General features: G+C 66.1%; 109 protein-coding genes (2 of these 109 only partly in view). 57 read left to right on the top strand and 52 right to left on the bottom strand.

The genetic code is table 11. The features are described from left to right. On the bottom strand, positions 1-132 hold the 5' end (the start) of the coding sequence (gene serB / locus BMY29_RS17575) for a phosphoserine phosphatase SerB (RefSeq protein ID WP_049989486.1). Its footprint begins 519 nt before the window's first position; the window shows 132 of its 651 coding nt (coding positions 1-132); it begins with the start codon at positions 130-132; its stop codon lies off the left edge, out of view. A gap of 145 nt (positions 133-277) precedes the next feature. Between serB and BMY29_RS17570 the strand changes: the two genes are divergently transcribed. Then, a complete protein-coding gene (locus BMY29_RS17570; RefSeq protein WP_049989377.1) occupies positions 278-1,006 on the top strand; it encodes a DUF7978 family protein in 729 nt (242 codons plus the stop codon). A 130-nt stretch (positions 1,007-1,136) separates the two neighbouring features. Further along, on the top strand, positions 1,137-2,033 hold the full coding sequence (locus BMY29_RS17565; protein ID WP_049989378.1) for a DMT family transporter: 897 nt from the start codon (positions 1,137-1,139) through the stop codon (positions 2,031-2,033). 96 nt (positions 2,034-2,129) lie between these two features. On the opposite strand, the gene BMY29_RS17560 is transcribed toward BMY29_RS17565, so the two are convergent. The 3 genes from BMY29_RS17560 to BMY29_RS17550 form a co-directional block, all read right to left on the bottom strand. Beyond that, a complete protein-coding gene (locus tag BMY29_RS17560) occupies positions 2,130-2,660 on the bottom strand; it encodes a hypothetical protein (protein WP_049989379.1) in 531 nt (176 codons plus the stop codon). Positions 2,661-2,761: 101 nt separating this feature from the next. Further along, positions 2,762-3,088 (bottom strand): hypothetical protein, encoded by a 327-nt coding sequence (locus tag BMY29_RS17555; protein WP_049989380.1) that lies wholly within the window; start codon positions 3,086-3,088, stop codon positions 2,762-2,764. A 2-nt stretch (positions 3,089-3,090) separates the two neighbouring features. Beyond that, positions 3,091-3,666: a calcium-binding protein gene (locus tag BMY29_RS17550; RefSeq protein ID WP_177179250.1), complete on the bottom strand. Its 576-nt coding sequence runs from the start codon at positions 3,664-3,666 to the stop codon at positions 3,091-3,093. A gap of 1,086 nt (positions 3,667-4,752) precedes the next feature. Here BMY29_RS17550 and serA point away from each other — a divergent pair. The 5 genes from serA (at position 4,753) to BMY29_RS17525 (ending at position 8,918) form a co-directional block, all read left to right on the top strand. After that, positions 4,753-6,339: a phosphoglycerate dehydrogenase gene (gene serA, locus BMY29_RS17545; protein ID WP_049989382.1), complete on the top strand. Its 1,587-nt coding sequence runs from the start codon at positions 4,753-4,755 to the stop codon at positions 6,337-6,339. 154 nt (positions 6,340-6,493) lie between these two features. Continuing rightward, positions 6,494-6,763, top strand: coding sequence for a hypothetical protein (locus BMY29_RS17540; RefSeq protein WP_049989383.1), 270 nt, complete (start codon positions 6,494-6,496; stop codon positions 6,761-6,763). Between the two features lie 113 nt (positions 6,764-6,876). Further along, positions 6,877-7,248 carry a phosphoribosyl-AMP cyclohydrolase gene (gene hisI / locus BMY29_RS17535; RefSeq protein WP_049989384.1) on the top strand — a complete coding sequence of 124 codons (372 nt, stop codon included), beginning with the start codon at positions 6,877-6,879 and terminating at the stop codon, positions 7,246-7,248. Between the two features lie 4 nt (positions 7,249-7,252). Next, positions 7,253-8,428, top strand: coding sequence for a DUF7118 family protein (locus tag BMY29_RS17530; protein WP_049989385.1), 1,176 nt, complete (start codon positions 7,253-7,255; stop codon positions 8,426-8,428). A 79-nt stretch (positions 8,429-8,507) separates the two neighbouring features. Further along, entirely contained in the window at positions 8,508-8,918 is a 411-nt protein-coding gene (locus BMY29_RS17525; protein ID WP_049989386.1) for a universal stress protein, read from the top strand. A gap of 10 nt (positions 8,919-8,928) precedes the next feature. Here the strand turns inward: BMY29_RS17525 and glmM are convergent, their stop codons facing one another. Further along, on the bottom strand, positions 8,929-10,305 hold the full coding sequence (gene glmM / locus BMY29_RS17520) for a phosphoglucosamine mutase (protein WP_049989387.1): 1,377 nt from the start codon (positions 10,303-10,305) through the stop codon (positions 8,929-8,931). Between the two features lie 127 nt (positions 10,306-10,432). Between glmM and BMY29_RS17515 the strand changes: the two genes are divergently transcribed. The 3 genes from BMY29_RS17515 to BMY29_RS17505 all read left to right on the top strand — a co-directional run bounded on the left by BMY29_RS17515 (position 10,433) and on the right by BMY29_RS17505 (position 12,963). Next, the gene (locus tag BMY29_RS17515) at positions 10,433-11,326 is read left to right on the top strand and encodes an HVO_0234 family beta-propeller protein (protein ID WP_049989388.1); all 894 of its coding nucleotides are present in this window, start codon (positions 10,433-10,435) and stop codon (positions 11,324-11,326) included. 111 nt (positions 11,327-11,437) lie between these two features. Then, on the top strand, positions 11,438-12,301 hold the full coding sequence (locus tag BMY29_RS17510; RefSeq protein ID WP_049989389.1) for a ribose-phosphate diphosphokinase: 864 nt from the start codon (positions 11,438-11,440) through the stop codon (positions 12,299-12,301). 122 nt (positions 12,302-12,423) lie between these two features. Beyond that, positions 12,424-12,963 carry a heme NO-binding domain-containing protein gene (locus BMY29_RS17505; RefSeq protein WP_049989487.1) on the top strand — a complete coding sequence of 180 codons (540 nt, stop codon included), beginning with the start codon at positions 12,424-12,426 and terminating at the stop codon, positions 12,961-12,963. A 112-nt stretch (positions 12,964-13,075) separates the two neighbouring features. Here BMY29_RS17505 and BMY29_RS17500 read toward each other — a convergent pair whose 3' ends face one another. After that, positions 13,076-15,223 carry a hypothetical protein gene (locus tag BMY29_RS17500; protein ID WP_049989390.1) on the bottom strand — a complete coding sequence of 716 codons (2,148 nt, stop codon included), beginning with the start codon at positions 15,221-15,223 and terminating at the stop codon, positions 13,076-13,078. A gap of 174 nt (positions 15,224-15,397) precedes the next feature. On the opposite strand from BMY29_RS17500, the gene BMY29_RS17495 reads away from it, so the two are divergent. Continuing rightward, complete coding sequence (locus tag BMY29_RS17495) at positions 15,398-16,207, top strand: SDR family NAD(P)-dependent oxidoreductase (protein WP_049989391.1); 810 nt, start codon at positions 15,398-15,400, stop codon at positions 16,205-16,207. 185 nt (positions 16,208-16,392) lie between these two features. Here BMY29_RS17495 and ileS read toward each other — a convergent pair whose 3' ends face one another. Continuing rightward, positions 16,393-19,599 (bottom strand): isoleucine--tRNA ligase, encoded by a 3,207-nt coding sequence (gene ileS / locus BMY29_RS17490; protein WP_049989392.1) that lies wholly within the window; start codon positions 19,597-19,599, stop codon positions 16,393-16,395. A 65-nt stretch (positions 19,600-19,664) separates the two neighbouring features. Next, complete coding sequence (locus tag BMY29_RS17485) at positions 19,665-19,895, bottom strand: DUF8151 family protein (protein ID WP_049989393.1); 231 nt, start codon at positions 19,893-19,895, stop codon at positions 19,665-19,667. Between the two features lie 141 nt (positions 19,896-20,036). Between BMY29_RS17485 and BMY29_RS17480 the strand changes: the two genes are divergently transcribed. Next, a complete protein-coding gene (locus BMY29_RS17480) occupies positions 20,037-20,750 on the top strand; it encodes a uracil-DNA glycosylase (RefSeq protein ID WP_049989394.1) in 714 nt (237 codons plus the stop codon). An 80-nt stretch (positions 20,751-20,830) separates the two neighbouring features. Here BMY29_RS17480 and BMY29_RS17475 read toward each other — a convergent pair whose 3' ends face one another. The 3 genes from BMY29_RS17475 to BMY29_RS17465 all read right to left on the bottom strand — a co-directional run bounded on the left by BMY29_RS17475 (position 20,831) and on the right by BMY29_RS17465 (position 23,306). Beyond that, on the bottom strand, positions 20,831-21,523 hold the full coding sequence (locus BMY29_RS17475; RefSeq protein WP_049989395.1) for a glycerophosphodiester phosphodiesterase: 693 nt from the start codon (positions 21,521-21,523) through the stop codon (positions 20,831-20,833). Positions 21,524-21,651: 128 nt separating this feature from the next. Further along, on the bottom strand, positions 21,652-22,332 hold the full coding sequence (locus tag BMY29_RS17470; RefSeq protein ID WP_049989396.1) for an NTP transferase domain-containing protein: 681 nt from the start codon (positions 22,330-22,332) through the stop codon (positions 21,652-21,654). Continuing rightward, positions 22,320-23,306 (bottom strand): hypothetical protein, encoded by a 987-nt coding sequence (locus BMY29_RS17465; protein WP_049989397.1) that lies wholly within the window; start codon positions 23,304-23,306, stop codon positions 22,320-22,322. Before BMY29_RS17465 ends, BMY29_RS17470 begins: the two co-directional genes overlap by 13 nt. A 324-nt stretch (positions 23,307-23,630) precedes the next feature. On the opposite strand from BMY29_RS17465, the gene BMY29_RS17460 reads away from it, so the two are divergent. Both BMY29_RS17460 and BMY29_RS17455 read left to right on the top strand, forming a co-directional pair. Continuing rightward, the gene (locus BMY29_RS17460) at positions 23,631-24,050 is read left to right on the top strand and encodes an HIT family protein (protein WP_049989398.1); all 420 of its coding nucleotides are present in this window, start codon (positions 23,631-23,633) and stop codon (positions 24,048-24,050) included. Between the two features lie 94 nt (positions 24,051-24,144). Then, a complete protein-coding gene (locus BMY29_RS17455) occupies positions 24,145-24,372 on the top strand; it encodes a hypothetical protein (RefSeq protein ID WP_049989399.1) in 228 nt (75 codons plus the stop codon). A gap of 10 nt (positions 24,373-24,382) precedes the next feature. On the opposite strand, the gene BMY29_RS17450 is transcribed toward BMY29_RS17455, so the two are convergent. Further along, on the bottom strand, positions 24,383-25,444 hold the full coding sequence (locus BMY29_RS17450) for an A24 family peptidase (RefSeq protein WP_049989400.1): 1,062 nt from the start codon (positions 25,442-25,444) through the stop codon (positions 24,383-24,385). A gap of 190 nt (positions 25,445-25,634) precedes the next feature. Here BMY29_RS17450 and BMY29_RS17445 point away from each other — a divergent pair, with 190 nt between their 5' ends. From BMY29_RS17445 to BMY29_RS17435, 3 genes are all read left to right on the top strand, one after another. Beyond that, positions 25,635-26,141, top strand: coding sequence for an HPP family protein (locus BMY29_RS17445; RefSeq protein ID WP_049989401.1), 507 nt, complete (start codon positions 25,635-25,637; stop codon positions 26,139-26,141). Between the two features lie 64 nt (positions 26,142-26,205). Next, on the top strand, positions 26,206-26,628 hold the full coding sequence (locus BMY29_RS17440; protein WP_049989402.1) for a universal stress protein: 423 nt from the start codon (positions 26,206-26,208) through the stop codon (positions 26,626-26,628). 55 nt (positions 26,629-26,683) lie between these two features. Next, positions 26,684-27,931, top strand: a complete 1,248-nt coding sequence (locus tag BMY29_RS17435) for a chloride channel protein (RefSeq protein WP_049989403.1) — start codon at positions 26,684-26,686, stop codon at positions 27,929-27,931. A gap of 263 nt (positions 27,932-28,194) precedes the next feature. Here BMY29_RS17435 and fer read toward each other — a convergent pair whose 3' ends face one another. The 6 genes from fer to BMY29_RS17405 form a co-directional block, all read right to left on the bottom strand. Continuing rightward, entirely contained in the window at positions 28,195-28,584 is a 390-nt protein-coding gene (gene fer / locus BMY29_RS17430) for a ferredoxin Fer (protein ID WP_049989404.1), read from the bottom strand. 317 nt (positions 28,585-28,901) lie between these two features. Beyond that, entirely contained in the window at positions 28,902-30,083 is a 1,182-nt protein-coding gene (locus BMY29_RS17425) for an inorganic phosphate transporter (RefSeq protein ID WP_049989405.1), read from the bottom strand. A 127-nt stretch (positions 30,084-30,210) separates the two neighbouring features. After that, positions 30,211-31,395, bottom strand: a complete 1,185-nt coding sequence (locus tag BMY29_RS17420; protein WP_049989406.1) for an inorganic phosphate transporter — start codon at positions 31,393-31,395, stop codon at positions 30,211-30,213. A gap of 165 nt (positions 31,396-31,560) precedes the next feature. Further along, on the bottom strand, positions 31,561-32,379 hold the full coding sequence (locus BMY29_RS17415) for an ABC transporter permease (protein WP_049989407.1): 819 nt from the start codon (positions 32,377-32,379) through the stop codon (positions 31,561-31,563). Then, the gene (locus BMY29_RS17410; protein ID WP_049989408.1) at positions 32,379-33,047 is read right to left on the bottom strand and encodes an ABC transporter ATP-binding protein; all 669 of its coding nucleotides are present in this window, start codon (positions 33,045-33,047) and stop codon (positions 32,379-32,381) included. Before BMY29_RS17410 ends, BMY29_RS17415 begins: the two co-directional genes overlap by 1 nt. Positions 33,048-33,129: 82 nt before the next feature. Continuing rightward, on the bottom strand, positions 33,130-34,992 hold the full coding sequence (locus BMY29_RS17405; RefSeq protein ID WP_049989409.1) for an SLC13 family permease: 1,863 nt from the start codon (positions 34,990-34,992) through the stop codon (positions 33,130-33,132). 123 nt (positions 34,993-35,115) lie between these two features. Here BMY29_RS17405 and hisA point away from each other — a divergent pair, with 123 nt between their 5' ends. Continuing rightward, complete coding sequence (hisA, locus tag BMY29_RS17400; protein ID WP_049989410.1) at positions 35,116-35,850, top strand: 1-(5-phosphoribosyl)-5-[(5-phosphoribosylamino)methylideneamino]imidazole-4-carboxamide isomerase; 735 nt, start codon at positions 35,116-35,118, stop codon at positions 35,848-35,850. Between the two features lie 336 nt (positions 35,851-36,186). Here the strand turns inward: hisA and BMY29_RS17390 are convergent, their stop codons facing one another. After that, positions 36,187-36,459, bottom strand: a complete 273-nt coding sequence (locus tag BMY29_RS17390) for a DUF8028 family protein (protein ID WP_049989411.1) — start codon at positions 36,457-36,459, stop codon at positions 36,187-36,189. A 275-nt stretch (positions 36,460-36,734) separates the two neighbouring features. On the opposite strand from BMY29_RS17390, the gene hisB reads away from it, so the two are divergent. Beyond that, positions 36,735-37,322, top strand: coding sequence for an imidazoleglycerol-phosphate dehydratase HisB (hisB, locus tag BMY29_RS17385; RefSeq protein ID WP_049989412.1), 588 nt, complete (start codon positions 36,735-36,737; stop codon positions 37,320-37,322). A 39-nt stretch (positions 37,323-37,361) separates the two neighbouring features. Here hisB and BMY29_RS17380 read toward each other — a convergent pair whose 3' ends face one another. Then, on the bottom strand, positions 37,362-38,099 hold the full coding sequence (locus tag BMY29_RS17380; protein WP_049989413.1) for a prolipoprotein diacylglyceryl transferase: 738 nt from the start codon (positions 38,097-38,099) through the stop codon (positions 37,362-37,364). 166 nt (positions 38,100-38,265) lie between these two features. Here BMY29_RS17380 and BMY29_RS17375 point away from each other — a divergent pair, with 166 nt between their 5' ends. Beyond that, the gene (locus BMY29_RS17375) at positions 38,266-38,769 is read left to right on the top strand and encodes a TrpY family transcription regulator (protein WP_049989414.1); all 504 of its coding nucleotides are present in this window, start codon (positions 38,266-38,268) and stop codon (positions 38,767-38,769) included. 63 nt (positions 38,770-38,832) lie between these two features. On the opposite strand, the gene BMY29_RS17370 is transcribed toward BMY29_RS17375, so the two are convergent. Then, the gene (locus BMY29_RS17370; protein ID WP_049989415.1) at positions 38,833-39,258 is read right to left on the bottom strand and encodes a DUF7522 family protein; all 426 of its coding nucleotides are present in this window, start codon (positions 39,256-39,258) and stop codon (positions 38,833-38,835) included. A 163-nt stretch (positions 39,259-39,421) separates the two neighbouring features. Here BMY29_RS17370 and BMY29_RS17365 point away from each other — a divergent pair, with 163 nt between their 5' ends. Then, positions 39,422-40,030 carry an IMPACT family protein gene (locus BMY29_RS17365; RefSeq protein ID WP_049989416.1) on the top strand — a complete coding sequence of 203 codons (609 nt, stop codon included), beginning with the start codon at positions 39,422-39,424 and terminating at the stop codon, positions 40,028-40,030. A gap of 52 nt (positions 40,031-40,082) precedes the next feature. Here BMY29_RS17365 and BMY29_RS17360 read toward each other — a convergent pair whose 3' ends face one another. The 4 genes from BMY29_RS17360 to BMY29_RS17345 all read right to left on the bottom strand — a co-directional run bounded on the left by BMY29_RS17360 (position 40,083) and on the right by BMY29_RS17345 (position 45,091). Next, the gene (locus BMY29_RS17360; RefSeq protein ID WP_049989417.1) at positions 40,083-40,976 is read right to left on the bottom strand and encodes a PH domain-containing protein; all 894 of its coding nucleotides are present in this window, start codon (positions 40,974-40,976) and stop codon (positions 40,083-40,085) included. A 95-nt stretch (positions 40,977-41,071) separates the two neighbouring features. Beyond that, entirely contained in the window at positions 41,072-43,546 is a 2,475-nt protein-coding gene (locus tag BMY29_RS17355; protein WP_049989418.1) for a TRAP transporter permease, read from the bottom strand. A 34-nt stretch (positions 43,547-43,580) separates the two neighbouring features. After that, on the bottom strand, positions 43,581-44,078 hold the full coding sequence (locus BMY29_RS17350; protein WP_244887444.1) for a DUF1850 domain-containing protein: 498 nt from the start codon (positions 44,076-44,078) through the stop codon (positions 43,581-43,583). A 62-nt stretch (positions 44,079-44,140) separates the two neighbouring features. Continuing rightward, a complete protein-coding gene (locus tag BMY29_RS17345; RefSeq protein ID WP_049989420.1) occupies positions 44,141-45,091 on the bottom strand; it encodes a TAXI family TRAP transporter solute-binding subunit in 951 nt (316 codons plus the stop codon). A 222-nt stretch (positions 45,092-45,313) separates the two neighbouring features. Between BMY29_RS17345 and BMY29_RS17340 the strand changes: the two genes are divergently transcribed. Beyond that, entirely contained in the window at positions 45,314-45,517 is a 204-nt protein-coding gene (locus BMY29_RS17340) for a YgaP family membrane protein (RefSeq protein ID WP_049989421.1), read from the top strand. Between the two features lie 21 nt (positions 45,518-45,538). Here BMY29_RS17340 and BMY29_RS17335 read toward each other — a convergent pair whose 3' ends face one another. Beyond that, the gene (locus BMY29_RS17335) at positions 45,539-45,913 is read right to left on the bottom strand and encodes a cupin domain-containing protein (protein WP_049989422.1); all 375 of its coding nucleotides are present in this window, start codon (positions 45,911-45,913) and stop codon (positions 45,539-45,541) included. Between the two features lie 61 nt (positions 45,914-45,974). Next, the gene (upp, locus tag BMY29_RS17330; protein WP_049989423.1) at positions 45,975-46,652 is read right to left on the bottom strand and encodes a uracil phosphoribosyltransferase; all 678 of its coding nucleotides are present in this window, start codon (positions 46,650-46,652) and stop codon (positions 45,975-45,977) included. A 274-nt stretch (positions 46,653-46,926) separates the two neighbouring features. On the opposite strand from upp, the gene BMY29_RS17325 reads away from it, so the two are divergent. Both BMY29_RS17325 and BMY29_RS17320 read left to right on the top strand, forming a co-directional pair. Continuing rightward, positions 46,927-47,658, top strand: a complete 732-nt coding sequence (locus BMY29_RS17325) for a four-helix bundle copper-binding protein (RefSeq protein WP_241471262.1) — start codon at positions 46,927-46,929, stop codon at positions 47,656-47,658. A 182-nt stretch (positions 47,659-47,840) separates the two neighbouring features. Then, a complete protein-coding gene (locus BMY29_RS17320) occupies positions 47,841-48,569 on the top strand; it encodes a DUF5828 family protein (RefSeq protein WP_049989424.1) in 729 nt (242 codons plus the stop codon). A 15-nt stretch (positions 48,570-48,584) separates the two neighbouring features. On the opposite strand, the gene BMY29_RS17315 is transcribed toward BMY29_RS17320, so the two are convergent. From BMY29_RS17315 to BMY29_RS17300, 4 genes are all read right to left on the bottom strand, one after another. Further along, positions 48,585-49,640, bottom strand: coding sequence for an amino acid ABC transporter permease (locus BMY29_RS17315; RefSeq protein ID WP_049989425.1), 1,056 nt, complete (start codon positions 49,638-49,640; stop codon positions 48,585-48,587). Beyond that, a complete protein-coding gene (locus tag BMY29_RS17310) occupies positions 49,633-50,367 on the bottom strand; it encodes an amino acid ABC transporter ATP-binding protein (protein WP_173424881.1) in 735 nt (244 codons plus the stop codon). The genes BMY29_RS17315 and BMY29_RS17310 overlap by 8 nt, the downstream gene beginning before the upstream one ends. A 107-nt stretch (positions 50,368-50,474) precedes the next feature. Next, complete coding sequence (locus tag BMY29_RS17305; RefSeq protein WP_049989426.1) at positions 50,475-51,341, bottom strand: amino acid ABC transporter permease; 867 nt, start codon at positions 51,339-51,341, stop codon at positions 50,475-50,477. 17 nt (positions 51,342-51,358) lie between these two features. After that, a complete protein-coding gene (locus tag BMY29_RS17300; protein ID WP_049989427.1) occupies positions 51,359-52,186 on the bottom strand; it encodes a transporter substrate-binding domain-containing protein in 828 nt (275 codons plus the stop codon). A 188-nt stretch (positions 52,187-52,374) separates the two neighbouring features. On the opposite strand from BMY29_RS17300, the gene BMY29_RS17295 reads away from it, so the two are divergent. Together BMY29_RS17295 and BMY29_RS17290 are read left to right on the top strand one after the other, a co-directional pair. Beyond that, positions 52,375-53,568: an inorganic phosphate transporter gene (locus BMY29_RS17295; RefSeq protein ID WP_049989428.1), complete on the top strand. Its 1,194-nt coding sequence runs from the start codon at positions 52,375-52,377 to the stop codon at positions 53,566-53,568. 71 nt (positions 53,569-53,639) lie between these two features. Next, positions 53,640-54,404 carry a hypothetical protein gene (locus tag BMY29_RS17290; protein ID WP_049989429.1) on the top strand — a complete coding sequence of 255 codons (765 nt, stop codon included), beginning with the start codon at positions 53,640-53,642 and terminating at the stop codon, positions 54,402-54,404. A gap of 60 nt (positions 54,405-54,464) precedes the next feature. Here BMY29_RS17290 and BMY29_RS17285 read toward each other — a convergent pair whose 3' ends face one another. Next, positions 54,465-55,865, bottom strand: coding sequence for a hemolysin family protein (locus tag BMY29_RS17285; RefSeq protein ID WP_049989430.1), 1,401 nt, complete (start codon positions 55,863-55,865; stop codon positions 54,465-54,467). A 112-nt stretch (positions 55,866-55,977) separates the two neighbouring features. Between BMY29_RS17285 and BMY29_RS17280 the strand changes: the two genes are divergently transcribed. The 3 genes from BMY29_RS17280 (at position 55,978) to BMY29_RS17270 (ending at position 57,492) form a co-directional block, all read left to right on the top strand. Beyond that, on the top strand, positions 55,978-56,283 hold the full coding sequence (locus BMY29_RS17280) for a glutathione S-transferase N-terminal domain-containing protein (protein WP_049989431.1): 306 nt from the start codon (positions 55,978-55,980) through the stop codon (positions 56,281-56,283). Further along, positions 56,283-56,795, top strand: a complete 513-nt coding sequence (locus BMY29_RS17275; protein WP_049989432.1) for a redoxin domain-containing protein — start codon at positions 56,283-56,285, stop codon at positions 56,793-56,795. Before BMY29_RS17280 ends, BMY29_RS17275 begins: the two co-directional genes overlap by 1 nt. Before the next feature lie 103 nt (positions 56,796-56,898). Further along, positions 56,899-57,492 (top strand): L-threonylcarbamoyladenylate synthase, encoded by a 594-nt coding sequence (locus tag BMY29_RS17270; protein ID WP_049989433.1) that lies wholly within the window; start codon positions 56,899-56,901, stop codon positions 57,490-57,492. 2 nt (positions 57,493-57,494) lie between these two features. Here BMY29_RS17270 and BMY29_RS17265 read toward each other — a convergent pair whose 3' ends face one another. Both BMY29_RS17265 and BMY29_RS17260 read right to left on the bottom strand, forming a co-directional pair. Beyond that, entirely contained in the window at positions 57,495-58,190 is a 696-nt protein-coding gene (locus BMY29_RS17265; protein ID WP_394297059.1) for a CRISPR-associated protein Cas4, read from the bottom strand. Positions 58,191-58,412: 222 nt separating this feature from the next. Beyond that, positions 58,413-59,003 carry a hypothetical protein gene (locus BMY29_RS17260; RefSeq protein WP_049989435.1) on the bottom strand — a complete coding sequence of 197 codons (591 nt, stop codon included), beginning with the start codon at positions 59,001-59,003 and terminating at the stop codon, positions 58,413-58,415. Positions 59,004-59,184: 181 nt separating this feature from the next. Here BMY29_RS17260 and BMY29_RS17255 point away from each other — a divergent pair, with 181 nt between their 5' ends. Further along, positions 59,185-61,371: a (Fe-S)-binding protein gene (locus tag BMY29_RS17255; RefSeq protein ID WP_049989436.1), complete on the top strand. Its 2,187-nt coding sequence runs from the start codon at positions 59,185-59,187 to the stop codon at positions 61,369-61,371. Between the two features lie 140 nt (positions 61,372-61,511). On the opposite strand, the gene BMY29_RS17250 is transcribed toward BMY29_RS17255, so the two are convergent. Both BMY29_RS17250 and BMY29_RS17245 read right to left on the bottom strand, forming a co-directional pair. Then, on the bottom strand, positions 61,512-62,249 hold the full coding sequence (locus BMY29_RS17250; protein WP_049989437.1) for a type 1 glutamine amidotransferase: 738 nt from the start codon (positions 62,247-62,249) through the stop codon (positions 61,512-61,514). A 178-nt stretch (positions 62,250-62,427) separates the two neighbouring features. Beyond that, entirely contained in the window at positions 62,428-63,687 is a 1,260-nt protein-coding gene (locus BMY29_RS17245; protein ID WP_049989438.1) for a class I adenylate-forming enzyme family protein, read from the bottom strand. A 135-nt stretch (positions 63,688-63,822) separates the two neighbouring features. Here BMY29_RS17245 and BMY29_RS17240 point away from each other — a divergent pair, with 135 nt between their 5' ends. The 3 genes from BMY29_RS17240 (at position 63,823) to BMY29_RS20715 (ending at position 67,125) form a co-directional block, all read left to right on the top strand. Then, entirely contained in the window at positions 63,823-64,530 is a 708-nt protein-coding gene (locus BMY29_RS17240) for a DUF2270 domain-containing protein (RefSeq protein ID WP_049989439.1), read from the top strand. 667 nt (positions 64,531-65,197) lie between these two features. Then, positions 65,198-65,935, top strand: coding sequence for a hypothetical protein (locus BMY29_RS20720; protein WP_143067733.1), 738 nt, complete (start codon positions 65,198-65,200; stop codon positions 65,933-65,935). Between the two features lie 2 nt (positions 65,936-65,937). After that, on the top strand, positions 65,938-67,125 hold the full coding sequence (locus BMY29_RS20715; protein WP_160290089.1) for a hypothetical protein: 1,188 nt from the start codon (positions 65,938-65,940) through the stop codon (positions 67,123-67,125). A gap of 79 nt (positions 67,126-67,204) precedes the next feature. Here the strand turns inward: BMY29_RS20715 and BMY29_RS17235 are convergent, their stop codons facing one another. Both BMY29_RS17235 and BMY29_RS17230 read right to left on the bottom strand, forming a co-directional pair. Beyond that, positions 67,205-68,380, bottom strand: coding sequence for an outer membrane protein assembly factor BamB family protein (locus BMY29_RS17235; protein ID WP_177179249.1), 1,176 nt, complete (start codon positions 68,378-68,380; stop codon positions 67,205-67,207). 191 nt (positions 68,381-68,571) lie between these two features. Next, entirely contained in the window at positions 68,572-69,357 is a 786-nt protein-coding gene (locus BMY29_RS17230) for an alpha/beta fold hydrolase (protein ID WP_049989440.1), read from the bottom strand. A gap of 244 nt (positions 69,358-69,601) precedes the next feature. Between BMY29_RS17230 and BMY29_RS21485 the strand changes: the two genes are divergently transcribed. From BMY29_RS21485 to BMY29_RS17210, 3 genes are all read left to right on the top strand, one after another. After that, positions 69,602-70,792, top strand: coding sequence for a hypothetical protein (locus tag BMY29_RS21485; protein ID WP_049989442.1), 1,191 nt, complete (start codon positions 69,602-69,604; stop codon positions 70,790-70,792). Positions 70,793-70,800: 8 nt separating this feature from the next. After that, entirely contained in the window at positions 70,801-71,484 is a 684-nt protein-coding gene (locus tag BMY29_RS17215) for a hypothetical protein (protein WP_049989443.1), read from the top strand. A 90-nt stretch (positions 71,485-71,574) separates the two neighbouring features. Beyond that, the gene (locus BMY29_RS17210) at positions 71,575-72,255 is read left to right on the top strand and encodes a hypothetical protein (RefSeq protein WP_143067731.1); all 681 of its coding nucleotides are present in this window, start codon (positions 71,575-71,577) and stop codon (positions 72,253-72,255) included. A 262-nt stretch (positions 72,256-72,517) separates the two neighbouring features. Here BMY29_RS17210 and alaS read toward each other — a convergent pair whose 3' ends face one another. Beyond that, positions 72,518-75,292 (bottom strand): alanine--tRNA ligase, encoded by a 2,775-nt coding sequence (gene alaS, locus BMY29_RS17205; protein ID WP_049989445.1) that lies wholly within the window; start codon positions 75,290-75,292, stop codon positions 72,518-72,520. 332 nt (positions 75,293-75,624) lie between these two features. On the opposite strand from alaS, the gene BMY29_RS17200 reads away from it, so the two are divergent. The 3 genes from BMY29_RS17200 to BMY29_RS17190 all read left to right on the top strand — a co-directional run bounded on the left by BMY29_RS17200 (position 75,625) and on the right by BMY29_RS17190 (position 79,286). Next, the gene (locus BMY29_RS17200) at positions 75,625-76,281 is read left to right on the top strand and encodes a twin-arginine translocation signal domain-containing protein (protein ID WP_049989446.1); all 657 of its coding nucleotides are present in this window, start codon (positions 75,625-75,627) and stop codon (positions 76,279-76,281) included. Positions 76,282-76,284: 3 nt separating this feature from the next. Next, positions 76,285-77,019 (top strand): hypothetical protein, encoded by a 735-nt coding sequence (locus BMY29_RS17195; RefSeq protein WP_241471263.1) that lies wholly within the window; start codon positions 76,285-76,287, stop codon positions 77,017-77,019. Between the two features lie 137 nt (positions 77,020-77,156). Beyond that, a complete protein-coding gene (locus BMY29_RS17190) occupies positions 77,157-79,286 on the top strand; it encodes a GAF domain-containing protein (protein ID WP_049989447.1) in 2,130 nt (709 codons plus the stop codon). 29 nt (positions 79,287-79,315) lie between these two features. On the opposite strand, the gene BMY29_RS17185 is transcribed toward BMY29_RS17190, so the two are convergent. Beyond that, positions 79,316-80,323, bottom strand: a complete 1,008-nt coding sequence (locus tag BMY29_RS17185; RefSeq protein WP_049989448.1) for a replication factor C small subunit — start codon at positions 80,321-80,323, stop codon at positions 79,316-79,318. A gap of 121 nt (positions 80,324-80,444) precedes the next feature. Here BMY29_RS17185 and BMY29_RS17180 point away from each other — a divergent pair, with 121 nt between their 5' ends. Further along, a complete protein-coding gene (locus BMY29_RS17180; RefSeq protein WP_049989449.1) occupies positions 80,445-81,548 on the top strand; it encodes a bactofilin family protein in 1,104 nt (367 codons plus the stop codon). Positions 81,549-81,644: 96 nt separating this feature from the next. After that, a complete protein-coding gene (samp2, locus tag BMY29_RS17175) occupies positions 81,645-81,917 on the top strand; it encodes a ubiquitin-like small modifier protein SAMP2 (protein ID WP_049989450.1) in 273 nt (90 codons plus the stop codon). Between the two features lie 94 nt (positions 81,918-82,011). On the opposite strand, the gene BMY29_RS17170 is transcribed toward samp2, so the two are convergent. After that, positions 82,012-82,392 (bottom strand): Rid family detoxifying hydrolase, encoded by a 381-nt coding sequence (locus BMY29_RS17170; RefSeq protein WP_049989451.1) that lies wholly within the window; start codon positions 82,390-82,392, stop codon positions 82,012-82,014. 171 nt (positions 82,393-82,563) lie between these two features. Between BMY29_RS17170 and BMY29_RS17165 the strand changes: the two genes are divergently transcribed. The 4 genes from BMY29_RS17165 (at position 82,564) to BMY29_RS17150 (ending at position 85,219) form a co-directional block, all read left to right on the top strand. Beyond that, positions 82,564-83,808: a serine hydroxymethyltransferase gene (locus BMY29_RS17165; RefSeq protein ID WP_049989452.1), complete on the top strand. Its 1,245-nt coding sequence runs from the start codon at positions 82,564-82,566 to the stop codon at positions 83,806-83,808. A 129-nt stretch (positions 83,809-83,937) separates the two neighbouring features. Further along, positions 83,938-84,603: a helix-turn-helix domain-containing protein gene (locus BMY29_RS17160; protein ID WP_049989453.1), complete on the top strand. Its 666-nt coding sequence runs from the start codon at positions 83,938-83,940 to the stop codon at positions 84,601-84,603. Between the two features lie 71 nt (positions 84,604-84,674). After that, entirely contained in the window at positions 84,675-85,031 is a 357-nt protein-coding gene (locus BMY29_RS17155) for a DUF7344 domain-containing protein (RefSeq protein WP_143067730.1), read from the top strand. Continuing rightward, positions 85,031-85,219 (top strand): hypothetical protein, encoded by a 189-nt coding sequence (locus BMY29_RS17150; protein WP_049989455.1) that lies wholly within the window; start codon positions 85,031-85,033, stop codon positions 85,217-85,219. Before BMY29_RS17155 ends, BMY29_RS17150 begins: the two co-directional genes overlap by 1 nt. A gap of 77 nt (positions 85,220-85,296) precedes the next feature. Here BMY29_RS17150 and BMY29_RS17145 read toward each other — a convergent pair whose 3' ends face one another. The 4 genes from BMY29_RS17145 to solA form a co-directional block, all read right to left on the bottom strand. Beyond that, the gene (locus BMY29_RS17145) at positions 85,297-86,964 is read right to left on the bottom strand and encodes a BCCT family transporter (protein WP_081985432.1); all 1,668 of its coding nucleotides are present in this window, start codon (positions 86,962-86,964) and stop codon (positions 85,297-85,299) included. 241 nt (positions 86,965-87,205) lie between these two features. After that, complete coding sequence (gene ilvA, locus BMY29_RS17140; protein WP_049989456.1) at positions 87,206-88,441, bottom strand: threonine ammonia-lyase; 1,236 nt, start codon at positions 88,439-88,441, stop codon at positions 87,206-87,208. A 6-nt stretch (positions 88,442-88,447) separates the two neighbouring features. Then, positions 88,448-90,964: a GcvT family protein gene (locus tag BMY29_RS17135; RefSeq protein WP_049989457.1), complete on the bottom strand. Its 2,517-nt coding sequence runs from the start codon at positions 90,962-90,964 to the stop codon at positions 88,448-88,450. A 200-nt stretch (positions 90,965-91,164) separates the two neighbouring features. Continuing rightward, positions 91,165-92,313, bottom strand: coding sequence for an N-methyl-L-tryptophan oxidase (gene solA / locus BMY29_RS17130; protein ID WP_049989458.1), 1,149 nt, complete (start codon positions 92,311-92,313; stop codon positions 91,165-91,167). A 272-nt stretch (positions 92,314-92,585) separates the two neighbouring features. On the opposite strand from solA, the gene BMY29_RS17125 reads away from it, so the two are divergent. After that, positions 92,586-93,725 (top strand): aromatic ring-hydroxylating oxygenase subunit alpha, encoded by a 1,140-nt coding sequence (locus tag BMY29_RS17125; RefSeq protein WP_049989459.1) that lies wholly within the window; start codon positions 92,586-92,588, stop codon positions 93,723-93,725. A 15-nt stretch (positions 93,726-93,740) separates the two neighbouring features. Next, positions 93,741-94,109 carry a hypothetical protein gene (locus BMY29_RS17120; RefSeq protein WP_049989460.1) on the top strand — a complete coding sequence of 123 codons (369 nt, stop codon included), beginning with the start codon at positions 93,741-93,743 and terminating at the stop codon, positions 94,107-94,109. A 69-nt stretch (positions 94,110-94,178) separates the two neighbouring features. On the opposite strand, the gene BMY29_RS17115 is transcribed toward BMY29_RS17120, so the two are convergent. Beyond that, the gene (locus BMY29_RS17115; protein WP_049989461.1) at positions 94,179-94,823 is read right to left on the bottom strand and encodes a helix-turn-helix domain-containing protein; all 645 of its coding nucleotides are present in this window, start codon (positions 94,821-94,823) and stop codon (positions 94,179-94,181) included. 210 nt (positions 94,824-95,033) lie between these two features. Here BMY29_RS17115 and BMY29_RS17110 point away from each other — a divergent pair, with 210 nt between their 5' ends. The 3 genes from BMY29_RS17110 to BMY29_RS17100 all read left to right on the top strand — a co-directional run bounded on the left by BMY29_RS17110 (position 95,034) and on the right by BMY29_RS17100 (position 96,529). Next, positions 95,034-95,570, top strand: coding sequence for a redoxin domain-containing protein (locus tag BMY29_RS17110; RefSeq protein ID WP_049989462.1), 537 nt, complete (start codon positions 95,034-95,036; stop codon positions 95,568-95,570). Positions 95,571-95,573: 3 nt separating this feature from the next. Beyond that, positions 95,574-96,005 (top strand): GNAT family N-acetyltransferase, encoded by a 432-nt coding sequence (locus tag BMY29_RS17105; protein WP_049989463.1) that lies wholly within the window; start codon positions 95,574-95,576, stop codon positions 96,003-96,005. A 155-nt stretch (positions 96,006-96,160) separates the two neighbouring features. After that, the gene (locus BMY29_RS17100) at positions 96,161-96,529 is read left to right on the top strand and encodes a hypothetical protein (protein WP_049989464.1); all 369 of its coding nucleotides are present in this window, start codon (positions 96,161-96,163) and stop codon (positions 96,527-96,529) included. Positions 96,530-96,579: 50 nt separating this feature from the next. Here BMY29_RS17100 and BMY29_RS17095 read toward each other — a convergent pair whose 3' ends face one another. The 3 genes from BMY29_RS17095 to BMY29_RS17085 all read right to left on the bottom strand — a co-directional run bounded on the left by BMY29_RS17095 (position 96,580) and on the right by BMY29_RS17085 (position 99,914). Continuing rightward, entirely contained in the window at positions 96,580-97,926 is a 1,347-nt protein-coding gene (locus BMY29_RS17095) for a tryptophanase (protein ID WP_049989465.1), read from the bottom strand. A gap of 144 nt (positions 97,927-98,070) precedes the next feature. Beyond that, positions 98,071-98,517 (bottom strand): hypothetical protein, encoded by a 447-nt coding sequence (locus BMY29_RS17090; protein WP_049989466.1) that lies wholly within the window; start codon positions 98,515-98,517, stop codon positions 98,071-98,073. A gap of 218 nt (positions 98,518-98,735) precedes the next feature. Next, positions 98,736-99,914 carry an aspartate kinase gene (locus tag BMY29_RS17085; RefSeq protein WP_049989467.1) on the bottom strand — a complete coding sequence of 393 codons (1,179 nt, stop codon included), beginning with the start codon at positions 99,912-99,914 and terminating at the stop codon, positions 98,736-98,738. Between the two features lie 236 nt (positions 99,915-100,150). On the opposite strand from BMY29_RS17085, the gene BMY29_RS17080 reads away from it, so the two are divergent. Further along, positions 100,151-100,588: a hypothetical protein gene (locus BMY29_RS17080; protein ID WP_049989468.1), complete on the top strand. Its 438-nt coding sequence runs from the start codon at positions 100,151-100,153 to the stop codon at positions 100,586-100,588. Between the two features lie 257 nt (positions 100,589-100,845). Here BMY29_RS17080 and BMY29_RS17075 read toward each other — a convergent pair whose 3' ends face one another. Next, positions 100,846-102,402, bottom strand: coding sequence for a DNA-directed DNA polymerase II small subunit (locus BMY29_RS17075; protein WP_049989469.1), 1,557 nt, complete (start codon positions 102,400-102,402; stop codon positions 100,846-100,848). Between the two features lie 113 nt (positions 102,403-102,515). Here BMY29_RS17075 and BMY29_RS17070 point away from each other — a divergent pair, with 113 nt between their 5' ends. After that, a complete protein-coding gene (locus BMY29_RS17070) occupies positions 102,516-103,400 on the top strand; it encodes a S24/S26 family peptidase (RefSeq protein WP_049989470.1) in 885 nt (294 codons plus the stop codon). Between the two features lie 113 nt (positions 103,401-103,513). Then, entirely contained in the window at positions 103,514-104,527 is a 1,014-nt protein-coding gene (locus BMY29_RS17065) for a S24/S26 family peptidase (protein ID WP_049989492.1), read from the top strand. A gap of 150 nt (positions 104,528-104,677) precedes the next feature. On the opposite strand, the gene BMY29_RS17060 is transcribed toward BMY29_RS17065, so the two are convergent. Beyond that, positions 104,678-106,477, bottom strand: a complete 1,800-nt coding sequence (locus tag BMY29_RS17060) for a Cdc6/Cdc18 family protein (RefSeq protein WP_049989471.1) — start codon at positions 106,475-106,477, stop codon at positions 104,678-104,680. Positions 106,478-107,785: 1,308 nt separating this feature from the next. Between BMY29_RS17060 and BMY29_RS17055 the strand changes: the two genes are divergently transcribed. The 4 genes from BMY29_RS17055 (at position 107,786) to BMY29_RS17040 (ending at position 111,127) form a co-directional block, all read left to right on the top strand. Next, entirely contained in the window at positions 107,786-108,424 is a 639-nt protein-coding gene (locus BMY29_RS17055) for an Era-like GTP-binding protein (RefSeq protein WP_049989472.1), read from the top strand. Between the two features lie 5 nt (positions 108,425-108,429). Then, complete coding sequence (locus BMY29_RS17050; protein WP_049989473.1) at positions 108,430-108,831, top strand: DUF2073 domain-containing protein; 402 nt, start codon at positions 108,430-108,432, stop codon at positions 108,829-108,831. Further along, positions 108,831-109,823, top strand: a complete 993-nt coding sequence (locus BMY29_RS17045) for an OapC/ArvC family zinc-ribbon domain-containing protein (protein ID WP_049989474.1) — start codon at positions 108,831-108,833, stop codon at positions 109,821-109,823. The genes BMY29_RS17050 and BMY29_RS17045 overlap by 1 nt, the downstream gene beginning before the upstream one ends. A 521-nt stretch (positions 109,824-110,344) precedes the next feature. Continuing rightward, positions 110,345-111,127 (top strand): DUF7089 family protein, encoded by a 783-nt coding sequence (locus BMY29_RS17040; protein WP_049989475.1) that lies wholly within the window; start codon positions 110,345-110,347, stop codon positions 111,125-111,127. 121 nt (positions 111,128-111,248) lie between these two features. Here the strand turns inward: BMY29_RS17040 and BMY29_RS17035 are convergent, their stop codons facing one another. Next, positions 111,249-111,605, bottom strand: the 3' portion of a protein-coding gene (locus tag BMY29_RS17035; RefSeq protein ID WP_049989476.1) for a DUF7090 family protein. 222 nt of this gene lie beyond the right edge of the window; 357 of the gene's 579 nt are visible here — the last part of the coding sequence; the start codon falls outside the window, past its right edge; the stop codon is at positions 111,249-111,251.

Here is a 111,605-nt window from a genome sequence, read left to right as displayed (position 1 = left end):
GTCGATCTCGTCGTTCATCGCGCGCTCGGTGATTTCGTCCATGTCCTCGGCGACGCCGCGCCGGTCGCCGAGCAACACCGTCATCTCAGAGTCCGAAAGCGTCCCGTCGAAGTCGAAAGCGACGACTGTCATCGGTCGCCGATTGATGGTCCCCGGATAAACCAGTTCAGGTTTCCCACCGCGCAGCCGCGTCGTCGCCTCGGCCCGCCAGTCGGCGGCTGATTGCACAGCCGCATCGACCGAAACGTATTATCCACCCGCCTCCGTTTCCGGACATATGTCGTCGAATCGACGGTTCGAGTACGACAAGGGTCCCAGTCTCGAGGACGAGCGTCCGTCCGCCGAGGACGAGGGCGAAGCCGACCGGAACGACGGCGGCAACGGAACCGACGGCGACGGGCCGACCGGAAGCGAGCGGCCGATCGCGGCCGTCGCACCCTGGAAAGCCGGCGCCGTCGCGGGCGCGGGCGCGTTCGCGATCGCAGTCGGCGTACTGTACCACCTGGTCGCGACGATGGACGCAGTCGGCAGGTACGGGCAAGCGGGGCCGGGTCGCTTGGTAATGACCGGTCTGTCCACGCTCGCGAACCACGGCGCGACGATCGAGCGCGGCGGCGAGCCGATCGAGACCGCCATCGCCGCGACCGGCATCGGCCTCGCGACGCAATTGACGGCGCTGGTGCCGGCCGTAGTCCTGCTCGCTGCCGGCTATCTCCTCGGCCGCCACGTCCGCCTCGAGACGCGCCGCGACGGGGCGCTGGCGGTCGGCGCGCTCGTCCTGACGTACACGGCCTCGACCGTCGCCCTCGGAGCGATCGCCAGGTGGACGCCAGGCGACCCGAGCCGGCCCGACCAGGCGGAGACGATCGCCGCCGCGCTCGACCTCGCGACGGTCGTCTCGATCGGACGAACCGCGCTCGTGTTCGCCGGAATCGGCGGTATCGTAGCTACACTTCCGCAGCTACTCGAGGCGGGGCCGATCGATCTGGTCGACGACGGCGACTGACGGGGGCGAGTCACACCGCGGGCCGCAAACCGCTACCGCCGCAGAATGACGCTGCTACCACAACGTTGACCCGCCGCAGTCACCCACTATCACCGATGACCGATCCGTCGCAGTCGGGTGAGCCGCGTTGATGACGAGCCCGGCGCTCGAAGTCGTCGCGCTCGCCATGCTCCCTGCCGTCCTCTGGGGGCTGTCCCCGATCTTCGAGAAGCGAGGGATGGCCGCCGGGGGCGGGGCCGTCCAGGCGTCGCTGGTCGTCGTGATCGTCGACTCGACGTGCTACTGGCTCGCCATCGCGGCGCTGTACGGGCAGTCGGCCTTCGCGGGGCTGACGCCCGAGACGCTGGCCGTCTTCGCGTTCGCGGGCGTGGTCGGCACCGCCCTCGGACGAATCACGATCTTCGTCGGCGTCGATCGGGTCGGCGCCAGCATCAACAGCACGATCCTCAGCACGCGTCCGCTGTTCGCGACCCTGATCGCGCTGGTGGCGCTCGGCGAGCCGCTCGGCCCCGTGACTGGCGTCGGCATCGTCGTCCTCGTCGCCGGCCTCGCCCTGCTGACGGCCTCGAAGGGCGGCGACCTCGCGGGCTGGTCCCCGCGGGACCTGCTGTGGCCGATCGCCGCCGCGGCCACCTTCGCCGTCGCGAACGTCAGCCGCCGGTACGGTATGCTCGAAACGCCGCTATCGGCGCTCGAAACGGTCGCGATCAACGAGACGGCCGGCCTAGTCGCCCTGGTCGCGTACGTCCTGGCCCGCGGCGGTGCGGGCTCGCTCGCCAAGCCGAGAGCGTCGTACCGCTACTTCGTCGGCAGCGGCCTGCTGACGACCGTCGCGATGCTCTCGCTGATGGTCGCACTCGGCCTGGAGGACGGCCGGATCGCGGTCGTCGATCCGCTGGTCGCGACCGCACCGCTGTTCACCGTCGTCTTCGCGGCCGTCCTCCTCCGTGACGTCGAGCGAGTGACGAGAGGCGTCGTCGGCGGCGCGGCGCTGGTCGTCGGCGGCGCGGCGTTGATCACGCTCTGACCGGCGACAGACGACCCGGTCGCCGTCGGTTCGGCGCCGATCGGTCGTGAACCGAGGCGGGTGGAACGGAGACCGAGACGCTCCGCGACCCCGACCCTAGCACTCGACGCGCCTGGCGGTCGCCCGGAACAGGTGCAACGGCGAACTGAACACCTGCGCGTCGGCCTCGAACGTGTAGCACGCTCCACTTTCGAGCGACTCGCGCGTGAAGACGACCGTCGTCGAACGGACTAAGTCCTCCTCGACCTCGGCGCGGGCGACGTAGCCTGTGTACTCGTCGGGACGTTCGAGGACGGGAACGGTTTCGTCGTTCGGCAGCCGAAGGAGTTGGACGGCGATCGGCGCGGGAAGCCGCTCGACGACTCGCAGGGTCAGTCCCGGCCGGTACTCGGTCATGGGGATCAACACCAGTTGACTGGAATTCGATTCGACCTCCGCTTCCGCGGTCGACGCCGCTGACGACTGGTCGTCGCCAGCGGTGGCGTCGGTGCGCTTCTCGATCGACGCGGACGATCCGACGATGACCGCGCTGGCGGCTACCGTCCGCTGGTTCGCTGTGTCGGTCGAGGACGCGTCTGCTCGCTCGTCCGATTCGTCCGTCTCGTTCGTTCTCCAATCGGCGGTCATGGTCGGTGATACGTTGGTAGCGGTTTCGGTGACGGCCGGACCGATGGGACCCGCACACGAGGTCGGCGACCGAGACGACGCTAAAAATGAACGGCGGGTCGCTACTCGAGCGTCGTGGCGATGAGGTTCAGTCGCGTACTGAACATCGTCGCGTCTTCGCCGAGCGTCGCGCTCTCACCGGAGTCGATGCTCCCGTCACGGACGAACAGGAGGGTCGTGGGACCCTCCGGGCCGTCATCGACCTGGTATCGGATGATGTGACCGGTGTATTCGTCCGGTTGGGAGATCTCCGGAACGGTCTCCTCGTCGGCGGTCTGGAGGATGTTCACGGTCGTGCTCGTCTCGAGTTGTGCGACGACGTCGAACGACTCTTCGGCTTCGTAATCGTACGTGAAGGCCAGGACTCGCCCTTCTTCATCTTGCACCATCGTTATTCACTCTCCGTTTCCACGGTTGTCTCGTTCTCAGTCTCATTCTCGGTCTCCTCCTCGAGGACGCCGTTGTCGTCCGTGTCCTCTTCGATGGCGCCGTTATCGTCGTCCGTGTCCTCCTCGATCGTGTCGGTATCGCCCGTCGTTCCGCTGTCAATCGACGCACTGAGGAGGTTCAGATCCGAGTTCAGCACCGACGCGTCCTCGCCGATCGTCCCGCTGTCATCGGTGCTCAGGCTCTGGCCGCGCACGAAGAGGAACGACGTGATCCCCGATTCCTGGCCGATGTCGTATCGGATAATGTGACCGGCCCACTCGTCGGGCTGAGAGATCTCCGAAACAGTTTCTCCGTCCACCTGTAGGATTTCGACCGTCGTACTCGTCTCGAGCTGCGCGAGGACGTCGAAACTCGCCTGGGGATAGAAATTGTTCGCGAAGACCGCTACTTGATCATCCTGTGCACCGACTGTCGCGGTCCCGAAGGCGCCCGTTCCGAGCGTCAGCGCGCCCGCCGCGAGGGCACCCTTCGCCATGAACGACCGTCTCGAGTCGCCTGTCGTGTCTTGTTCGCTCATTTTTGCTCTCACGCCCAAACAGGGCGTCGAGACCTTGGCTGAGTTGTTGAATAAACGCCGGCGACCGTTTCATTCCGTATCAATTAATTTAATGAGACTGGGAGTATCGGCGAGTGATTGCGTTCGAGAGACGTTCGTTGCGACCGATTCGCCGTTTGCAGGGAGACAACAGCACTGACAATTGCGCCCTCGGAAACGCCAGTTTGCGTCGATCTGTTGCGATCCTGTTGATATCGGAAATCGTACCGATTCAGTTCGCGGCCGACAGCAGGGAATTGAGTCGTCGAAGAGAGGGAACAATGGCTGCGGCGGCTGAACGCTACATATCGGGCGAGGACAGCCAGTTACAAGATACCAGGCGGAAGTACACGACGAATGTCTGAGCGATACCGGTTTGTAAGCATCCGTAATCGCGAACGATCGACCGGACTGATTCGGCTCGACTCTGCGCTCGAATCGCCGACCGAACCGGTTCCGATGGCGACGCATGATTGGTACGGAAATCGTCACATTCCGGGTGAACGTTCCGAACATGATAGCGCCGAGATGCGTCGCGAGCGGAACGCGCGTCCCGACGACAGTCACGCGTTTTGAGAGGCGAACGCCGGCCGTCAATCGGTTACCCGTCCGTCCGGACCGACGCGGCGTTAACTGCGCTCCGAGCGAGGCACTCGCCGCACACCGGCGGCGGGCAAGACGGCTCGAAACAGTCGTCTATCACACCGCTGAGCCGCGGTAACGGTCGTTCCCGCGAAATCGATCCCAGGACGGAACCGGAACGGTCGTCACGGCATCGGTCACCGGGAAAAATCCCCTTTGGAACGGTAATCGGCGACGTAGCGTATCGGTCCCCGAAGGCAACAGTGCAGTATCTCGCAAACGGTAGCAACTTTACGGGCCCCTCGTGTAATCGACGTCGGCAACGGTAGGTGGTAACGATGAGGGGCGTCCTCCCGTTCGAGGGATCCGTCGTCGACGGTTCGTGCGGGCGGCAGCGGCCGGCGCTCTTCGAGGTACCTTGAGGTAGTTTTTGCCGTCGCTATCGACAACGGAAGGGTTTACGTTCTTCGCACGGTTGCTTCGCGCATGAAGGTTCTCGTCACGGATCCGATCGCCGACGCGGGTCTGGACGTACTGCGTGACGCCGGCCACGAGGTCGAAACGGGCTACGAACTCGAGGGAGAGGACCTCCTCCGGGCAGTCTCGGACGCTAACGGACTGATCGTCCGCTCCGGGACCGAGGTCACCGAGGAGGTCTTCGAGGCCGCCGACGATCTGGTCATCGTCGGCCGCGCCGGGATCGGCGTCGACAACATCGACATCGATGCCGCGACCGACCACGGCGTTATCGTCGCCAACGCCCCCGAAGGGAACGTTCGCGCGGCCGCCGAGCACACCGTCGCGATGACGTTCGCAGCCGCCCGCTCGATCCCGCAGGCCCACATCCGCCTGAAGAACGGCGAGTGGGCGAAAAGCGACTACCTCGGCGCCGAACTCAACGGCAAGACGCTGGGCGTCGTCGGCCTCGGCCGCGTCGGTCAGGAGGTCGCCAAGAAGCTCGACTCGCTGGGCATGAACATCGTCGCCTACGACCCCTACATCAGCGAGGAGCGCGCCGACCGCATCGGCGCCGAACTCGTCGATCTCGAGGCGAGCCTCGAACGCGCTGACTTCCTGACCGTCCACACGCCGCTGACGCCCGAGACGGAAGGGCTGATCAGCGAGGACGAACTCGACCTGCTTGGCGACGGCTACCTCATCAACTGCGCCCGCGGCGGCGTCGTCGACGAGAACGCCCTCGCGGCGAAAGTCGAGGACGGGACGCTGGCCGGCGCGGCGCTCGACGTCTTCGCCGAGGAGCCGCTCGCGGACGACTCGCCGCTGCTCGAACACGACGAGATCGTCGTCACGCCCCACCTCGGCGCCTCGACGGAGGCCGCCCAGGAGAACGTCGCCACCTCGACGGCTGAACAGGTCAACGCCGCGATCGTCGGCGAACCGGTCGCCAACGCCCTGAACGCCCCGTCGATCGACGAGAGCGCGTTCCCGCGCGTCGAACCGTACATCGACATCGCCGAGACCGCCGGTAAGGTCGCCGCCCAGCTGCTCGACGGCCGCATCGAGGACGTCGAGGTCGTCTACGAGGGCGACATCGCCGACGAGGACGTCGAGTTCGTCACCGCCTCCGCGCTCAAGGGCGTCTTCGAACCTCTCGAATGGCAGGTCAACGCGGTCAACGCGCCCCAGATCGCCGAGGATCGGGGCGTCGACGTCACCGAGTCCAAGACCCGCCGGGCCGAGGACTTCCAGAGCCTGATCTCGGTGACCGTCAGCAACGGCGAAAACGAGGTCTCGGTCGACGGGACGCTGTTCGCGGGCGACGACCCGCGGATCGTCCGCATCGACGGCTACCGCGTCGACGCCATCCCCCACGGTCGGATGGTCATCGCGCGCAACACCGACGAGCCGGGCGTCATCGGTCTCATCGGCAGCGTCATGGGCGACTACGACGTCAACATCGCCGGGATGTTCAACGCCCGCGAAACCATCGGCGGCGAGGCCCTGACCGTCTACAACGTCGACAGCGACGTCCCCGCGGACGCGAAGGAGGAACTCGAAGCCGACGAGCGGATCATCGGCATCAACGACATCACGCTGAACGGCCAGGCGTAGTCTCGTTCCGTTTTCGTTCCGTTTTCGTCCCGTTTTCGTTCACGTCCTCAACCCGTGTTCGACCGTGCGAACGGGTCACGGGCCGGACAGTCCGGCCCGTCGTGAATGCCGTTTATCTCCCCCGCACGCCTACGTACTGTAGGAGGCGAGAGACATGGCAACACCGTACAGAGAACCGGGACGGGAACCGACGGAGAGCGCCCGCGAGGACGCCGCGGACACGATGTGGGGAATTCGAGAGGGCACCGGGATCGCGATCGCATCGATCTTCGGCCTGGTGGTGCTGGTCGTCGGACTCATGCTGGTCTCGGGCCTGGTCGCGGCGTCGACGACCACCGTCGTCACGCTCGGCGTGACCGTCGGGGTCGTGCTGGCCGCGATCGGGCTCGCCGCCCTCGCCCGGTGGAGCTGGACGGGGAGGTAACGCGGCTCGGCTGATTTTTGGTGAATCGAGGGGCGGCGACCGACCGGTTCGAAATTTGCACCGCCGCCAACCGCGGCAAAAGACCTATCGCCCGGACGAACAACACCTCGAGTATGGACGACGACGTTTCGGTCGAGTTCGGCGAGGACGGACTCGTCCCCGCCGTCGCACAGGACGCCGACACCGGCGAGGTGCTCATGCTCGCGTACGTCTCGCCGGAGGCCCTCCGACGGACCCGCGAGACAGGCCGGGCCCACTACTACTCCCGGAGCCGCGACGAACTCTGGGAGAAGGGGGCGACGAGCGGCCACAGCCAGGCGGTCGAGGAGATCCGAGTCGACTGCGACGCCGACACCCTCCTCTACCTGGTCGATCAGGACGGCGGCGCGTGCCACACCGGCCATCGGTCGTGTTTCTACCGGACGATCGAGGGCGAAAACGTCGGGGAACGGGTATTCGACCCCGAGGCCGTCTACGAGGACTGAACGGATGAGCGAGCGCGTCCATCCGTCCGACGCGGGCTCGGACGCCGGCACCGACGGCGACGGAGCGACCCCGCTCGAGGCACTCGAGGCCGCGCGCGACCGGTTCGAGACGGCCCGCCGGCGGATCGACGACGAGGGCGCCGACGCCGTCGAGGAGGCCGCGACCGCCTACCGGAACGCGACGGCCCTGTTAGACGACTACGTCGATCGCGCGACCGGGACGGGCAAGGAGAACTTCCAGGCCTACATCGAACTCGAGGGGAAATTCGAGTCGCTCGTCTCCGGCCTGGCCGACGACCTCGCGGCGCGCGACGCGTTCGACGGCGCCCTCGATGCGATCGACAAGCGCCGGCTCAGCGAGCGCGACTTCGAGCGGGCCCGCGAGGCGCTCGATCCGGCGAGCCGGTACGCCGACATGATCGACGAACGCGAGGCCGCCCGCGAGACCCTCGCGGAGGCGCGCACGGACGCGAGCAAGCGCCTGCGGGCGATCGACGACGAGATCGACGAGCGCGAGCGGCTGCTCGACCTGGCGACAGCCGATCTGAACGCGCCGGTCGAGCGCCTCCGGGACCCGATCGAGGACTACAACGCCGCGATCCGCGAAGCGTTCGCCGACTACCGGCTCGAGGCGTCGGCCCGGAAGGTCTTCGCCCTCCTCGAGCGGAGCCGCTGGTATCCGTTCGTCGACTACGAGCGGCCGCCAGCAGATCTGGCCCGCTACGTCCGCGAGACCGACGCCGGCGAGTACACGATTCCCGAACTGCTCGAGTACGCCGACTACTCCCGGTCGAAGCTCTCCCACTACGTCGACAGCGCGGACGAGCTCAAGCGGTCGGTGGCGACCCAGCAGACGTTCCTCGAGGGGATCGACGCCGAGCCGCTGACGGTCGCCTGGCCGCCCGAACCGGCCGGCGCCCTTCGCTGTCGGACGCGGGAGTATCAGCCGTTCGTCGCCCGCGTCGCCGACGAGGAGACGGTCGCGGCGCTGCGCGGGGTCCGGCTGCTCGCGACCGATCACGACTACGACCGGCTCCAGACCGCGGCCCAGGCTGTCGCCCAGTTGTCGCCGGCGGAACGGGAGCGCCTGGCGGACGGTCGCGTCGAGGCCGAACTCGAGTCCCTGCGGACGGAGCGGGAGCGGCTCGAAGCGGCGCTGGACGTCGACGACCCGGTCTGAGCGACACTGCATCGCCGACGTTCGTCTGCACCGGACTGTCGACCCCGATTTTTAGCCGTCGCCGCTCGAAGGATCGCGTATGCCAAGACACGTGCTCGTTCCGATGGACGACTCCGAGACGGCGCGGGCGGCCCTCGAACACGCCCTGGAGTGGGTGCCCGCCGAGCGGGTGACGGTGGTTCATGCGATCGACGACCTCGAAGCCGACTACGGGGGCACTGTCTCGGCGGATCGGGATCCCGACTTCTTCGACGACGCCCGCGCAATCGCCGACGAGAACGATCGGACGGTCGAGACGGCCGTCATCGAAGGGTCCGGACCGGCGGACGCGATCTTGGAGTACGTCGACGAGGCGGACGTCGACGCGATCGTCATGGGGAGCGAAGGAAAAGCGGGCGTCTCGCGGGTGCTGCTCGGCAGCGTCGCCGAAGCGGTCACGCGACGCGCCACGATTCCGGTGACGATCGTTTCGCGAGGGGAACGAGAATAGAATCCGAGCGTCAGGCCTCGGCCTTCGCCTCGATCAGCGCGTCGTACATGTCGCCTGCGAGTTCCTCGGCGCGGTCGCCGTCGCGGGCCTCGGCGTAGATCCGGACGAGCGGCTCGGTCCCCGAGGGCCGGGCGAGGACCCAGGCGTCGCCGTAATCGAGCCGGTAGCCGTCGCGGGTGTTGAGTTCGGCGTCGGATATCTGGGCCTGGTGGGCCGCCGCGTCGAGCATCGCGTCGCGTTCGGCGGTCGATTCGTACTCGACGTTGCGCCGGACGTTGACGTAGCCGCCGTAGGGGGCGACGATCTCGCTGACCGGGCGCTCGGCGACCAGTTCGAGGAACCGCGCGGCGGTGTAGGCGCCGTCCCGGGAGAGCCGGTAGCTCGGGAAGAAGATCCCCCCGTTGCCCTCGCCCGCGATCGGCACCCGCTGGCCTTTGTCCTCGAGTTCCTCGATGCGGGTGATGATGTTCGTCGAGCCGATCGGGGTCAGTTCGAGGTCGGCGCCGACCTCGGTGACGACGTCGACGAGCCGTTGGGAGACGTTGACCGCGGAGACGGTGGTATCGCCGGATTCGAGTTCGGCGGCGGCCAGGGCGGCGAGGGTGGCGTCGCCCTCGACGTACTCGCCGTTCTCGTCGAAGAAGATCGCGCGGTCGGCGTCCCCGTCGTGGGCGATCCCGACGTCGGCGTCGGTCGCGCGGACGAGCTTGCCCAGATCCGAGAGATTGTCCGGGATCGGCTCGGGATCGCGGCCGGGGAAGTGGCCGTCGGCCTGGCTGTTGACGGTGACGACCCGACAGCCAAGCTCCCGGAAGAACTCGGGGCTGGTCAGCGAGCCCGCGCCGTGGCCGGGATCGAGCGCGATCGTGAGGTCGGCGTCGGCGATCGTTTCGCGGTCGACGGCCGCGAGCAGTTCCTCGATGTACGCCCGGCGCACGCCGTCGATCTCGCGGACTCGTCCCGTCTCGTCCCAGGGCGCGACGGTGAACGATTCCGTGAGCAGCGTCTCCTCGATCCGCTCGAGGTCCGCGACGGCGAGTTCGACGCCGTCGCGGCCAACGAGTTTGACGCCGTTGTACTGCGGCGGATTGTGCGAGGCGGTGATGACCATCACCGGCACCCCTTCCCGTTCGGCGTACGCCTGTGCCCCCGGCGTGGGAACGACTCCGAGGCGGTCGACGTCGGTTCCCGTACTCGCCAGACCACTGGTGGCGGCGTCGGCCAGCATCCGGCCGGTGTGGCGAGTGTCGCGGGCGATAGCGACGCGGTCCCCACCGCGACCGTCGCCCCAGATCGTCCCCGCCGCTTTCGCGACGCGCAGGACGAACGCGGGCGTCAGCTCTTCGTTGGCGACGCCCCGCGTCCCGCTCGATCCGAAGACTTGCATCTTAACGGCTAGTCGAACCGGCCACCTCAAAGGGGTTCCGAAGCGTCCCGCGAGGCGCAGACGGAAGACAAGATGAAACCGGACGAAACGACGGAACGTTTTCGGCCCGCCCCGACAACGGTCCCGTATGGACTCGATCGAGGAGAAGCGTGTCTACGGCGACCGCGAAGGGGCGATCACCGCCTACGTCGCGAGCGCGATGGGGGTCGTCCGCGTCCGCGTCGCCGGCGACACCGTCGGCGAATTCGGCTTCTGTGACCGCTGTACCGCCCGCGACGTCGCGGCGACCCGCGACGCCGTGGCCATCGCGACCGACGAGGACGTCCGCGTGTGTTCGCTCGCGGACGCGACCGGGACCGACGCTGAGGAGACCTTCGACGAAACCGGCTTCGGCCCGGCGGTCGCCGTCGGCTACGACGCGGACGGCGACCTGCTCGCGGCCGCTCCGGACGGCCGCGTCGCGTGTCGCGCCGCCGGCAGCGACGAGTGGACCACCCTCGCGGACGAGACCGTTGCGCCGGTCCGCGCGATCGACGGCGATCTGATCGGCACCGACGACGGCGTCTACCGCGTTCAGGACGGCCGCCTCGATCACGCCGGTCTGACCGACGTCCGGGACGTCTCGGCTGCCGGCGCCCCGCTGGCCGCCACCGCCGAGGGACTCTACAAACTCGGCAACGGCTGGATGGAGTGCCTCGACGGAGCGTTCGTGACCGTCGCGGCGGACCCGCGCTCGCAGCCCGGCCGCATCGAGCGCGCCCACGCCGTCACGGACGGAACGGTCTACGAGTACGCGCCCGACGCGGACGTCGACGGCGACAGCGAATGGAGGGACGCCGACGGGTACCAGGCGTCCGAGCGGATCGTCGGCTTCGGCTACGGCGACGAGGTCTACGCCGTCGCCGAGGACGGCACGTTCCTGGCGGCGAGCGACGACGGCTGGCGGACGCAAACGCTCGGCGTCACCGACGTGGCGGGGATGGCGGTTCCGGCGACGATGCCAGCGAACGAGAACGAGTGAGCCGAGGCGGTCGAGCGCCGACCGCCGGCCGTCGCTGAACACCTTCGCGGCCGGCGAACGAGCGACCGGGAGAACGAAAACTGGTTTACTCCGCGGCCTGTCGAACCGCATATGATCGTCAGCGGATCCGCGTCGCAGGCCCTCGCCGCGGCGCTCGCACGCGAACTCGAGGAACCACTCGCCGCCGTCGACTACGACCGCTTCCCCGACGGCGAACTGCTCGCCGCCGCGCCTGGCGTCGCCGAGGCCGACCCCGTTCCCGAGCGGGCAGTCATCGTCGCGTCGACCGTCTCGAGCGACGCCCACCTCGAGGTGCTCCAGCTGCAAGACGCCGTCCGCGAGGCCGGCGTCAAGGAGGTCGTCACCGTCCTGCCGTACATGGGCTACGCTCGGCAGGATCGGGCCTTCGAAGACGGACATCCCGTCTCCGCGCGCGCGATCGCGCGCGCGATTTCGACCGGCGCGGACCGCGTGCTCACCGTCGACCCCCACGAGGAGGCCGTCTGCGAGTTCTTCGAGCCGACCGCGACCGCCGTCGAAGCCGCGGGCCGCCTGGCCGAGCCGCTGCCCGAGAACCTCGCCGACCCCGTGTTCCTCTCGCCCGACGCGGGCGCGATCGGCCTGGCGGAGACCGTCCGGGAGGCCTACGGCGCGGGCGAGACGGACTACTTCGAGAAGACCCGCCACTCGGGCACCGAGGTCGAAATCTTGCCGAGCGACGTGGATGTGGCCGGCCGCGACGTCGTCGTCGTCGACGACATTATCGCGACGGGCTCGACGATGAGCGAGGCCGTCGGCGTACTCCGGGAACGGGACGTCGGCCGGGTCTTCGTCACCTGCGTCCACCCGCTGCTGGCCCGCGACGCCGTTACGAAGCTCTCGCGGGCCGGTGTCGAAGCGATCTACGGCACCGATACCATCGAGCGCGGCGTCGAGACCGTCTCCGTCGCGCCGGTTCTCGCCGCCCATCTGTAAGTAAACGATTAAGTGGTCTCCAGACTCTGATCTGGGTGTTAGCGCGTCCCACGACCGGCGACCGACGGCCGGAACGAGTCCAACGGCGACGCCGCGGACGTCGCGACCAACTGATCGAGCCGATGCACGGAATCGTCCACAAGAGCCTCAAGGAGTACGTCGTCGAGCGGACCGACGACGACACCTGGGACACGATCGTCGAACGGTCCGGACTCGAGCCGCAGCTATACCTCCCCGTCACCAACTACGACGATTCGGAGATCGACGCTATCCTCGAGACTCTCTCGACGATGGCCACTCAGGACAGGACCGCGATCGAACGCGACTTCGGTCGAACCCTCGCGCCGGAGCTCCTCTCGACGTTCAACGCCCACTTCCGTCGCGAGTGGGAGCTACCCGAACTGCTCGACTCGCTCGAGGACGTCTCCGACGACGTCGACGCCGCAACCGCGGAAACGTCGCTGCCGGCCCTCGCCACGACGCGCGAATCGGATCGGGTGACCGTCACGTACGATACCCACCGCGACCGGCGGTACTGCGGCCTGGCCCACGGCATTCTCGAGGGGTTCGTCGCCGCTTTCGACGCCGACGGGACCGTCACGAAGGTGGCCTGCGTCGACGACGGCGTCGACGTCTGCCGGTTCCGCGTCGACTTCGACTAGCAGCGGTCGCGGTCGCTCTGGTTCTCGTCGACGGACCGTAAACCCCGTCTCCACACCGCAGTCGGATCCCGTCCGACCCTCTCGACTCCTCGCGCAAGCATCCTCAGCGACTTCAGCAACGGCGCCGAGCCATCAGCGCACCCGCAAGCGCCGCCGTCACGGCGACGAGTGCCGCCGAGACGCCGAACCCGGGCATCGATTCGAGCTCCGAAAGCGGCCCGCCGACGCCGACCGTGACCGTTCGATCGCCGACGGTGATTTCGTACCGACCCCCGTCGTCGAATCGAAGGTCCGCTTCGACCGTCGCCGACTCGCCAGGCCGGATCGCCACCGGCCGTTCGGCGGCGACGCCGTCGACGGTTCGGAACTCGAGGACGGCCGCCGCGGGCCGCTCGCCGGTGGCCGCGACCGTCGCGGTCGCCGTCACCGGCTCGCCGGGATCGGCGCGGTCGGGGGTGACCGCCAGGTCGGTGACGGTCACGCTCGCGGCCGAGCGGACGACCGCGGTCAGGCGCTCCGAGCCGACGCGCACCTCGTACTCGCCTGGCCTGGTCGGCGTCCACGACAGGCGGTGGGTCGCCCGCTCTTCCGGTGCGAGCGGTCCCTGTCGGTGGTCGACCACCCGGCCGTCGATTTGCAGGGTCGCGTCGTAGGTCCCCTCGCGATCGCCGGCGTTTGCGACCGCAACGGGGAGAGAGACGGATTCGCCGGCCGGAACCGCGATCACGTCGCGGGTCCCGTCGACGCCGTCCGTCTCGGCGGCGGGCCAGCGCTCCCACGCCTGGCCACCGACGTCGATCGACTCGTCCCTGAACCCGTACTCGAAGTCGGCGACCGGTCGGTCGAAGGCGGCCCGGTGCTGCGACCGGGTCCACATCTCCGGGGTCGCCTCGGTCCGCGTGTATTGCTCGGCGACCGCGCGGACCTCCGCTCCGCCGGCGTCCTCGACGGCCCGGAGGAAGTCGGCCTCCGTTACCGTCCCGTCGCGGGCGTTCAGCGTTCGGAACACGTCCTCGAGCGTGCGGTCGCCGTCGGTCGCGAGCCGCAGTCGGCGGTCGATCTCGCCGTAGACGAGCGCCCCCTTGACGTAGTGGGTGCGGTCGTCGGTCCACGTCGAGCGATCGACGAGGACGCCGTCGGCGTAGGGTGAGCGCTCGCCCCGTTCGAGGAGCCGGGCGAAGTCGCCGAAGTCGGCGCGGCCGCCCTCGAGAGCGAGCAGCCCCGCGTAGTAGTCGGCCTGGCCTTCGACGAGCCACTCGACCTCGGGGGCGGTCGCGCCGTCCGCGCTGGAGTAGCGCTGGCGCGCGTGGACGTACTCGTGGAGCCAGACCGGATTTGGCTCGTCGAGCGTCGCGTCGTCGACCACCCAGGCGTCCGAGCGGCCGTACTGCAGGCCCCGCGGGCCCCAGTCGACCTCGTTCGGAACCGCGACCATGAACACCTCGTCGCCCTGCATGCCGACGTCGAGCCGCCCGCTCGCGTCCGCGACGGCCGCGAGGATCGCATCCGGCGACTCCCGAAGGTCCGTGTCGTCGGGGACGACCAGGCGGATCGTCTCGCCGTCGGCGTCGCGCTCGTACTCCGTTACCGACCCGAAAAAGGCGATGTCGCCGCCGGTCGCGCCCGGCCCGTCGACGGTCACCGCCTCCTCGATCCCGACCGGCTCGGTCCGGCGCAGCGTGATCCCGATGTCGGGGACGGGAACGACGGCCCAGTCGCCGGTGTCGACGAAGGTGTAGCCGTCGTCAAGCGCACCGGCACCGGAACCGGCGGTCGCGCTCGCACCGCTCCCGGAATCGGTCCCCCGCTCTTCGACGTCGCCGCGCCGATCGGCCGGCATCGTATACCGTATCGTCGGCTCGTCGGTGTCCTCGGTCCACCGGTAGGTCCCGTCGCCGATCCGCTCGAACCCCGCGGTCGATTCGACGGCCGCGCCCCGCTCGAGGTCGATCTCGAACTGCGTGACCGAGTCCGGGACGCGGAACGTCGTCTCCGCCTCGAAATCGTCGGGATCCGCCGGTCGATGCCGGAGGACCGTCGTCCGGTGGAGCACATCCGCTGCGCCGCCGGTCGTGGCCGCCGAATCGGTCGTTCCGGCGGCGATCGATTCGACGGGATCGCTGCCGAGAGCGGCGTCGCCAGGCAGTGTCGATCCCGCACTGGCGTCCGTCGCTCGGACCGGTCCGGCCGCGACGACGGCGGCCGGGAGGCTGCCGACGAGCAAGACGACGAATGCGAAGACGGCGACCCGAGACGTCACTACTCGGCTCTGGTGAGTCAGCGGGTAAGACTTTTGTGGTGGCGTTACCTATCAGTAGATAGATGTGTTCGACGACAAAACGGTACCGGATATCGATTCCGGCGACTGTCGTTCCGAGTCGCAAATCCGGCGATCCTGAAGTAGAGTTTTACACGGAGTCGGTGAGGGACACGTATGGTCGAGAAAGAAGACCTCGATGGAACGGTCGCTATCGTCACCGGCGCCGCAGGAGATATCGGCGGTGGCATTACGCGGGAGTTGGCCGCGGCGGGTTGTGACGTCGTCATCGCCGACATCGGCGTCACGGAATCGTCGGCCGACGACGACTCGAAGCCGGACAACGTCGACAGCGTCACAGAACTCGCCGACGAGATCGAGGGGGAGACGGGTTCCGAGACGCTGATCGTCGAGTGTGACGTCACGGACGCGGACCAGGCCGAGGCGATGATCGAAACCGCGCTCGATGAATTCGGTCGACTCGATATTCTCGTAAACAACGCCGGAATCATCACGCACTCGCCGATCGAGGAAATGGACGAGGGCGAGTGGGACGCCGTCATGGACGTCAACGCGAAGGGCACATTCCTCTGTTCGCGCGCCGCCATTCCGGAGCTCAAAGACGGTGGCTCCATCATCAATACCGCGTCCATCGCGGGCGAGATCAGCGCCGCGGGGATCGGGCACTACGCGTCGTCGAAACACGCCGTGATGGCGCTCACGAAGACGCTCGCACTCGAACTCGCCGAGGACGACGTCACCGTCAACGCGATCTGTCCGGGAATCGTCGACACGCCGATGTGGCGCGACGTCCTCTCTCCCGCGAGCGAGGAGTCCTACGAGGAGACGATCCAGCGGTCGATTCCCCTCCACCGCGACCAGAAACCCGAAGACATGGGTCGGCTCGCCGTCTTCTTCGCCGAGAACCGCAACATCACCGGTGAGGCGGTCAAAGTCGACGGCGGCATCACCCAGGACGTCCTCTGATTCGGCTGGTTTTCGGGAGTCCGAGCCTCGGCGTTCTCCGTTTTCCGTTCGAGTCGCTCACGTCGTGAGCGAGCACTCACGCAAAAAATCTGTCCCAAAAAGTCCGCTTCGCTGCTCACGGGTGTAAGCGCCCGTTCGCTTCCGAGGGCGTCGCGTTCGCTCAGCCCTCGACCGCTCAGCGGCGCTTAATCCGACGCTTCGGCGGCCGCCAGCGGCTCGATCGCGATCTCCATCGTCACGTCTTCGACGTCCCACCCCTTGCGGTGGCCGTCCTCGACCGCGCGGAGTTCGTCGGCGCGGACCTCCTCGCTGATCAGGTCCTCGCGCTCGGCGACCAGGCCGGCCACGCGGTCGTCTGCGATCTCGAGGTCGAGCGCGATCCGCTCCTCGACGTCTAAGTCGAGGTCCTTGCGCATCTCCTGGACGCGGCGGATGACCTCGCGGGCGTAGCCCTCGCTCTCGATGTCGTCGGTCAGCGAGGCGTCGACGTAGGCGACGCCGCGGTCGTCGCCGTCGGTGCCGAAGGCCGTGCCGGCGACGCCGTCGGGCGTCTGGGTGACGAACGAGACCATCTCGTCGGTAATCTCCTCGTCGGCGTCGAGGACGTCTGCGACGGCGTCCTCGAGCGCATCGAGGTTCGGCTCGTCGATGCGGGCCTCGTTGAGCGCGTTCATCACCTGGCCGGCGCGGTCGCCGAAGGCGGGGCCGAGTTCGCTCATGTCGGCCTCGGCGCTGTACTGCAGTTCGCCCCAGCGGTCGTCGGGCGAGACGAGTTCGACGTCGCGGGCGTTGAGCCGGTCGGCGAGCAGGTCGGTGTGGCGCTCGACGGCTTCGACGACGCGGTCGTCGGCGGCGGCGACGACGACCCGCGGGACGGGCCAGCGAAGCTTGCGGCCGGCCTGCTGGCGGGCGTTCGCGCCGGCCTCCTCGATGGCGCGCAGGAGTTCGACGTCGTCCTCGAGCTGCTCGTCCTCCCAGTACTCGTCCACCTCGGGCCAGTCGCACATGTGGACGGTGTCGTACTCCTCGTCACCCGTGAGGGTGCCGTAGATCTCCTCGCTGATGAACGGCGCGTACGGCGCGAGCAGCGCGACCGTCTCCCGGAGGACGCGGTAGATCGTCGCGTAGGCGGCCCGCTTGGAGGCGCTGTCGTCTTCCTCCCACATGCGCTCGCGGACGGCCTGGACGTAGAACCGCGAGACGTCCTCGACGACGAACTCGATGAGCGCGTTCAGGGCCTTGTCCTGGCGGCGCTCCTCGAAGGCGTCGGTCATCTCGGCCTTCGTGGACTGCAAGCGGGCGAGCACCCACTCGTCGATGAGTTCGAGGTCGTCGTCGACGTCCTCGAGAGTGACCTTCTGTGGATCGAACTCGTCTAAGCGCATGTACGGCAGCGGGAACCGGAAGACGTTCCACAGGGTCCGGAGGTGGTTCTCCATCGTCTGCATGCCGTCCCAGGAGAATCGCATGTCGTCGCCCTGCGGGTTGTTCGACAGGAGGAACATCCGCATGACGTCCCGGCCGTGGCGATCGATGGCCTCGTGGGGGTCGATCAGGATGTCCTTGGACTTGGACATCGCGCGCCCGTCGGGCATGAGCGCGTGGCCGTGCATCAGCACCTCCTCGTAGGGGATGTCGCCGAGCGCGGCGGTGCCCATGCCGAGCTGGGACCAGAACCAGCCGCGGGTCTGGTCGTGGGCCTCGAGGATGAAGTCCGCGGGCCAGAGCTCGTCGAACCGGCTGTCGTCCTCGGGGTAGTTCAGCGTCCCCCAGGAGGCGATCGAGGAGTCGAGCCAGACGTCGAACACGTCGGGGACGCGCGTATAGGTGGTGTCCTCCTCGGTGATCGTCAACTCGTCGACCGTGTCCTTGTGGAGGTCGACTTCCTCGGGGTCGATATCCTGATCGACCCGCTCGGCGAGTTCCTCGCGCGTCGAGACGACGATCATGTCTTCGTCGTCGTCGCGGTCCTCGGGCGTCCAGACCGGCAGCGGGATGCCCCAGTAGCGCTGGCGCGAGACGTTCCAGTCGGGAGCCTCCTCGACGAAGTCGCGGAAGCGGTTGTCCCGCGCCCAGTCGGGGTGCCACTCGCTGTCCTCGATGTTCTCGAGGAGGTCGTCTTTGATGTCCGTGATCGTGATGAACCACTGGTCGGTGACGATCTGGAGGATACCCGTGTCACAGCGCCAGCAGTGGCCGTAGCTGTGGGTGACCGTCCCCGAGGCGAGCAGGGCGTCGTTCTCGTCTAAGTCCGCGATGATCTCGTCGTCGGCGTCCTTGACGAACTGCCCCTCGTACTTGCCCGCTTCCTCGGTGTAGACGCCGTCGCCGCCGACGGGACAGAAGACCGGGAAGCCGAGTTCGCGGCCGCGCTCGAAGTCGACCTCACCGTGGCCAGGCGCGGAGTGGACGAGGCCGGTGCCATCGCCGTGGGTGTCGACGTAGTCGGCGTCGTAGACCTGGAAGGCGCCCTCGGCGTCGACGTGGTCCGGAACTTCCTCGGCGAGCGGATGATCGTACGACCAGCCGAGCAATTCCTCGCCGGAGAGTTCTTCGACGACCTCGTAGTCGTCGTAGCGGCCCTCGCGCAGGACTTCCTCGTGTTTGGCTTCGGCGACGTACAGCAGTTCTTCCTCGCCGTCCTTCTCCGCGCGGACGCCGACGTAGTCGCCCTCCTCGTCGACCGCTACGAAGGTGTTCGCCGGAACGGTCCAGGGCGTCGTCGTCCAGATGACGATCGAGCCCTCGCGCTCGGCGAGGTCGAACTTGACGTAGATCGAGGGGTCCTCAACGTCCTCGTACTCGACCTCGTTGTTCGCGATGGCGGTCTCGCAGCGGGGACACTGCGAAATGGAGCGATGCCCCTTCTCGACCAGGCCGCGGTCGGCGGCGTTCGAGAAGCCCCACCAGGCGGCCTCCATGTACTCGGGGGAGACCGTCTTGTAGGGGTCGTCCCAGTCCATCCAGACGCCGAAGTCCTGGAAGTCCGCCTGGAGGCCCTCGAGTTGCTCTTCGGCGTACTCCTTGCAGGCCTCGATGAAGTTCTCCTCGCCGTACTCCTCGATGTCCTTCTTGTTCTCGAATCCCAGGCGCTCCTCGACGCGGGTCTCGATGGGGAGCCCGTGCATGTCGTAGCCCGGGCGGTCGGTGACGTCGTACCCCTGCATCCGGTGGAATCGGAGGTATACGTCCTTCAGGGACTTGTTCCAGGTGGTCCCCATGTGCGCCGACCCCGAGGTGTACGGCGGGCCGTCGACGAAGAAGAAGGATTCGCCGTCCGATCGGTGCTCGACCGTCTGTTCGTAGGCGTCGACGTCGTCCCAGTAGTCGAAGACCCGCCGTTCTAACTCGTGCGGATCGTACTGGTCGTCGACCTCGCCGAACCTGCTCATACCCGACCTAATCGCCTCCGACAGTAAAGAGGAATCGATATTGCAGGTCCGAATCCGTCGGCCGCTCAGACGAACTCCGAGAGGACCTTCTGGTAGCCGAGCCCGTACGCGCCGGCGTAGAGCATGACGCCGCCGAGGGCGGCCAGCCACAGCGCGATCATCGCCTCGCCGGCCCCGTAGTGCTGGAGACTCGCGTGTTCGACGAGCACGCCCCCAACCGTCAACACGCCGGCGACGACCGTGTAGACGAGCAACGAAAGTGATTCCGCAAGCAGTTCCGGACCGATCGATGTCATTACCGCCCCTGTACCCACCCGTCCAAGGTAAACCTGTCCCCTCGCGCGCCGCGGCCCGACAGCGATGCGAGCCACAACCCGCGCCTGGCGACGCTCGCGGCGAACCGACCAGGCTAAACGCCTGCGGCCGTACCCTCGTGTGTGCCCGCCTCCGATTCGAACACCGACGACCCGCCCTACCCGACCACCCGCAACGTCCTCGAACCCGACTGCGACCGCTGTCCCGCGCTCGCCGACGCCCGCGAGTGCATCTCCTGGGGAACGGGGAGTCTCGACGCCGACATCGTGGTCGTCGGCGAGGCCCCCGGCAACGGCAACCCCGACGCCGACCGCTGGCAGGGAGGCAACTGGACCGGCCGAGCCTACACCTCGCGCCACTCCGGGCGGCGCATCCGCCGGATGCTCGAGCGGATCGGCTTCGGCGACCGAGCCTACTACACGAACGCGGTGAAGTGCTTTCCCGCGAGCGAGGAGCCACGCGCCTCGTCTGCGAGCGGTGAAGCCGCGAGCGCGGACGACTCGATCACGAACCGCGAGCCGACGCCCGAGGAGCGGGCGAACTGCCGTACCCACCTACTGACCGAACTCGAAACGATCGAACCGACGGTCGTCCTCGCGACCGGCAAGCATGCGACGAAGACGGTGCTTGCGGCCGAGGACCGCGACCTGGACGGGTTTATCGACAGCGTGCTCGATCCCGTCCGCTGCGAGCGACTCGACGTCGTCCTCGTTCCGATCCTCCATCCGTCGTATCAGGACGTCTGGATCGGTCGTCTAGGGTACGAACCGGCGGAGTACCTCGCCGAGATCGGCGAGACGCTCGAGGACCTGTGCGGACGCGCGGCCGACGACTGACCGTCGGGGCGGCCGGCGCGGGCCGCTGAGGGAGTTCGTTTCGGGACCGCGAGAAAACGGTTACGCGAGTCCTACGGCCGCTAAGATTCGGCGCTCATCCGAAGCGAAGGCGGTGCGACGTCCCACCGATCGGCGGTGACGCCGTCGACGCCCGCCTCGCGGAGCGTGCGGACGTCGTCCGTCGTCTGCGCGGCCTTCCAGGCGATGACGTCGTACCCGCGCTCGCGGGCGGCGGACACGATATCAGTTTCGACGCAGAGGTCGTAGTGTGGGAACACGTGCGTACAGTCGAGGTCGTCGGCCCGCGAGAGGTTCGCCTCGGGTTCGTCGCCGAAGAGCAGCCCGTTCGGAACGTTCAGATAGGTCGACTCGATCTCCGCGAGCGCCTCGGGGAGAAACGACGAGACCCGGACGTCGGCGCCGGTCGTCATCGCCAACTGCAGCGTGTCCGACGCGATCCCCCGTTCTTTCAGTTCGATCTGGACGGTCACGTCGTCCGGAACGGCTCGAAGGACCGTCTCGAGTCGCGGGATCGACTCGCCGGACTCGAGCACCTCCAAGTCGCGGAGGTCGGTCCACGGCGTCTCCGCGACGCGGCCGTCCGCGCCGGTGACGCGCTCGAGGGTCTCGTCGTGAAACGCAACTAGTTCGCCCGATCCGCACCGCCGAACGTCGATCTCGACAGCCGGCAGCCGGCGGGCGGCTTCGCGGATCGCGAGGAGTGTGTTTTCCGGGACCTGATCTGCGCAGCCACGATGGCCGATAATCTCCATCTACCCGGATCCCGGAAGCCGCTGGCAATCAATATTTTGGTTTTAACCCTCGAATGCGGACAATTGAACAGAATTTTTCCGAAACAGAACTGTCGCGGCGACGCGACTGTGCGGCCGTCCGACCGCGATCACGCACACCGGATCTGCTCAGAGGCGAGCCACCGCCTGGCCCGCTCGAGATCGGCCGGTCGATTGATCTCGACGTGTCGGCCGTCCGGGAGCAACATCGGCCGAGTTGGCGTCCGGGGGTAGACGCAGGGATACCAGTCGTGGAGTCGCTCGCGCAGGATCCGGATCGCCGCCGCCCGGTGATCGCGGCTCACGATTCCGAAGCCCGCGTGCTGGTTGCCCTCGATGAGTCCGTAGTCAGTGACGCGTCCCGAGTCGTCCCAGCGGATCGCCGTCTCCCTGTTCTGAATCCCGGGGAGACACCCGACGAGGTTGAGACGGCCCTCGAGGGCGTCGAACTGGTCGGTCAGCCGGCCCACTTCGCGCTCGTCGACGAGCACGTCGCCGTTCAGGATCACCACGTCGTCGTCGATACGCCTGAGCGCGAGGAGCAGCGACGCGGCGTTCTCGTGTCGGTCCCACGTCTCGAGGACGATCGGATCCTCGGGATCGAATCGGTCGAGAACGGTCTCGTGGCGGTACCCCAGCACGACGCTCGTCCCGTCTACGTGCGGGTCGAGCAGGGCGCGTTGGCGATCGTACAGCGTTCGACCGTCGAACTCGAGGAAGGCCTTCGGGACGTCGTCGGTGTAGCGTCCCATTCGCCGCCCGCGGCCCGCGGCCAGGATCACGCCGCGCATCGGCACACCTCCGTGGCGGCGCGCTCGCCGGCTCGTCCGTCCATCGGAATGCCGAGGTCGTCGAGCCACGACGCTCGTCGCCGTCTCGCGTCGGCGGGCTCGCCGTTGCGGTACAGGTCGGCGACGAGGTCGAGATCGATCGCGTCCGTCGTAACGCCGATTCGCGGCACCTCGCGGTCCGGCGCGTCGATGTCCGTCAGTTGCACGAGCGGCCGGCCGGTGTGGAGCCACTCGGCGATCGAGCCGGAGTAGTCCGAAATTAGCACGTCCGATCGACGCATGCTCTCGGTCGGCGTCGTCGCCGTATCGAAGACGACGTTCGGGAGGTCGGCGATCCGCTCTCTACACTCGCGGGTGACGGCCAGGCCGGGCCCTTCGCGTCGATCGGTCGGGTGCGGGCGAAAGAGGAGTTCGTACGCCGTGTTCGCGAAGCACTCGACGACCGAGCGGGCGGTGTTGACGTACGCTCCGCGGCCGACCAGGTAGTTGGTCGGCGCGTACAGCACCCGGCGGTCGCGGGGCGGCGGCGCGCCGACCAGCGCGTCGGCTTCCGGAATGCCGACGACGACGACCCGCACGTCGGGCGGTGCGGCGGCCCGATACGCCGCCGCCCAGCGCTCGCCAGGCGCGAGCGCGACGGCGACGTGCTCGAGGATCGTCTCCGCCGTGACCGAGCGTTCGCCGCGACCGATCGACGCGCCGTGGCGGACGTGGACGAGCGGATACTCCTCGTAGAACGAGAACCGCTCGATGCCGAACCGGTGGTTGTACACGACGACGGAGGGGTCGATCGAGCGCACGTTCTCGTCGACCGCGCTGGGATCGTCGACCTCGATTTCGGTGATGCGGTCGCTACAGCCGCGCGCATCGGCACGGACCGGGACGAACGCCGACTCGACGCCGACGTGCCGATCGATCGCTTCGAATGTCTTCCGCATGAACGGTCGTTCGATGGCGTACAGTACCTCTACCATGGGGAAATCTCCTGACGGGAACGGTCGCGAGCGCTATCGTGCCGGCCGGGCGGGCGACCCGTTCCCGAGCGCGTACGATTCTAGAGCAGAATCTATAGCCGCCGTAGTATTAACATTTGTAGTACTCTAGGCTAGCAATACGCGAAAAATTTTACAGAGATCGGCCGTTCTGCAGATAATTGCAACTCGATCGACTGTCACTCGGCGACCGTTCGGCGGCGCCGCGGGTCCGCACGCGCCGACGGCCGAACCGGTCCCGCCAGGCGGGCGCGTCGAGCGCGCTGGCGGGAAACCTTCATACGGCAACGCGATGCACACTGGCGTATGAGTACGATCTTCAGCCAGATCGTCGAGGGGGAGATCCCCGCGCGCATCGTGTACGAGGACGAGACGACGGTCGCCTTTCTGGACGCCAACCCGCTGGCGCCGGGCCACACGCTGGTGATCCCCAGGGACGAGTACGAACGGCTGAACGACGTCCCCGAGGACGTCGCGGCGGACCTCTACGACACCGTTCACCGCATGGTCCCCGCCGTCGAGGAGGCCGTCGACGCCGACGCGACGACCGTCGCGTTCAACAACGGCGAGGCGGCCGGGCAAGAGGTCCCCCACGTCCACTGTCACATCGTCCCCCGCTTCGAGGGCGACGGCGGCGGCCCCATCCACGGGGTCGTCGGCGACCGCCCCGACCTCGGCGACGACGAACTCGACGAGATCGCCGCGGACATCGAATCACGCACCTAACGCGGACGGAGCGACTGCTCGTCGGCGGAGTTCGAACCCGAGCGCGACCTCGAACCGCCGTGACGTTTTTGCCGTCCCCGCGCGAGCCTCGAGTATGGCCCTCGCCGGCATCGTCGCGCAGTTTCGCGCCCACCCCGTCGCCACGGTCCTCGAACTCGGCAGCGTCCTCGTCTGTTGTCTGCTGTTCGTCGGAACCTTCGTCCTTCTCTCGACCGGCGTGCCGACCGGTCGCGGAGATCCGTGGCTGGCACTGATCGGCGTCGGCGTCGCGTTCGTGCTCCTCTGGACGGTGCTCGTGCCGCTGTACGAGCGGACGCTGTAACGGGTCGAACTCAGAACAGCGTCCCTAACAACAGGTCGCCGTAGACCAGCGCGATCACCAGGCCGACGAACACGGGAACGAGAAACGGCGTGCCGGGCGAGATCCAGACCGCGTCCTCGCTCGCGATCACGTCGAGGCCCTCGCGAAGCGTCTCGGGAGTCGTCCCGTAGGCCGAGCCCTCGATGTCCTCGAGGAAGGCGTCGGCGCCCCAGGGGTCGTTATACTCCGACGCGGGAGCGTCGGCGACGGCGGGCCCGACGGCAGCGCCAGGCCGGTCCAAGTCAGCGTCGGGCTCGGCACTCGAATCGATCGTGCCGCCGTCGGGGTGGGCCGTCGCATCGGCCGCGTCCGCGGTCACGGCCCCGTCGGTCGGCGGGTTCGGCTCGTCCGGAAGCGTCGCCGGATCGCGGTACCGGTCGGGATCGGCGCGCAGGTCGGCCAGCGAGAGCCCGCGCCAGCGGAGGTACATCCGCAACGCATCGAGGTCGAGTCCGCCGCGGGAGAGACCCGACGGCGTCTCGAGCAGGCGGCCGTGGGTCTCCGGTAGCTCGTCCCAGACGATCGGCCAGCCGACGAACATAACCGGGGCGATCCGGCCCGCGACGGCGTTGCGAACGGCGAGCGCGAGCGGCAGGACGACCCCCACGAGGACGGCGTTGGTCAGGATCGTAAAGGAGAACGGCCCGATCGGGGTCATCTCGAGCGGAACGGTCAGCGGACCCACCGTGTACTCCGGAAACGTCGGGAAGAGCACGGCGAGCACGAGCAACGCCTTCGCGTCGGCCCCGCCGAAGCCGCCAACCCACCAGAACAGGTACGCGATGGGGACGACCAGGCCTAGGCTGATCGCCGTCGGAAGCAGAAACTCGTGGGTCCAGGCGGTGCCGCCGGCCGTCCACGCGAGCCACCCGTCCCAGGCCAACAGCGCGGCCCCGAACACGGCGAGGGGAATCCAGACGACACTCGAGACGCGTCTGGTCTCGACGTCGCGGAGGGCGGTCCAGGCGAAGACGGGAACGGCGACGAGCCGAAGGAGGTCCGGGCCCGTCGCAACGGCGCCAGCGAGCGTCACGACAGGCCCTCCGGAGCGCGGTACCGTTACGTTTTCGGCTCGCGTCGGGACTCGCAAGAGCGGACGTCGGAGCCGCCGGACTGATCCGACGGGACGAAGCGAAGAGGGAATTCGGTATTCGAACGGCGGGCACGCAGCGGCTATCGCTGCCGGGTGAACACCTATCCGTCCGTACGATAATGCTATCCGTATGAGGGAGGGCGCGGCATTTTCGACCCTATATGCCGGCGTACTTCTCACGATTTTGGGCGCGCTCGCCTGGGTTACCGGTCGGACGCTCATTTTTCCGAGTCTCGGTCCGTCCGCCTTCCTGCTGGCCACCGTCCGGGACGGCGAGGTGACCGCCCCGCGGCGCGTGATCGGCGGCCACTTCATCGGCGTCGCGGCCGGCTGGATCGCCTACCACACCGTCGCGCCCGGCCTTAACGTCATGACGGCCGCGCCGATGCTCTCGTCCGCGCAGTTACGGCTCGCCGTTAGCGGCGTGCTCGCCGTGATGATCACGACGGGCGCGATGCTCGCGACCGACACGGTCCACCCGCCGGCCTGTGCGACGACGTTAATCGTCTCGCTCGGGTTCCTCACGTCGCTCGCCGACAGCGCGTCCATCATGCTCGCCGTTGTCGTTCTCGTCGGCGTCCACAAACTGGTGCTCCGCGAACAATCGGTCGGCGACTACATCTCGATCGGACGCTAATGTCGACTCCGACTGACGGCGAACCTCGCCAGCATATTAGTTGATTCCGGGTCGTATTAGGAGTATGTACGACGCACTGCTCGTACCGACCGACGGGAGCGAGGCGGCGATGGACGCGGCGAACCACGCCTACAGCCTGGGAGAGCGATACGACGCGACCGTCCACGTCCTCGCGGTCGTCGAAAAGAGCGACAGTACCACCATCGTCGGGCAGGGGACCGAGAAGCTCGAAACGCTCCGCGAGGAGGGAACCGACTCGACCCGCCGCATCGTCGACGAAGCGCTCTCGCGCGATATCGACGCGGTCGGAGCCGTCGAAATAGGTGACCCCGCTCGAACGATTCTGGCGTACGCCGACGAGCACGATATCGATCTTCTCGTGATGGGAACGCACGGCCGCTCCGGCGTCGGTCGATTCCTCATGGGAAGCGTCACCGAACGCGTCCTCCGAGACGGAGCGGTTCCCGTCCTCGCGGTCCAGCGGTGAGATCAGCGGGGCGAGAACGTAAACCTGGTGTCGCCCCCGGCGCTATCGGCCCGTAATGAATTACGTTCAGTTGAACGAACGCGATTTTCATCACATGCTCGTCGTCGCCGCCATCTTGGGCGTCGGCGTCGGGCTCGTCGCCACGGCGTTTCGCGTCGTCTGGCTCTTTCTGAAACATCACCTCTGGGAGCTCTTCGGTGCGACGTACTGGCGCGTTCCCGTGAGTATCGGCGCGGGGATTCTCATCGGCGGGATTCTCTACACCACGTTCTACCCGGGAGCGCTCGCCGCGCTCGTTCAGCAGTTCCACACTGGAGGTCGCGTCGATCTCGAGGACAACGTGCCGATCCTCCCCGTCGGTCTGATCGGCCTGGTCGCCGGACAGAACGCGGGCCCCGAAGGAGTCATGTCCGTCGTCGGCGGCTCGTTCGGAACGTACGTCTCGGATCTGTTCGGCTTCGACAACTCCACGAAGCTCCTGACGCTGGCCGGCATGGGGGCGGGGTTCGGAACGATCCTCGGCGCGCCGATCGGCGGGGCGCTCCTCTGGCTCGAACTCCCCCACAGGCGCGGGCTCGAGTACTACGAGGCGATCATTCCGACGTTCGTCGCGTCGTTCGCCGGCTACCTGACCGAGGTCACGCTCGGCGGGATGCACCTGTTTCCGGTCTGGGAAACGGCGTCGTTCGTGCCGCCGACGCTCCCGCAGTTGGGGTGGGCCGTCGGCATCGGCGCCGTCTGTATCCCGTTCGGGCTCGTGTATACGCGGCTGTTCTCGTCGATCGGCGGCGCGTTCCGTCGGCTGTCGCCGGCCGTGTACGTCAAGACGACGGTCGCGGGCGCGGTCATCGGCGTTCTCGGTTGGCTCGTTCCCCTCTCGTACTTCTACGGCGGGTCGAAGATGAACGTCTTGCTGGACGGAAGCTTCTCGCTCGGAACGCTGCTACTGACCCTCGGCGCGGTCATGGTCGCCGCCGCGTTCACGATTCACGGGAACTGGATCGGCGGCCTCATCATCCCCCACATGTTCATGGGCGCGCTCGTCGGTCAGGCGGCGGCGCTCGTCGTGCCCGGTCTCCCGCCGGCGTTAGCGATGCTCACCGGAATGGCAGCGTTCAACTCGGTCGTGACGGGGACGCCGCTCTCGTCGGCGCTCATCGCGATCGCGCTGACGGACGGCGCGAGTATCACCCCGGTGTTTCTCGCCTCGCTCATGGCGTTCGTCGCGAGTCCGTCGGTACGGTTCCTCGAGGAGGCAGCGCCGCGGTCCGAGTCGCCGAACTTCCACATCTCGGACGATTGAGCCGCGGACGAGAAGCGACGACATCGGACGAAGCGAAAGCGCGCCGGCGAGCACTGGGCGACGAACACGACGCGGTATCGAGCGGACCTATCGACGGAGTAGAGCGGAAGCGAGAGGCGCGGTCGCGCAGACGGGCGTCGGCGGCGCCGCCCCGTTTCGGCTCCCCGATCGAACCGCGTGCTCACGGGTACGCGTGACGCGGCGGTCGGCTCCCGTCTCCGGTCGAAAAAATCGTCGTCGCGGCCTCGAAACGGCCGTCGGCCTTAGATGACGCGGTTCTGCAGGTAGTCGAGGTGCTTGGCGTTGTAGACGATCTTGACCTCGTCGGTTTCGGGCGAACCGATGCAGGTCAGGCGGACGTTCTTCTCCTCGACTTCCTCGTCCGAGAGGATCTGCTGCATGTCCATGTCGATCTCGCCATCGAAGACGATCGCCGCACAGTTCGCACAGGCACCTGCGCGGCACGAGAAGGGCCAGTCGTAGCCCTGCGCCTCGGCCGCCTCGAGGATGTACTCGCCCTCGGCGACGTCGAGCGTGCCGTAGTCCTCCTCGTCGAGACCGGCGTCAGCGGCCTCCCCGAAGAGGTCGTCGTCGTCCATCTCCCAGCCCTGGTCGTCCAGTACTTCGTAGTTGAGGTATTCTACCGTGGGCATCACTCGGCGGTTCGAGGGCCGCACTGGTATAGCTTGCTGTTCAGTCCTAAATTGTCTTTGAGCCGAGACTGGGCACTTCGAGCGAAAGAATGCCCACATTCGTTGAACAAAGGTCGGCAGATCGGAAGAGAAATGAGAAATATTTCGACAATCCGGACGGAGATCGCAGTACTTGCCCCATCCGAAACCGGGCATGATTCGGACGATCGGGATCGGGTTCGTGACACCGCGGTCGCGGCGAGAACGGGCCGCGAACGGTCCCGGAGAACGTCACCATTCGGCCCGACTATTCCCGATCGTCCTCAATCGGTTCCGACTCAGATCGGAACCACGAGGAAAAATGCGTACGCCAGGCCGGCCGACGCGGAGGGGCCGATGATCCAGAAGACGACGAACCGCGCGACGGCGTCCGGGCGGACCAGGTCGTCGGCGTCGATGACGTCCTCGGGATCTTCCTCGCCGATCTTGGGTACTTCGTTGGGCGTCTCCTGGGTGAGGACGTTCGTCGAGAGCTCGAGGGTGTCCTCGCCTCGCGCGAGGCCGGCGATGCTGGCGGTACGGCTGGCCCGGCCCCAGCCGAGGCCGACGATCGTCATCACCGTCGCCATCACCAGGCTGATCGGGATGCCGATCGATGAGAGGATGGTGGTGATCGAGGCGGCGGTGACGGCGACGATCAGCGCGGCGAGCAGCGGGAGTTCGGTGAGGTCGTTGCCGACCGCTTCCATCGTGCGCCTGGCGATCGTGAACCCGCCGAGGCTGATCGCGACCGCGCCGATGGCGATGCCGAGGTCGGTTCCGTCGTAGCCACCGATATCGAGCGCGCCGCTGCCGACCAGGGGCGCGACCGCGTTCGCGACGTTGCTCGCGCCCGCGCCGAAGGCCATGTAACACGCGATGACGACGATCAGGACCGTCGTCGCGAGCTCTTTTACCGTCGTGCCCGGGCCGAGCACCGGCGTCGGGATCGCACCGGACCGATCGAGCGCGAGCAGCGGCCCCTCGGACTGGCGGATCTCGAAGTACCGGTCGAGATACGGGTAGAAGTAGCGCCCGACGATCCCGCCGATCCAGAAGGCGATAATCGGCGTGACGACCCACCACGAGATGATCCGTCCCATCACGACCATGTCCAGCGTGCCGGTGGCCAGGCCCAGGCCGGCGATCGCGCCGACGGCGGTCATCGACGTGGGGACGGGGACGCCGAAGAGGTTCGCGATCAGCATCCCCAAGCCGATGAAAAACAGGACGACGATGCTGGCCTGCAGGGTGAAGATCTCCGGCGGGACGATGTCGCTGCCCATCGTGTCGATGACGTTGCGGCCGACGGTCCAGCCGCCGACGAAGACGAAGACGGACATGAGGGCCGCGGCCGCCGTCTTGCCAATGACGCCCGCGCCGACGGCCGGCCCCCAGGCGATCCCCGTCGACGAGCCGCCGATGTTGAATCCGACGAAGATCGCCACGACGATCCCGACGAGGAGAATCGCAGATACCATACCCGAAGCCAGTCTCCCCGCGGGAAAAGACGTTTCGGGAAGCCGATATGAATATCATCGGCCGCAATAGATGTGGTCGGGAAATCGGTCGGTCGATCGAGCGCGAGAAGCGACGGCGATGGTTCTGTCAGAAACCGAAGATCGGAACGAACCGGAAGGTGAGGTAGGCGCCGATCGTCGAGATCGCCGGCACCACGTTCTGCATGAGGATCACGCGGGCCGTCGTCGAGGGGTCGAACAGGTCCGACGCCTTTGGGATGTCCTCGGGTTCCTCCTCGCCGATCTTGGGAGAGCGTTCGCCCTCCTCCTCGGCCGTCAGCGCGCCGACCGAGACGCGCGTCTCCTCGCCGGCCCGGACCCCGGACAGCGTCGTCGTCCGGGTAGCCCGGCCCCAGCCCAGGCCGATGATGCTCATCGTCGCGATGACGACGAAGCTCGCGGGAATGCCGATCGACGAGAGGCCGACGACGATTCCCGAACTGATGACCGCGACGACGATCGCCGCCGTCAGCGGGAGGTTCGTGATGTCGTTTCCGAGCGTGTCCAGCGTTCGGCGGGCGATCGTGAAACAGCCGACGGCGACCGCGGCCGACCCGATCAGGATCAGCGTCACCATGTCGACGTCGCCGGTGCCGTAGATCGGCGCGATCGCGTTGGCGATGTTGCTCGTCCCCGAGGAAAAGCCCATCAGACAGCCGATGGCGACGACGATTAGCGCGCCCGTGATTTCCCGGCGGTCGGCGCCGGCGCCGAATTGGAGCCGCGGGACAAGGCTCGAGCGATCGACCGTCACCATCGGCCGTCCCCCCTGTTTCTCCTCGATGGCGACCCAGGCGTTGAGCCGGGGGTAGAAGTAGCGCCCAACCATGCCGGCGACCCAGAAGCCGACGATCGGCGCGACGATCCACCAGACGACGATCTCGCCGAGCACGTCCCAGTTGAGTTCGCCGGTCGCGAACCCGAGCGCGGCGATCGCGCCGACCGCGGTCATCGAGGTCGAGGCGGGAACGCCAGTGTAGTTGCCGACGAACAGCGCGCCCCCGATGAAAAAGAGGACGGCGACGTTCGAGCGCATCGTAAACACCGACGTGTCGGTGACGAGTTCCCGACCGAGCGTGTCGACGACCGCCGGGCCGATCGTGATCGCCCCGACGAAGAAGAAGACCGACATCAGTGCGGCCGCCATCAGTTTCGTGATCACGTTGGCGCCGACCGCGGGCCCGAACGCGGGCCCGGTCGTCGAGCCGCCGATGTTGTAGCCGACGAAAATCGCGGTAAGGATCCCGATCACAAGCAGCGGTTCCGCGTTCACATTCGGAAGTCACGATATCCGATACTAAAAACACGCCTATTCGATTCGAAGCGAGGTCGTTACCGGAAGGCGCGGTCGGCGAGCCACGGCCGCCTGGCCGACCTCGCGAACGACGTCACGGCGCGTAGAACGCGGGTCCGCTAACGTATCCGTACCGGCCCGCGATCACGACTCGTCCGCCGCCGCGTCGATCGGCTTCAGTTGCTCGGCGTCGGTGAAGACGTACGTGCCGATCAGCAGGCTGCTGGTCACGCTCGTCAGGCCGCCGGCGGCGAAGATCATCGCCATGATGACGAACTGATAGAGCGCGGCGTAGATGGGATTCTCGCCGCCGAGGATCATCCCGGCCATGATCCCCGGAATCCAGACCCAGCCGAGGCTCTTCAACGAGTCGATCGTCGGGATCAGCGACGCCCGGACGCCGGTCTTGACGTGGCGTGAGACGACCGCCTGCGGGGGCGCCCCGAGCGCCAGGTCGGCCTCGATCTCGGGCCGGTTCGACTGAATTTCACTCTTGAACCGATCGAGCGCCAGCGAGTTGATCTGCATGGCGTTGGCGATGATCATGCTCCCGACCGGGACCAGGTTCCGAACGGTCGCCTCGATCGCTCCCGCGAGCGTCATCGTGACGATCACGAGCCCCGCGCCGAAGAGAATCGCGACGAACGAGACCCGCACCACGCCGGGAAGGCCCGCGCCGCGGTTCTTCGAGATCCACGTCGCGCCGCCCATCATGCCGAGGAGGATGACCGCGCTCCAGGCGAAGTCGACGGTGAGCAACAGGCCGACGATCGATCCCATCGCGACGATCTGGACGAGCCCGCGGACCAGCGCGACGCCGAGTTCGCGCTCGAGGGCAAGCCCGCGGACGTGCGAGAGGCCGACGACGAGGGCGGCGAGAACGGCCGCGACGGCGACCTGCGCGAGCCCGGTGAGAAGCACCGGATCGGTGAACTGTTCGAAGAACCCGCCGAGAGCATCCATCAGGCCAACACCTCCTCGACCGGCCCGACGCGGTCGACGACGCCGTCACGAAGTGCCAGCACCCGTTCGCCGAACCGACGGGCCTGGTCCTCGTCGTGGGTGACCAATACGACGGTGAGATCGAGGTCGCGGATGAGCTCCGAGAGCAGCGCCTCGACGCGCTCCTCGGAGTCCGGATCGAGATGTGACGTCGGCTCGTCGAGGAGGAGGACGTCCGGCTCGTTGTAGAGCGTGCGCGCGATGGCGACGCGCTGTTTCTCGCCGCCCGAGAGGTCCTCGACGTCGCGGTCGGTGTAGTCCGCCAGGCCGAGTCGCTCGAGCAGTCGCTCGACCGCGGCGTCGTCGACCGACTCGTCTCGGAGGATCGCGCCGCGGGCGACGTTCTCGGCGACGGTGCCCGGGACCAGTGCGGGATCTTGGGGAACCAGGCCGATCCGCTGGCGGAGCGTCCGCGGGGGGATCGACCGGTAGTCCGTCCCCTCGAACAGGACCGTCCCCTCGGTCGGCTCGTCGAGTCGGTTGAGCAGGCGGAGCAGCGACGACTTGCCCGCGCCGGAGGGGCCGACCACGACCAGCACGTCGGACTCGGAAATCGTAACGGAGACGTCGTCGACGATCCGCTCGTCATCGACGACGCGCGTGAGGTGCTGCGCCTCGAGAATCGTCATTACCGGACCGTCCGACGCACTGGCGGAAGTGTCGTTCGGTCAGCGCACGCCGAGAGCGGTCGAGATCGAGGGTGAAGGGGATTCAAACGCCCCAGAAGAACGCGATGCCGGCGACGGTGACGACCGACAGCAGCAGTTGCAGCGGCGCGCCGATCCGGAAGTAATCGCCGAACCGGTAGCCGCCGGGCCCGTAGACGAACAGGTTCGTCTGGTAGCCGATCGGGCCCAGGAAGGCCGTGCTCGCGGCGAACGTCACGGCGAGCACGAACGCGAAGGGGTTCGCGTCGATCCCGGTCGCGGCGGCCGCAGCGACCGGAATCAGGAGGACGACGCTGGCGTTGTTGCTAATAACCTCCGTGATCAGACCCGTCGTGATGTAGAACAGCCACAGCACGACGATCGTCGGCAGGAAGCCGGCCGATTGGACGACCAGGAAGGCGATATAGGCGGCCGCTCCCGTCCCCTCGAGCGCGATACCGAGCGGGATCACGCCCGCCAGCAGGAAGATGATGTTCCACTCGACGGCGTCGTAGAGTTCGTTGGGCTCGAGGACGCCCGCGACGACCATCGCGACGACGCCCGCGAGCGCGGAGATCAGGATCGGGTATATCTCGAGGGCGGCGACGGCGACGACGCCGATCATGATTGCGATGGCGATCGGCGCCTTGTCCGACCGGTACTCGGGCCGGGCCGATTCGCGGGCGACGATCACGTCGTCCCGCCTGGCGAGCCGATCGAGCGTGTCCGGCGGCGCCTGGACGAGCAGCGTGTCGCCGACGTCGAGCCGTCGGCCGACGATCCGTTCGCCGACGAGCGAGCCGTGGCGACGGAGGCCGAGAACGGCCGCGCCGAACTCCTCGCGGAACGCCTCGGGATCGAGCCGTTCGCCGACGAGCCGCGAGTCCAGCGAGACGACCAGTTCCGTGATGATCCCCCCGCCGTCCGACGAGAGATCGGCGGCGGCGGACTCCGGGCGCCCGACGGGTTCGACTCCTGGCGCGTCCTCCAGGGCCGTGATCGCGGTCCTGTTCGTGCGGACGACCAGGACGTCGCCCTCCTCGAGTCGGGTGTCTCGGCGGGGTGCGATCGAGCGGTCCGCCGCACGGATGACCTGGACGACGTCGATCTCGTCGCCGAGTGCGTCGGTCGCGTCGCCGACTGTCGCGCCCGCGAGCGGCGACCCGGGGACGACGGCCACGTCGGCGACGTAGTCCTCGACCGCGTACTCCTCGAGGTAGTCCGCCCGCGGCGGCACCCGTTCGGGCAGGAGGTAGTGACCGACAAAGATCAGGTAGAGCCCGCCGGCGAGGACGACCAGGACGCCCAGTTGCGTGAACTCGAACATCGAGAACCGGTGGAGTTCGGGGTACTGCGTGCCGAGCCGCGCCGAGACGTCGCTGGCGAGGATGTTCGTCGATGTTCCGATAAGCGTGAGCATCCCGCCGACCTGCGAGGCGTACGACAGCGGGATGAGCAGCTTCGACGGCGAGGTGTTCCCCCGGTTCGCGACGTCGGTGACGACCGGCACGAGCAGCGCGACCACGGGCGTGTTGTTCAGGAACCCGGAGACGGGACTGGTGGCTACGACGGTCGCGAACAGCTGCTTCCGGATGCTCTCGCCCGCGAAGGAGGCCATCCGCCGCCCCAACTCCTGTACCACGCCGGTCCGGCTGATCCCGCCGCTCAGGATGAGCATCGCCAGCACGGTGATCGTCGCCTCGTTCGCGAACCCCGAGATGCCGGTCTCCGGATCGATGCCGGTCCAGGGCTCTAACACGACCAGGACCACGATCAGCAGGATGGCGGTCACGTCGATCGGCAGGCGTTCCGTGACGAACAGCGCGATCGCGAAGGCGACGACGCCGAAGACGACGAGAATGTCCGTCGTCAGCTCCGGCTGAGCCAGCGGCTCCTGTACGAGCGGAACGTACCCCGACACCGACATCGTACGGTACGATCCACACCAACCACACATGTAATAATTCCGTCGGGAATCGAAACAGTGTCGCAGCGATGATCGTTCGGCGAAATCGTCGCCTTTACTCGCGCCGGGCGCGCTCACTCGCGTATGAACACCGACGGCGAGGCGTTCGAGGTGATTCCGGCGGTCGACATCCAAGACGGCGAGGTCGTCCAGCTCGTTCAGGGCGAACGCGGCACGGAGAAGACCTACGGCGAGCCCGTCGAGGCCGCCAGGCGGTGGCTCGACGCCGGTGCGGAGACGCTGCACCTGGTCGACCTCGACGGTGCCTTCGAGGGCGAGCGGGCGAACGACGACGCCATCGACGCGGTGATCGACGCCGTCGACGTGCCGACGCAGCTGGGCGGGGGTATCCGCACCGCTGCCGACGCCGTCGACCTGCTCGAGCGCGGCGTCGACCGCGTCATCCTCGGCACCGCGGCAGTGGAGAATCCGGCTATCGTCGGCGAGATCAGCGAGTCTCACCCCGACAGCGTGGTCGTTAGTCTGGACGCGAAAGACGGCGAGGTCGTCGTCGAGGGCTGGACCGAGGGCGCGGGGATCAGCCCCGTCGAGGCCGCCGAGCGATACGAGGACCTCGGGGCCGCCGCGATCCTCTTTACCAACGTCGACGTCGAGGGCCGACTCGAGGGGGTCGCGACCGAGCCCGTCCGCGACCTGGTCGACGCAACCGACATCCCCGTGATCGCCAGCGGCGGCGTCGCGACGCTCGACGACGTGCGGGCGCTCGCGGACGCCAGCGCAGCGGCCGTGGTCGTCGGCAGCGCGCTCTACGAAGGAAACTTCACGCTCGAAGACGCACAGACCGCGGTCGAGGACTGATCGGGCGCTCCGAATCGACCGTCGATCGGGTCACCGCTCGTTGCGCTGCCGACGCGGCCTGGTGCCCGACTACGAGACGGTCGGTTTCGAACAGTTCGACCCCGACAGAGAGATTCCTGAGAGCGGTACCGAAGACTGGGTTCGGATAACCGATACCCGCGACGAGTGAGCGGCGTCGAATCGGATCGCTCTCGGATCCGCACGGTCGTGGCGACTGCGGAATCGCCGGCGAGTACCGGACGGGCGGAGAGTGACAGCGACTCATTCGGTACGGGGAAACTGGAGACGGGCGGCGACAGCGGCGGACCGCGAATTCGGCGAGAGGACGAGTTGCATTCAGCGCTGATTGTAGCCGTGACCGACGTAGAGGGCGAGGGCGTTGACCGCGAGCAGGACGACGAACGTCAGCGTCACTGCCGGATCGCCCAGACCCTGTGCGAGCAGCGGAAGGTGGACGAAGGGGAGCGCGATCGCGACCCAGAACGACAGGAACTGTGCGGGGCGTTTGAGCGAGCGGACGAGTCGATGGCGGCGGTGGCCGCGTTTTGGGTCCGTCTCGGGGCTCGACGGGGCGATCGATTCGTTCGAGAGGGGGGAGGGGCTGGACATGAGGCGGATCACCTCTTCACGAATACGACATTCACTGCAGGACTCATATAACGGCGCGAAAATTGGCGCGGTTTCGGTCCGTTTCACGCCAGTAGTGTGAGGTTCCCTACTGTTTCATATCCGCGGAGAGGTGGTTAGACGTTTTAGTACCCGATTTGAAACCGTTTCTCCGATTTCGGCCGATCGGACCGGATCCGGTCGGCCGAGCGGCGGTCGGCGTCGCACGGACGCCGGCGAGCGGAACCCCCTTGTAGCGGGACCGGTATGAGTTCGTCATGAGCGAGCGAACGGCAACCGTAACCCGCGAGACGGCCGAGACGTCGATCGAGTGCAGCCTCGACGTCGACGGCACGGGCGCGGCCGCGGTCGACACCGGTATCGGCTTCTTCGATCACATGCTGACGTCGTTCGCCAAACACGGACTGTTCGACCTCGAAGTCGACTGCGACGGCGACCTCGAGATCGACGACCACCACACAGTCGAGGACGTGGCGATCGTCCTCGGCGAGGCGGTCGACCAGGCGCTCGGCGACCGCGCCGGCATCGTCCGGTACGCCGATCGGAAAGTCCCGCTGGACGAGGCGGTCGCGGGTGCCGTCGTCGACGTGAGCGGTCGTCCCCGGTTCTACTTCGACGGGGAGTTCTCCCAGGATTCGATCGGCGGCTTCACCAGCGACATGGCCCGTCACTTCGGGGAGTCGCTGGCGATGAACGCCGGGCTGACGCTCCACCTCGAGGTCGCCGGCGAGAACGCCCACCACGAGGTCGAGGCGCTGTTCAAGGCGCTGGCCCGGACCCTCGACGACGCGACCCGGATCGACGACCGCCGCGAAGGGACACCGAGTACGAAGGGGACGCTATAACCGGCGCGAAGCGGGGAGATTCGGCCATCACTGACCGCTCTACGACCGGTGGAGCATCCCCCGTTCCTCGGTGAACTCGCCGTCCGCGACGGCGTAGTCGACGATCGCTTCGGCCTGGTCGTTCTCGAGGTCGTAGGCGCCCGCGGCCAGTTCCTTGACGGCGCTGCGTTGCATGGGGAACTCGCGATTGTGAAGGAGTCGGAGGACCTTTCCGTAGGCCGTCGGGGGGTTCGTCTCGGTGGCTCCGTCGGGTCCGTTACCGTCGATCAGTGGGACGGTCGCCGACGCCTCGTCCGAGTCGGTCGTCTCGCTCGCGGCGCGCTCCGATTCGGTCGCGTCCGACGCTCCGTTGCCGCCGTCACCGCCATCACCGTCGATCGCAGCCTCGTCGCGCTCGAACGTGATTCCGTCCTCGAGACCCGACGCGGAGTTCGAGTCGTCGTCCAGTTCGGGTTCGGATTCCGTCGCGGATCCGTCGGTCCCGTCCGAAACGGTCGCGTTCGGGCTGGCAGTTCGGGTACGGGTGCGCGTCGATCCGTCGGCGGTCGCGACGACCGAGCTACCGTCGTGGTCCTCGTCGCTCGCGTCGGTCTCCTCGACGGCCGCACCCGCACGGGCGAGCAGCGGTTCGACCAGTGCTTCGAGTCGCTCCCGGCAGTCCGGACAGAGGACGACCCGTCGCTGTTCGGCCTCCGTCGGCTCGAGTTCGGGCGGCACGATCTCGAACGTGCCGACGGCGTCAGCGTCACAGAAGTCACAACTCCGCAGTTCGCGCATACCGGACGTATTGGGTGGCGGATACAAAAGTGTCCGTCAGACGACGGCTCCGGAGCCGGCGGTTCCCCGCCGCATCGATCGGGGCACAAGACGCACCGAGACGGACTCGATCGGGATCGATCGATCACCGAACATTATACCGGAGCGCGCGTACACCCGCTAACGAATGTTCGACGAGATCATGGAGAAGTTCGAGGGCTCCCCCAGTCAACAGGCCGTGATCCGCCTGCTGCTCGAGCGGGGGTTCTCCGTCAACGACGAGGGCCGGGTCGTCTCGGGCGGCATCGAGATTCCGAACACGGGGATCGCCCGCGAGATCGGCGTCGACCGGCGGGTCGTCGACTCGACGACCGACGTCATCCTCGAAGACCACGAACTCCGGCGCATCTTCCAGAACATCTCCCAGGTGCCGAGCCTGATGGACCTGGCGCCGGTGCTCGATCTGACGGTGCTCACGATCACGCCCGACGACGCCGAACAGGAGGGGATCGTCGCGACGGTCACGGGAACCCTGGCCACCAACGGGATTTCGATCCGCCAGACCATCAGCGAAGATCCCGAGTTCACCGACGAGCCGAAGCTCTACCTGATCACCGATCAGGACCTACCCGGCGAGGTCATCACCGAACTGCGCGATCTCGAGTTCGTCCGGAAGATCGAACTGCAGTGACGAGCCCGCGGGCTTCGACCGGGATGCCGGGACCGGCCCGAATCACGATCAGTCGTCGCTCTATCAGTCGCTGCTCTCGTCGGTATCCGCGCTCTCGACGTCGACGGCATCCGCGAAGTCGTCGAGGACGATTTCGAGCGCGCTGGTCAACTCCTCGAACCGATCCATTGACATGTCGTCGGTCGTCACCCAGACCCCGTGTGGGCCGCGGATGACCCGCGAGAGGTACCCGTTCTCGAACATCCTGATCGTCGCCGCGTACTCGCCGAGTTGCGTGTTCCGATAGGCCGACTGAGAGCGAAAGCCGAGCCGCTCATGCTCGGCGAAGCCGATCAGGTCGGCCGTCCGCTCGAGGTCCGATCGGAGATACAGCTGCTCGACGTCGTCCTCGGTGAAGTAGGCGATACTGCGGAGTTCGTCGCCGACGGTCGTCCGACAGACGCTGCGCAGTTCGTCGGCCAGCTCCGGATCGATAGCGTCGCCATCCATATGTACACAGATGACACGGGGGAACAATAGCGTAAGGGTGGCAGGGGACGGACTGCGACTCACGGCAGCCGCGGCTCGCGGGGGACTTCGATCGCGTTAGGACCGCCGACTGCGGCGGTCTGGCGACCGACGGGCTCTTTTCGCCGGCCGGAGTAGCGCCGCTATGAGCGGAACGTACCGGACCGTCGCGGCCCCCGCGACCGCCGACTTCGTTATTCAGGGCTCGGAGTTCATCGGTCACGTCCGGCCCGTCGAATCCGTCGACGCCGCCGAGGCGTTCGTCGACGCGATCCGCGAGGAGCACGCCGACGCCACCCACAACGTCCCCGCATATCGGGTGCGGGCCGACGCCGACGGCGAGTTTCTGCGCGAGTACTCGAGCGACGACGGCGAGCCCTCCAGCTCCGCGGGCAAGCCGGCGCTGAACGTCCTCGCCCAGCAGGAGATCGAGAACTGCGCGGTCGTCGTCACCCGCTACTTCGGCGGGACGGAGTTGGGCGTCGGCGGGCTCGTCAGCGCCTACTCCCGCGCGGTCACGGCGGCCGTCGAGGAGGCCGGGGTCGTCGAAGAGCGGCCCCAGGAGCGCCTGGCGATCACCGTCGAGTACGACGATTCCGGAACCGTCCGCGGAATTCTAGAGAGCGAGGGGTACGAGTTCGATGCCGATTACGGGGCCGACGTCACCTTCGACGTCCGCGTCCCGGTCGCCGACGCCGAGGCGCTCCGAGACCGGCTCCGGAGCGCGACGAGCGGACGGGCCGCCCTCGAATAATCGCAAATAATCGCCACGGAGCGGGCGACGCTCGGTGGGTCCGTTCGTAGCGTCACGACCGAGCGCCAGGCGACCCGGCCTGGCGGTGGCGATCGATGGCCGCCCGGACGGCCTCGAGGTCCGCCAGTTCGTCGCGATCGAACCGCACGTCGCGGAGGTCGCGGTCCAGGACGAGTTCGTCCTCGCGCAGGCGGACGTGCGAGACCTCGCGCCACGGCACGAGCGACCGCGCGTACGGCCGTTGGATCACAAGGCCGGCGTCGTGAACGCGGAGTTCGGGCGTCGCGCCCACCGCGTCCACCCACCATCGGCCCTCGGCGAGCCCGCCGGCCAGCCAGAAGGCGGCGATTCCGAACCACGCGAGCGCGGCGAGCCACTCGCCGCTGGCGGCGTTGACGGCGCTCAAAATGAGCCATAGGAGGAGTAAGAGCGCGTCCCGTCTGGGGCTTCCCGGCGGGTCCCACCGCCACGTCGCGGCGGGCTCGTCGCCGGTGACCGCGTCGACGAAGCGGGTCCGCGCCATCCGCGTGACGACGTAGCCCGCGATGGTGATCGCAAACGCCGACGCGAGCGCGACGAGTCCCGATCGGAACGCAACCGAGGCCAGCATCGAGGCGAGACCCACCGCTCCGAACGGAACCGCCGGGAGCCCGACCGCCGTCCGTCGCCGCCAGGTCCGGCCGAGTCGGATCGGAAGTCCGCGGACGCGTCGCGCGAAAACGACGCCGGCGAGGCACCCAACCGGACTGCCGATCAGGGTCACGCCCACGACGACGATCGAAGCCGCACCGGCGAGCGACGCGACGGTGGCCGCCAGGCCCGCCGCGAGGACGCCGACGTAGCCGCCGACGGCGAACCGGAAGGCGGCGTCCGGCCTGGCCTCGTCGGTGGGAGTGCGGTCGCGGTCGCCGGGATCGGACGCGTCGTCCGCGGTTCGATCGGACACGGACGGGGCTACGACGGATAGTGATAAAATTCTAACGCGTGTGCGAACCGATCCGAAAAAGAGCGCCGGCGAGCGCTGTCCGCTGCCCGGCGGCGCTACGCGTCACCCGGCGTCGGCGCGGCCGGCTCCGAGCCGGCGCCCGACACCCGAGAGTAGTTGCGGTACGACAGCGAGACGAGGATCGCCAGGCCGGCCAGGCGCAGCGGGAACGTCACCCCGAAGGACGCCAGTCCGACGGAGACGCCGGCCAGCCCGAGCAGCCCTTCGACGACGAGCAGCGGGACCTCCGGAACCATCAGGAGGATCGATGCGATCGCGTACAGCGTCCGCCGGCCGGTATCGACCGCCGCATACTGGTGGCCGATGATCGTGACGCCGAGCGCGTACACGCCGAGGAACATCCCGACGATGGGGACGACAACCTCGGGAAGGAAGAACCCGAGATCCGTCACGTCGCTCCAGCCGATGACCCCCCACTGACCGTCGACGTTTCGCGCGAGCAGGATGCCTGGCGAGAAGACGAACGCGAACGGGACGAGAATCTTGTTCAGCGAGAGGAGGAACGCGGCGGTCGCGGTCTTGAGTTCGTCGGCCTTGGCGACGCCCGCGCCGGCGAAGGCGGCGACGGCGACCGGCGGCGTGACGTCCGCCATCAGCCCGAAGTAGAGGACGAAGAGGTGGGCCGCGACGACCCAGACGCCGAGGTCCTCCATCGGCCCGCCGAGCATCGCGACCAGGATGATGTACATCGCGGTCGTGGGCATTCCCATCCCGAAGATGATCGCCGCGACGCCCGTCAGCGAGAGGAGGATCAGGATCGACCCGCCGCTGACGGCGTCGATGAGCGCCGCGAGGTTCGGCCCGAGCCCGGAGACGCTGATGACGCCCGGGACGACCCCTGCGGCGGCGACGGCGATGACGACCGTCGTCGCAGTTCGCGCGCCGGAGTCCATCGACTTCAGGATGAACGCGCCGAACTGATAGCCGGCGTTCTCGGCAAGTGACGGGCGGCCGACTGCCGATGCGACTCGCCGTCCGGACTCGTCGACGCCGTCGTCGAGTTCGAGCAGGCGGTCGTCGTAGACGGACACGACTGCGATCAGCGCGACGACGGCGATGATCGTGTACCAGCCGGCGCGGTTGATCGAGAGTCGAGCGACGATCAGGAAGTACAGCAGTAAGACCAGCGGGATGAGATAGAACCAGCCAGCGCGGAACTTCGCGAATCCGTCGGGGAGTTCGCCGCGCGAGAGCCCGCCGATACCGCCGCGGACCGCTTCGAAGTGAACCATCACCCACATCCCGAAGAAGAAGGCGATCGCGGGTAGGGTGGCGGCCACGATCACGTCCGAGTACGCCGTTCCGGTGAATTCGACGATGAGGAACGCGGCCGCGCCCATCACGGGCGGAAGTACCTGACCGCCCGACGACGCGGACGACTCCACGGCGCCGGAGAACTCGGGGGAGTAGCCCGACCGCTTCATCAGCGGGATCGTGAATGCGCCCGTCGTCACCGTGTTCGCGATCGACGAGCCGCTGAGCATTCCCATGAAGCCGCTCGAGACGACGCTCGCCTTCGCCGGACCGCCTTTCCTGGTACCGGTCAGCGAGTAGGCGAGGTCGATGAACCACTTGCCGGCGCCGCTCATCTCGAGGAACGCTCCGAAGAGGATGAAGATGTAGATAAAGCGGACGCTGACGGAGACGGGCGTGCTCATGATGCCCGCTTCGGTGGTATACCAGAGGTTGTAGACGATGCTACCCCAGGTATCGGGCTGGATCGACAGCGCTCCGATGGCCGAATCGCTCGGAATGACGTACCCCCAGCGGGCGTAGACGATGAACAGCGAGATCAGCGCCATGAGGACGACGCCGAGCGTCCGGCGGGTCGCCTCGAGCACGAGGAGAATGCCGAGCGCACCGAGCAGGAACGGACCGGCGTACTCGTCGACCGGCGGACCGAGCGCGGCGATACCCATGACGAGCGGTTCGAGCAGCGGAAAGACCTCCTGGATCGGCTGCCCCGACTGGATACCGAACGTCGCCATCTGGCTGATCTCTTCGTACTCGGTGACGATGTAGTAGGTCGGCAGCACCGAGAGGACGGTGAGACAGACGTCGAGCGGGGTAATTCGCCGTAGCTCGGGATCGGCCACCGCCCACCGAACGCCGGCCGCGAGCCGCTCGACGCCCTGCGTCACGGGACTCTCGGGACCGAGCCGGTCGCGAACTGCGGGGACGACTCCCCCGAGCTGGCGAGCGACGAATCCGTCGCCCCGTGTCGCCGGAAACAGCAAGAAGGCGAGCACCAGCGCGAAGGACACGTGGATCGCGTACACCTGCAGCGGCTGGAGCGACGCGATTTCGACCTCGCCGACGCCCGGGATCGTCGCTGCGAACCGATAGCTGTTGGCGGCGATCCACATCTGAAACGCCGAGAACGTGATCCCGACCAGGGCGACGACGGCGGCCGCTAAACCCCGATGGGATCGCTTTCGTTCGACCTCCTGTAGCAGCTCCTCCTGTTCCTCCTCCGAGAGGGACTCCGTATCGTGGTTGTCTCCGCTCATGGTGAATATCTCGTCGTACAGCGAATCGAATCGGTCATCCGGTTATCACCGCCGATCGGTCGTCGGACTGCAAGAGTTCGTCCACGAGGCCGGGTTCGGTTATCGAAAGGACGACCGGGCCGTCGGCGAGCGCGGCCAGATCATAGCGCTCTCCGTCGACGATGAGGTCATGGTCGGCGATCGATCCGGGGACGACGCCGAGTTCCTCGTAGGACTCCTCGTATTCGTACACGAACCCCTCGTCGGTCCGCTCGACCGGGGCGGTCGCGGGGAGGCCGGCCCCGTAGGAGTGAAAGACCATCCGAACCATCCGGAGCCGCGTTCCGTCGACGACGTAGACGTCTTCGACGGGCGTCCGCTCGACGCTGTGCATGTACGAAAGCGTTACCTCGTCGCCGTCGTCGACCGAGACCGAGAGCAGTCGCTCGCCGGTGTCGTCATCGGTAACGACCAGCGTTCTGTCCGTCGACGCGGTCGCGGTGACGGCCACCGTCGCTCCCGCCAGTACGAGGACGGCAACGGCCACGGCCACGCGGCGATATGTCAATCGATTCACGAGCAGTAAATTCGTATCGGGGTCTGCTGGCGCTGTGCTTACCCGAAGTATGCTTCGGCGCCCGGGTGGAGGTCGATCGGCATACCCTCCTGCGCCGTCTCGACGTCGATGAAGTCCGCCTTGGTCGTGATCTCGCCGGTGTGGTCGAAGATCGCCGTGGTCACCGCTTCGACGATCTCCTCGTCGACGCCCGAGTGCGTCGCGATCATCGCCTGCACGGACACCGTCTCGACGTCCTCGTCGATACCGTCGTAGGTGCCGGCCGGAACCGTGTCCTCGGCGAACCACTCGGCCTCGCTCATGATGCTCTCGCGGAGGTCGCCGCCGATCTCGACGAGCGAAACGCCCGCGCTGTTCGCGAGGTTCTCGACGGCGCCGACCGGCCAGCCGCCGACGACGAACGCGGCGTCGACGTCGCCGTCGCGGAGCTGGTCGGTCGCCGTGTCGAAGTCGGTGTTCTGTTCGGTGAAGTCGCCCTCCTCGATGCCGGCGGTCTCGAGGATCTGGAGCGCGTTGACCTGCGTTCCGCTACCCTGGTCGCCGGTGTTGACCGTCGCGCCGTCGAGGTCCTCGATGGTCTCGATGCCCGAATCGGCCTGCGTGACGACGTGGATCGTCTCGGGGTACAGCGTCGCGACGCCGCGGATGTTCTCCATCGCGTTCCCCTCGAGGTCCTTGTGGCCCGTCCCGTTGACCGCGAAGTACGCGATGTCGTTTTGGATCAGCGCGAACTCGGCTTCCTCGCGGTTGAGACTGCCGACGTTCTCGAGGCTCGCCCCGGTCGATTCGACCTGCAGCGAGTAATCCGTGTTATCGTCGACGATCGACTTGAAATTGTTCGAGAGCGGATAGTACGTGCCGCCGGTACCGCCGGCGTACCACGAGAGCGTGTTTCCAGCCCCTTCACCGCCGAGACAGCCGGCCAGGCCGGCGAACCCGACGGCGCCGGCCGCCGTCACGAAATGCCGCCTGTTGAAATCGTGTGACATACTGGTGGCGTAATGACGGGAGCTATATATACATTTTTAATTTTCAATCGTAGTCCGGTTATAGTCGATCATAATGATATAGTAGACCAATATTACGAAATGTTCGTTCATTTATACAGATGTCTAATCGCAAATATTGGGGGAAAGTTAGTGATGCCTCCGAGATTCGACCGGAAATGAGAGGAGGGTACTTATACCTACTACACGCTCGTGAGATATCGTATGGAGAAAAACGTGGGCGGCATCGATCGGATCGGTCGGTTCGTCCTCGCAGCGACGCTCCTTCTGCTCGGCTACCGGAATCGGGACCGAACGCTCGGCACCCTCGCGTTCGTCGCCGGCAGCGATATCCTCGCGACGGCGGTGATCCAGCGGTGTCCGGTCAACGCGCTGTTGGGGATCGACACCTGCGGAGCGAACCAGTAGGACGAACTACGCCCGGATCGGTCACCCGTCGGGCTCGTACGGCACGGCGTCGTCGACCGGCGGCGCGCCGATCGCGACGACCGAGACCGAGTCGTCGGCGGCCTCGGGGTTGTACGCCCGGTGGGGCGCTTCGGGTTCGACCGCGAACATCGACCCCGCCGGGACCGTGAATTCCTCTTCGGGCGTCTCGACGTGCAGCGTCCCCGAAAGGACCACGAACGCCTCTTCCTGCGTCTCGTGATAGTGGTAGGCCAGGGGAAGTTGTTCGCCGGGATCGGCGTCGAAGCGGTTGATCGCGATCTCGTCCAGCCCGGCGGCGTCGCTCAGCCGGCGGAGGTCACACGGCCGCCCGTCGACGCGGTCGCAGTCGTCCGGGTCGATGACACTGTATGCCATAGCGGGTCGATTCGGGGCAGGCCGCAAAAAGCCGTCGGCACCCGTGTGGTGAGCCCGTCGATTACGTCGTCCGGAACGCCCGGTCGCCGGCGTCGCCCAGTCCGGGCACGATGAAGCCGTCATCGTCGAGACGGTCGTCGATCGAGACCGTCAGCAGGTCGGCCTCCGAGAACTCGTCGCCGACGCGGAGCAGTCCCTCCGGGGCCGAGACCGCCGAGAGGACGATCAGGTTCTCCGGCTCCGGCGAGTTCTCGATCACGTGATCGAGGACGGTACACATCGTACTCCCCGTCGCGAGCATCGGGTCGGCGATGATGACCGTGTCCTCCTCGTGGATCTCGGGCAGCTTCACGTAGTCGACCGAGATGGGGAACGAGCCGTCCTCGGCGCGGCCGGCCTCCTCGTCGCGGCTCGCGCTGATGACGCCCTGTCGCGCTCGGGGGAACGCCTTCAACAGTCCCTCGACGAACGGCGTCGCCGCGCGCAGGACGTTGATGATCACGACGTCGTCGAGTCCGCGAACGCGCTCGCCCATCGTCTGTTCGAGGGGCGTCTCGATCTCGACGTACTCCGTCTCCATCCGACCGTCGATGATCTCGTAGCCGCAGATCCGACCGAGTTTCACCAGGCCCTTTCGGAAGCTGACCTGCTCGGTCTCGACGTCGCGCAGGCGCGAGAGCGTGTCCTTCGCCAGTGCGTGCGTGATGAGATAGGCGTTGTCCCGGTCTTCGATCGGCATATCCCTACAGCCACTCGCCGGGTAGTTCACAGTATCGATCAACCGCGGGTACGCCACTGGCTGGCGATCACACGCCGGGAACGGACCGCGAAATACGGACTTGGAATTCCTAATCAGAACTTACTGCCCGATGAGCGGCGCTACGAGCGAAATTCGAGCGGCGATACGACGATCGGAAAACGACGTTTGGCGCGCGAAAACGGTCGTAACGGTGAGCGCGCTTTAATCGCGAGATCGGCGTACCTCCGGACGCCCTCGCGGGCGTTGATCCACAATGAGTCACCAGTACCAGCAACAGCCCCGACAGAGTCAGATGGACGACCAGTACGGGCAGCCGCCGCAGTCGACACAGGGGACGGGCGGCCAGCAGATGGGTGCGCAGGGGATGACCGGCGGTCAGCAACCAATGAGCGGTGGACAGCAGATGGGTGGCCAGATGATGGAGCCACAGGGCCAGGGAATGAGCGGGCAGCAAATGGGCACCCAGACGCAGCCCCAGGGTCGGATGACGTTCGAGAACCACCTCACCAACGAACTGCGGATCGCGCTCGAGGACTTCACCGAACTGTCGCACATCGCCGACTGGTGTGCGAAGATGTGCGCGTCGGAGGGGCCACAGCTCGCGACGTGTGCGGCGATGTGCCGCGACATCGCCGAACTGGCCGAGTTCAACGAGAAATTGATCGCGCGCGACTCGATGTTCGGCCCGGAGATCGCGGACACGTTCATCCGAATCGCCGAAGAAAGTCTCCCCGAACTCCAGCAGTACCAGCAACACCCCCACGTCGCCGAAACGATCTCGGCGATCAATCGCACGATCGACTCCTGTACGACGGTGCTCGGAATGGTCGGCGGCGGCCAGGCGATGGGAACGCAGGGACCGTCCGGGGGACAACAGATGGAAAGTCAGGCGATGAGCGGCCGACAGACCGGCCAGATGAGCGGCCAGCAAATGGAACAGCCCGGCGGCCAAATGGGCGGGCAACAGATGGGCGGCCAGTACTAACCGACTCGCAGTCGCGGTCCGCCATCAGCACCCGCCTGGCGACCGCCTCGACGCGAGCGCCGCGCCACGACCGGCGTCGCCACTGTCACCGCCGTCGCCGTTGATCGACCGCACTCGCCGGGCCGCGCAGCCGACGGCAGAGAAGTTTATACCTTTCCGCGCGCTATCACCCGGCCAGCCGAATGGAAGAGAGCATCTCGGGGTTCAAGATCCGCGGTGACTGGGGCGACATCGTCGAACACGGCGAGCGCATTACCCGCGCGCTTCGGGACGCCGGCGTCCACGATCCCGACCAGGCCGACGACGCGCACTTGGCCCGCGCCTTCGAGGAGTGGGACGAGTGGCGCCCGAAGGCCCACGAGACCTTAGACGCCGACGTCAGCGAAAAGACCGCCGACCAGGCGAGCGTCGAAGAGGGCAAGGGCGAGCAGGCCGGCAAGGAGCCGGACGAGGACATCAAGACCGCCGGCGAGAAACTCTCGGAGTCGTACGAGCAACTCGAGGAGGACGACGCCGAGGCCGCGGTCGATAACTGGCGAGAGTCGATCGATTACGTCGCGCGCGCGGCCGACTCCGCGGGGCGGAAGGCCCTGCGGCGAGTCGAGGACACGGTCTACCAGAGCGTGATGACCCAGCTCGCGCCCTACTACTTCGACAACGAACTCGTCAGCGCCAACGTCCAGCAGGCTGCACGTGGGTCGGACAACGGCGAACAGTTCGTCTTCGAGGTCAACGTCAACGACGACGAGCTCAAGGACGTCGTCTCCGACCGGCTCGCCGAGTTCGAGGACGAGATCGACCGCTGGCACGTCGAGGTCGAGAAGGATACCGACGCCGCCGAGGCCATCGAAGGCGTGGAGCCGCCGCCGGAGCCCGAAAACGAGCACAACTCGCGGTCGACGCGGAACTGACTGCGAGCGCGGCCGTCACTCGTTCGGTCCCTGCTGGCGCCCCTCCGCGCCGCCGAGTCCCGGGACCGCGACGCGGCGTTCCACGCGGCCCATGACGTTCGTCGCCGTCAGGACCAGGCCGAGGTAGACGATCGCGAGCAGCCCGAAGATCAACGTGTACTCCAGCGACGAGGAGGCGATGCGACTGCCGCGATAGTACAACTCGGGCACCGTGATGAATCCGGCCAGCGAGGAGTACTTGATCAGGTAGACGAGTTCGTTCGTCCAGGCCGGAATCGCGTACCGCAGCGTCTGGGGCAGGACGACGTGGCGAATGCCCTCGACCTTCGAGAGGCCGATGGCGCGCGCGGCCGTCAACTGTCCCTCGTCGACGCTCTCTAAGGCGCCGCGGATGTACTCGGCCTGGTACGCCGAGCCGTTGATCGTGAACCCGAGGATGGCGATCCAGAAGGCGTACCCGGGGACGAACCCGCGTCCGATGACGTCGACCTCGTTGAGCCAAACCGACAGCGGCAGTCCGTAGTAGAGGACGAACAGCTGTGCGAGCAGCGGCGTTCCCCGGATCAGTTCGGTGTACGCGAGCGCGACCCACCGGATCGGGCCGCCGTAGACGCGCAGGATCGCCACGGGGACCGCGATGCAGAACCCGAGCGCGATGCTGACCGCCGTCAGGAGAACCGTGTACCAGGCGCCGGTCGCCAGCGCCGGGGCGATCTCGATACCGAGCGCCGCCGCGTCGGCCATAGTCGCGAGCCAGTCAATCGGAATCCCGAGCGGGCCGAGCGATGTCGCTGCGGACGCCAGCGTTTCGGCCAGCGCCTCGAACGGGGCCGGGGAGAAGAAACTCTCGCCGGCGCCCGGGCCGATGCCCCAGCGCGCGAGCGTCCAGGCGTAGAGCCAGCGGGTCAGCAGCCAGCCCCAGAAGACGATGCCGGCGAGCACCGCGAGCAGTCGTCCAGCGCGGTCGACCGAGCCGCGGAACCGATCGCGGCCGCTGCCGGTCGGTCGCGGCTCGGTCCCGGTCTCCGGCTCCCGCTCGCCTACCGTCGCGGCGTCCGTCCCCTCAGTCATGGTCGTGGCGAATGCTCTCGAAGAACCGGGCAGTCCGCTCGTGATCGGGGTTCTCGAACAGCCGTTCGGGCGGCCCCCGCTCGACGATCTGTCCATCGTCGAGGAACGTGATACCGGTGGCGGCGCCGCGTGCGAAACGCATCTCGTGGGTGACAACGACCATCGTCATCCCCTCGGCGACGAGTTCGTCCATCACCGCGAGCACCTCGTTGCTCAGTTCGGGGTCTAAGGCGCTGGTCGGCTCGTCGAACAGCATCACCTCGGGATCCATCGCCAGCGCGCGGGCGATCCCGACGCGCTGTTTCTGGCCGCCCGAGAGCTGTGCCGGGTACGAGTCCGCCTGGTCGGCCAGGCCGACGCGGTCCAGTTCGGCGTCGGCCCGCTCGCGGGCTTTCGCTTCGTCCATTCCCCGGACTTTCCGGAGCCCGAGCGTGACGTTCTCGCGGGCCGTGAGGTGGGTAAAGAGGTTGATGTCCTGGAAGACCATCCCGATCTGCTGGCGGATCTCGTTCGGATCGGCGTCCGGGGCCGTCACCTCGGTGACGCCGAGGTAGAGACGCCCGCTGTCGATCTCGGTCAAGCGGTTGAGACACCGCAGCAGCGTCGACTTGCCGCTCCCGCTCGGTCCGACGAGCACCTCGACGTCGCCGCGGTCGATCTCGAGGGAAACGCCCTGCAGGACCTCCTCGGCCCCGTAGGACTTGTGGAGGTCCTCGATTCGCAACAACGGCTCCGCCGACGTCGCGCTCGCAGACGGGGCGGTCCGATCACCGTCACCGTCGCCGCGTCGTTCGTCTACTGTACGTCCGTTAGCGTCGTCCGTCCGAGGGTCTGTCACGACGATTCACCTGGAATTGCGAAGTAGTTGCGTCCGTAGTCGAGTGCCCGATTGACGACGAACGTCAGTACGAAGTAGATCAGGCTCATAAAGAGGACGATTTCGAGGATCGCGGTGGTCTGTTGGATAAACAGATCGTTGCTGCGCTTGAGCAGTTCGGCCAGGCCGATCGCGAACGCGATCGAGGTGTCCTTGAGCACGATCGTGAACTCGTTTTGGAACCCGGGGACGCTCCGGCGCAGCGCCTGGGGAACGATCACGTGTCGGATTCCCTCGAGGCGACTCATTCCGATCGACCTGGCGGCGGCCATCTGGCCCTCGTCGATGCTCTCGACGGCGCCGCGGAAGATCTGGGACTGGTAGGCCGCGCTCCGGAAGCCGAGCGCGATCGTCGCCGCCATGAAGGCGTCCGGCACGCTCGTCGGGACGGTAAACGGCGTCGGCCCGAGGACGGTGTCGACGGCCGTCAAGACCCGCACCGCCGCATCGATCACGATCTCGATGGGTAACACGTAGAAAGTGAAGATCATGATGACGATGATCGGCGTCCCGCGAAGCACCACGCCGAACTTACGAACGAGCGTCCGCAGGGCGCCGTCGCCGTACACCTCGATCGCCCCCGCGGGAAAGCCAAGCAGGAAGCCGAGCACGAGGCTGGTCACCGTAAGGAGGACTGTGAGTACCGTTCCCCCGAGCAGGTAGTCGGCGTTCTCGGCGACGAACGTCCAGTCGTCGGGCTGAAGCGGCGGTCTCGCCGCAACCGAATCGACCAGTGCCGGGACCGTCTCCGCGACGGCGAGGGCGCCGTCCGGCCGTCTCGCGAGCGCCGCCAAAACCTGTCCCAGCCAGAGCGTGAGATCCATCTGTTACCGTCTCTCGGTTAGCCGCTGAACCACTCGTCGGAGATCTCGTCGTACTCGCCGCTCTCGCGGACCGCGGCCAGGCCCTCGTTGAGCGCCTCGAGGAGGTCGCCGTCGTCCGGTCGGATGGCGAAGCCGAACTCCTCACCGGTCTCCTCGATGAAGGCGACCTCCACGTTGCGGTCGGACGCGAACGTCTCCGCGACCGGATCGTCGAGCACGACGGCGTCGATCGTCCCGGATTCGAGTTCCTCCGTCGCTAACACGTAGTTGTCGTAGGAGTTGTAGTCTCCCTCGGCGACCAGGCCCGGATCGATCAGGTCGTCCTCGACGAGCCCCGCACCGGTCGTGCCGCTCTGGGCACCGACGGTCGTCCCCTCCAGGTCCTCGAGCGATTCGGGCTGGAGGTCGCTGCCCGTCTGGACGAGGATCGCCTGGTCGGCGCTGTGGTACGGGTCGGTGAACTCGAAGGTCTCCTGTCGCTCCTCGGTGATGGTCATCGCCGCGGCAATGACGTCGATCTTGCCGTCCTCGAGGGCGGGCGAGAGCCCGTCGAACTCCTGTTCTTCCCACTCGGCCAGTTCGTACTCGGTCTCGCCGACGACGGCCTCGAGTAGGTCGACGTCGAATCCGACGAGATCGCCGCCCTCCTTTATTTCAAACGGCGGGAAGCCGGGAGCCGTCCCCGGGACGATGACGTCTTCGTCGTCCGGGTCCGGGGAGTCGCTGCCGCTGCCCTCGAGACAGCCGGCGAGTCCCGTGACGGCAATTCCCGCAGCGCCGGACAGTTTCAGATACTGCCGGCGATCGATCGCGCCCGTTCCGTTCGTCCGTTCGGTATTCTCCATACCTGGCACTAGAATAGCAATGATTTAGGTGTTAAGATACTGGTTTCTCGAGAACCGAACCGTCGATCGCGAGCGATCGGTTCGCGTTCGGACCGATCGAGAACGACGCCGAAGCGCGGAACGGCCCGCTGCCCCGGCGATTGAAGGTCGGCACACACTTGTAGCGGTAGCTGGTAAACGCCTGATAGATGGTCGAGATCGCGACGGTCGCGACGTTTCTGGTGGCTTCGATCGCGAGCCTCTTTATGGCCTGGGCGATCGGCGCCGGTTCGAGTGGCTCCACGCCGTTCGCGCCGGCGGTCGGTGCGAACGCGATCTCGGTGATGCGGGCCGGCTTCCTCGTCGGCCTGCTCGGCTTCGCCGGGGCGGTCCTCCAGGGCGCGAACGTCTCTGAAGCCGTCGGCAACGAGCTGATCGGCGGCGTGACGCTGTCGTCGGCCGGCGCCACGATCGCCCTGCTGATCGCGGCCGGCCTGGTGGCGATCGGCATCTTCACCGGCTACCCGATCGCGACGGCGTTTACCGTCACCGGGGCGGTCATCGGGACCGGCCTCGCGATGGGCGGCGATCCCGCCTGGGCGAAGTACACCGAGATCGCCACGCTGTGGGTGCTGACGCCGTTCGTCGGGGGCGGAATCGCCTACGCGGTCGCCCGTGTCCTCCGCGCCGAGGTGATCGCCGAGGAGTCCCTCATCATCGTGTTGGCGGCGCTCGTCGGCGCGATCGTCGCCAACATCGAGTTCGCGATCCTCGGCTCGGCGGGTGCCGGCGGGCGGTCGATCGCCCAGGCCTCGGGCGACTGGATCCCCGGGCCCGAACTCGCCGGCGTCGTCGCCGCGACGCTCGCGATCGCCGCGTTCTGGGCGGGAGCGATCGCGATCGACCTCAACAACGGGACCGAGCGCGGCGAGCGCCACTTCCTGCTCGTCCTCGGCGGCCTCGTCGCCTTCTCCGCCGGCGGCAGCCAGGTCGGCCTGGCGATCGGGCCGCTGATCCCGCTGTCGGGCGCGCTCGACCTGCCGATCGTCGCGTTGCTCGTCGGCGGCGGGTTCGGCCTGCTGCTGGGCTCGTGGACCGGCGCGCCGCGGATGATCAAGGCGATCGCTCAGGACTACTCCTCGCTGGGACCGCGGCGGTCGATTGCCGCACTCATCCCCTCGTTTATCATCGCCCAGGTCGCCGTGTTCTACGGGATTCCAGTCTCGTTCAACGAGATCATCGTCAGCGCGATCATCGGGAGCGGCTACGCCGCGGCCGGCGCCGGCGGCGGCGTCAGCGCCCGCAAGATGGGCTTTACCGTACTCGCGTGGGCCGGCTCGCTCGCCGGAGCGATCGTCGTCTCCTACGCCGGCTACGTCGCCGTCAGCGCGATCCTGCTCTGAGCGCTCGCTCCCGAGGCGAGGAGAACGGGCGACATCGAACGGTCTTTACACAACGGGTCGTGAGTTCGAGTATGGACGAGGACGCCGTCGACGCCACCGGAGATGGAAGTGAGGCCGGACCCGCGGCCGACGGGGACGACATGCTCCAGTGGCGACGGGACGCCAGTACCTCCCGCACCGTGCGACTCCTGTGGCTGTTCGGCGTCGGTACTTTCTTCGCCGCGATCGGAATCGTCGTCAGCTGGCGACTCTACCGGATGGGCGGCGAGACCGCCGGCCGGACCGGTCGAATCGTCGTCCTCGCGTTCATCGCGGCGCTTTCCGCGACGGTCCTCGCGCTCGCCGCCGCGGATACCGGCCGCTACCTCGAGCGGCTCACCGCCTCGCGTTCCGTCGAGGTTCCCTCGGGACGGCGCCTCGACCGGGCGGTCGACGCCGCCGTCGGGACGGTCCTCATGGGCGGGGTCATCGGCGCGCTGATGGGCATCGGACGGTACGTCTCCCAGAACGAGTTGCTCGCCGTCGGCGCCGGTCCCTTCACCGGCCTGGCCGCGCTGTTGATCCCGCTCGCGCTGGTCGCACTGGTCCTCGCCTCGTTCCTCCAGTCGGTCGGCGCGCTCGACCGCGAGGAGGAAGCGATCTACCTCTACGAACCCGACCAGCGGATCGATCTCGACGTGATCGAGGGCGTCTCGACCCGGCCGCTGGGCGATGCCGTCGTCGTCACGCTCAGCTACGCGCAACCGGACGGAAAGTACGTGCAGGGACCACGCCGGATCGTCGTCCCGCCGGCGGTCGCCCGCGATATCGCGGCGCTCGTCGGGTCACGAAACTGATCTCCACGTCGCGACCGTTACAGACAGTACAAACAGTACAGACACCACGACCGGAGGCCGTTACTCGTCGTTTTCGTCGATCTCGACGGCCGCGGCGCTTTCTTCCTCCTCGACCCGTCGCTCGTACTCCTCGAGTTTCTTGAGTCGGGCCTTCATGATCCGAGTGTTCTCGACGTCCTCGACGGTGATCCGGACGCCGTCGTACTCGATCTCCTCGCCCTCCTCGACCAGGCGGCCGGCGCGGTTGAAGATGAAGCCGGCGATCGTCTCGAACTCCTCGCCTTCGGGCAGATCGATCTCGAGGGCCTCATTGACGTCTTCGATGTTGACCTCGCCCCGGACGAGGACGGTGTCCGCGTCGATTTCCTCGATCGGCATATCCTCGCCGCCCTCCAAGATCTCGCCGATGATCTCCTCGATCATGTCCTCCATCGTCACCAGGCCCTCGGTGGTGCCGAACTCGTCGATGACGATGGCCATGTGCATCCGGTTTTCCCGCATCTCGGTCAGGAGTTCGTCGACGTTCTTCGATTCGGGGACGTGCAGGGTCGGCTGGATGAGGTCCGCCAGTTCGAGGTCGTCGCTCTTGGTCTCGCCGTAGTTGAGATCGCGCACCAGATCGCGGATGTGGACGACGCCCAGCACGTTGTCGAGGCTGCCCTCGTAGACCGGGATCCGGGCGTGGCCGCTCTGGATACAGGTCTCGATGGCCTCGTCGATGTCGGCGTCTTTCGGGACCGCCGTCATATCGAGTCGCGGGGTCATCACCTCCTTGACGATGGTGTTGTTAAAGCGGAAGATGCGCGTGAGCATCTCGTGTTCCTCCTCCTCTAAGACGCCCTCGCGCTCGCCGGACTCGATCATCTCCTGGATCTCGTCGCGGGTGACGTAGGGTGACTCGATCGCCCCCGTCGAGCCGATGAGCCGGTTGACCTGCCGCGTGAGGTAGTCGAAGAGGACGATCAGCGGATACAGGAGGTACTCCGTGGCTTTCAACGGCTTCGCGATACGCATCGACCAGGTCTCGGTGTTCTCGACGGCGTAGGACTTGGGCACGCTCTCGCCGAACAGGAGGACGAGCGCGGTGATCCCGAACGTCGCCAGCAGGACGCCGACCAGGCCGCCGAAGTGCAGCGAGAGGATCGCCGTCGCGATCGACGACATCGCGATGTTGACGATGTTGTTCCCGACCAGGATCGTCACGAGCAGCCGGTGCGGATCGTCCTTGAGCGCTTTGACCAGGTCCGCACCCTTGACGTCGTCCTCGATCATCCCCTCGATGCGGTGTTTCGGGAGGTTGAACATCGCGATCTCCGACGAGGAGAAGAACGCTGAGAGGCCGATGAGAAGGGCGACCGCGAGCGAGCCGAGGATCGTCACGGTCGACTGGTCGAATTCGACACCTACGACTGGAAGCTCGTAGGCGGCCAACGGTACCTCGAACAGCGGAGACAACGCCATTGATATACAGCCTAATAGCCGAATCGGTTAACCGTTTCCCATTTTAAGATCGGTCGCGGTCAGGGCCGCCGGCGACGACACGTTTACCCGACCGTTTCCCCTACGAGTCGGTATGAGCGAGCGCATCGACCGACCGATCACGTTCTACCGACTCCAGGGCTGTCCGTACTGCGAGCGGGTCGCGCGACGGCTGAACGAGTACGATCTGGGCTACCACTCGCGGTTCATCGAGCCGCTGCACTCCGAGCGCGACGTCGTCAAGCGCGTCGCGGGCGTCCGGACCGTGCCCGTCATCGTCGACGAGAACACCGGCGTCACGATGGCGGAAAGCGCCAACATCGTCGACTACCTCGACGCGACCTACGGCGAGGGCGACCGCCCCGACGCGGCAGCGGCGGACGCGGGAGGTGACGTCTGATGCCGGAGTTCGACGTCGTCGAACTCGGCCCGACGGACCACCCCGAGCCGGGCGAGGAGGCCCCAGAGTTCACCCGTCCGCTGGTCACCGACGAGTTCTGGGAGGACCGAACGCTGTCGGAACTCGTCGACGAGACCGACGGTCGGACGATCCTCGTCTTCACCCCGATGACCGGCTCGTTCGTCGCGAAGTACGTCTGGGACGAACTCGCCGAGCGCGACTGGGACGACGCGGCCCGCGTCGTCGGCGTCACGGCCTCGACTCCCTACGGAATCAAGCGGTTCATCGAGGACAACGACTACCCCTTCGCGTTCTTCACCGACCCGAGCAACCGGGTCGCGGAGTCGTACGACATCGCCCACGAGCTCGACGGGATGACCGGGCTCAGCGAACCTCGCGTCGCCTTCTTCGCGCTCGACGCCGACCGGACCGTCGAGGGCGCCTGGGTCGCCACCGACTGGCCGGAGTTCCCCGACTACGACGACCTCGAGTCGGCGCTCGGACTCGAGTAGGTCCCGAGTCCGGCCGCGAGCGAGCCGCCGGTCGTCGTGCGGCCATCGCTCGCGACCGACTGCGGACGGTGCGTTTTTGCCGATCACGGATCGAGTCCCAACCATGAACGACGACGATCTCGAGCGTGCAGCGGCGGCGATTCGGGACGGCGATCTGGTCGTCTACCCGACCGAGACGGTTTACGGGCTCGCGGCCGACGCCCTCGACCCCGACGCCGTCGAGCGCGTCTTCGACGCGAAAGGCCGGGACCGCTCGAAGCCCGTCTCGCTCGCGGTCCCGCGATTCGAGGCGGCCATCGAAAACGACTACATCCGCGCGGGCGAGCGCGAACGAGCCTTCGCCGACGAGTTCCTCCCGGGCCCCGTCACCGTGCTCTGTGAGCGTCGCGATATCGTCCCCGACGTCCTCACTGCCGGTCGAGATAGGGTCGGCATCCGCGTGCCCGACTGTGACCCCGCGCTCGAACTTATCGAGCGCGCCGAGCGGCCGATTACCTCGACCAGCGCCAACGTCAGCGGCGAGCCGAGCGCCCGCCGCGTCGACGAAATCGGCGACCGAGTGCTCGACCAGGCAGTCGTCCTCGACGGCGGCGAAACGCCCGGCACCGAGAGCACCGTCGTCGACCTCTCGACCGGGACGATCCACCGGCGGGGCGCCCTGGCCGACGAGATCGAGGCCTGGCTCGAACGGCAGTAGCATTACCCGAGGTCGAGCAGCGATCGTAGGGTCCGCGTTTTGACGCCGCATTCGGCGGCGAACTCGCAGGCCTCGCACTTCGAGCGGTTGGTCGTCCGCGCGGGCGGCCCATCCAGTTCTCGAACCGCTCGGAGCGCGCTCCGGTATCGGGCCTTCCGCTCGGTCGTCAGCTCGATCGACCGGATCACGCCGTAGGCCGGATACTCGAGCCAGGCCCGCTCGATCGATTCCTCGTGCTCCCAGGACAGCGCCTTGGCGGCCGCGACGGCGTGGACCGACTGCGGTTTCCAGACGCCGTTGTCGGGGGGTTCGCCGGAGGATATCAGGACCGGTTCGAGCGGGTCGGCGAGCACCTTGTGGACGATTCCGCGACAGTGGCGTCCGGTCGCCAGGCGGTCTCGCTCGCGAGGGTTCCGGAGGCGGTCCCACTGGTCAGTCTCTGCGTCCGCGTCCGCGAGTCGATCCCGCGTCGACGCCAGGCGGTCGCGATAGCGGCCCGGCGAGACGGCGATCGGTTCCCGCTCGAGGTCGTCCGGGGACGCCGCGAGCAACTCGTCGTACCTGATCGCGAGCGCGCGGATCGACTCGACCTCGGGCGGCGGCTCGCGTTCCTCCGCGGGTCGCGTGCGCTGATAGTAACACTTCCGCGGACAGTAGGCGGCGGTCCGCAGGTCGCTGAACGGAATCCGGTCGCGCATCACGGGTCGCCTGGCCGCCCTTTCCTATAAGAAGTCTCGCCGAAGCAGGTGGAGCAGCCGCGGACGAACGACGAGAGCGGGCGGCCAAGGGACCCTCGAAGCGGCGGCCGCGTCTGCGGGGGCGACGACGTGCTCTTGACCGACCGGTGGCCGAAGGACGCCGCGCTGTGCGACAGCGGTGGCGCCGTCCGTTCGGGAGACCGCAGCGCAAACGACTGGTGCTTAGAAATCGACGTCCGTCTCCATCCCCTCGGTGGCGTCCTCGAGGCCGTCCTCGCGGACGTCGGTCGTCATACGTTCGGAGAGTTCGGCGTCGGCGAGGATGCTGTCGAACTCGTCGCGGTAGCGGTCGTTGGCCGTCCGGGATTGGTCTTCCGCCCGGGCGACTCGGCGGTAGCACCGGATCTGGTCCTCGCTGACGTCGTACTCCGCGGCCAGGGTAGCGTCGTCCTCGTCGCGATCGCGGATCGCCGCCAGGTCGACCTCGTCGGCGTCGTCATCGCTCACGAGGTGCAGCGACATGCGAGCCTCGAAGACCTCGTCGGGGTCGATTCCCAGTTCGTCGGCGATCTCCTCGTCGCTGTGGTCGTCGTAGAACGAGTGGGCGACTGCGATCAACTCATCGTTCGAGAGGGGCGTGTCGAAGTCGTATCGCTCGCGCATCTGCTGGACGACGCTCTCGAGGCGTTCCTCGTCGGTTCGTTCGTCGCGTTCGAGGGAGCCGCGGGTGTTCTCCTGCGGTTCGGTGACCGTCTCCTCCCCGTCGGTGACGTCGGTAAAGATGTCTCGGAGCTCTTCAGTTTTCTCGTTCATGGGTGGACACTCCCGACGGGAGTCTATTTAAGCCTGTTGCCAGATCACATTGGGTACGGAATACTGACACGTACGACCATTATAAACGCTCAATCGGCTGAAAATTTTCGCATGACGGCGTCGGGGTAATCGGAAACGGGGCGTGACAAGAATTAAGTCACCGCCCTGCACGTCATTGAACATGAACACCATAGCACAATCGAACGTCGCGCGGGAGACGTACTGGGGGATCACCAGCGTCGAGTACGCGGTGTTCTACCTTCTGGCGTTTACCGCCATTGCCGTCTTCGTCGCCGGCGTCTACCGGCGGTTTTCCCGCTACGCCGAGGGCGACGACGACACCTTCCCGCGTCTCGACGAGTTCCCGAATCGCGTGGTGAACGCGTCGAAGATCGTACTCTCGAACGAGAAGCAGTTCAATAGGGACCTCTACGGCGGGTTGATGCACTCGTTTATCCTCTGGGGATTCCTGACGCTGTTCATCGCAACCTCGATTCTGGCCGTCGACGGCTACGTCTACGAGCCGATCTTCCAGGGCCACTTCTGGGAGGGTGACTTCTACCTCGCCTACCAGTTCATGGTCGACGCGATGGGCCTGCTGTTCGTCGTCGGCATCGGGATGGCGATGTACCGCCGCTACTGGGTCCGCAATCACCGCCTCTGGGACCGCCACACCTCCACCGAGGACGACGTCTTCATCTGGACGCTGTTCGGCCTCGGCGTCGGCGGCTTCCTCCTCGAGGGACTGCGCGTCTACAGCGCCGGGATTCCAGACCACGAGGCCGTCAGCTTCGTCGCCTACGGCATGGCGCTGGCCTTCGAGGCCGTCGGCCTCCCGACGCTGGGAGTCGACCAGGCGGGCCTGAACGCCGCCGGCCTCAACGCCGAGAACCTCCACTGGCTCGCCTGGTGGAGCCACTCGCTTTTGGCGTTCTTCTTCATCGCGTGGATCCCCTACGCGAAGCCGTTCCACATGCTCTCCTCGTTCGCGAACGTCGTCACCCGCGACGAGAAGGCCGGCCGGCGGCTGCCGAACGTCCCCTCGGATCTGGACGCGACCAACGCCGAGTCCATCGACGACTTCACCTGGAAGGAGATCCTCGACCAGGACGCCTGTACCAAGTGCGGCCGGTGTTCCTCGGTCTGTCCCGCGAAGGCCTCCGACCGCCCGCTGGACCCGCGTAACGTCATCCTCGACCTGAAGGCCTACCGCGAGGATCTCGACGCCGGCGGCGAGGAACAGCCGATCATCGCCGACGGCGGCACGAGCGTGATCAACGCGGAGACGATGGAGTCGTGCATGGCCTGTATGGCCTGCATGGACGCCTGTCCCGTCGAGATCGAGCACCTGAACAGCTTCACCCGGCTCAACCGCCAGATGACCGATCAGGGCGACGTCGCACCCAGTATGCAGGACGTCTTCCAGAACGTCATGCAGAACGGCAACACCTTCGGGAACTCGCCGCGCGACCGCGGCGACTGGACCGAAGACCTCGAGTTCGACGTCACCGACGCCCGCGAGGAGGAGGTCGACTACCTCTGGTACGTCGGCGACTTCCCGAGCTACGACGAGCGCAACAAGCAGGTCGCCCGCTCGCTGGCGACCATCCTCAACGAAGCCGACGTCAGCTTCGGCATCCTCTTCGACGACGAGAAGTTCGACGGCAACGATATCCGCCGCGTCGGCGAGGAACTGCTCTACGTCGAACTCGCCGGCCACCACGTCGAGACCTGGGAGGACTGCGAGTTCGACAAAATCGTCTGCACCGACCCCCACTCTTACAACACCTTCAAGAACGAGTATCCGGAGCTCAACTTCGACGAGTTCGCCGACGATCCGATGATGCCCTTCGAGTACGACGAACAGTGGAACGACGACGGCGAGATCGAGGTCTATCACTGGACTCAGGCCGTCGAGGAACTCGTCACGGAGGGCAAACTCGACCTGACCGGCACCGAACTCGACTACACGGTCACCTACCACGACCCCTGCCATCTGGGCCGGTACAACGACGAGTACGAGGCCCCGCGCGAACTCATCAGAGCAACGGGCTGCGAACTCGACGAGATGCCGCGCAACCGCGACAACTCCTTCTGTTGCGGCGGCGGCGGTGGCGGCCTCTGGATGGACTTCGAAGAAGAGCCCAAACCGAGCGAGGAGCGCCTCCGCGAGGCCTTAGAGGACACCGACGCCGGCCCCGACGTCGAGAAGTTCGTCGTCGCCTGTCCGATGTGCATGACGATGTACGAGGACGGCCGCAAGACCGGCGGCTACGAGGACGAGATCGAGATCGTCGACGTCGCCGAACTCATCGTCGAAGCGATCGACAAGGAAGACGAGGCGAAGGTCGAAGTCGCCGCCGACTGACGCCCGGCCCGCTCCGTTTCGGACCCGCTGTCGCCGTTTTCGTGTTCGGTTCTCGTTTCGAGAGCCGACGGCTCGCAATACTACTTCCGATCCCGCAAATTGTCGCGCGAACCATCCGAAAAACGACCGTCGCGCCGCGGTCAGTCGGACTGCCCGACTCGAGCCGTCGCGTTTCCTTCCGTGTCGGTGGCGACCTCACTCGCCGTTACCTCGCGGACGAACTCGACGAAGTTGTCGAAGACGAGTTTGGCCTGGCAGGCCCGCTGGTAGTTTTCCGCGGTGATCTCGGCGAGGACCGATTCGAGGCGCTCGTCGGAGAGTTCCTTGCGGTGGACGAGCTCGCGAGCGGTCTGCATGTCGTACTCGGGGTGGAACTGGACGCCGAAGACCCGATCCTTCCGGAAGCCGTGGTTCGAGTACTCGTTCTCGGCGATGGGCTCGGCACCAGGCGGGAGTTCGGCGACCTCGTCGGAGTGGCTGGTGAAGGCGGTGAACGTCTCATTGACCCCGTCGAATAGCCGCGACTCGCCGGTGTGCTCGATCTCGCTGTAGCCGACCTCGTAGACGCCCATATCCGCGACGGTGCCGTCGAGGACGTCGGCCAGCAGCTGGTGGCCCCAACAGACGCCGAGGCAAGGGATTCCGTGATCGATCGCCTGACCAACCCACTTCTTGACCGGCTGCATCCACTCTTCGTCCCAATAGACCGACGCCCGGGAGCCGGTGACGACGGCCCCGTCGTAGTCGAAGTCGTCGGGGACCTCCCCGTCGGCCGCGTCGAACTCCGCCAGCGAGGCGTCGAGTTCGCGCCGGAAGTTTCGCGTCGTGTTCTCGTCCCGATGGGCCGCGTTCAGGACGGCGATTCGGAGCTGACTCACGGAACGCTAGTGGCCACTCGAGACGCATAGACTTTCCGTCCCGCGCCGGCGTTGCCGCAACCGTTGACGACCAGGTCGGGATTTCCGTGGCCGTCGAGCGAACGGAATTCGATCACGGGCCAAAACGGGAATAGGAACGGGCACAGGGACGGCACGGTCACGGCCACTCCGCGACGGCTCACTCGAGATAGTACCGGCCGTCCGCGTCGCGGCGGGCTCGGTCGCCGGTATCGAACCAGCCATCCGCGAACTCGCCGCGATCGTCGGCCTCGTCGTAGTCCTCGCTTTGCAGCTCCGCGGACGCGTACCAGTTCTCGTCGTCGGTCCCCGCGGCGGTCACGTACCCGTCGGCGACCATCGGCCCCGAGAGCTGGAGCCGGCCGGTCGCCTGGCCATCCAGCACCGTCCCCTCGTCGTCGACCAGGCGGGCCTGGCAATCGGGGACCGGCCGACCGACAGCGGTGCCATCGGTCTCGGACGTGGATGCGGACGACCGCCCCTCGAATCCCTGGCTCAGCGCGGTCGGACACTCGAGGCGGCCGTAGACCTGGGCGACCGGCAGCTCCCGGTCGCGGTAGGCCGCGGTCACGTCCTCGGGGATCGGGCCCTCGCAGACGACCCGCTGGAGCGAGTTCGTGGCGTCCGCGAAGCCGGATTCGGCGGCGATGTCGCGGAGCGCCGTTTCGCGGCCGGCAAGCAGCGTCGCGTCCTCCTCGACGATAGCGGTCACGGCGTCGCCGGGATCGAAGGCCCGATCGAGCAGGAGCGTTCCCCCGGCGTACAGCACCGACAGCGCGACGCGAACGAGGGCGGCGGGCGTCGACAGCGGCCCGGTCAGCGGCGCCACGTCGTTGGCCGCGACGCCCCAGGCGACGACGCCCGTGACGCAGTTTCGCTCGACGGCGGCCGCGGAATAGCCCGCGAGCGGCCGACCCGTCTCACCGTGGAGGACCAGCAGCGGATTCTCCCCCGCTCCGCCCTCGCTCCGTCGGTCGTCGAAGTCCACCGATTCGCGGTCGGCCTCGGTCAATTCGTCGAGCGTCACCGACCGATCGAAGGGGATCGACCGCACGAGATCGCGCTGGGCCGCCTCGGAAACGACCAGGTCGGGCTCGAGGACGTCGAACGGACGCTCGACGGAGGCCGGCGTCAACAGGTGCGAGATCGGCGCGAACGTTGCGCCCAGTCGCCGACACGCGAAAAACAGCGCCAGCGAAGCGACCCGGTTTCGCGAGACGAGACAGACCGTGTCGCCGGGGCCGATATCGAGCGTCGCGAGCCGTTCGGCCGTCCGCGTCGCGATCGTCGACAGCTCCCCGTACGTGACGCGGTCGTCGTGAATCGTCTCCGCGGGCGCGTACAGCCGCTCCTCGGAGATATCGACGACCGCGGTCCGATCCGGGAAACGGTCGGCCCGGCGAGCCAGCGAGAGGGTCATAGCGGGCCCTCCCACGTTCGAACACGTAGTAGCCGGGGAGTCAGTCGCAAGCACGGAGGCGCGGTCGCGGAATCGGACTGCGTACCTGCTAGCGTTGGAGCACTCGTTATCCCGCTCCCGACGGTATCGTTCGTAATGACTCGGGGAGAGACCGATTTCGACCCGGAAGCCCCCGAACAGCGGGAGATCGGCCGGGAGATGGTCGATCAGAGCACCGGGCTCGGATCGGTGGCGGCGCACCTCTATCGCGGCGAGATCGAGCGGGTCACGACCTGGCGCGACCGGCTCGACCGGACGACCGACTGGGCGGTCACCGTCATGGCCGCGATCCTCGTCTACGCGTTCTCGAGCGACGGGACCTCCCACGCCATCTTGCTGGTCGGAATGCTCGTCATAGCCGTGTTCCTCGGGATCGAGGCGCGCCGGTACCAGAGTTACGACGTGTGGCGCTCGCGTGCGCGACTCCTGCAGGAGAACCTGTTCGCGAACGCGCTCGACCCGTCCGCCGGCGTCGAACGGCCGCGCTGGCGCGCGGAGCTGAGCGAGGACTACCGCAATCCGGCGATCAAGTTGCCGTATCGCGAAGCGGTCGGCCGGCGGCTCCGTCGGGTCTACCTCCCGCTGCTGACCGTCATGCTGGGCAGCTGGTTCTTTCGGATCGCGGCCTACTATCCCGACCAGACGTGGCTGGAAGCCGCGTCGCTGCCCGGGATCCCGGGACTGGCCGTGATGGGGTCTTTGATCGTCGGCTACGGACTCGCCGTCGGCGTCGCGGCCTGGCCGCGCGAGCGCCAGGCCAAAGGCGAGGTCGACGAGACGAACTACGGCGAGTGGAAGTCGTGAACGGGAACAAGCGCTGAAAGAGAACGGGAAAACTGGGTCTCTCCTGCCGTCGGAACGGCGACCGTTCCGACTCGTTCGCGAGACGGCAATCCGTCGTGCTTGAGACTGAGGTCAGAATAAGCCGCTGCCCTTCCTACGCTCCGCTCCTGTTCATCGCACTCGCCTCGTGAGAGACCGTTAGCTCCCGTCTCGCGGTGCTCGCTCGCCCTGACTTCCGCGACGTTCTCCGACGTGTTGATCTTGCAGGTATCGTACTCGGTTTCCCGATCAACACGGTGCGTACAGGCCAAGTGAGCCATATCGACGTGCACGAAGTCGACTGACGGTCGGAACCGCGCCACGCGTTTGCCAGTCGATCATCCGTTCCTCGAGCGTAGATGCGTACAGTCCAGAACATTCGACCGACGACTGCAGGCCTGCTCTGATTCGCTGCTCTTCACTACTACGCACTAGTTACCGATTTTGGTGATCGAATCCTGCTGTTTATATCCTGATTTTCTGAACCACATACAAAGATATCTTCTATCTATAATTGGATATAGACCACAATATTCACTTATAGGTAGGATTCCATCACTATATTTATTTCCTATGATTATTGTACAACCTAATTATGTCTAGTATCTTCAAGAATACTTAATTAATTTCTTATTATATATTCTATTGGATGTTGAAAAATACTAAAAAGGCGATACCTGCCATTACGGCAGGTATAGCGGCTCTTGCATCCGGTACCGCATCGGCAGATCAAGTAGAGTACGATAGCGATGACCATCAGTTCTACTATGATGATGACTGGAACTACGTCGACCACTGTTCCAGTGCAGCAGGAGATGATGAACTCACTACTCAAAGTACAGATACTCCAGTAGATGCTACGCAAGCTGCAACGATGAGTCTCAGTTATGATGACGCCAAAAACAAGGGAACGTGGTATTCCCCTCAATTCTGGTATCCCGCGACGGAAAACCACGAATTAGAGGTAGAATATTTCAGCAGTCCCACTGATACAAGCATCCGGATCACCGACTTACAGACAAGCCAACAGGGAACCGGTAGTCCCAGTGTTGATCCTGTTGCCGAGGCAGCACTGTCGTACCTGATCGACCTCGCCTCTTCAGCATCGAATCTCCCCCTGCCTGATCCGTTTAGCCTGATCGAAGACGAAGAATCGGTTACTAATGGGGCGAACACCACACAGCACAAGGTACGACAATTCAACGACAATCCTAGCGTTCAGGGTATTAACTGGTTAACTCACGTTAATACACCAACGAAAACTGGCTGGTATCGAATGGACGTTAACACGTCGGTGGACGCAGGATTCCGAATCGACTCGTCTCCGATTACCACCGATGATTCGAACAGGAACTTCCACGCAGCAGACTTCAATATTTACCGATAACCATGAAACGGAGAACGACCCTTGGCGCGATCGCGGGTGCAGTGGTGGGAACAGCCGGAATCGGGGCGGCACGCGGTGTCGCTGCTACTTCCACTTCTAGCGGAACAGATCGTGAAATCCCTCGACCCGTTACACTCTCCAGTGAGGCGATACAGCGTATCCAGACTCATGCGCAAGTTCAGCCCGCTACCAATATCGATCACGATGAACTGACGAATCCAGATGCTGTTAAACAAGCAAACCGGCAGCAAGCGTTGTTAGAGAAGAGTATTGCTGCTTCCGATGACTGGGATGCGCTTGTTGCAGCAAGGCAATCAACTGTCAGCGGGTATACCGTTGAAGGATATCAGAAGGCCGCATCCGGAACTATCACAGAAAATAGTATTAAGAACGAAGTAGCCGATGTGCGGTCGGCTATTGGCCGGGCAAAAAGAGCTCTGAAACGGCAACCGAAAAGTGACAAGTCACTCGTTGTCTTGGGTGAAGTACAGCATAGCCTAAACGCCGGGACAGACCACCTTGACCAGGTGCCGACGCTCTTTGAATCAGGAAAGCGATCAACGGAAACCAGTTTGGCACAAGCGTACAGTTCCGTCAAGGCAGCCTCAATGAGTGTGACTGACGCGGAACTAATCAACAGTTCTAACGCAGAAGTGTTTGGTGAGTCCACCTCTACTGGCTCTACTGGCCCGTCGGTGGAATACGATGCTGTGATTCCTACAGAGCGTAGTGAAATTGCTAAATCCTATGACTCGGACAGGTATGCATCAATCGCAGCGGAGTCTGCAGACGGCTATCGAAACCGAGCAAAAACCTTGGCAGAGCGAGGCTACGACGAAGCAGCTGTCATCAGTAGCCTGAAGGGCGATGCCATGATGGTCGCTGCAGATGAACTCACGTCTGTACCGAACCCGTGGACTACCGATCAGGGGGTAACAATTTCAGCAACAACCGAGAGTGCGGAGCGAGCGCGAGCGAGCGTCGAAGAAGCAACTGAAGAACGAACCGATGATCCTCTTTCGCTAGTCTTGCAGAATACAGCGTATGATCAGCAGCTATATGCGGATTCTATGCTTGAGCGATCCGAAGCCCAGCTCGATCCGGAAGAGACGGAATCGCTGGTCGTCTCACTAGCCAGCTATCAAACCGCAGAAGCGATCTCAAACTCACTCGACGAGATACTCGCATAGCCGGTCCGTAGTTGCTGTAGCGATGGCAGCAACCGAATTTTTCTCCGACGGAATTCGTGGGAACGCCTGATCTCGGTACTCACTCTTGGTAACTCGAGTATGCGGCGAGAGTGTTAGGCGCGGGACTGAAGAGCAGTCCGTTCTCGAAGGGGACGATAGGGATTCCAGACGAATGATCACTAGTCCATAACTGTTCCCCGTCCTCTACTGAACAGCAAATGAGGCTGTTCTCGGATTGAATGAGGACGGTAGGACCTGCAATAACTGGTTGATAAGCCGTATCCGGATCGCACGTTATCGACCAGCGTTCTTCGCCAGTTTCTGCCTCGAGACCATATAATGTCGTTTCGTCCGCAACGACAATGATGCCATCACTGACTGCTGGTGGTGACACTTCTTTTTCGGCGAGGCTCGTTGACCAGCGTCGTTCTCCGGTCCTGATATCGAACGCTGCAACATCATATGACGGATAACTTACGAGCAATACATCGTCCGTTCTCGCTAGTATCGATAGAATACGCGGCCCTTCGATTTTCCACTTCGTGGTCCCGTCTGTAGGGGATAGAGAATAAATTCCCTGTGCTGCGGATGAAGAGAGAGGGATGTACACGCCGGTTTCATCTACTGTTGGTGGTGCGGAAACAGCGCCCTCTGTCTGTTCGTCACCCAGCGTCCTCTCCCATCGAACGTCCCCATCTGACTCCTCGAGAGCGAATATTTCTCCCTTCCGACTACCACCATAGACAACTGATTGATGAATTGCCGGTGGAGCGGGGAGTGTGCCAGCTACTCGATGAGACCATCGTTCGGTTTCCTCGTAATCAAAGGAGCGAAGGTTCCCAGTCTGACCGTCTATACGGCATGTCGTAATAACGGAGTTCTCGCTTAGTACTGGCGGAGCAATCACAGGCGTCGAGAGTTCAACGCTACTCAGTATTTCACCGTCACCGAGTGATATCTGAGACAGAAAACCGCGTTCCATTTCTCGACGTCCGCCAGCGATAATTCGATTATCGATAACAGCAACGCCGGAGATCTCAGCGTTTGCCTCCAATTCCGTTCGCCAGTGAGTATCTCCCTGAGAGATGTTAGAAATGGACGTATTTGCACTAGTGTGTCGTGAGTCGTGACCGATCTGTTCCCAGTTGGAAGCGATAGGTGTGCTCGTCGGACGCGATTCGTCAGAACACCCCGCAATAATCGTGGAGAGTCCAACTCCAACACCTGCGAGATAGGTACGCCGCGAGGAGGGCATATCCATTCATACTCTGAGTGATAGATAAATGCTTTTTCATCACTCACATAGTTTCCCTCGATTTAAGAATCGGTATTCGGCGAATGTACGGTGCTTCGAGGTGGTATTCACGAGTCACGAGGAACCACTATTGTCGTCGGGAGTAGCCTACTGCATGTCCGACGATAGAGTTAGCACATCTCGTATACCGGTCACTCGTCGTCCTCGGTACGGTCCTCGAGGAATCCGAGCAACCGATCGTTGATCGTTCTGGAACGCTCGATGAAGCAGAGATGGCCGGTGTCCTCGATCTCGACGAACTCCCCGCGGGGAAGTCCCCGTGCCAGGTCCCGACCGGCCGACGGGGCGACCAGGCCGTCCGCGCCGCCGTGGAACACCCGCGTCGGTTGGGTGACCTCGACCAGCCAGTCGGTCGCGTCGAAGCCCTCGAGCGCGGCTGTCTGTGCCTCCCAGCCCGCTCGGTCGGCGTCGCCGTCGGCGCGCCAGTCGACGATGCCGTCGACGACGTCGGGCTGGGCGTCGATGAAGTCGTCGGAGAACCCGGCTTCGAGCGATTCTCGGAGCGCGTCCGGATCGTTCGGGGACGCGAAGAGGGGGTCGAGGTCGAACGCGGCGCCCTCGGCCGCGGTGCCGAACAGCGTCAGCGACGCCAGGCGGCTCGACGTCCGGGCCGCCGCGAGCGCGATCGCGCCGCCGAGCCCGCAGCCGACGAGGTGAGCGTCGGTGATCTCACACTCGGAGAGGACCGCCTCGAGGTCGGCGACGAGCGTCTCGAGGGCGTAGGGACCGTCGGGCGCGTCGGAGCGGCCGGTCCCCCGGAGATCCCAGACGACGGCCTCGTGGGGACCGGCGACGGCAGCGTGTTGCCAGCCCCACAGCCAGCCGCCGAGGCCGGCTTCGGGGACGAAGACCACTGAGTCGCCCTCGCCGGTGCGGTCGTAGTACAGCGAGACGGATCCGTTCGACGCAACGGGCATACGCGCATCAACTGACCGGAGCAAGGCGATAGTTTCGGTTCCCGAGCGCGACGGCCGTCAGCGGTGCGGTCCGGCGAAGGCGACCGCTCGCCGCGCGGGCGGCCCTCGAATCGTCGACGGAGTCGGCACGAACGAATCGGCTGCCGTCGAAGTCGGCGGCGTCTGGGCCGCGGCGTCGGACGAGATCCGTTCGCAAGGGGTCTCCGACCCGCGAATCGAGCGCGACCTCGGAACCCTGCAGGGAATGACGACCGGTGCCGGCGAGTCGATCGATTCCCTGCGAGCGCTGTACACCGATCCGGTCGGGACCGTCGCCGCAGTGCGGGAGATTCCCGGTGCCATCGCGAACCTCGACGCGATCATCGCGGCGATGCCCGAGTCGATCGAAACCCAACAACGCCGTAACAACCCGCACGATCCCGACACCGATCCGCAGCTGTACGAGTCCTACCGCCAGGGCTGGTACGAGGGCTACATCGCCTGGTTCGTCATCGAAAGTGCGGTTCCTTCTGGTGAAGCCGGCAAGGCCCTCAAGAGTTCCAAGCGCGTCCAAAAGACCGTCGATAAACTCAGCACATCACGGGTCCGACGCGCAGCCCAGCTGGCTGGTCGAGCGAGTCACACTGCAAAAGCCCCGGTCCGGTTTAGCCGGCTTCAGTTCTCGCGCGGTCTCTCCACCGGAATCGGCCTTACCCAAGAAGCCGGTGAAAACGTACTCAGCAGCGTATCAACGGTCGGCCAGCAGTATCGGGTGGCGAAACTTCTCGATCGTCACGACGTCGACGGTACTGATATCAACCGACTCGATGCAGATGAACAGTCAGCAGTTGGCAGGACAGTCGCCCGCGGCGGTGATGACACTGCTCGCGCTATGGCGAGTGGCGGACCAGGGCCGTTCGCCCGGGCCCACCAACTGGATATCGATGTCGACAAGGAAGCACTGGCCTCGAGTCTGGGGAGACATACGGACGAAGTTGGTTTCGCTGGTATCGAGCAGGTCGTCGATGATCTGGAAGGGCTTAAACGAGCCGACGTCGATAATATCGACAAACTCGCGAACGATTTAATCGCACCGGACATATCTAACTTCAAGGGAGCAGCGTTTGAAGCGCGATACGCGACGATCCGGAAACAGGACGTAGTCGCCGTCCAACAGTCGAATAGAGTTTCCAGTCGGCCAGGTGATATCGACGTTGTCACGTCCGAACAAGGAACTCGGGTCGGAAACGAGGTGAAGAATCGTAATTTCGATAGTTGGGACTTTGATGAGTTCAAAGGCTACGTTGGCGACGTTGACGCCGGCTACCAGCGTATCATCGAGAGCGACACCATCGATATCCAAGCGTACAAAATCGTATTCAACGAGAGACCACCCTCACAGTATCGAGAGTACATGGACGCCGAAGGAATCAACTACGAGTATGTCCAGGACTAAGATTACTCATGGAATTCGATATCGACTGTATTTGTGATGGTCCACCCGGCCCGACGCTCGCCCACCAGGTCCTGTATCTGCTGGTATCGCGAGGGTGTAAATACAACGTCGGGACGTATCCAGGACACTACGTAATCACTCGGCCGCAACCGGACGGAACGACGAGTCATACCGAAGACGAAGAGCGGGGCGAACTGACGGAACGGCTGCCGGAGATCGTCGACGAATACGCCTCCGGCGATCCCGGTTCGACCACGCTAACCGTCGGGTTGGGTGAAGCCGGCGACAAGCCGATGAGTTTCTCCGTGGCGTTCGTTCCAGTCGGCGACGACCGGACTATGATCTCGTTCAAAGCCGATACGGTCGATATCGAATCGGAATCCCACTTCCTCACCCTCTCTGAACACGTCGCGGAAATCTGTCGTCGGCTTGATGTGACATACGCAGCCTACCGAAGCGAACACATGGGTCCAACGCCCCGTGATTGGGATACTATCGTCGACACGGATCTCCAGCGGATCACGTATTTCGGTCCCGACCTGATCGACGAGATCGGCAGCAAACGGCTGCGCTCAGTCCCGGCGTACGAGGTAACCGAACTGGACGACGGGGGCGTATTCGTGATCGTTACTCCCGAACCGACCGGCGCAGACAACGCGCTCGAGACAGCTCGAGATCAGTTGTCTGAATGATACGCTAATGGAACCGATATCGGAGAAGAAATAACGATATTGCACCGATGACGGAGATTGAATACCAAGTATTGGAAAAGAAATAGAAGTATGGATATAGACTTCTACGGGATTTACTTCCCACGGCTAGAAACTCCGTCATCCGAGGAAATACGGCAAACTCTCGAGCGAGGATTCGAAGCAGGATGGACCACGACTCGGGATGGTGGTATCGACCGATCGATGTACAGTGATATATCGAGGGATCTGGTTCTCGATTGGAGGCCGACTGAGGAGGCCATCGACGAACTCGCAACGCGGAAACGCGGATCGATATCGATCTTTGGATCCAATTCCGATTTCGTTCTCAATGTCGCACCGTCGTGGGAACGGTACGGACTCCCCGAACTCGGCGGCGTGTCCCTGATCTGGGAGCGAGTTCATTTCCGCGAGAACGTGGCGGAGACGACGCAGGAAGCGTTCGATATCGCTGCGCTCGCGTACGACGAACTCGCACCACCGTTCGCGTTCTCCTATCTCCCGTATCGGGTCGAACGCGAAACGACTATCACCCGATCGGACCTCGAGGACGGTCGGCTTCCAGACATATTCTGGGTAATGTTCCTCTCCGAACCCGTTTGCGAACGATTCGGACGAGACCGATTACAGACGTCGCCTATCTGGAAAACTGAATCCCTTCCTGACGGCGGAATCGGAATCGTAGTTACGGCAGACCCGTATCAGTACTCCGAGGAGGAGAAAAACCACTTCAAAGATCACCTCGGTATTTGAGTCCGAATCCCGACACACTCGAGATCGACTCTCCCATCAGCGTTCGTTTCACTCGAGGAACCGGACGGCGAAACTACCGTCACGAGAGTCGCCGCCCTCGACGTCGACGGCGCGCTCGAGACGGAGCGACTGCTCGGTCGAACGTACGAACTCGAGAGGGAACTAGTCCGAACACTTCCGGGATACGACCGGCTGACCGAGACGGAGTGAGTCAACAGCGTCCGGACGAAGAACGGAAATCTGGCGGACCGGGCAGCGCTCGTTACGCGTCCTGAACCTGCCGCAACACGTCGGGCGCGTCCTCGAGCGCCGCGTCTAAGTCCTCGACGTTGGGGCCGCCGCCCTGGGCGAAGTCCGGCGGGCCGCCACCGCCGCCGCCGACGCGGCTGGCGAGTTCGCCGACGACCTCGCCGGCGTTGACGCCCACGTCGTCGGGGACGGCGACGACGAACTGGGCGCCGCTCTCGCCGCTGCCCAGCACCGCGATCTTGCCGTCCTCGACGAGGGCGTTCGCGGTCGCGCGCAGTTCGTCCATGTCGGCGTCAATCCGGTCGACGACCGCGGTCGTGTCGCCGACGTCGACCTCCTCGCCGCCGCCACCGCCGCCGGCGCGGGCCGCGGCGAGCTGTTCCGTGAGGTCTTCGATCTCCTTGCCTCGAGCCTTCCACTCCTCGAAGAAGCGTTCGGCGGTCTCGGGGACCTCCTCCGGCGAGACGTCGAGGATTTCGGCGGCCTCGTAGAGGGCGTCCTCTTTGACCTGCGTCGACTCGATCGCGGCCTCGCCGGCCGCGAACGTGATGCGCTCGACGCCGTCCTGAACGCGCTCGGTGTTCAGGACCTTGATCGAGCCGATGTCGCCGGTGCGGGCAACGTGGGTGCCGCCGCAGGCCTGGACGTCCTCGTCGACGTGGATCAGCCGGATTTGCTCGCCTGGCGGGATCCCGCCCTGGTAGAGGTCGAAGCCGTGCTCGGCCTCGGCGTCGTGGCGGTCGGGCCACTCCTGGGTGACCTGGGTGTTGTCCATCACGATCTCGTTGGCGACCGCCTCGATCTCCTTGACGGCCGCGCGGTCGATCCGGTCGTAGTGGCGGACGTCGATCCGCGAACTCTCGACGCCCTTCTGGGCGCCGGCCTGGCGAACGTGCTCGCCGAGCACCTGGCGGGCGGCGTGGATGACGATGTGGGTCGCCGTGTGGTGGCGCATGAGCTGGCGCCGGCGGCTGCCGTCGATCTGACCGTTGACGAGTTCGCCCTTACCGGGGTCCTCGTCGGTCCGGTGGAGGATGACGCCGTCTTCGATCTGGACGTCCTCGACTTCGACGGTTGTGTCGTCGGTCGAGAGCGTCCCCGTGTCCGAGGGCTGACCGCCGCCCTCGGGGTAGAACATCGTCTGGTCGAGGACGACGTCGTACCCCTCTTCGCGCTCGAAGACGTCCAGGACGACCGCCTCGAACTGGGTGCGCTCCTGATCGTCGTAGTAGAGCTTCTCCGTCTCGGGGAGGTCCGAGAAGCGCTCGTCCTCGTCCTCCTCGACCTCCTCGACGCCCTCGGGGGTGTCGTGGCGCTGGGCGACCAGGCTGTAGAAGTCGTCGGGGACGTCGACGTCGGCGCCGGCCTCTTCGGCGATCTCCGCGACCATGTCGGGCTGGATACCGTGGGAGTCGTAGAGCTCGATCAGCTCGTCGGTCGGGATCGGCTCGTCCTTTTTCGCGTACTCCTCGGCGAGCGACTCGACCCGGCGGCCGCCGCGTTCGAGGGTCTCGCGGTACTTCTCGACCTCGGTGCGGACGATGTCGCGAATCGTGTCGCGGTTCTCGTAGTCCAGACGCTCGGCCTGCATGTCGACGAGTTCGTCCAGCGGGGCGTCGACGCCGACGGTGTCACAGAGGCGTTTGGTGCGCCGGAGGACCATCCGCGCGAGGTAGCCCGTCCCGACGTTCGAGGGGACGATGCCGTCCCCGAGCATGTACGCGAGGGTGCGACAGTGGTCGGCGATCGCGTAGATGTCTTCGAGGGGCTCCATGAGGGTCTCGAGTTCGTCGACGTCGACGCCGAGTTCGTCGGCGATCTCGCCGCGGGCGGTCTCCATGTCCTCGGCCTCGTCGATGTCCATGTGGCCCGCGAGCTTCGCGGCGCGGTGGACCAGAGCCTCCTCTTCCTCGGTGTGTTCGAGCCCCGCGTTGTCCTTCAGGAACTCGATCATGTCGGGGTAGACCGCCTCGTAGACGGTCGGGGTCCCCTGGGACACCCACGTCCACCGTTCGAGGCCGTAGCCGGTGTCGACGATGTAGGTGTCCATGTAGGAGTAGCGGTTCCCGTCTTTCATCTCGAACTCGCCGTCGGGATCCTGCTCCATGCACATGAAGACCAGCGTGGCGAGTTCGACGCCGCGGTAGATGACCTCGATGGCGGGGCCGGCGTTGCCGCCGCCGACCCACGGGTCCTCGATGTAGATGACCTCGTCGAGATCGACGCCCATCGACTCGAAGAAGCCGTCGCAGAGCTCGACGGTGTGGTCCTTCCAGTAGACCTCGCCCTCGTAGGCGTAGTCCTCCTCGGCGTCTTCTCGCGTGTTGAACGCGTGGTGGGCCATCATCTCGAAGGCCATCGTGTGCCGACCGGTCTTGCCGACGTTGTCGATGTCCTGCATCCGGATGCAGGGCTGGGAGACCGTCAGCGGGTTGGCCGGCGGCGGCGTCTTCCCGCTCGTCACTAGCGGCTGAAAGTCGTAGATCGACGCCTGGGTCAGCAGGACGTCGTCGCGCCAGCGGTTCGCGGCGACGGGGTAGGGATCGATGCGTTCGTGGTCGTGGTCCTCGAAGTAGGAGAGAAAGGTCTCGCGCATCTCTTCGAGGCTGTACGATCCCTCGAAGCCCGAGTTGTCGATGAAGCCGTACTCCTCGCAGGGCGGCTCACCACAGGTCACCCGGTCGTGATCGCGCGTCCAGAAGTGAGCGCCACACTCCGGGCACTCCTTGCGCTCGAACCCTTCCTCCTCGAAGTACTCGAGGCGGTACTCGTCCGCCAGTTCGCTCATTACGCGTGTATTGGCCGTGCAGCGCGTAAAACAGTTCCGCAACCGTCGCCGCGACCCCATCGATCGCCGCGAACGCGATCGGTCCGAGTGTCACTTCCGAGCGGCCACGCCGATCGGGCGTCGATCGATCGGTCGTAACATTGATAACCTGCGGCTAAGTTTCTCGGGTTTAGAGAGGTAACGAATGGTGGGGACCGAACGGAGCGCCGCGGGCACGCGAGTGCCGCGGTCCGGTGGAAACGGCCGAACGGTGCCGACGGCGACCGCGACCGCGGACGGGAACAGGGCCGGAACCGAGCGACCGAGGAGGGGACGGAGGCGCCGGCGCTGAAATGCCGACGCGACGCTCCCTCCTCCGGAAGGTCGGGGTGACCGGCGTCGGAACGGCCGCCGGCGTCGCCCTCCTCCCGTCGCCGCCCGACGCGACCGATCCCAGCGGCACGGTCGAGGCCACCGAACCGCCCGCGGAGATCGCCGATTGGCTCGGCGAACCGATCACCGACGAGGACGACGCGCCGATCGGCCGCTATCACTACGAACCGACGAGCGACGGCTTCCGCCCGACCGCGCCGTTCAACGTCGTGCTCCTCCCCGAGGCCGACGGCGAGCGCGGCCTCGAACGGGTCATGTCCGTCCTCGACGACGAGGGCTGGGTGCGAAGCCCCGAGGAGTACACCAGGTTCGCCTGGGATCGAGAGACCGAAGCGTACGTCCGCCAGCAGGCCACGGCCGCCCAGACCTACTACGGAACCAGCGGCCGCCGTCACGTCCGGTGTTGGTCCTTCGAGAGCGTCGTCTCGATGCAGGCCCACGAGGACACCGGCGCGCGCCCGAAACACGGGATCGCCTCCTACCGGCGCGGCCGCGAGACCGTCGAAGCGATCTTCGAGGCCGCCGGCTGGCGAGTCTCGCCAGGCGCGATCAACCTGGCGAACGAGAAGGGGCCCGACCACGACGGGTTCGCGACCGTCATCACGGAGGGCCCCTGAGCCATGCGCACCGATACGGACGCCGACACCGCCGCCGACGGCCGCCTCCCGATCGACGCACGCGACCCCGCCGCGAGTACCCTCGGGAGGCTCGACCATCCCCTGCTCGGACGCGAGCCTCGGCGGACCGTGCTCGCGGTCGCGTACCTGGTCGGCCTGGTCGCGATGTTCTGCGCCAGCTACCTCGGGGCGCGGCTGACGATCGACGGCGTCGTGCTCGACGCGGCGTCGACGAGCGGCTTCGACGCGCTCAGCATGGTCTTCATCGCGTTCGTCTCGCTGACGCTGCTGGTCGTCGCGCCCTGCTACGCGCTCTGGAACGGCGGCCCGGCGCTGTCGTTCGCCCTCCCGCTGGTCCCGGTCGCCATGGGCGACGTCCTCAGCGGGGCGTACGTCCTCGATCTGGACGTCGCGATCGCCCTGACCGTCGGCGCCGGCGCGGCCGCGATCGCCCTCGCGGCCGACGACGCCAGGCGGGCCCGCTCGCTCCGGGACTGGCGGGTCGGCATCGACGAGGATCGGTTGCTGTTCGTCACCGCGAGCGCGATCGTCGCCGGCGTCGGCGTCGGCCGCTTCCTCGCCGCCGCGCCCGCCTACATCCGCGAGTGGTACGCGCCCGCCGGGGCTTGCTGGCTCCTGACCGGCGCCGTCGTCGGCGGCTACTGGCTAGCCTGGATCGGGACGGTCTGGCGGACCCGCGTCGATCAGTCCACCGCGGAAACGGAATCGACATCGTAACTCGGCCGTCGAACGCGGACGGCGATGGGGCGCGCTCGAACGTCCTGTAAGATGTCTAACTGGCCGGCGCTCACCCGTCGAGCCGTACAGCAGAGTTTTATCGCGGGAGCACAGTCTCGTCAGACGGACAAACCGGAATGACGAACCCGACGACCTCGCGACCGCGGACGGTGCTCTACGTGGCCGCCACGGAGGCGGCCGCCAGCGACGGCGCCGCCGCGCTCGAACGCGCGGAATCGGGGTCCGAGCGGGCGGTGCAGCCGATCAGTTCGGTCGAACGGGTCCGCAACTGGGCCCCGGAGACCGACTGCGTCGTCTTCGCCGAGACCCCGACGACCGCCGCGGGGGCGACCCTGCTCGACGTGATCGCGGCCTGCGGAGAGACGCCGCTGGTGCTCTTTACCGACGCGTCGTACGCGCCGACGGCGGCCCGCTCGACCGACGGCATCGACGGCTACGTCCGCCGGGACACCGACGACGCCGTGTCCCACCTCGCCGACGAGATCGAGTGGGTGTGCCACGACCGCGGCGTCGAAGACGGGCCCGAGAGCGAAGCCGCGACCGACGGCATCGGTGACGACGAACCGGTCGCGGCGACCGGCGAGACGGCAGCGCCCCCTGATCCCGCCGGCCGCCTGCTCGGGTCGACCCCCGACCTGGCGGCCTGTCGCGATCGAGAGGAGTTGTTCGATCTGGTCGTCGCGAGCGCGGCCGACGCCCTCGACTGCGAGTACTGCTGGCTGTCGACGGTCCACTTCGGGGAGTTCGCGCTGCGGGCGACCGGGCCGGCGACCCCGGACGATATCGACCCGGCGTCCCGCGAGGACCCGCTCGACGAGGTGCTCCGGAGCGGCGACCCGCTTCGAATCGACGACCTCGCCGATGACGATCGGCTTTCGGTGTCGATCGATGCGGCCGCGTCGCTGTGTTGCGTCCCCGTCGGCGACGTCGGGGTGTTGCAGGTCGCCACCGAGGTACCGGACGCGTTCGACGAGCGCGACTGCGAACTGCTCGCCGAGTGGGGTCGCGCCGCCGCCGCCGTCCTCGAACGGCTCGACGACGCGGCCGGCGAGAGCGCGGAGCGAGAGCGGCTCCGCCGGGAACTGGATCGACTCCGAGCGGAGCGAGATCGCGTCGCCGACGAACGCGACCGGTTCCGACGGCTGTTCGCGAACGGGCCGGAGCCGGCGGTCCGCTACGAGATCGACGACGACCGCCCCGTCATCCGGGACGTCAACGACGCCTTCACCGAGGTTTTCGATACCGATCCCGAGGCGATCGTCGGCGATCCCGTCGACGAGTCTCCCGTCCCGCCTGGCTTCGAGCACCGGCGGGCGACGCTAATCGACTCGATTCGTGCGGGCGAACGCCGCCAGGTCGTCAGCCGCCGCGAGACTGTCGACGGCGTCCGCGAGTTCCTGCTCACGCTGGTGCCGCTCGAAGCGACCGCGGACCGGGACAGAGACGGGGCCGACGCCAGCGACGGCGACAGGGCTGGTGGCGACCTCGCTCCGGCGGGACTGATCGTCTACAGCGACGTCACCGAAGCGAACCGCCGCGAACGGGAACTGGCCGCCGCGACGGAGCGCCTGGCGACCATCGCGGACCGGATCGAGGCGGACGTCCGCACTCCCTTGAACGTCGCCCGCGAGTACCTCGAACTCGCCGAGGAGACGGGCGACCGGGAGCACTTCGCTGCGGTCGAGGACGCCCAGGAGACGGTGCGCGAGCGCGTCGAACGACTGCTGGCGATCGCGGGCGAAGAGGACGTCCTCGTCGAGACCGAACCCGTCGCGGTTCACGACGTCGCGCGCCAGGCCTGGCTCGCCGTCGAGACCGGCGACGCGCGACTCGTCACTCGGGCGGCGGAGAACCGGGTCGTCGACGCGGACAAGACGCAGCTGCGGGAGCTGTTTGAGCACCTCATACAGGCCGTCATCGAGGGCGAAGACGGGGGCGGGAGCGGGAGCGAGGGCGAGGACGGCAGCGAGGGCAACGACTCGCCCGCGGTCACCGTCGGCGCGACCGACGACGGCTTCTACGTCGTCAGGCGCGACCCGAACGTCTCGGCGATCGAGACGGAAACCGGTCCGGGATCCGAGGCGAATCCCGTTCCCGGTCGCCTGGCCGCGACCAACGGCACCGGGTCCGGGCTCGACACCGTCGAACGTATCGCCGCCGCTCACGGGTGGAGCGTCGGCGTCGCCGAGGACGACGGCCGCATCGCGTTTGCGTTTCGCGGCGTGGACTCGGTCGACGGCGAGTAACGGAGACGCAGCGGCGGCTCAGTAACGGGTCACTCGTTCTCGAGCGCCAGCGACGCCAGCATCGCCTCGAGTTGCAGGCGCTCGTTCGCGCCCTCGGTGATCCGGTAGTCGACTTCGCCGAGGCGCTCGAGCAGTCGGACGGTGGCCTGTTCGGGGAGGTCGAACTCCCAGGCCGAGCGGTGGAGCTGATCGATGACGTCGCCGCCGGCGAGCCCGCGGTCGGTCAGCAGGTCTTCGAGGGCGGCGCGGGCGGCGGTGAAGTCGCCGTCGATGGCGTGTTCGACCATCGCCTCGACCTCCTCCGGGCGGGCCGTGGCGGTGATCGCGAAGACGGTTTCCTCGTCGACGGTCTCACCCATGACGGCCGCGGCCTGGAGGCTGTTGATCGCCTTTCGCATGTCGCCGTCGGCCGCGTAGACGAGGGCGTCGACGCCGTCGTCGGTTACCTCGATGCCCTCGTTGGCCGCGATCTCGCGGACCTGGGCCTCGATGGCGTCCTCGGTGAGTTCGGTAAAGCGGAAGACGGCACAGCGAGACTGGATGGGGTCGATGATCTGGCTCGAGTAGTTACACGAGAGGATAAAGCGCGTGTTGTTCGAGAACTGCTCCATCGTCCGGCGCAGCGCGGACTGGGCGTCGGAGGTCAGCGCGTCGGCCTCGTCCAGGAAGATGATGCGGTGGTCGTAGCCGCCGAACGAGGAGCGCGCGAAGTCCTTGATGCGGTCACGGACGACGTCGATCCCGCGCTGGTCGGAGGCGTTGAGTTCGAGGAAGTTCTCCCGCCAGTCGTCGTCGTAGATTTCGCGGGCGATCGCCTGCGCGGCGGTGGTCTTCCCGGTGCCTGCCGGTCCCGCGAACATGAGGTGGGGCAGGTCGTCCTGCTCGACGTACCGCTGCAGGCGCGGGACGATGTTCTCGTGACCCTTGATGTCGTCGAGCCGCTCCGGGCGATACTTTTCGATCCAGACTTCGGTCCGCCCCGGCGTGGGATCTGCCGCCTCGGCGTCGGTGTCCATGTCGGCCTCGGCCTCGCTCATACCGGTGGAAGGAGCGGCCGCAAGATAAATCGCCCGAAGGACGTTCTCGACGGCGTCGGACCGGTACGGTTCTTGACGTCTAGGTAACACGTTTTACTCCCCGGTCGGAGAAGGGAGCGCCATGGGGTTCGGAACCGATCGATATCCGCGGCTCGCGATCGCGCTTCTGGTAGCCATCCTCGTCTGCGGGACCGTCCCGGCGACGGTCGCTGCGCAATCGGACGCTCAGACCGGAGGCACGATCGTCGTCGAGGAGGGCGAGACGGTCGACGATCTGGAGGCGTTCGGCGGGACGGTCGTCGTTCACGGGACCGTCACGAACGACGTCGAGGCCGTCGGCGGCGACGTGACGATCGCGCGCACCGGCGAGGTCGGCGGCGACCTCGAGGGGGCCGGCGGGAGCGTGACCATCGCCGGGACCGTCGACGGCGACGTCGACGTCGGCGCGGGGAGCCTGACGATCACGGAGGAGGGTACCGTCGGCGGCGGCGTCACCGCCGGCGTCGGCAGCGCGACCATCGACGGGACGATCGAAGGTGACGCCGAGATCGGCGCCGAGACGATCCGCCTGGGCGAGAGCGCCTCGATCGCCGGCGACCTGCGATACGACGGCGACCTGGAGGGGAACACCGACGCGGTCGCGGGCGACATCGAGGAGGACTCGTCGCTCGGCGTCGACGTCGCGCCGACGATCCAGCCGTTCGCGTCGTGGCTGTTCGTGGCCTACGCCCTCGCAGTGAACCTGCTACTCGGCGCCATCTTGCTTGCGCTGTTCCCGCGGTTCTCCGACGGAGTCGCCGACCGCGTCGCGCACAGCACCCTCCGGTCGGGCCTGGTCGGCGTCGGCGCACTGATCGGGATCCCCGCCCTCCTGCTCGCGCTCGCGATCACCGTCGTCGGTATCCCGCTGTCGATCGCCGGCTGGTTCGCGTTCGCCCTGCTCGTCTGGATCGGACTCATCTACGGCCGCTTCGCGATCGCCGCCTGGTTGCTCTCGCTGATCGGACTGGGGAACCGCTGGCTCGCGCTCGTCGTCGGCCTGGTCGCCTTCGCCGCGCTCTCGCGGGTGCCGGTCCCGATCGTCGGCGAGGTGATCAACCTAATCGTCCTGTTGCTCGGCCTGGGCGCGCTCGTCCGCGGGCTGTACAGCCGGTGGCGGACGGCCCGCGGTCGGGACCGAGAACGACGAGTCGGTACCGGTCCGGACGAGCCGACCGTGGACTGAGCGCCGGAAGTCGAGTCACGCCGTGACGATCGCGACGGGCGGCGGATGGCGGGCGACGAGCGACGCGCTCAAGGCCGTCCCCTCGCAACTGGCTGTATGCACGTCACCGTCGACGTCAAGGGCGAGGACACCTACGAACTCGAACTCGAGGCGGTGGCTTCCGACGCGCCAGGCGGCATCGGCGGGACCGAGGACGGATCCCGCGACGGCGAGGGCGGCGGCGGAACGCCGACCTACGCCGACCTCCTTCGGGAGGTCGACCTCAGCCCTCACGAGGTGAGCGTCCTCGTCGACGGTCGCCCGGTGCCGGAAGACCAGCCCGTCGAGAGCGAGCGCGTGACGGTGTTGCGGCTCATTAAGGGCGGATAGCAACGGGCCGTCGCGCGGACGCCGACCGCCGACTGCCTGTTGCCGACCGCCTATCGACGACCTACGCCGACCGCTTACCGCCGACTGCCTCCGCCTACTCGATCGCCGCGACGGCTTCGATCTCGACGGCGGCGCCCTTCGGAACGGCGGCGACCTCGACGGCGCTTCTCGCCGGCGGCGAGTCCGCGAAGAAGTCGGCGTAGGCCTCGTTCATTGCGTCGAAGTCGTCGATGTCGTCGAGGAAGACGGTGATCTTGCAGACGTCGGCGAGCGTCGCGTCCTCGGCTGCGAGGATCGCCTCGACGTTTTCGAGACACCGCCTGGTCTGCTCGGCGACCGGTTCGTCGGCGAGCAGTTCGCCGTCCGGGGTCAGCGGGAGCTGCCCCGCGGTGAACAGGAGGTCGCTGGCGACGGTCGCCTGGCTGTACGCGCCGACGGCGGCGGGCGCGTCGTCCGTGCTGATGAGACGCGTCATAGAACGCACCCCGATGCGAAGCGGCCTAAAAGTCGATCTGTCACAGTTCGGGCGCTTAAGTCGACGGCGAGCGCGGGTCGCGACCGGGTCGAGACGGTGGACGGCGGGGCTTTTGAACGGGTCGATTACCTGCGATCAAGATACTTGACGAACCTTCTCGATCACTGTGGTATGTCATCCCACCTCGAAGACGTCGATCCGGCGGTCGCCGACGCCGTCGACCGCGAACGCGAGCGCCAGGAGACGACGCTGGGAATGATCGCGTCGGAGAATCACGTTTCCGAGGCCGTCCTGGCCGCACAGGGGACTGTCCTGACGAACAAGTACGCCGAGGGCTACCCCGGCGCGCGCTACTACGGCGGCTGCGAGCATGTCGACGAGGTTGAGCGGGCGGCGATCGAGCGAGCGGCGTCGCTGTGGGGTGCCGACCACGTCAACGTCCAGCCCCACTCGGGGACCCAGGCGAACATGGGCGTCTACTTCGCCGCTTTAGAGCCCGGCGAGACGATCCTGTCGCTGGACCTCACCCACGGCGGCCACCTCAGCCACGGCCACCACGTCAACTTCTCGGGGCAACTCTACGAGGTCGCCCAGTACGAGGTCGACCCCGAGACGGGGTACATCGACTACGACGAACTGGCCGACCAGGCCCGCGAGGTCGAGCCGGCGATGATCGTCAGCGGCTCCTCGGCCTACCCCCGCGAGTTCGACTGGGAGCGCGTCGGCGAGATCGCCGAGTCGGTCGACGCGTACCACCTCGCTGATATCGCCCACATCACGGGGCTCGTGGCCGCGGGCGTCCACTCGAGTCCCGTCGAGCACGCCGACTTCGTCACCGGCAGCACGCACAAGACGATCCGGGCCGGCCGCGGCGGGATCATCATGTGTGACGACGCGTACGCCGACGACGTCGACAGCGCGGTCTTCCCCGGGAGCCAGGGCGGCCCGCTCATGCACAATATCGCCGGGAAAGCCGTCGGGTTCCGGGAGGCGTCGACGGCGGACTTCCGGGAGTACGCCGAGCGAACCGTCGAGAACGCGGCCGCGCTCGCGTCGGTGCTCCGAGATCGGGGCCTGTCGCTGGTCTCGGGCGGCACCGACAAACACCTCGTGCTCGTCGATCTCCGGGACTCGCACCCCGATCTCACCGGAAAGGACGCCGAGGAAGCGCTCGCCGAGGTCGGGGTCGTCGTCAACAAGAACACCGTTCCCGGGGAGACCAGGTCGCCGTTCGTCACCAGCGGCGTCCGGATCGGGACGCCCGCGCTGACGACCCGCGGGTTCGGCCCCGCGGAGATCGAGCGGGTCGCTCACCTCATCGCCGACGTGCTCGACGCGCCTGGCGACGACGCGACAATCGAACGCGCGTCGGAGACGGTCGACGACCTCTGCGAAGCGTTCCCCGTGTACGAGTAGCGCCGTCGTGGTTGCGGTCGCGTCCGCTCCGGATTCGGCCGGCGGCGCGGTCGTCTTCGACGTGCTCGTCCCCCGGACTGTAAGCGAATCCTGAGAAAAATACCCGTCGCTGGACGCCGTAGCCGGGCCATGAGTATTATCGCGGAATTCACGATCCCGTCGACCGAGTTCGTCTTCGGGGACGTGTTCACGGAGGCCCCGGAGGCCTCGATCGAACTCGAACGAATCGTCCCTACGACGGACTCGCTGATGCCGTACTTCTGGCTCAAGAGCGGCGATCACGAAACCGTCGAGCGAGTGATTCGAGACCATCCGGCGATCCGCGACGTAACGCGGGTCGATGCCATCGACGACTACGCGCTCTACCGAGCGAAGTGGGACGAGGACGTCCACGATCTCATCTACGGGATCGGCGAGACGGAAGGGGTGATCCTCGAAGCCTACAGCGACGACCGCTGGTTCTTTCGGCTTCGGTTCGCCGACCACGGCGCGCTCGCCCGGTTCTACAATTTCTGCACCGATCACTCGATTTCGCTCCACCTCGAACGCGTCTACACGCTGTCCGAACACATCGAGCAAGGGCGGCAACTGGGACTGACGCCCGAACAGCGCGAGGCGCTCGTTCTCGCTCTCGACCGCGGCTATTTCGACACGCCGAGCCAGGCGTCGCTGTCCGAACTCGGAGACGTGATCGGGATTTCCCAACAGGCGATGTCGAAACGAGTACGCGGCGGGACGAAGCAAGTCCTCACGAAGGTGCTCCTCGAATCGGGCAATCAGGGTCCGCGATCGTGACCGCGATATAAACTCGTTGTCCGAACCACCCGGTTTCTTATTCCGATTTGTAATCAAGCGACGGTCGCGCAATGAACGCTGCTGCCCGACCAACTGATTCCGTGTTCGAAGTGCTCGCATCACCCCATCGCCGACGGATACTACGCGTCCTCCGAACGGCGACCGAACCGATGTCCGAAGCCGAGCTCGCCGCGCTGACCGCGCAGCGCGCGTCCGAAACGGCCCGGCGAGAGCGCGTCGACGCGGAGTACGATCGAATTCGAATCGAGCAATACCACGTTCACTTGCCGAAGTTGGACGCGGTCGATGTCATCGACTGGAACAGGGACCGACGCTCGGTTACCGAGAGAGACGGCGTCGCCGACGAATTGATCGACGCGGCTCGCGCGTCCGACCCTCGGGGGGACGGGACTGAGGAAGGAGGCTAATGGCACGGTTTCACGATTGGTTGGAGTGTCCCGAATGCGACGATGACGGAGAGGTAAGTGCCCTCGCACACAAAGCGGACGTCGTCCTGGAGTGTTACGGCTGCGGCCACACGTCCGAGTTCACTATCGGTCAGGACGTTCCCCTCCGCGGTCTCAGTTGGGCAGCCATCGACGACGAGACGGAGTAACCGCTCGAACGACGGACGACGACCGTCGCTCGCCGGGTGCGGGACGCAAAGGAGAACGGGACGGCGGTCGTCCCGCCTCAGTCGTCCTCGGGAGTCGCCTGGCCGGTCGGGGCGGACGACCGGTCCTCCTCGCGGAGGAAGACCGCGCGGCGGCTACCGAAGACCCAGATCATGACGCCGACGGCGAGCAGCGTGATGATCGCGAAGGGGCCGCCGGCGATGATCGCGGCCTGTTGCAGCGCCGCGGTACCGCCGGCGACCATCAGCAGCGAGGCCAGCGCGCCCATGAGGCCGCCCCAGATGACGCGGTTGATCGTCGAGGGCTGTCGCTTGCCGCCGGTGGTGAGCATCCCCAGCGCGAGCGTCGAGGAGTCGGCCGACGTGACGAAGAACGTCGTCACCAGCACCAGGAAGAGGACCGTGAGCACCTCGCCGGCCGGCAGCGCTTCGAACAACGGGTAGCCGGCGACGGCCTCCTCGAAGCCCCAGGCCTCGAGCGTGCCGAGGATGTCCGCCTGGCCGGTCGACTGCAGGAAGATGGACGTGCCGCCCATCGTCGCGAACCAGGGGATGGTGACGGCCGTGGACGCGACGACGCCGGTCGCGGCGACCTGGCGGACGGTCCGTCCCCGCGAGATGCGGGCGATGAACAGGCCGACGAACGGCGCCCAGGAGAACCACCAGGCCCAGTAGAAGATGGTCCAGGCGCCGACGAAGCCGGCGTCGGCGCCCTGTCCGCCGGTTTCGGCCGCTCCCATGTAGAGGCTCATCGAGACGAACTCGTTGACGTACCCGCCCAGCGCCTGGGTGCCGACGGTCATGATGTACACGGTCGGGCCGAGCACGAACGCCGCGCCCGTCAGGAGGGCGAACAGCGCCATGTTGAAGTACGATACCCGGCGGATGCCGCGCTCGACGCCGAGCGCGACCGAGATGGTAAAGGCCACGGTCAGCCCCGTGATCACGAGCACGGTCCCGGCGTCGCCGAACGTGATGCCGCCGGCGTACTCGAGGCCGACGAGGAACTGGTTCCCGACCAGGCCGAGGGTCGTCGCGATGCCGCCGATGGTGGCGAAGACGGCGAGGACGTCCACGAGCTTCGCCCAGGGACTCTCGAGGTTGTCGAACCCGACGATGGGCGCGATGATCGTCGAGATGCGCATCGGCGCGTCCCGCCGGTAGGCGAAGTAGGCGATCGGAATCGCCACGATCACGTACGCCGACCAGGCGGAGAGCCCCCAGTGGAAGAACGTGTACTGGAGCGCGCTGACGGCGGCGGCCGTCGACTCCGCTTCGGCCCCCGAGAAGGGCGAAGGCGTCGAGTAGTGGAAGATCGCCTCCGCCGGGCCCCAGAAGACGATGCCGGCGGCGATCCCCGCGGAGTACAGCATCGCGAAGTACGCGAGGAAGCTGAACTCGGGGTCTTCGTCCGCCTCGCCCAGCTTGATGTTGCCCCACGGACCGAAGATCAGGTACAACACGAACGCCACGAGGGCGAACATCGAGACCAGGTACGCCCAGCCGAAGCTCGTCCAGAGGAACTCGTTGGTCCCCTCCATGACCTCGAGCGTTCGATTCTCCCGGAAGAGGAACGCCGCGACGACGAGCACGGCGACGACGAAGCCGATCCCGAAGACGACGGGATCGAGTTCGTCGAAGAAGGTTCGGATCGCGCCGTCTTCGTCCCTGGTTCCGTCCTCGTCACCGCCACTCTCCACGCCTCCCTCCCGATCGCGGTCACTCATCGCCGATCACACGCCGGCGGCGTCCGGTGACTCGGTCTCTCGGGCGCTCCGTCCCGTCCCCGTCCACGGACGGACCGCCAAACTTGCCCGCCGTCCGCGGCGGCACCTCTCTCGTGCCGTTCCATACCATGGTATCATGCACCGAGGTAAAGAATGGCAACCACTACAATCAAGATTCATCTTAATAGCCGGCGTCGCTTTTATACCACCGACCGAACCGATTAGGGTCGAGCGGGAGCGGTCACGCATTGACGTGTCTGACCTCGTAGCCGTGATCGCGAATCGACCGGACGATCGACCGCGATTGGCCCGAACCGCTGGTTTCGATCTGGAAGACGAGGTACGCCTCCCCCACGTCCAGTTCGGGCGCCGAGCGGTCGTGGCGGACGTTCTGGATGTTGGCGCCGTGGCCGGCGATGAGCCCCGAAACCTCCTCCATCTTGCCCGGCCGGTCGTCGATGCGGACGCGCAACCGAAGCAGCTGTTCGCGGTCGGTCAGCGCGTGGACGAGCACGGTCTGTAACATCGTCATGTCGAGGTTGCCGCCGCTCAGGAGCGGCATCACGGTCTCGCCTCGCACGTCGAGTTCGTCGCTGACGATCGCGGCGACCGACGCCGCGCCGGCCCCCTCGACCACCTGCTTGGCCCGCTCGAGCAGGAGGAGCACCGCGCGGGCGATCTCGCCGTCGGTGACGGTGACCACCTCGTCGACGCGGTCCTCGATCATCGAGAGCGTCAGCTCCGAGATCCCGCCGGTCGCGATGCCGTCGGCGATCGTGTTCACCGAGTCGAGCGAGATGGCCGCCCCCTTCCGGAGGCTTTCGGACACGGTCGACGCGCCGGCCGCCTGGACGCCGACGATGCGCGTCTCCGGCGAGCGCTCGGCGAAGGCCGTCGCGATCCCCGAGATCAACCCGCCGCCGCCGATCGGAACGACGACGGTGTCCACCGACGGGAGATCGTCGTACATCTCGAGGCCGAGGGTTCCCTGGCCGGCGACGATCGCGGGGTCGTCGTACGCGTGAACGAACGCCGTCGCGTCGTCGTCGACGAGCCCCTTCGCGTGGGTCATCGCCTCCCGGAAGTCGCTGCCGACGAGTTCGACGTCCGCGCCGTAGCCCCGGGTGGCGTCGACTTTCGCCTGGGGCGCGCCGCGTGGCATGACGATCGTGGAGTCGACGCCGAGTCTCGTCGCCGCGAGCGCGACGCCCTGGGCGTGATTGCCGGCGCTGGCCGCGACGACCCGCTCCGTGTCGCCGTCGGCGACGCACTGGGCGATCTTGTTGTACGCGCCGCGAGTTTTGAACGAGCCCGTCCACTGGAGGTGCTCCATCTTGAGGTGGACCTCGCCGCCGGTCAGATCGTCGAGGGACGTGCTCCGTTCGACCGGCGTGTGCTTGACGACCGACTCGTCGTCGAGCCGGTCGCGGGCCGCTTCGATGTCCTCGAACTCGACGGTTCTGCGCTCCTCGTTCATGGTCGATCAGCGGAGCATCTTCTCGCGGTCGGGATCGAACAGCGGTTCGTCCCGGACCGTCCCGGCGTACCGGTCGTTCTCGTAGCTGATCTCGACGTCGCGGCCGGGCTCGGCGTCGGCCGCCGGCAGGTACGCGTACGCGATTCCGGCGTCGATCGTGTAGCCGTAGTCCGCCCGCGTGACGTAGCCGAGCGCGTCGTCGCCGTCCGGATCGAGCACCGGGTGCCCGGTATCGACGACCGCGCCTGGCTCGTCGAGCGTGATCGGGACGAGCTTTCGATCGATGCCCGCGTCGCGAGCCTCGACGAGGGCCTCCTTCCCGACGAAGTCCGTCTCGAGATCGACCGCGAAGCCGATCCCCGCTTCGTAGGGGTTGTACTCGGGGGTCACGTCGGTCCCCCACAGCCGGAACCCCTTCTCCATACTCGTCGAGTCCAGTGCCGCCCACCCCATCGGGACGATGCCGTGTGCCTCGCCGGCGTCCTCGATCAGCTCCCACAGCCGCGCGCCGTACTCCATCGGCGCGTACAGCTCCCAGCCCAGTTCGCCCGCGTAAGAGAGCCGGAGCATCGTGACCGGGATGCTCTCGAGGTACGTCTCCTGGGCGGTGTAGAACGGGAACGCGTCGTTCGAGAGGTCCGCTTCCACGAGCGAGGAGAGAACCTCGCGGGACTCGGGACCGAAGACGCCGATCCCGCACATGTCCGAGTCGCGAGTCGTCACCGACACCGAGCCGTCGTCGGGCGCGTGCTCGCGGATCCACCGCGAGTGCAGCGTCGCGGAGTTCCCGCCGCCCGTGTACACCGTGTACTGATCGTCCGCGAGCCGCGCGACCGTCACGTCGGCGAGAATGCCGCCGTCCTCGTTGCACATCGCGGCGTAACGAATCCGGCCAGGCGAGACGTCGACGTCGTTCGTCAGGAGCCCCTGGAGGAGGCCGGTCGCGCCCTCGCCGGTCACCTCGATCCCGGTGTAGGTCGTCATGTCGACCATCGCGACGCGATCGCGGACCGCCTGGTGCTCGACGCCGTGGGCCTTTGACCAGCCGCGGTCGAGCCAATCGGGCCGGTCGGGGACGTCGTACTCCTCGAGTAGGGCCTCGTTCGACTCGTACCACTGCGGGGTCTCCCAGCCGCCGGAGTCGTAGAACGCCGCGCCGAGTTCGTCCTGCCGGTGATAGAACGGGCTCCGTCGGAGGCCGCGCTGGCCCTCCGGCTGCTCTCGCGGGTGAATCAGCTGGTAGACTTCCTGATACTGCTGTGCACCCCGACCCCAGGTGTATTCCCGCGAACCCGCGTGGGGCTGGAACCGTGAGATGTGCGCGCCCGTCGCGTCGACGCGCTCGCCGTCGAGGCGGGGGACGCCGTCTTCCATCCAGTGGGCGACGATACTCCCGGCGCCGCCCGACTGGGTGACCCAGATCGCGAGCGCCCACCAGAGCCCGTCGATCTCCTCGGTCGGGCCCAGAATCGGCATTCCGTCGGGGGTGAAACAGAACATTCCGTTGATCCCGGACTCGAACTCAGCGTCCCGCAGGGAGGGGACGAGTTCGCAGGCCGCGTCGGAGGCCGCCTGGTCGTGGTCCGGATGGGTGTTCTCGTAGAAGTGTTCCGACGTGAACTCCCGCAGCGAGGGGTACTCGAGCCCCAGATCGTCGAGTTTCTCGGGGCCGTAGATGTCCGCGGGATCGACCAACAGCGATTCGTGATTGTACGAGCCGATGCCGTAGCGCTCGCCGTGCTGGCGGAAGTACAGCGACCGGTCCTGGTGGCGGAGCAACGGCTGCTCGATCTCGCGGCTCGCGCCGGCGAGTTCCGGGAGTTCGTCCGAGACCAGGTACTGGTGAGCGCAGGGGACCAACGGGATGTCGACGCCGACCATGTCGCCGAACAGCGGACCCCAGATGTTCGTCGCGACGAGCACCTCGTCGGCCGCGATGCGCCCCCGATCGGTGACGACAGCCCGGATCTCGCCGTTCTCGACTTCGAGGTCCGTGACCGTCGTCTCGCCGTAGAACTCGGCGCCAGCCGACCGGGCGCGCTCGGCCATTGCCGCGGAGGCGTCGACGGCGTGGGCCTTGCCGTCCGTCGGGACGTAGTAGCCGCCGTGGATGGCCTCGGGGTCGATCTGCGGGACGCGGTCGGCGACCTCGTCGGGCGAGAGCAGTTCCCCGCCCTCGATCCCGTAGGACTGCCCTCGCTCGCGTTTTCGCTTCAGAAAGTCCCAGCGGTCCGCTGTGTACGCGACCTCGATCCCGCCGCAGGTCCGGAAGCCGTCGAGATCCTCGTACAGTTCGCGCGTGTACGACGCCATCCGGGTCATCAGCTTGGTCCCGCCGGTCTGGAAGACCAGGCCAGGCGCGTGCGAGGTGGAGCCGCCGGTCTCGAACAGCGGCCCCTGATCGACGACGACGACGTCCTCGCGCCCCAGGCTGGTGAGGTGGTAGGCGGCGCTACAGCCGACGCAGCCGGCGCCGACGACGACGGTTCCCGCGCTGTCGGGGAGCGTGTTCCCTGCACTCATATGACATAGATAGTGCCAGCGGACCGAGCATAGCTATCCGGGTGGATAACCTGTGACGTATAACAGTCGCGGGTGCGAGATCACGCGACGATCGGGGGATCGCGCGACCGGTTCGTCCCCGCTCGAGAGCGGTCGCGGAAGAGTGGGTGGCGGATCGAAACGCAGCGGCCAACGATCGAGAAGCGACGAAGGGAGACGGACTACGCGTCGTCGAACCGATCGAGGCCGAACATCTCGATCGGGTGATCGGTCTCGCCGTCGGCCGCGAGGTCTGCGAGGATCTCGCCGATAACGCTGGCGAACTTGAAGCCGTGGCCCGAGAATCCCGCGCCGACGGCCACCTGCGGGTGGTCGGGCAGGGTGTCCAGAATGAAGTGTTCGTCGGGCGAGTTCGTGAACATGCAGGTCGCGAGCCGCATCGTCGGCCCGGCCGCTTCCGGGAAGTAGTTCGCCGTGACTTCGCGAAGGAGGCGCTCGTCTTCGCGGTTCGGTTCCCGGTCGTACTCGTCCGGATCGACCTTCTCGTCGCGGTGGTGGTACTTGCCGATCTTGAACCCCGGCACGTCGTAGACCGGAAGTCCGTAGAACCGTCCCTCGGGGACCTTCAGGTTCCAGACCGGGAAGGTATCGGGGTCGAACGTCGCCGGCCGGTCGGGCTGGAACCAGCCCAGCACCTGGCGTTCCGGCACCGCGAGCCCCTCGAGCGCGTCGGTGAACTTGTAGTTCCAGGCGCCGGCGGCCAGCACCATGGCGTCGGCCTCGTAGGTGTCGCGGTCGGTCTCGACGCGGACGCCCTCGTCCGGCGTCGGCTCCCAGTCGAGAACGCGTTCGCGGGCGCGCACCTCCGCGCCCGCGGCCTGGGCCGCCTCGACGTGGCCGACGATCGCCTGTTCGGGGACGACGAACCCGCCGTCGGGCTGGTACAACGCCTTGTGGCCCTCCGGGAGGTCGTACCCGGGGAACCGCTCGGAGACCTCGGCGCTCGTGAGCACCTCGTGAGGGATGTCGTGTTCCTCGCAGGAGCGCAGCGACCCCTCGAAGACGACGTTGTCCTCGGGGCCGGCGTCGATCGATCCCGTTCGGTGGATCACGTCGCGCCCGGTCTCGTCCGCCAGGCGGTCCCAGAGATCGTACGCCCGTTCGACGAGCGGAATGTAGGAGGGGTGTTCGTAGTAGGCCCGGCGGATGATCCGCGTGATGCCGTGGGACGAGCCCATCGTGTGGGGGACGTCGTACCGCTCGAGGCCCACCACGTCGAGGCCCCGCTCGGCGAGGTGGTAGGTCGTCGCGCTGCCCATCCCACCGACGCCGATCACGACGACGTCGTATCGGTCCGCTGTCGCGTGCATAGTGCCGATCGATTCGACGACGATCCCCTTGACTGTTAATCCGTCTCATATCGTACCTTTTTGATGCGTCCCGGAAGACCGAGCGGTCTCGACCTCGCTCGCCGCCCCGGCGCCGACGAGCAGTCGACATCCGATACCGCCCGCGCGAGCACGAGCGTCGGCGTTCGGCGGCGCAACCGGATCGGGACCCTGCGGTCCGCGGCGTCACTTATAGGTACGAACTACCTGCGATCAACCCTTATTGAACGATACGCCATGACATGACACATAGCATGACCCGGTGGAACAACGGTCGCGACGAGGTCGAACCGGTCAGCCCCGACATCACCGACGAGACCAACGCCTTGCCGGCGCGGTACTTCACCGACCCGGACGTCCACGAGATGGAGAAGGAGACGGTGTTCGGTCAGTACTGGGTGTACGCGGGCCACACGAACTGCATCCCGGACCCGGGGGACTACTTCACCCGAACCATCGGCGATCGGGAGATCATCGTCGTTCGGACCCACGACGGCGACGTCGACGCGTTCTACAACGTCTGCGCGCACCGCGGGTCGGCGATGGTCGAGGCGACGCCGATGACCGATCCCGACAACGCGGGCCGAATCAAGTGCCCGTACCACCTCTGGACGTACGACCTCGACGGGTCGCTCGCGAGCACGCCAAAGAGCTTCGAGGACGCGCGCTTAAACCCCGATCTCGAGGACGAGGACGTCTCCGAACCGGACGCAGAGAAGAACGCCCTCATGTCGGTTCACACCGACCGCATCGGTCCGTTCGTCTTCGTCAACTTCGCCGACGATCCGATGCCCCTCGACGAGCAGGCCGGCTCGATGAAGACCGAACTCGAGTCGCTCCCGCTCGAGGACTACCACCTCGCCAGGCGCATCGTCTCGGAGGTCGAGTGCAACTGGAAGGTGTTTGGGGGGAATTACTCCGAGTGCGACCACTGCCAGGCCAACCATCAGGACTGGGTGCGGGACCTCGAACTCCTCGATTCCGAACTCGAGGTCAACGACTACCACTGGATCCTCCACTACCAGCACAAGGAGGACGTCGACGACGAGATGCGCATCCACGAGGAGCACGAGGCGAAGTTCTACTACTTCTGGCCGAACTTCACGGTCAACATGTACGGGACCGCCGACGGCTACGGCACCTACATCATCGACCCTATCGACGAGGGCCGGTTCCAGCTCGTCGCGGACTACTACTTCAGGGATCCCGATCTGACCGAGGAGGAAGCGGAGTTCGTCCGGACGAGCCGGCAGCTCCAGGAGGAGGACTTCGAGCTGGTCGAACGCCAGCAGCGCGGGCTCGAGTCGGGGGCGATCGCGCAGGCCCAGCTCGGCCCGAACGAACACACCGTCCACAAACTTCACCGCCTGGCGCAGGAGGCCTACAATGCGTAACGCGATCGTCGAGCCATGACTGCGAGCGATTCACGACAACGGCACGCTGCGTTCGCGGCCACGTGTCGGGAGTGCGAGGTCGAGCGAGAACTCGAATCGGCGAACGAGATCGTCGAATTCTATCGCCGCCACCGACGCCAGACGGGCCACGACGTCACCGTCACGCAATCCGGCCTGGCGTGCGAGGTCCCGGAGACGACCGATATCGAGACCGTCGTCGCCGAACTGGAGACCCACTACGAGGGCGCCGTCCCGATCGGCGCCATCGCCGCGGCGATGAGCGAGCGGGGGTTCTCCGTCGGGGAGACCCTCGACGAACTGTACGACGTGCGGATGACCGGGGCGCTCTACGAGCCGCGCGACGATCACCTGGCCGTCGTCTGATCGTCGCCCTCGCCGCCCGTCCCGTCCTCTCCGCCCTCCCCGGCCGGAGTGCCGTCGGGGCGGCGCTCGTCACTCCTCGAGCAGCGTCGTCTCCACGAGTTTGCCGGTCCCCCGCCGGATGCGTCCGCCCACGGCCGTCGGAGAGATGTCGAGGACGTCGGCGAGATCCTCAAGCGAGGTCTCGCGGGGCTCCTCGAAGTACCCCTCCTCGTAGGCATTGACCAGCGCGGTCCGCTGTTCGTCGGTGACCTCCGGGGCCACCCCGTCGGTCCACTCGTCCCGCCGAAACATCCGGTGCAGGTCGAACGTGATGTCGGATTCCTCGCACTGCTCGCAGAGCGCGGCGAGTGCCTCTCGATCGGGGAGGTGGAGGCGGACGGTCCAGCCGCGATCGCTGCTCTCTGCCCGCAGCAGGAGCCCGCCGAGTTCGGTCGCCATCGGCGAGATGAGTTCCGTTCCGTCGGCGTGTTCGAGGCGATAGACGGCCGTCGACCCGAGATCGTCGACGAGCATCCAGTCCGTGACCGTGTGATCCCGATCGAGCACGTCCTCGAACGACTCGTCGGCGCCCTCGACGAGGAAGAAAAACAGGCCGGTCTCCGGGTCCGTCGTCGAGTGGGAAACGACCTCGATGGAGGTGTCCGGGCAATCGCGAATCGTCGGCGTCAACGCGAGGTCCGGATGGGCGATGTCGAGGATCGCGATCAGGCTCACGGGCACTCACACCGGCGTTCGGTTCGCCACCCGTCGGGTCGACGATCGCGCAGCGATCGGCGATTTCTCGTCCAATCCGTCGACGATACCGCCGTACGAGGGGACATCTTGCGATAGACTACCACGCATTGTTACTTAATCGTTCCCTCGAACGCGGAGCGCGACTGTTGAAAGCCCAGCCGTTTTCGCGGGCGACGCGGTACTCGGCCTATGGCCGAATCCGTCCTCGACATTTCCCTCCCGAACGTCGGCCCGGGACCCGACCCGCTCGCGCTCGCGGACCTGGCCGACGAGATCGACCCAGCGGACCCGACGACGACCGAGGCGTCCGATCCCGCCTACGAGACAGTCGTCCTGTTGCTCCACCGCGATCACCACGCCGGGCAGTGTCGCCGCCAGGTCCGAGCGATCGCCGACCGCTACGACGAGTTCCGCGAGCGGGGTTGTCAGGTCGTCTCGATCGTCCCCGAACCCCGCGAGCGCGCCCGCGAATGGCAGGAGCGATACGAACTCCCCTTCCCGATCTGTGCGGATCCGGACGCGACCGTCGGGGAGTCCCTCGACCAGCCCGTCCGTCTCGGTTCGCTCGGTCGTCGGTTCGACCTCGTGGGTCGGATGCCCGCCGCGATCGTGTTCGACGTCCGCGACGGCGACGAACTCGCGATCGCGGACGCCTACCGCGGTCGGAGCAACCTCGACCGGCCCGAAATCGACGCGCTGTTGGCCGACGTCGAACAACAGTCCTGACGGATGTTCGTCCGCACGGCCACCGCCGACGACGCCATGACCGTCCGCCGGATCCTCGACGCCGCGATGCTCGAACCGGGCGACGTCGAGGCCCGGATCGAGGCCGACGACGTCTTCGTCGCGGGCGATCGGCGGTGCGGAACGACGGGTGAGCGCGGCGACGAGGGCGAACGGATCCTCGGAACGATCGTCCTCGAACCCATCGAGGGCGAGCGCGGCGCCCACGTCGCGGCGATCGGCGTCCGCCGGCGCCACCGCGGGCGCGGCATCGGTCGCGCGTTGATCGACCAGGCGATCGAACGCGAGGGGCGGCTCACGGCGCGGTTCGACGACGGCGTGCGCCCGTTCTACGAGCGCCTCGGGTTCGCAATCGAACCGATCGACGGACAGCGACACCGTGGCGTCAAGGCCGATCGAGGAGTCGGGTCCGACTGATCGCGGCGTCCGACGCTGCGAGTCCGGGTTCGTCACAGATCGGCCCGGGAACCGCCGCGGCGGCGCGGCGATGTCTCTCGAGACGGGACCCGTCGTCTGTCACCCGTCGCCTGCCAGCGCAGTTTTTTCTGACGGAACGTGGTACGTGCCTGCGCATGGCGCTCCAACGGATGCTCAGCGGCGATCCGTCGAAGAGTTCGAAGGTCTATCTGGCGATCGGTGCGCTCTCGCTCGTGAAGGCGATCGCGGTCCGCAACGATCGGGAGCGGTTCCGGCGCGAGCTGCTCGACGCCGGCCTGTTCCTCGGGGTCGGCCTGGTGCTGCGCCGGTTCGGCAAGATGAAAGCGCAGAAGCGACGAGAGCTGGAGTCACAGCTGCCCGACTGGGTGGCCGACGCGGTGACCTCCGAAGCCGCCGCGAAAGGGCTCCAGTCGGTCGCGAAACAGCAGCTCCGCCGTCGATCGGAGCCCGAGCCGGAACCGTCCCTTCGAGATCGGGCTCGCAACGTCCTCGCGAGCCTGTAGCGGAGTGTAAATCGCCGTCGCGGCCCGCTTACCCGCCTCGTTCTCGCGAGTTAGCTCGAGCGCGGTTCGAGCGTCGCCGTGAAGTGCCGAAGTTCCGGGACCGACGGTTCGGAGGCGATCTCGTAGCCCGAAACCGCGTCTCGCTCCTCGAGAGCGGCCGCCGCCGTCTCCACGACGTGATCGAAGTGCTCCCGGTGGTAGGTGCGACGCGGCACCGCGAGTCGAACGAGTTCCGGTCGATCGGTCTCGGGGAACGCGAAGCTGCCGAGTTCGACGCCCCGCACTCCGCCTTCGCGGTAGAGCTCGCAGACCAGCGCCTGGCCTGGGAACGCCTCGTCGGGAATGTGCGGGAACGCGGCGCTCGCGTCGAGGTAGACCGCGTGCCCGCCGGTCGGCTCGTAGACCGGCACGCCGGCCTCGGCGAGCCGCGAGCCGAGGCGGCGGACGCCCTCGATCCGGTCCGCTACGTACGCCTCGTCGACGGCTTCGCGCAGGCCGACGGCCATCGCGGCCAGGTCGCGACCCGCCATCCCCCCGTAGGTCGGGAATCCCTCGTAGAGGATCGCGCGCTGCTTGCACTCCTCGAAGAGGTCCTCGTCGTCGGTCGCGACGAAGCCACCGACGTTCACCAGGCCGTCCTTCTTGCCGCTCATGACGACCGCGTCGGCGTAGCCGAGTTGTTCGCGAGCGACCGACGAGACGTCCGCGTCGGCGAACTCGTCCTCGCGCCGGGTCACGAAGGCGGCGTTCTCCGCGAACCGGCAGGCGTCGATCACGAACGTCGCGTCGATCTCGTCGGCGAACTCGCGGACCCGGCGGGTGTTGGCGACGCTAACAGGTTGGCCCGCCGCCGAGTTGTTCGTGATCGTCAGGATCACCAGCGGGACCCGCTCCGCGCCGACCTCGTCGACGACCGAGCGGGCCCGATCGAGCGAGAAGTTGCCCTTGAACGGCTCGTCCGCCTCGGGGTCGTGGGCCTCCGAGACCGGACAGTCGACCGGGTCTGCCCCCTGGTTCGCGACGTGCGCCCGAGTCGTGTCGAAGTGGGTGTTGTTAAGCGCCACGTCGCCCTCCGAGAGCAGCGTTCCGTAGAGGACGTTCTCCGCGCCGCGGCCCTGATGGGTCGGCACCACGCGCTCGAAGCCCATCACGTCCGCGACGGCCGACTCGAGGCGGTCGAAGCTCCGCGATCCCGCGTAGGCCTCGTCGCCGCGGATCAGCGCGGCCCACTGGTCGTCGCTCATCGTGCCCGTGCCGCTGTCGGTCAGCAGATCGATGAACACGTCCTCCGCGGCGAGGTTGAAGACGTTGTAGCCGGCCTCCTCGAGGTTCCGTTCCCGCTGCGCGCTCGAGGGGAGGCTGATCTGCTCGACCATCTTGGATTTGTAGGCGACCATACCTCCATCACCACAGCCAGCCTGATCAAATCGAGTGCGGGCGTCCGGGTATCGACGGACCGACTCGGGGAGCAACGGTCACGTCCGGCCGCCAATGGACGGCTCCGTCGACCGGTCGACCTCGGGCCGCGTCAGTCCCTTCACTTACGATTCGAACCAGTCGAATCCGCTCGTCGCGCCGCCGTCGGCTTCCGATTCGAAATCGGATGCGGAGACGGAGGCTGGGGCGGGGACAGAATCGATCTCACCGACGCCGAAGGCGTCGTTGGAAATTCTGGTTTCGCTCACGGATCCGACCAGTTCCCAGCCGGTAGCGCTCGCGTCCGCGTCTGCGTCCGCATCCGTCGCGTCCGCGCCTGGCGCGCCTGGCGCATCGGACCCGGACAGCTCGAGCGCGGTTTCCTTGAGGTTGGCGAACAGATCCGCCGCCGTCACGTCGTCCGCGTCGATCTCGTCGTCGGGAACGGCGTCGTGTTCGCCGCCACCCTCGAGGATCGCTTCGGGGGTGTCCGCCTCGCAGGCGTCGAGGATCGCGTCCGGATCGACCTCGACGTCCTCGAAGACTTCCGTCACTGTCGAATCGGTGCTCATGACACCCGCTCCACCGTGTTCCCCCTTCGTTACGCTGACATTACCGCTGGATTACGGACTGAATACGTTCGTCAGTATGACCGTCACAAGTACGGACTGATCCGTGATCACGGGGTTGCAATGGCAACCGACGAAGAGTGGCCTGGCGAGCGTCGCAGGCGGGACGGAAAGCGGCGATCCCGGGCGATCCCGAACTGGTGAGTGGGCGCCGCGAGCAGTCAGAACAGATCCTGGGTCAGTTCGAGCGTCTCCTCGCGGTCGTCCCAGTCGACGAACAGCGCGACGCTGGTCGCGCTGGTGATGATGTCGTTGAGGTGGATCCGGGCCTCGGCGAGGGGGTTGACGATCTCGCTGATGATCCCCGGCTGACTGGGGAGTTCGCCGCCGGTGACGCGGACGACGGCTACCGGCGAGTCGACGGTGACGCTCGATAGCTCGTCGCTGTTGATGACCTCGCGGTGGAGGATGTTCTCGGCGCGTTCGGCCTCCTCCTCGTCGATGTAGAACGTGACGGTGTCCATACCGCTGGCGACGGCGTCGATATTGACGTCGCTCTCGTCGAGGGCCTCCGAGAGCTGATGGAAGACGCCAGGCTCGTTGCGGATCGCGCGGCCGGCGACGGTCAGGCAGGCCAGGGGCCGCTCGCGCAGGTCGACCAGGTTCTTGAACTCGCCTTCGATGCTCGTTCCGCCCGAGAGCAGGTCGCCGTGCTGGTAGTGGACGACGCGGACGTCCAGGCCGCCGTCCTTGTACGATAGCGCGGACGGGGCGACGACCTCGGCGCCGCGGAACGAGAGGTTCCGAAGTTCGTCGACAGAAATCTCGCCGACGTTGCGGGCGCCTTCGACGACGTGGGGGTCGCCGGTCATGACGCCTTCGACGTCGGTAATGATGACGACCTCGTCGGCGTCCATGTACTTGCCCATCATGACCGCCGTGGTGTCGCTGCCGCCGCGGCCGAGCGTCGTGATCGAGCCCTCGGGCCCTTCAGCGAGGAAGCCGGTGATGACGGGAACCGTGTCGTCGAGGTCCGCCGCGACGTCGGCGGCCCGCTGTTGGGTCTCCTCGACGTTGACCTCGCCGTACTCGTCGGTGACGACTGGCCACCGATCGCTTCCGGGCTCGAGGAAGACCGCGTCGATCCCGCGGGCCGACAGCGCGGCCTTGAGCATTCGGACCGACGTCCGCTCGCCCATGCTGACGATCTGGGCGCGGTCGGCTTCGTCGGTCTCGAAGGTAATCTCGTCGAGGAGTTCGTCGGTGGTCGATCCCATCGCGCTGGCGACGACGGCGATCTCGTGGCCGTCCTCGACGGCGGCGGCGATCGAGTCCGCAGCGCGGTTGATCCGGTCGCCGCTGCCGAGACTGGTCCCGCCGAACTTCGCTACGACGCGCATGCTGCCACCTCACAGACGGCTCGCATTGCGATGCTGTGACTCATACTCGTCCCGTTACCAGAGCGGGCAGATAACTGTGTCCCATCGTCCGCATTTTTACCGTGGCGGCGGCCGGATCGGTTCAACTCGAACCCACACGCGGCCCGTCAGAAAATGGCAATGGTCTAATGTGTTGGCCCAAACAACCCGCAGCCGCGACCGGGATTTATTGTCGTGCGCAGCATTACCACACGTCGATGAACGTACGGGATGCACTCGAGGCCGACGCCGACGCGCTCGCGTCGATCGCTGATTCCCCGACCGACGTGATGCGGAACCTCGTCCACGACCGGACGGTCCGCGTCGCCGAGGACGGGCCTCGCGATCCGAACGCCGACGTCTCGGACTCGCAGTATGGCGGCTCCGATCCGGAAGACTTGCTCGGCTTTATCAGCTTCGACGCGCGCGAAGACACCGTTCACGTCACCCAGCTCGACGGCACGGGCGACGCCTGCAAGCGGCTCCTGGCCGAACCGGTCCGGTTCGCGGAACGGGAGTCGATGGCCGTCGAGGTGTTAGCGTCGCCCGACGCCGATCCGATCGAGGAGGCCGCCCAGGAACTCGGGTTCGAGCGACGCGGCCGCGGGCCGCGATTCGACGGCGCGCCGACGGTTCGGTTTCGACTGGAACCGTAGCAGGAATAGCAACGAGTCCGAGCGTCACACCGCAAGCGAGTGGAACGTGCGAGCGGGCCGACGACCGACCCGGAAGGGAGGGGAAAGGGGGTGCTTTTCATCAAAGCGACGCGGAGCGAAGCTCCGAGAGGTCGTCGGCGCTTAGCGCCGACTGCTCGAGGGACCGGAGGTCCCTCGCTGTCCGAGAGAGCGCGTAGCGCTCTCTCGAGATTTTGCCGAGGGCGCGGGGTAGCCACGCCCGCAGCGGAAAACGTTGGTTAGGAGAACTTCTGGACCGTCACGTCCAGCGTATCCAGATCGACGATGGGCGCGTAGCCGGCGTCAGGATCGATGTTGACGCTCTTCTGGAAGTCGGTCTGGGCCTGCCAACAGCCGGAGTTGATCGCGAGCACGTTGTGGTACTTCCCGAATCCGAGCTTGTGGACGTGGCCGGTGTGGAAGATGTCGGGTACCTCCTCCATCACCAGATAGTCCTCCTCTTCGGGCGCGAGTCGCGTGTGGCCCCCGAACTGCGGCGCGACGTGGCGCTTCTTTAAGAGCTGGTACATCGCCTTGTGGGGGTCGTCGTAGCTGGCCTTCTCCTCGGGCAGTTCCGCGATCACCTCGTCCAGGGAGACGCCGTGGTACATCAGCACCGAAACGCCCTCGATCGTCACCGTCGAGGGGTTGCTCACGATCCGCGGGTCGTGCGCGGACATGATCTCCCGGAGTTCCTCGTCGAAGCCGGGTTGGGGTTCCGCGAGTCGGACGGCGTCGTGGTTCCCCGGGATCATGACGATCTCGAGGTCGCCGGGGACCTTCTTCAGGTGTTCGTTGAACGCCTCGTACTGCTCGTAGATGTCGACGATGTCGAGTTCCTCGTCCTGGTCGGGGTAGACGCCGACGCCCTCGACCATGTCGCCGCCGATCAGGAGGTACTCGACGTGGCGGGCCTGGTCGGTGTGAAGCCAGTCGGCGAAGCGGTCCCAGGCGTCGGCCATGAATTCCTCGCTGCCGACGTGGACGTCGCTGATCAGCGCGGCCTGGACGTGGCGGTCCGCGGTCGAGGGCTCGTACGTCCGAGGCACGTCGGGGAAGTACATCGAGTCGACGAAGGCGATCCCCGAGTCGTCCGCGAGGGTCCCTTCCATCGCCAGCACCTCGTCACAGAGGAGTTCGTCGACGAGATCGACGTACTCCCGATCTTTCATCACGAGCCAGGGGAAGGTCCCGGTCGCGTCCTCGAGTTCGATCAGCCAGTGGCCGCTGGCGGTCGACCGGATGTCGTTGACCAGGCCGACCATGGCGACGTCGCTGCCGCCAGGCATGTCCTCGATGGCGGAGGCCGGCCGGTGGTTGACCCGCCCCCGAAGCTTCGAGCCGAGTCGGTCGAGGCGGTCGCGGAAGACGGAAACGAAGTCCTCGTACTCGCCGGTTCCCGTGCTCTGGCCCGTCATGTCGCCGATGATCTCGAGCGATCGGAGGTCGGGGTCGGCGGCTCGGTCGACGTGCGACGACCCCTCCGTTTCAACTGGAGACGACTCTGTCGATTCCCGCCCCGGGGTCGCGTCAGTTCCAGTCGAAGTGGAGGGGGTCGATTCGGAATCGGCAGGGGCGTCGGATCGGGCGGCGGTACCGGTACCGTCGGCCGGCAGCGCGGCCGCCACGTGATCGGCGCGGACGACCAGGACATCGTCGGGGACGTTCTCGAGAACGCGCTCGAGCGCCGCGTGCGGGTCCTCGGCCGCCGCGAGTTTCGTCACCGCCTCGCGCTCGGCGTTGTACCCGCGGGTCGTGAGTTCGCTGACGATCCGAGCGGAGGCCTCGAGTGGCACACGCCTCGCATTCGCGAGGGAGGGCAAAAGGGTAGCGGATCACCGTCTCGGCTGTTACGGCGTGACGAGAGTCCCCGGAAGGTTGATACCGCGCTCGAAGAAACGGATCTTCGATGGACGGTCCCGACGGTGAACGAACGCGCGATCGGTCCGCTCCGCGGGATGGGCGCCGCGGTTCCGACTGGGCGCCGTCGGACCGGCACGGCGATCCCGGTTCGGCGCCCGACGCCGGTCCGCGAACCGCCGCCGACGCGCGCGACCGCGGCCGAGTCGCGATCGAGGACGGCCCGGTGCGCTGGCTCCGCGAGGCGGACGGCGGACCGATCGCCGCCGTTCGCGACGTCGCGACGAGCGTCGCCATCGTCGCGGTCGTCGGCCTCCTTCTGTTCGCGATCAGCGGCGGGTGGCCGCCGCTGGTCGCCGTCGAGAGCGGCAGCATGGAACCGCACATCTCGCAGAGCGATCTCGTCTTCATCGTCGACGAGGGGCGGTTCGCCGACGAGGACGCGATCGCGGGAACGGGCGTCGTCACCCTCGCAGACGGACGGGAGACCGACCACGAGCGGTTCGGGCTCGCCGGCGACGTCGTCGTCTTCGTCCCGAACGGCGATCCGACGGCAACGTCGGTGATCCATCGGGCCCACTTCTGGGTCGAGGCGGACGAAAACTGGGTCGAGACCAAGGCCGATCCCGCCGCCATGAACGGCGCGACCTGTGCCGACATCGCGTCGTGTCCGGCCCCCCACGACGGCTTCGTCACGAAAGGCGACGCCAACCGCGCGTACGATCAACTCCCGCGGTCGGGCGCGGAGACCACCGTCGTCAAACCCGAGTGGGTCACCGGCAAGGCGATGCTCCGCGTCCCACACCTCGGCGAACTCCGCCTGGCGTTCGATTCGATACGCGCGCTGTCCGGCGTCGGATCGGCCGCCGTCCTGGTCGCGTCGGGGGCGTTCGCGCTCGTCCTGTTCGCGGCCGCCGGAGCGCGGAAGCCGTAGCCGTCGGTTCGACTGCGATCGCGGTCGGGAACGAGATTCGCCGCCCCGACCGCCCACCGAACGTACTCGCACGAACAGAAGGTTGATTTCCCGGCCCGGCAAAACGGGTGACGATGAGCGGTTCTAGCTCCGGGCAGCCGCCTGGCGACGGCGATTCCGGGGACGACCGGAATCGGCAGGATCGAAGCACCGACGGGGCCCGAACGCCGGGAGAGCGGCCAGCGGGGGCGGCATCTTCGTCTTCGACAGAATCGAACGCCGTGACGATCGAAGACGACGGGATCGTCCGCTGGTTCCTCAAGACGGACGACGAAAGCATCGTGCTGGTTCGGGACGTCCTGAGCAGCGTCGCGATCGTCGCGATCATCGGGCTCGTCCTGTTCGCGGTCAGCGGGATCTGGCCGCCGCTGGTCGCCGTCGAGAGCGGTAGTATGGAGCCGCACATGCACAGGGGCGATCTCGTCTTCGTCGCCGACGAGGGCAGATTCGTCGGCGATAATCCCGCCGACGGAACCGGCGTCGTCACCCTCGAGAACGGCCAGGAGAGCGGCCACGAGAAGTTCAATAATCCGGGTGACGTCATCGTGTTCCAGCCGAACGGCAACGCGGCCGCGACGCCGGTGATCCACCGGGCCCACTTCTGGGTCGAGGAGGACGAGAGATGGGTCGAGACCAAGGCCAACGAAGAGGTCATCGGCGATGCGACCTGTGCCGAGGTCCAGTCCTGCCCCGCCCCGCACGACGGATTCGTCACGAAAGGCGACAACAACGCCGGGTACGATCAGTACGGTAACTCGGTCAGCACCGTCGTCAAACCCGAGTGGGTCACCGGCAAGGCGATGTTCCGAATTCCGTGGCTCGGCCACGTCCGACTGACCTTCGATCAGATCCTCGGCGGAATGCTCGCCCCGACCTCGCCCGCGGGTTCGGCGCTCTACGACCCGATGTTGTCCGATCCGGCAGCGACCTCGGCACCGGCAGCGACCGGTCCCGCCGCCGCCGGACTCGGGGCCGAACTCGGATCTGACGGAGAACTCGCCGGTGCGGCCGGAATCGCCGCAACCGGCGCCAGTATCAGTGGCGGTGCCGTCGTCGCCCTCGGTCGCCGTCGAACCGGCCCTCGCTGATCGACGGCGCGCTCGCTTTTCGTATCCGCTCGGTCGCGATAGCGCGGGCTGTTCGTCACGTGCATGCAGTGCTTCGAATGGAAACGGAGGGCAGCAACTGAGTGACGACGCCTGGCGGCACCGAACCCGCTCGGACGCAAAGCGCTCTCGTCAGTTCTCGAACCGCGCCTGGACGAACGGCTGGATGTCGTCGATGTCGCTGAGTCGCGAGTCCGAGAGGAGGACCGCCTCCGTCTCCTCGAGGGGCACCGAGAGGCTGATTTCCTTGGTCCGGCCGTACCGGCCCTTCGAGACGACGACGGCGTTGACGATTCCGAGCATGTCGAGTTCGCTGATGAGGTCCGTCACGCGCCGCTGGGTCAGGACGTCGGCGTCGATCTCTTCACAGAGGCGCTTGTAGATGTTGAACACTTCGCCCGTGTTGATGCTGTGGACGCCGTTTTTCTCGAGTAGGATGATCGCGAAGAGCACGAGTTTGCTCTGCGTGGGGAGCGTGCGGACGACCTCGACGACCCGGTCGAGTTCGATCTTGTCCTGCGCCTGGCGGACGTGTTCCTCGACGATCGTCTCGGACTGAGACCGCTCGGCCAGTTCACCGGCGGTCCGGAGTAAGTCCAGCGCGCGGCGCGCGTCGCCGTGTTCCTGGGCGGCGAAGGCCGCACACAGCGGAATGACGTCTTCGGAGAGGGCGCTGCCTTTGAACGCGACCTCCGAACGGTGTTCGAGGATGTCTCGCAGTTGGTTCGCGTCGTAGGGCGGGAAGACGATCTCCTCCTCGCCCAGCGAGGACTTGACCCGGGGATCGAGAAAGTCGGTGAACTTCAGGTCGTTCGAGATACCGATGATCGACACGCGCGAGTTCTCGAGTTCGGAGTTCATCCGCGAGAGATTGTAGAGCGTGTCGTCGCCGCTTTTCTCGACGAGTTTGTCGATTTCGTCTAACATAATGACGACGACCCGCTCGTCGTAATCGACGGCATCGAAGAAGACGCTGTAGACCCGGTCGGTCGGCCAGCCGGTCATCGGGACCTCCTCGAAGGACTCCTTGTCATCCTCTAGGTCCGCGATTCGGTCTTCGACCTCGGCCCGGTCGTCGAACGGCGTCGATTCGAGGGGATGGTCCGACGGCAGGGCGGTCGAGTCGTCGGCCACGACGGTGGCGTCGGCGGTCCGGCCGGTATCGTCGGCCTCCGGCGAGTCGATTTCGCCCGCGGTAGCCGGCCCGTCAGGGTCCGACCCCCCAGTTTCGAGTGGAGAATCGCCCGACTGCGGCCTGGTACTGTCTTCAGTCGAAACGTGAGATTTGGACTCCGGTTCGTCCGCGGCAACGAAATCGAAGGGGTCCGACGCCGTGTTGGTGTCCGATCGCGATCGATTCGCCTGGTCGCTTACGGAGTCACGCTGGGTGTCGGCGTCGATCGGTTCGTACTCGTCGAGGGCGGCTAACAGCGACTCGAGTTCGTCGATCTGCTCGTCGATTCGGGCTTCGTTCTTCTCGATGAACTTGTTCGCGAGCTGTGCGAGCACGCGGTACTGGGTATCGGTGACCTCGCAGTTGATGTATTCGACGTCGCACGGGACGCTGTACTTCTGGGAGGTGCTCTCGAGTTCCTTGCTGACGAACTTCGCGCTCGCCGTCTTGCCGGTCCCGGTCTTCCCGTAGATGAGGATGTTCGAGGGGGTCTCACCGCGGAGCGCGGCGACGAGGATCGTCGCCATCTTGTTGATCTGATCGCTTCGGTGGGGGAGTTCGTGTGGCGTGTACGACGGGCGGAGAACCTCCTTGTTCTCGAAAATCGGTTCGCCGCTGAGCAGGTCGTCGAACAGTCCTTGATTCGACTCCTCGTCGCCGTCGCCGAGCCCCGCGTTCTCGAAGTTCGTCGAGAATCCGTTCGATCCGCCGATCTCCACCTCGTCCGAACCCGCGATCTCTGAGTCGTCGTCTGACATTCGTCGTATACGAACCCCCTTATTTCGAGTGGAACACCGAACCAGGAATGAGGTATACCGCGGCGAGATGGCCTCCTACTGCCAATCGGCCGGTCTAGATACCCGATTCCGGTCCAGTTGATGCAAACGAAACAGAGGAAAACCACGATAATAAAGTCTTCCTTTCCCTTCGAATCGTGCCGGAACAACTTCGGATAGGCGATCGGCTGTGTCGCACCTCCTCGGTTCCAAGTCACTGCCGCCAGATAGGCTCAAGACGGCGATTGAAGATTCACTGACGGATAGTCCCACACATTCTTCAGACAGTTCAGTCGGAAAAGTCCGTAATTGCCGCGGTTTGCGCAGAAAGTTGGTGTACCGTCCGCTACGTGGTGTACCGTCCGCTACGCACAGATAACGCAGACAACGAACCAGAGATACAGCGTCAGCGGTTGGAACGTCAGCTATCGAAACCACTCAGTAGCATCGGGATGCACTCGTCGCCTTGATCGAACCTGAGAGAGCGTAGATGTCAACCGGTATCAGTTCCGATACTCGCTATTTTGGTTATCTACGTTTGGAGGTTTAGAAGTGTAGGGATGTTGATAGTGGATCCACACCAGTACCGGATCTCGTATTGGGTGTCTGATTCGGTGCGATGGGACTGCACTCGGAGTCCGACCACCGCTTTCCAGAGTGACACTAGTACACAATATGATATCGTCGGTACGACCCGCCCCCCACCCCTTCGTTTCAAGTGGAGCGTGTCGACGGAGGGGGAGGGGGAACGACGGTGATTGATACTGGGAAGTTTTATTAGTATAGAATAGAAACAGTATCCGCAGCACTAGCAAACTAAGGAATATTACTAGAGTTGTTTTTGAGTTACTAGGTCTTACTAGAGATTTCGCTGAGGCTCGATTCACCTCCTAGACTGCTGTTCTCTGTTACTAGAATCGTCCTCGACTCGTTCGATTCCACGTATTCACCCGAAAGCGGTTCCAGAACGTCGGTTCGAGTCGAAAGAAGGGGGTAGTTTCCAACCGATCGGGAGTTCGTCGACCCACCCCGTCGTAGATCTCCAGTCGAAACGAAGGGGTGGGGGCCTTCCGATCCGTTTCTCGGTCGCGTTCTCGACCGAACTCTAGAAACTCTAGAGTGAGATACAATCACATTCTACCCACTCCGGTAATTCCCAGTACCAATCGATAGACCTCCGAATACTAACAACTCCTACGAATCGAATTGTCAACACGTCTGACGTAGGCTTAAGTGAGTTCGCTCAGTAGTACGCGCAGATGCACCCCGCGGTGCTGGAGGCCCCAAAGGATGGGACTGTTCACAGAACTCAAAGATAGTATCTCTCGGGTTACGGATCGCCTGTTTTCGGAACAGGAACCCAAACGAATCGGTATCTACGGTCCGCCGAACGCCGGCAAGACGACGCTCGCGAATCGGATCGCACGCGATTGGACTGGTGACGCCGTCGGCGCGGAGAGTCACATTCCACACGAAACGCGTCGCGCACGCAGGAAAGAAAACGTCGAGATCGAACGCGACGGGAAGTCGGTGACCATCGATATCGTCGACACGCCTGGCGTGACGACGAAGGTCGACTACGAGGAGTTTACTGACGATTTGGAGGAAGAAGACGCGATTCGTCGCTCCCGCGAGGCGACCGAAGGCGTCGCCGAGGCAATGCACTGGCTGCGCGAGGACGTCGACGGCGTCATCTACGTCTTGGACAGCGCCGAGGATCCGATCACGCAGGTCAACACGATGCTGATCGGCATCATCGAGTCTCGAAATCTCCCGGTTCTCATCTTCGCGAACAAGATCGACCTCGATGAATCGAGCGTGAAGCGGATCGAGGATGCCTTCCCGCAGCACAAGACCGTCGCCCTGTCGGCGAAGGAAGGCGACAACATGGACGAAGTGTACGACTCGATCGCGGACTACTTCGGGTGACTACCATGCCGAAAGCAACAAACGCAGACGATTCGGACCCGTCCGACGGCGTACAGATCGACCTGATCAGCGGCGAACGAATGGATGGGATGGCGACGATGGAGAAGATCAGGATGATTTTGGACGGCGTCCACGATGGTAACATCGTCATCTTAGAAGAGGGGTTAACTCCCGACGAGGAGAGCCGGCTCATCGAAGTGACGATGTCCGAGATCAGCCCCAACGAGTTCAACGGGATCGAGATCGAGACCTATCCCAAGTCCGAAACGAGCGACTCGTCGCTGCTCGGTCGCATTATGGGCAACGACACGTCAGAAGCGAAGCTGACGGTCATCGGGCCGGCTAATCAGATCGAGACGCTCCATAAGGACGAAACGCTCATCAGCGCGCTCGTGTCCCGCAACTAATGCCACACCAGTGTACGAACTGCGGCCGGACGTTCGCTGACGGCTCCAAGGAGATGCTGTCGGGCTGTCCCGACTGCGGAGGGAACAAGTTCCAGTTCGCGCCGTCCGCGACGACCGGCGACTCGTTCGATGGGACCGGTGGCTCGGGATCGACCGACACTGGCACCGCCGTTGATTCCAGCAGCGACACCGACACCGCTAACTCGGACGGTGTCGCCTCGCGAGCCGCGGAGACCGTCCGCGACTGGGTCTCGACCGGTTCTTCGGACTCGTCGACCGCATCGAGCGACCCGGCGGACCAGGAGACGTTCGAACCCGAGCGCCGTTCCGAGCCCGGATCCGCATCCGAGCGTGCCGATCGAGTCGAAACCGACGGGGCGACAGCTACGCAGTCGAACGCGAACGCGCAGTCGACCACGGCCTGGCCCGCGACCGCCAGCCCCAGTCCCGACCCCGCGTCCGACGAGGAGTCGGACGGCGAGTTCGCCGAGTGGCCCGAGACAGCGCGCCGGCCCGAAGAGCGGTCCGATGCGACTGATGCGACTGTAACGAGCGAGCCGCCCGTCGAGCCGGACAACGACGACGCGCCGGACCGGACGGCCAGCCCGGCGGCCGACCGCGACCAGTCACAGACTCGGGCGACGCTCGCGGACGACGAGAACGCGGCCCAGGCCGATGCGCGGACCGAAGTCGTCACCAGGGACGACCTCCCGCCCGCCGCCGATCCCGATGGCGACGGCCCGCCTGGCGACGCGCAGCCACCGGGGGAGGGCCGCGTCGTCAGCGAACCCAGCGGCGAGCAGCCGTCGATCGAAGAGCTCCGGGAGGAACTCAACGAACAGTTCGAGAGCATCAGGATCGTCCAGCCCGGGCAGTACGAACTCAACTTGATGGAACTCTACAACCGCGAGGAGTACATCGTCTCGCTGCAGGAGGACGGCCGGTACGTCATCGACGTTCCGGATTCCTGGCGCGACGGCGACGACGAGTAACGCCGTTCGGGAGCGACTGCCGTGTGACGAGACGGTTGCGCGGTGAGACGAAGACGAAGGCGGTACCGTTCGCGACGGGCGCACCCGTATTCGAACTGCGAAAGTGGGAGATATCGACGCCCGACGCTGCCGAGTGCGCGTTCTGTTCGCCGACTCTGTACCGGTTCGTTTCGACTGCAGATCACTTCCGATCTCCTGTCTTACCCATCAGTTCTAGACCTTTCTCTCCACTCGAAATAGTGGGCTGACATATCGTCCCGCTCCGGTCGCGTCGACGAACGTCTCCGAGTTCGGACCGATCGGTCCGATCGGTTCGGAGCGACAGCTCCGAGAAGGAGGTGCGGAGAACTGGCATCGAGAACCAGGACCCGAAAATCGAGCGCCGAGGCGGAGACAGATGGATTTAAGCGACGCGGATACGACCTCACGCACATGAGCACCGCAACCAAGGTCGTTCTTGCCACGGTCGCCGCATCGGCGCTGCTGTCGATCCTGCTCGTCTTCCAGACCGCACTCGCCTGATGTTCGAGGCCCGTGCGCTCTCGGACCAGGTCGAGGCCGTCCGCGAGACCCACGCGCCCGACGCGCAGGTCTTCGACTGCGATCGCGACTTCGAGACGCTCCCGCCGGCACAGGCCGAGGACCTCGGCCTGGTCGTCGACGCGCTCGAGCCCGCGAGCTATCCCGCGACCTGGCTCCCCGAAGACGCCCCCCAACTGCTCGCTCACTACGCGAGTTCGGACCTCACGATCGGGATGCCTGGCGACGGGAGCGTCGTCTGGACCCGCCAGACCGAGCCGCCGGTCGTCCTGGTGAAGCCGCGGGTGCAGGGCTCCCCGGAGTCGTTCGTCGACTTCCTGCTCGCCGAGGCGGTCGTCCAGCTCGGACTCGACGTCCCGGAACACTTCATCGGCTTCTTCGAGGAGACCTATCGCGATCTCGACGACGCGGTCCCGCTCGATCCCAACGCCACCTATCAGGTCGCGGCGGCGCTGTACGACGGTTGGGTCGGACTCCAGACCCGCGAACTCTTCGCCGACTGGGACGATGACCACCCCGAACTCGCCGACGCCTGGCAGGACGCGGGGACGCAGCTCGAAGACCGCGTCGCCGGCTTGCCGCGGGCGGTCGCCCGCGGAGACACCGACTTCGCGGACGCGACGGAATTGGCCTGTGCCGCGATCAAACACGCGATCGAGCTCCCGGCTCCCTTCGCTGCACTCGATACGGAGGCCTACCGCGACCACGGGCCCGAGTATGCGATCCGCTGGGCTGAGAAGACGTTCGAATCGATCGAAGAGTAAGGCTCTTTTTCCGCTCCGTCGCGTTCGATTCCCTCGGTTCGACTGCAGTTCTCGTCTCGGAACTCGGCCCGTCCGGTCCACGAACTCCCGTTTCCGCCGGTCGATGGCGGCCGATTCGTTTTCAGAACTCGGCGTCGACGCTGCCGTCCTCGTCGAGGTCGATGATGCCGTCGAACAGCGCGCGGAATTCGTCGACGGTGGCCGCGTCGTGGGGTTCCTCCGAGAGGTGGAAGAGGCCGACTGCGTCGTACTCCTCGAGCAGTTCGAGAATGCGCTCGACCGTTTCGAGCGCCTGGTCGTCGCCGGCGTAGTAGGCGAGTTCGGTTACGGAGTCGAAACTGATGCGGAGTTTGCCGTCGTGGTCGTCGAGGAAGCCATCGATGTGGTTGACGATCCCGTCGACGTCGTCGGGAGCGGCGACGTAGTGGACGGTGTCGGAGGAGCGCCGGGAGTAGCCCCGTTCGATGCTCAGCGTGTC

It is taken from the genome of Natrinema salifodinae (genome assembly GCF_900110455.1).
GTDB classification, from domain to species: domain Archaea; phylum Halobacteriota; class Halobacteria; order Halobacteriales; family Natrialbaceae; genus Natrinema; species Natrinema salifodinae.
The sequence above is the reverse complement of the archived record's forward strand: the minus strand, read 5'-3'. Positions and strand labels throughout refer to the sequence as shown.

Excerpts from the sequence above, each read along its gene's own strand:
- BMY29_RS17510 (WP_049989389.1), top strand. The coding sequence starts at position 11,438 with ATGATCGTCAGCGGATCCGCGTCGCAGGCCCTCGCCGCGGCGCTCGCA.
- BMY29_RS17260 (WP_049989435.1), bottom strand. The coding sequence starts at position 59,003 with ATGAACGAGAAAACTGAAGAGCTCCGAGACATCTTTACCGACGTCACC.
- BMY29_RS17285 (WP_049989430.1), bottom strand. The coding sequence starts at position 55,865 with ATGGCGTTGTCTCCGCTGTTCGAGGTACCGTTGGCCGCCTACGAGCTT.
- BMY29_RS17525 (WP_049989386.1), top strand. The coding sequence starts at position 8,508 with ATGCCAAGACACGTGCTCGTTCCGATGGACGACTCCGAGACGGCGCGG.
- BMY29_RS17440 (WP_049989402.1), top strand. The coding sequence starts at position 26,206 with ATGTACGACGCACTGCTCGTACCGACCGACGGGAGCGAGGCGGCGATG.
- BMY29_RS17295 (WP_049989428.1), top strand. The coding sequence starts at position 52,375 with ATGGTCGAGATCGCGACGGTCGCGACGTTTCTGGTGGCTTCGATCGCG.
- BMY29_RS17230 (WP_049989440.1), bottom strand. The coding sequence starts at position 69,357 with ATGCCCGTTGCGTCGAACGGATCCGTCTCGCTGTACTACGACCGCACC.
- ileS (WP_049989392.1), bottom strand. The coding sequence starts at position 19,599 with ATGAGCAGGTTCGGCGAGGTCGACGACCAGTACGATCCGCACGAGTTA.
- BMY29_RS17505 (WP_049989487.1), top strand. The coding sequence starts at position 12,424 with ATGCACGGAATCGTCCACAAGAGCCTCAAGGAGTACGTCGTCGAGCGG.
- BMY29_RS17280 (WP_049989431.1), top strand. The coding sequence starts at position 55,978 with ATGAGCGAGCGCATCGACCGACCGATCACGTTCTACCGACTCCAGGGC.
- BMY29_RS17095 (WP_049989465.1), bottom strand. The coding sequence starts at position 97,926 with ATGGTCGCCTACAAATCCAAGATGGTCGAGCAGATCAGCCTCCCCTCG.
- BMY29_RS17080 (WP_049989468.1), top strand. The coding sequence starts at position 100,151 with ATGAACGTACGGGATGCACTCGAGGCCGACGCCGACGCGCTCGCGTCG.
- BMY29_RS17135 (WP_049989457.1), bottom strand. The coding sequence starts at position 90,964 with ATGAGTGCAGGGAACACGCTCCCCGACAGCGCGGGAACCGTCGTCGTC.
- BMY29_RS20720 (WP_143067733.1), top strand. The coding sequence starts at position 65,198 with ATGTTGAAAAATACTAAAAAGGCGATACCTGCCATTACGGCAGGTATA.
- samp2 (WP_049989450.1), top strand. The coding sequence starts at position 81,645 with ATGCACGTCACCGTCGACGTCAAGGGCGAGGACACCTACGAACTCGAA.
- hisB (WP_049989412.1), top strand. The coding sequence starts at position 36,735 with ATGAGCGAGCGAACGGCAACCGTAACCCGCGAGACGGCCGAGACGTCG.
- BMY29_RS17530 (WP_049989385.1), top strand. The coding sequence starts at position 7,253 with ATGAGCGAGCGCGTCCATCCGTCCGACGCGGGCTCGGACGCCGGCACC.
- BMY29_RS17240 (WP_049989439.1), top strand. The coding sequence starts at position 63,823 with ATGACTCGGGGAGAGACCGATTTCGACCCGGAAGCCCCCGAACAGCGG.
- BMY29_RS17210 (WP_143067731.1), top strand. The coding sequence starts at position 71,575 with ATGGATATAGACTTCTACGGGATTTACTTCCCACGGCTAGAAACTCCG.
- BMY29_RS17515 (WP_049989388.1), top strand. The coding sequence starts at position 10,433 with ATGGACTCGATCGAGGAGAAGCGTGTCTACGGCGACCGCGAAGGGGCG.
- BMY29_RS17190 (WP_049989447.1), top strand. The coding sequence starts at position 77,157 with ATGACGAACCCGACGACCTCGCGACCGCGGACGGTGCTCTACGTGGCC.
- BMY29_RS17475 (WP_049989395.1), bottom strand. The coding sequence starts at position 21,523 with ATGGAGATTATCGGCCATCGTGGCTGCGCAGATCAGGTCCCGGAAAAC.
- BMY29_RS17150 (WP_049989455.1), top strand. The coding sequence starts at position 85,031 with ATGGCACGGTTTCACGATTGGTTGGAGTGTCCCGAATGCGACGATGAC.
- BMY29_RS17320 (WP_049989424.1), top strand. The coding sequence starts at position 47,841 with ATGGAAGAGAGCATCTCGGGGTTCAAGATCCGCGGTGACTGGGGCGAC.
- BMY29_RS17215 (WP_049989443.1), top strand. The coding sequence starts at position 70,801 with ATGGAATTCGATATCGACTGTATTTGTGATGGTCCACCCGGCCCGACG.
- BMY29_RS17105 (WP_049989463.1), top strand. The coding sequence starts at position 95,574 with ATGTTCGTCCGCACGGCCACCGCCGACGACGCCATGACCGTCCGCCGG.
- BMY29_RS17050 (WP_049989473.1), top strand. The coding sequence starts at position 108,430 with ATGCCGAAAGCAACAAACGCAGACGATTCGGACCCGTCCGACGGCGTA.
- BMY29_RS17540 (WP_049989383.1), top strand. The coding sequence starts at position 6,494 with ATGGCAACACCGTACAGAGAACCGGGACGGGAACCGACGGAGAGCGCC.
- BMY29_RS17110 (WP_049989462.1), top strand. The coding sequence starts at position 95,034 with ATGGCCGAATCCGTCCTCGACATTTCCCTCCCGAACGTCGGCCCGGGA.
- BMY29_RS17090 (WP_049989466.1), bottom strand. The coding sequence starts at position 98,517 with ATGAGCACCGATTCGACAGTGACGGAAGTCTTCGAGGACGTCGAGGTC.
- BMY29_RS21485 (WP_049989442.1), top strand. The coding sequence starts at position 69,602 with ATGACGACCGGTGCCGGCGAGTCGATCGATTCCCTGCGAGCGCTGTAC.
- BMY29_RS20715 (WP_160290089.1), top strand. The coding sequence starts at position 65,938 with ATGAAACGGAGAACGACCCTTGGCGCGATCGCGGGTGCAGTGGTGGGA.
- BMY29_RS17390 (WP_049989411.1), bottom strand. The coding sequence starts at position 36,459 with ATGTCCAGCCCCTCCCCCCTCTCGAACGAATCGATCGCCCCGTCGAGC.
- BMY29_RS17185 (WP_049989448.1), bottom strand. The coding sequence starts at position 80,323 with ATGAGCGAGGCCGAGGCCGACATGGACACCGACGCCGAGGCGGCAGAT.
- BMY29_RS17275 (WP_049989432.1), top strand. The coding sequence starts at position 56,283 with ATGCCGGAGTTCGACGTCGTCGAACTCGGCCCGACGGACCACCCCGAG.
- BMY29_RS17195 (WP_241471263.1), top strand. The coding sequence starts at position 76,285 with ATGCGCACCGATACGGACGCCGACACCGCCGCCGACGGCCGCCTCCCG.
- BMY29_RS17120 (WP_049989460.1), top strand. The coding sequence starts at position 93,741 with ATGACTGCGAGCGATTCACGACAACGGCACGCTGCGTTCGCGGCCACG.
- BMY29_RS17045 (WP_049989474.1), top strand. The coding sequence starts at position 108,831 with ATGCCACACCAGTGTACGAACTGCGGCCGGACGTTCGCTGACGGCTCC.
- BMY29_RS17235 (WP_177179249.1), bottom strand. The coding sequence starts at position 68,380 with ATGCCCTCCTCGCGGCGTACCTATCTCGCAGGTGTTGGAGTTGGACTC.
- BMY29_RS17060 (WP_049989471.1), bottom strand. The coding sequence starts at position 106,477 with ATGTCAGACGACGACTCAGAGATCGCGGGTTCGGACGAGGTGGAGATC.
- alaS (WP_049989445.1), bottom strand. The coding sequence starts at position 75,292 with ATGAGCGAACTGGCGGACGAGTACCGCCTCGAGTACTTCGAGGAGGAA.
- BMY29_RS17255 (WP_049989436.1), top strand. The coding sequence starts at position 59,185 with ATGAACACCATAGCACAATCGAACGTCGCGCGGGAGACGTACTGGGGG.
- BMY29_RS17425 (WP_049989405.1), bottom strand. The coding sequence starts at position 30,083 with ATGGTATCTGCGATTCTCCTCGTCGGGATCGTCGTGGCGATCTTCGTC.
- BMY29_RS17405 (WP_049989409.1), bottom strand. The coding sequence starts at position 34,992 with ATGTCGGTGTCGGGGTACGTTCCGCTCGTACAGGAGCCGCTGGCTCAG.
- BMY29_RS17055 (WP_049989472.1), top strand. The coding sequence starts at position 107,786 with ATGGGACTGTTCACAGAACTCAAAGATAGTATCTCTCGGGTTACGGAT.
- BMY29_RS17040 (WP_049989475.1), top strand. The coding sequence starts at position 110,345 with ATGTTCGAGGCCCGTGCGCTCTCGGACCAGGTCGAGGCCGTCCGCGAG.
- BMY29_RS17355 (WP_049989418.1), bottom strand. The coding sequence starts at position 43,546 with ATGAGCGGAGACAACCACGATACGGAGTCCCTCTCGGAGGAGGAACAG.
- BMY29_RS17560 (WP_049989379.1), bottom strand. The coding sequence starts at position 2,660 with ATGACCGCCGATTGGAGAACGAACGAGACGGACGAATCGGACGAGCGA.
- BMY29_RS17070 (WP_049989470.1), top strand. The coding sequence starts at position 102,516 with ATGGACGGTCCCGACGGTGAACGAACGCGCGATCGGTCCGCTCCGCGG.
- BMY29_RS17180 (WP_049989449.1), top strand. The coding sequence starts at position 80,445 with ATGGGGTTCGGAACCGATCGATATCCGCGGCTCGCGATCGCGCTTCTG.
- BMY29_RS17315 (WP_049989425.1), bottom strand. The coding sequence starts at position 49,640 with ATGACTGAGGGGACGGACGCCGCGACGGTAGGCGAGCGGGAGCCGGAG.
- solA (WP_049989458.1), bottom strand. The coding sequence starts at position 92,313 with ATGCACGCGACAGCGGACCGATACGACGTCGTCGTGATCGGCGTCGGT.
- BMY29_RS17435 (WP_049989403.1), top strand. The coding sequence starts at position 26,684 with ATGAATTACGTTCAGTTGAACGAACGCGATTTTCATCACATGCTCGTC.
- BMY29_RS17200 (WP_049989446.1), top strand. The coding sequence starts at position 75,625 with ATGCCGACGCGACGCTCCCTCCTCCGGAAGGTCGGGGTGACCGGCGTC.
- BMY29_RS17455 (WP_049989399.1), top strand. The coding sequence starts at position 24,145 with ATGGCCCTCGCCGGCATCGTCGCGCAGTTTCGCGCCCACCCCGTCGCC.
- BMY29_RS17565 (WP_049989378.1), top strand. The coding sequence starts at position 1,137 with ATGACGAGCCCGGCGCTCGAAGTCGTCGCGCTCGCCATGCTCCCTGCC.
- BMY29_RS17155 (WP_143067730.1), top strand. The coding sequence starts at position 84,675 with ATGAACGCTGCTGCCCGACCAACTGATTCCGTGTTCGAAGTGCTCGCA.
- serA (WP_049989382.1), top strand. The coding sequence starts at position 4,753 with ATGAAGGTTCTCGTCACGGATCCGATCGCCGACGCGGGTCTGGACGTA.
- BMY29_RS17380 (WP_049989413.1), bottom strand. The coding sequence starts at position 38,099 with ATGCGCGAACTGCGGAGTTGTGACTTCTGTGACGCTGACGCCGTCGGC.
- BMY29_RS17125 (WP_049989459.1), top strand. The coding sequence starts at position 92,586 with ATGACCCGGTGGAACAACGGTCGCGACGAGGTCGAACCGGTCAGCCCC.
- BMY29_RS17445 (WP_049989401.1), top strand. The coding sequence starts at position 25,635 with ATGAGGGAGGGCGCGGCATTTTCGACCCTATATGCCGGCGTACTTCTC.
- upp (WP_049989423.1), bottom strand. The coding sequence starts at position 46,652 with ATGCCGATCGAAGACCGGGACAACGCCTATCTCATCACGCACGCACTG.
- BMY29_RS17345 (WP_049989420.1), bottom strand. The coding sequence starts at position 45,091 with ATGTCACACGATTTCAACAGGCGGCATTTCGTGACGGCGGCCGGCGCC.
- BMY29_RS17365 (WP_049989416.1), top strand. The coding sequence starts at position 39,422 with ATGAGCGGAACGTACCGGACCGTCGCGGCCCCCGCGACCGCCGACTTC.
- BMY29_RS17470 (WP_049989396.1), bottom strand. The coding sequence starts at position 22,332 with ATGCGCGGCGTGATCCTGGCCGCGGGCCGCGGGCGGCGAATGGGACGC.
- BMY29_RS17145 (WP_081985432.1), bottom strand. The coding sequence starts at position 86,964 with ATGAGTGACCGCGATCGGGAGGGAGGCGTGGAGAGTGGCGGTGACGAG.
- BMY29_RS17325 (WP_241471262.1), top strand. The coding sequence starts at position 46,927 with ATGAGTCACCAGTACCAGCAACAGCCCCGACAGAGTCAGATGGACGAC.
- BMY29_RS17100 (WP_049989464.1), top strand. The coding sequence starts at position 96,161 with ATGGCGCTCCAACGGATGCTCAGCGGCGATCCGTCGAAGAGTTCGAAG.
- BMY29_RS17335 (WP_049989422.1), bottom strand. The coding sequence starts at position 45,913 with ATGGCATACAGTGTCATCGACCCGGACGACTGCGACCGCGTCGACGGG.
- BMY29_RS17415 (WP_049989407.1), bottom strand. The coding sequence starts at position 32,379 with ATGGATGCTCTCGGCGGGTTCTTCGAACAGTTCACCGATCCGGTGCTT.
- BMY29_RS17375 (WP_049989414.1), top strand. The coding sequence starts at position 38,266 with ATGTTCGACGAGATCATGGAGAAGTTCGAGGGCTCCCCCAGTCAACAG.
- BMY29_RS17555 (WP_049989380.1), bottom strand. The coding sequence starts at position 3,088 with ATGGTGCAAGATGAAGAAGGGCGAGTCCTGGCCTTCACGTACGATTAC.
- BMY29_RS17170 (WP_049989451.1), bottom strand. The coding sequence starts at position 82,392 with ATGACGCGTCTCATCAGCACGGACGACGCGCCCGCCGCCGTCGGCGCG.
- glmM (WP_049989387.1), bottom strand. The coding sequence starts at position 10,305 with ATGCAAGTCTTCGGATCGAGCGGGACGCGGGGCGTCGCCAACGAAGAG.
- BMY29_RS17300 (WP_049989427.1), bottom strand. The coding sequence starts at position 52,186 with ATGGAGAATACCGAACGGACGAACGGAACGGGCGCGATCGATCGCCGG.
- BMY29_RS17165 (WP_049989452.1), top strand. The coding sequence starts at position 82,564 with ATGTCATCCCACCTCGAAGACGTCGATCCGGCGGTCGCCGACGCCGTC.
- BMY29_RS17065 (WP_049989492.1), top strand. The coding sequence starts at position 103,514 with ATGAGCGGTTCTAGCTCCGGGCAGCCGCCTGGCGACGGCGATTCCGGG.
- BMY29_RS17485 (WP_049989393.1), bottom strand. The coding sequence starts at position 19,895 with ATGACATCGATCGGTCCGGAACTGCTTGCGGAATCACTTTCGTTGCTC.
- fer (WP_049989404.1), bottom strand. The coding sequence starts at position 28,584 with ATGCCCACGGTAGAATACCTCAACTACGAAGTACTGGACGACCAGGGC.
- BMY29_RS17460 (WP_049989398.1), top strand. The coding sequence starts at position 23,631 with ATGAGTACGATCTTCAGCCAGATCGTCGAGGGGGAGATCCCCGCGCGC.
- BMY29_RS17085 (WP_049989467.1), bottom strand. The coding sequence starts at position 99,914 with ATGCGCGTCGTAGCGAAGTTCGGCGGGACCAGTCTCGGCAGCGGCGAC.
- BMY29_RS17270 (WP_049989433.1), top strand. The coding sequence starts at position 56,899 with ATGAACGACGACGATCTCGAGCGTGCAGCGGCGGCGATTCGGGACGGC.
- ilvA (WP_049989456.1), bottom strand. The coding sequence starts at position 88,441 with ATGAACGAGGAGCGCAGAACCGTCGAGTTCGAGGACATCGAAGCGGCC.
- BMY29_RS17370 (WP_049989415.1), bottom strand. The coding sequence starts at position 39,258 with ATGGATGGCGACGCTATCGATCCGGAGCTGGCCGACGAACTGCGCAGC.
- BMY29_RS17495 (WP_049989391.1), top strand. The coding sequence starts at position 15,398 with ATGGTCGAGAAAGAAGACCTCGATGGAACGGTCGCTATCGTCACCGGC.
- BMY29_RS17160 (WP_049989453.1), top strand. The coding sequence starts at position 83,938 with ATGAGTATTATCGCGGAATTCACGATCCCGTCGACCGAGTTCGTCTTC.
- BMY29_RS17340 (WP_049989421.1), top strand. The coding sequence starts at position 45,314 with ATGGAGAAAAACGTGGGCGGCATCGATCGGATCGGTCGGTTCGTCCTC.
- BMY29_RS17465 (WP_049989397.1), bottom strand. The coding sequence starts at position 23,306 with ATGGTAGAGGTACTGTACGCCATCGAACGACCGTTCATGCGGAAGACA.
- BMY29_RS17410 (WP_049989408.1), bottom strand. The coding sequence starts at position 33,047 with ATGACGATTCTCGAGGCGCAGCACCTCACGCGCGTCGTCGATGACGAG.
- BMY29_RS17550 (WP_177179250.1), bottom strand. The coding sequence starts at position 3,666 with ATGAGCGAACAAGACACGACAGGCGACTCGAGACGGTCGTTCATGGCG.
- BMY29_RS17305 (WP_049989426.1), bottom strand. The coding sequence starts at position 51,341 with ATGGATCTCACGCTCTGGCTGGGACAGGTTTTGGCGGCGCTCGCGAGA.
- BMY29_RS17245 (WP_049989438.1), bottom strand. The coding sequence starts at position 63,687 with ATGACCCTCTCGCTGGCTCGCCGGGCCGACCGTTTCCCGGATCGGACC.
- hisA (WP_049989410.1), top strand. The coding sequence starts at position 35,116 with ATGAACACCGACGGCGAGGCGTTCGAGGTGATTCCGGCGGTCGACATC.
- BMY29_RS17265 (WP_394297059.1), bottom strand. The coding sequence starts at position 58,190 with ATGCGCGACCGGATTCCGTTCAGCGACCTGCGGACCGCCGCCTACTGT.
- BMY29_RS17290 (WP_049989429.1), top strand. The coding sequence starts at position 53,640 with ATGGACGAGGACGCCGTCGACGCCACCGGAGATGGAAGTGAGGCCGGA.
- BMY29_RS17570 (WP_049989377.1), top strand. The coding sequence starts at position 278 with ATGTCGTCGAATCGACGGTTCGAGTACGACAAGGGTCCCAGTCTCGAG.
- hisI (WP_049989384.1), top strand. The coding sequence starts at position 6,877 with ATGGACGACGACGTTTCGGTCGAGTTCGGCGAGGACGGACTCGTCCCC.